Origin of the sequence: Pseudomonas sp. 50_B (genome assembly GCF_017491625.1) — a bacterium.
GTDB classification, from domain to species: domain Bacteria; phylum Pseudomonadota; class Gammaproteobacteria; order Pseudomonadales; family Pseudomonadaceae; genus Aquipseudomonas; species Aquipseudomonas danubii.
Map to the genome: position 1 here is coordinate 1 of NZ_JAFGYX010000016.1, position 115343 is coordinate 115343.

Here is a 115343-nt window from a genome sequence, read left to right on the forward strand (position 1 = left end):
GAACGGACCGTCGCCACTGCACTTCATCGAAAACGGCCCGTGGAAAGAGGCACTGTTCACCACCTATGCCCTGAGCCTGACCTACTTCGAAAGCTACGTGCTGCCTCGACTGCGCGAAGCCGGCTGTGAAAAAGTCACCCTGCTGGTGGATATCCAGGGTTACCGCGCCTCAATGATGGAATTGCGGGCGCGGCATGTGGGCAAGGATTACGCCTTGATTCCGGTACGGGTCAAAGACGGCATTTTCCACCCGAAGATCACCTACCTGCGCGGCGAGGACCAGGACCTGCTGATGGTCGGTAGCGGCAACCTGACCTTTGGCGGCCACGGCGGCAATGTCGAGGTACTGGAAGTCCTCAGCGCCGGGGAGCAGCCGGGGGCTTTCGCCGACTTCGCCGACTTCCTGGAAAATCTCTGCACCCGGCCGCACCTGCAGATCGCCGACGACAGCGCCCTCTTGCCCTTCATTCAACGGGCCCGGGCCCTCAGCCAGCAGTTTCATGATCAGGCCCCACCGCAGCCGGTGGAACTGCTGCATTCCCTGGACACCGCCATCACCGAGCAATTGATCGAGCGCGCCGCAGGCCGGCGCTGGCACAGCCTGCTGCTGCTTTCGCCCTTCCACAGCCGTGATGGACAGTCCCTGGGCCATCTGCTCAAGACCTTGGGCATCCCTCGGCTCACCGTTGGGGTTCCAGGCAACGGCATCTGCTCCTTTCCCCTGGAGCAGACCAGAGACTGGCCAGTCGAGATCGACTGGGTGACGCCCAAGGTCGAACACAACCAGCGACGGCTGCACGCCAAGTGGCTGGAGTTGCGCGGCGCCGGCAGCTGGACCCTGACCGGCAGCGTGAATGCCACCCGGACCTCCATGGACAGCACCGACAACGTGGAAGTGGCGGTACTGCGCAAGCTCGACAGCGCCACGGATGAGTGCTGGGAGCCCGTCGAAGCACCGCGCTATGAAGCGGACACCTTCGAGCGCCAGGACCAGGAGGCGACCCTGTGCGTCTATGCACGCCTCAACGAAGAACAGCAGTTGGAAGGCCGGCTGATCGGTCAGCAAGCGCTGGCCGGAGAATGGCTGGCGACCCTGGAGTGCGCCGAAGAAGTCCTCGAAACGGCGCCACTGCAACTGACCGCGCAAGGCGGCTTCGTCTGGCCGCTGCAGCGGACCCTGGACACCAGACTGGACGAGGGGCTGCAACTGCGCTTGGAGCGCGCGACACAAAGTGCCCGAGGCTGGGTCTGCATTGACGCCTACCTGAGCATGCCCCTGCCGATTCGCAGCCTGTGCGGGGCTCTTGGCCGACTGCTGGGGGGCAACCAGGCCCAGGGCGACCTGCAGATCCTGCTCAACTGCCTGGTGCTGCACGCGCAACAACTGCCCGAAGAGCCCGATGCACCGCTACGCACTGAGCCCGCCACGACGCCCGCCAACCCGCCAGGCGGCACTGAGCCGCCTGCGCTACAGCCGCCCCAGCGCCCTCGCCACTGGCTGCCGAGCGTGGCCAAAGCCGCTACCGGCCGCGATGGCAGTTGGGCGTTGCTCCAGGCCATCGCAGGCTTGCTGCACCACGCCAACCCCGGGCAAGGACCCGTGGGGCACGGTGATGCGGCACCTATCATCGAACGGGACGATGGTCGAGAGGACAGCGACTTCGATCCGGCGTCGGACCCCAACCTCGAATCGCTGCCCTCTCCCAACCTGATCAACGAGTTCAACCAGACCCTGCAGAGTCTGGTCAACCTCAAGGGCCTGAGCAGCCGCAAGAAAGCCCAGCTGCTGTATGTCTGGTGCCATGTCGCCCTGGACTTCTATTTGCGTCGCCTGCACCTGCCGGTCAATGCCCGGGATTTTGCCCAGCGCTGGCTCAACTGCGTCGACCATGCGCAACTGGCTGCCGAAGATCGCCCACTGGTGGACGAAGCGGTCTACGGCCTGGCCGCCACCCTGGCGCTGCCGGGCAGGCTGACCTCTGCCGCAACCCTGGGGACGCTGGACGCCACCACCCTGCATGAGTACCTGGAACGCTACGGCCAGGGGCCCGTGGACTTCGTCCAGGCCCGGCACCTAGCACAACGCTGGTTCAACCAGGAACCTGCGCAACGGCTGGTGGACCACGGGGTGGCCGAGGCCCTGGCGGCCCTGGATGCGGTGCAACACACCCGTACCTTGCGGGCGTTGCTCAGCCACTACATCGAAGATCGTCAACAGGCCCGCCAGCAACGCCTGCCGGCGGATCGTTTCACTGCGCAAGAGATCACCGCGCTGCAACACATCCACTCCCCCAACAGCTCCCGGCCGGGTTACTACCGGGTCAACCACCGCACCATCCGCAGTTGCCCCAACATCCGCCAGTGCTACGCCCCGGTGGAGCGCGAAGCCCTTGCTCGCCTGAAACAACGCCGCATCAACCAATGCCAGTATTGCCAGGCCCTGATGGTGTCACTCGAACCATGAACCCATTGCCACAACGTGCCTTTTTCGTCTCCCCCTCCGTGCGTGAGAGCGGCGGCGTGGATTACCTCGGACTGCGACAGGCCAACCTGGAACTGATGGACCAGTTCATGCCCGGGATCAACAACGGTACCCAATGGATTCGTCCGTATTCAGTGATGTGCTGGGCGGTATGGATCTTCAATCAGCACAACCAGACCTACTCGGGCGAACTGCCCGCGGGTCAGCGCTTCCAACGCTTCAGGGAAAAGATCGAGGTGCTGTTCGGCTGGAGCCATCAGTTGGTCGGTGACGGTGCCTACATGGCCGGCAATCGCCAGTACAGCCCGCCCGGCAACGGCCCTTTCACCCTGGACTTCAAGACCTGGCATCGCGGCCCCAGCTGGTTCGATGCGGTGCAGTACGGCCCCTCGTTCAAGCCTGACACCGGCCTGGGCCTGGCCTGGCCGCAACCCGACGGCACCTACGGCGTCACCGAAGCGGGTGAAGCGCTGGCCCGGGCCCTGGATAAAGGTTTGCGTACGCTGGCGCTCTATCCGTGGCTGATCTGCGTCGAAGACCTGCAGGGCAGTGCCAAGCAGGCCGGCGCCGTGCATCTGAAGTGGGATCGCAATTGGCCAACCCGCCAGGAAGCACGGATTTTTCGCGATGAGTTCTACCCACCGGCGGGAACGGCGAAAAACCCCAGGGCCAGCCACCGCGAGTGTTCCATCAACCTGATCCGCGCCACGTTGCAGGTGCTGGGCAGCGAAACCAGCCTGCCGGTGCTGCGCCGGGCCATGGCGCTGCTGCCCCTGGCCGACTTCCCGGCCGAGCAGGTGGCCGGACTGGCCCCGACCCAGGCACTGTGGCGAGTCCTGCAATTGCGCCAGGCCCAGCGCCTGGCCTTTGAAAGCCTGTTCGGCTGGATGGAATTGCATATCGCCCAGGGCCTGCACAGCAGTGAGGCACTGCGCGACCGACTGCTGTCCCTGGACTGCATCCCACTGCGGGCCGAGAGCTCGGTGCAAGCGGTCCTGGAACATTACCGGGCCTTGTCCCCGCAGGCCGCGAACTTGCTGGAGGCGGGGCTGCAAGTGGCCGAGCTGGATCTGTTCGAGCGCATCGACCGTCTGCTGGGATACATCGACAACCACGACGAGCAAGCCGCCGGCGAGGCCTTGCAGTTGCTGTTTCTGGTGGCGGCCATCACCCAGGACCTCAGCGCCTGCCCCCGGCACAGCGCCTATCTGGACCAGGGGGGCCAGGCGCGGCTGTCATTGCAGTACTGGGCTCGCTCACTGCAGCGCAAACAACAGATCAGCCTGTCGGAACTGGTCCTCAACCTGATCGAGAACAACCTGCTGAGCCAGCACTTCGGCATCGCTGCCATCCGCATGACCGAGGCCAAGCCAAGGCTGCGCATCAGCCTCGAGGACCAAGGCCTGGTGTCCCTGCTGTCCGGTACCGACAAGGCCTGGCAACCCGGACTGACCGAAGACCGGCTGTATTCAACCCTGGCCTTGATGACGGAAAGCCGGCTGCTGCAGTGTCGTCAGTGTGACGAGACCAACGCCCGGCTCTATCGGCGTGCCGACCCATGACGCCTTGTTTTTTCTGGCGACGCCTCGTAGGGGCTCGTACTAAGCTCTGCTCTTCTGTCTATTCAAGGAACACGATGAACTGGGTACTGGGGACCATGCTGTCGCTGTTGAGCCTCACCGCTCACGCTGGCGAGTTGCGCATGCTGACCGACAACCACCCGCCGCTGCACTTTCAGCAGGGCGAGCACATGACGGGCTTCGCTGTGGAGGTGGTGCAAGCCCTGGCGCAACGCACCGGTGATCCGGTGCAGGTGCAGCAACGGCCGATGTTGCGCGCCTTGCGCGATGCCAGCGAGGCCGAAGACACCGCGGTGTTTACCATTTTGCGCACGGCCGAGCGCGAGTCGCGCTATCAGTGGGTGGGGCCGCTGATGCAGACCGAAACCGCGCTGTACGCCCGCACTGGCGACCACAGCGCGGTCACCGACCTGCACCAGACCCGGGGACAGATTGCCGTACCGCGCAAGTGGCTGGTCTACCGCTACCTCAAGCAACAGGGGCTGGACAATCTGTGGGGTGTGGACAGCCCGCAGGTCATGATTCGCCTGCTGCGACTGGGACGGGTGCAATACCTGGTGGCCGACACCATGAGCATCAGCACCTTCGCCGCCGAAGAAGGCATGCCCTTCGATCAGTTGAGCTACCAGATGCCGCTGATGCGCCAGGACGCCTACATCGCCTTTTCCCCCAAGGTCGACGCCGCCCGGGTCGCCCGCTGGCAGCGGGCCCTGGAGGCGATGAAACGCGATGGCAGCCTGCAACGGCTCAAACAGCGCTGGCATATCGACCGCACTGCCTGCTCAAGCGACTGCTGACGACGGCCTCAAGATAGAATTTGCTGACTTGTGAACGGCAGTAAATCTCGTCCGCGGCGGCGAGTTTCGCTACTATGACGAGCCCATTTCTGTCGTTGCCGACCCGCCAATCCGGAGCCCCAATGCCCAGTCCCAAGGACCTCGCCACTGACAGCAACGCCCCGATGATTCCGGAACAGCGCCGCGAGCAGATCCTGCGCCAGTTGCGCAAGCATCAGGTACTCAGCGTGCATCAGCTGATGGAGATGTTCGACTGCTCGCACATGACGGTGCGCCGGGATATCGCCCTGCTGGAACAGGAAGGCCGCGCCCATTCGGTGACCGGTGGCGTGCGCATCGCCAGTCAGTTGCACAGCGAGCCCAGCCATCAATCCAAGGCCGTGGTGGAACTGCCGCAGAAGCAGGCCATGGCCAAGCTCGCGGCGGGCCTGTTGCACGCGGACATGACGGTGTACCTGGATGCCGGCACCAGCACCCTGGAGATCGTGCCCTACATCAAGGCGCTGTCGGGCATGACCGTGATCACCAACGATTTCGGCGTGGTCCAGGCGTTGCTCGACGCGCCCCAAGTGACAGTGATCCACACCGGTGGGCAGCTGGACCATTCCAACCATTCCTGCGTTGGCGGGCTGGCAGTGGCGACTCTGCGCCAGGTGGTCACGGACGTGGCCTTTATCTCCACCAGTTCCTGGGACCTGCGCCGGGGCATCACCACGCCCTCGGCGTTGAAGGTCGAGGTCAAGCAGGTGGCAATGCAATCGGCGACCCAGGTGGTGCTGGTGGCCAGCAGCTCCAAGTACGGCACCTTCGGCATGTACAAGATCGCCGACCTGGAGCAGTTCGACATCATCATCAGCGACGCGGCCCTGGCCCCCGCAGCGGCGGACGGCATTCGCAAGCACGGTGTGGAATTGCTGCTGCCGGCACCATCCTGAGCCAGCGATAGCCCCCAACACCTGCAATCCGTGGCCAGGGAACTTGCTCCCACTCATCTGCGCAGCAGACGCAATGCCTGATGCCCCTCAATCCCCGAAAGGTCGCGCCGTCCGGGTTTGGGGCGGCGGCGCCACCCGGCATGAGCAGGCTCCCTCGCCACAAAGAGTGAACAGCCCTCCCTAGGCTTTGTACGAAAAGCCTTGATACTCGGTGATGCTGCGTGGAAAACGGTCTCGTGCGCGAGTCCGATCGGAAGGCTCATCTACACCCCGTAAAGTCGAACGTGCCCCGGCCGTTCCTCGAGCGTTTTCGCCTTGCCTGACCTTCGTCTCAACACTGTTGGGACAGAGCCTAGTGGGCTCTCTCGGTGTCGGCCATGAACTGCCCCAGCTCACGAGCATAGAACCGGGCCATGCCGGTGGTGCCGTGCCCGCGAGTTTCGGCGCTGGCGGGAATCAACAGCAGGCGAGCATCTTTCACTTGCTTGAGCGCCGCTTGCAGGGTGCCGGTTTCCGGCGGGTTGCGCTCATCGTCCGCGGCGTTGATCACCAGCACCGGCGCCTGGATCTTGCTCAACCCCGGCGCGGCGTTGTAGTCCGCCGAAGACTGCCACTGGTAGATGAAGTCGTTGGCATCGGCGGTCTGTGGCGCCTTGAGGCGTTCATCCACCAACTGGTCGGCCTGGGCCCGGGTCGGCGCCAGGGCCTGATAGGCCAGGGTGCCGCCGCTGGTGCCAGTGGCGAACAACGCATTGGCCAGACGCAGAGACGGCGGTTGGACCCGGTAATTGCCGTTGTCCCAGGCCGGGTCCTGCTTGATCGACTCCACCAGCAGGCGGCGCATCATCCAGTTGCGCGAGGACATTTCCCCGGGCTGGGAGGCCATGGGCACCAGGGCGTCCATCATCTGCGGCCAGTTCTGGCCCCAGAGCCAGGTCTGCATGCCGCCCATGGAATTGCCGATGATCAGCCGCAGGTGCTTGACCCCCAGCCCCTCGGTGACCAAGCGGTACTGGGCCTGGACCATGTCGTCGTAGTTGTACTGGGGAAACCGCGCGCGCAGGCCATCGGAAGGCTTGCTCGACTGGCCGACGCCAATGCCGTCGGTGGCGATGATGTAATACTTGCTCGCGTCCAGAGGTTGCCCCGGGCCGAACAGCTCGCCGCCAAAGTCCTTGCTCAGCAGGTCGCTGGCCGGCCGATAGGTGCCGTGCAGATAGAGGATCGCCGGGTGCTTGGGGTTGCCCAGGGTGATGTAGTGCAGTTTCAGGTTGGCCAGCTGTTCGCCGTTGTGGAAAGTGAACTGCGGAGCGACCCAATCGCCCTCGGTGGCCGGCGGCAGGCTCGCGGCCGCGGCCAGGGACATACCGCCCAGGGACAGAATCAGGCCGAACGCGGCCCGGCAGACAAGACGCTGCATGAAAAAACTCCTGTGTTTATCGCTACGAATCATCGCAAGCCGTTCGTGGCCTGCGTACCCTCTGTAGCCGCTGCCGCAGGCTGCGCAAGGCACCGCAGGGGCCTCGGCGGCCGCGGAATCGCTGCGAGCCTACGGCTCGTTCGCAGCCTTCGGCAGCGGCTACATAAAACGATGCGCGAAGGCCTGCAGGGGCCTCGGCGGTCGCGGAATCGCTGCGAGCCTACGGCTCGTTCGCAGCCTTCGGCAGCGGCTACATAAAGCGATGCGCGAAGGCCCGCAGGGGCCTCGGCGGCCGGGGAATCGCTGCGAGCCTGCGGCTCGTTCGCAGCCTCCGGCAGCGGCTACATAAAGCGATGCGCGAAGGCCCGCAGGGGCCTCGGCGGTCGCGGAATCGCTGCGAGCCTGCGGCTCGTTCGCAGCCTTCGGCAGCGGCTACATAAAGCGATGCCCGCAGGGCCTTGCGCGACGCTCCCCAGATACCTTTTCCTGCGCAACCTGCAGTAGCGGCTACACCGCCGAGCCTTGGCGCGCCTGCCAGTCGCGCAGCCATTGCAGGCCGGCGGAGGTGTCGCCACGCGGGCGGTATTCGCAACCGACCCAGCCGTCATAGCCGAGCTCGTCCATCAATTGGAACAGGTAGGGATAGTTCAACTCGCCAAGGTCCGGCTCGTGACGATCCGGCACTCCGGCGATCTGGATATGGCCGATGCCCGGCAGATCCCGCCGCAGTTTTACCGCCAGGTCGCCTTCGACGATCTGGCAGTGGTAGCAGTCGAACTGCACCTTGAGGTTGGCCGCACCGACTTCCTTGCAGAGGGCCTGGGCCTGGTCCTGGCGATTGAGGAAGAACCCCGGCATGTCCCGGGTGTTGATCGGCTCCAGCAGCACGGTGACCCCGACCTTGGCCGCCTGGGCCGTGGCATGGGCCAGGTTCTCCAGGTACACCGCGTGATGGCGGGCCCGGTCCTGTTCCGACGGCAGCAGGCCAGCCATCACGTGGATCCGTGAATTGCCCAGCACCGCGGCGTACTCCAGGGCCTTGTCGAAGCCCTGGCGGAACTCCTGCTCGCGTCCGGGCAGGGAGACGATGCCGCGCTCCCCCGCCGCCCAGTCACCGGGCGGAGCGTTGAACAGGGCCTGCTGCAGGCCGTTATCGTCCAGGCGCTGTTTCAGTTGCGCGGGGCTGTAGTCGTAGGGAAACAGGTATTCCACCGCGCTGAAACCATCGGCCGCCGCAGCGGCAAACCGCTCAAGGAAGTCGTGTTGCGGGTAGAGCATGCTGATGTTGGCAGCAAAACGAGGCATGGGAACTCCTGGGACAAAGGGTCAGACAAACGGCCAGATCAGCAGGGTAATACAGAACCCCAAGGTGCCGAGCAAGGTGGTAATCACGGTCCAGGTGCGCAGGCCATCGGCGACGTTGAGCCCGGCCAGCTTGGTGAAGATCCAGTACCCGGCGTCATTGATGTGGGACATGGCCAGCCCGCCACCACCCATGGCCAGGCACAGCAGGGCCATGTGGTTGGGGCTCAGGTTAAGGGTGGCGATCAGCGGCGCGATGATGCCCGCCGTGGTCACCAGGGCCACGGTGGTGGAGCCTTGCACGGCGCGCAGCAGCATGGTCAGCAAGAAGCCCAGGGCCAGGACCGGCAGCCCGGTGGTGCGCAACAAGTCGGAGACCACCGCGCCGATCCCGGTGTCCACCAGGACCTTGCCGAACACCCCGCCGGCCCCGGCAATCAGGATCACCATGGCCACCCCGGGCAGCGCCGAGCCGATCACGTCGGAGACCTGGCTGCGGCTCCAGCCACGGCGCGAACCCAGCAGCCAGGCACAGAGCAAGGTGTCCAGCAGCAGCGCCACCAGCGGCGCACCGAGCACGGTCAAGACCCCGCGCAGGGTGGATTCCAGAGGCAGCAAGGACGTGGCCAGGGTGCCCAGCAGGATCAACACGATAGGCAGCAGGATCAGGCTGACGATCAGGCCGAAACCCGGTGGCGGCGCCGGCGGCAGTTTCGCCGCCAGAGTGCCGGTGGATTCCTCCAGGCCCATATGGGCCACGGCCGCCAGTGCTTGCGGGCTGGCCGATTGCTCGGCGCCACTGTTCCAGGCTGCCAGGTCTTCATTGGTGACATGCGGGCCATAGACTTCGGCGCGGATATCGTCGGTCATCGGGTAGTTGCGCCGGGTCATGCGCCCCGCCACGCGGTAGCCGACATAGCACAGCAGCGCGGTCAGCGGCAGGCCGAACATCAGCACCCGGCCCAGGTCCGCCCCCAGCTGGCTGGCCGCGGCCACCGCGCCCGGATGGGGCGGCAGGAAGGCATGCACGGTGAGCAAGGCGGCACACATCGGCAAGGCGAATACCAGCAGCGGCTTGCGCGCACTGCGGGCCACGCCGTAGGCCAGGGGCATGAGGATGATCACCCCGACCTCGAAAAACACCGGCACGCCGATGATGAAGCCGGCGATGGTCAGGGCCAGGGGCGTGCGGCGGTTGCCGAAGCGCTCGATCAGGGTCTTGGCCAGGGCCTCGGCACCGCCGGACAGTTCGATGATGCGGCCGATCATGGCGCCCAGGGCAATGATGATGGCGATGTGGCCAAGGGTCTTGCCCATGCCGCCTTCGATGGTGGCCACCAGTTCCGCCGGTTTCACCCCGGCCACCAGCGCCACCAGGATGCTCACCAGCATCAGCGCGACAAAGGGCTGGAACTTGTACTTGAGCACCAGAAACAGCAACAGGGCGATACCGGCCCCGGCGGTGATCATCAGAATCAGCGGGCTCATTGGGCAAGCCCTCCACCCAGTGGTTGGCAGGTGTTGCAGGTGACGCTGGAACCCGTAAAGCCAATGCAGTCATTCATCTCGGGAAGTCCTGTTGTTATTGTTTTTTACCGGCAAGCCGCTCCCCACGAGAGCCCGATGGCGCTCCCGGGGGCGCTTGCCGTGAAGCGTTGTCAGTGATTACCAGGCGGTGCCGAAAGCGTCCCGCAGTTCGTCCAGGGCGTGTTGATCCAGAGGCTCAGGACGCGGCTGGCTCATGAGCCACAGGCGCGCGGTTTCCTCCAGCTCCTCCAGGGCATAGCTGGCCTTGGACACGCTGCTTTCCCAGACCACCGGGCCCAGGCGTTCGAGCATCACCCCGCGCACCCGGTTGGCCAGTTGCGCCACCTGCTCGGCGACCTTGGGCGAACCCGGACGCTGGTAGCCGATCAGTGGAATGTGCCCGACCTTCATCACCTGATACGGGGTCAGCGGCGGCAGGATGTCGTCGTCGCTCCAGACCCCGGCCAGGGTCAATGCCACCAGATGGGTGGAATGGGTGTGCACCACCCCGCCCACCCCCGGATTGCGGTCATACACCTGGCGATGCAGGGCCAGGGTCTTGGACGGCTTGTCGCCGCTGACCCACTCCCCCGCCAGGTTGACCTTGGCGATGGCCGCCGGATCGAGGCGCCCCAGGCAGACATCGGTGGGGGTGATCAGCCAGCCATCGTCGAGCCGCGCGCTGATGTTGCCGGCGCTGCCCACGGTGTAGCCGCGCTGATAGAGGCTGCGGCCGACGTCGCAGATTTCTTCGCGCAGAGCGTTTTCCCGGCTCATGGCTGACCTCCGGCCAGTTGGCCCAGGGCCTTGCTGAAAAAGTCGCGACCGCCGAAGTTGCCGGACTTCAGGGCCAGGGCCAGGGGCTCGCCGCCGCTGCTGACCGTGGCCGGCACTCCGGGGTCGATCTGTGCACCGATCTGCAGCAGACGCACGCCCAGGGCCTTGACCACCGCTCCGGAGGTTTCGCCGCCGGCCACCACGAAGCGCCGCACGCCGTTATCCCGCAGGCCGCGGGCGATCTCGCCCAGGGCGTTCTCCACCAGGGCCCCGGCGCGCTCGACGCCCAATTGCCGCTGCACCGCCTTGACCTGCTCGGGGGTGCTGGTGGCGTAGATCAGCACGGTGTCCTGCTGGGCCTGGACAAAAGCCAGGGCCTGGGCCACCACCGGTTCACCGGCCGCCAGGGCCAGGGGGTCGATGCGTAGGGCTGGGCGCTCGGCTTCCAGCCAGGCGTCGACCTGGGCATTGGTCGCTGCCGAGGCACTGCCGGCCAGCACCACTTCGCCACCGGCCACCGGCGGCAGGCTCGCGGCGTCCAGGTCCCGCAGCTTGCCGGCGCGGCGGAAGTTCTCCGGCAGGCCCAGGGCCAGCCCGGAACCGCCGGTCAACAGTGGCAGGTCGGCGCAGGCGGCGCCGAGGGTGTAGAGGTCGGCATCGGACAGCGCATCGGCAATCGCCATGGCGACGCCCTTGCCCCGCAGTTCGGCGATCTTCGCCCGCACCGCGTCCACGCCCTGGGCGACGCTGTCGTAACGCAGCAGGCCCACCGGCAGCACAGTCTGCGCTTGCAGCACCCGCACCAGGTTGGCGTCGGTCATCGGCGTCAGCGGGTGATGCTGCATGCCCGATTCATTGAGCAACTGGTCCTGGACAAACAGATGGCCACGGAAAATCGTCCGGCCGTTCTCCGGAAACGCCGGGCAAGCCAGGGTGAAATCGCTGCCCAGGGCCTTGAGCAAGGCCTCGCTGACCTGACCGATATTGCCCGCCGCGGTGGAGTCGAAGGTCGAGCAGTACTTGAAGAAGATCTGTTCGCAGCCCTGCTCGCGCAGCCAGTGCAGCGCCGCCAGGGATTCGGCCACCGCCTCGCCCACCGGGGTGGTGCGGGACTTCAGGGCGATCACCACGGCGTCGGCGTCCAGGCCGGCGGCCACTTCGGCGCTGGGAATGCCAATGCTCTGCACCGTGCGCATGCCGCCGCGCACCAGCATGTTGGCCAGGTCGGTGGCGCCGGTGAAGTCATCGGCGATGCAACCCAGCAACGGGCGTGGAGTGGAAGTCGTCATCACAGGCTCCTCAAACGGCATCAGGCTTGGCCACGGGCAGCTCAATGCCCGGGAAGATCTTGATCACCGCCGAGTCATCCTCGCGGCCGAAACCGGCGCTGGAAGCCTGCATGAACATCTGGTGCGCGGTGGCCGACAGCGGCAGCGGGAACTTGCTGGCCCGAGCGGTATCCAGCACCAGGCCCAGGTCCTTGACGAAGATGTCCACTGCGGACAGTGGCGTGTAGTCGGCCTTGAGGATATGCGGCACGCGGTTCTCGAACATCCACGAGTTGCCGGCGCTGTGGGTGATCACCTCGTACAGGGCATCGGCGTCCACCCCTTCGCGCAGGCCCAGGGCCATGGCTTCGGCGGAGGCGGCAATGTGCACCCCGGCCAGCAACTGGTTGATGATCTTGACCTTGGAGCCCAGGCCATGGGCATCCCCCAGGCGGTAGACCTTGCCGGCCATGCCCGCAAGGATCGCCTCGGCCTTGGCGTAAGCGCCGGCCGGGCCGGAGGTCATCATGGTCATCTCGCCGGCGGCGGCCTTGGCCGCGCCCCCGGAAATCGGTGCATCCAGATAGAGCAAGCCCAGGGCCTCCAGGCGCTGGCCCAGGTCCACGGCGTAGGTCGGGGCCACAGTGGCGCAACCGATCACCAGGCTGCCGGGGCGCAATGCCGCCACCGCCCCGCCCTCGCCAAACAGCACGCTCTCGGTCTGCTCGGCATTGACCACCACGGTGATGATTACCTCGCACTGCTCCGCCAACTGCGCGGCCGAGGCGCAGGCCACGCCGCCTTCAGCGGCGAACTGCTCGGTGACCGCGGCACGCACGTCACAGGCGTGCACCTTGAAACCGCTGCGCAGCAACGACCGGGCGATGCCCAGGCCCATGGCGCCAAGACCGATGACACCGACATTGTTGTTATTCATGGGGGACTCCAGAAATAGACCAGGACTGTGCCGCGCCGGACAGGCGCCAGGCAAGAACCGGGCAGGACAGGGAAATCCGGATTGCAGGTCCGGCAAATGCAACACAGAGAGCGGCAACAGGCGCAGCGCCAGACGGCAAGCCCGGAAGGTGCATGGCACCGTGAACCGGTGCCGAGAGAGGCAGGAGCGAAGCGATCATCATGGCCATCCTGTTGCTGTTGTTATCAGGTTGAGCGTTGGCTGTGAACGATCATCCACCAATGAACGGATTATGTGAAGATATTTTTCAATCTAACATTTTTTAACATCGCTTTTTACTGCCCGCTGCCTCCGGTCCGCGCCCGCCACTGGTCGGAACATCGAGGTCCAGTCGCCATCCCCTGCTACAACCTTTCACAGCCCTGATCTGGATCAGCATTGAGCGCGAGATCCTGACCGAGGCTCAGGACATGAAGCGTGCTGACTGGCGGTAGCACCCTTCATCGCAACCCCGTTGACGCCCCCACTGACCAGGGGCTCAATGGTCCGTCTCGTTATGCTTGGATAAGGATGATTCAACATGGCAAATATTGAAGTTTTATCGGGCGATTTTCTGCAGGGCGCCGGCGAGTACCGCCACGGCACCTTCAGGCTCAAGACAGTGCTCAACAGCGCCGGTGTCGAGATCAAGGCATCGGCCTTCAAGAGCCTGGAAATCGCCACTGAAAGCCCCGTCGCCAACAAGGACGCCTTCGGTTATGGCGTGGCCGGCGCCATGCTGCTGGGGCCGGTAGGCGCGATTGCCGGTTACCTGATGGCGGGCACGGAAAACGAAGTGACCTTCATCGGCACCTTAAAGGATGGACGGCAACTGATGGCCGCCACCGACAGCAACACTTACAAGGATATCTCCCGGCACTTGCTGAACTGATAATCCGCGAAGTTATATTCAGTGCTCATGACGCCCCATCGGTCATGGGCACTTTTTATTTGTATCCCTTATATGTTTCCCACTCTCGACGCCTGCACTCATCCCTCAAGCTGAACCTCACCTGAAACTTCATCATCGAACAACGATTCAGGGCAATTTAACCTTGACTCGATGAACCCTCCTGAGTAAATTGCGCGGGCCGGCAAATCCGGCCTTTTTTCAACTCACTAAAGAAGCCAATGGACACAGTATCTAGACGCTGTCTGGTCACTGCCGCTGCGCAGCGCCAGGCACCCCTGAACAATGACGGGACTCGACTCCGCGGTCGGGTGAGCTGCGCTAGGGCTTGACGCTCCAACGTAACTTGCCTCCCCGGAACCAGTCCGGTCACGAGGCACAAGTTATGCACTTCACATCTTCTGTAATGCCCGGCGTACGCGCCTTTGCCGCCACCATGCGGGTCAAGCTGTGCCGTGAGCCCAAGGCTCTGGCACGCTCGCCGTTCTCCTCATCCTCACCTTGCGCCGCCACCGCCCTGCGGGCCAATTGGCGCGTCTGCCCGATGACCGGCCAGCTGCAACAACGCTGGAGCCTGGACGACAGCCAGGACCCGCAGAGTCGGGGCGCGGCCCTGCTCTTGCAGCAGGCCGGACTGATCTTCGGCCTGTACCTCGGGGCGCGCACTTACCCATAAATCAACGGTCACTTTCCGTTGTTTCCACACAAACTTCTTACTTGGAAGTTTGACGGCGCCTTATTGCCTTCTCGTTAATAAAACTTGCTGGAGAAAGTTATGGAAGAGGCCAGTAGTAGGTTCGCTGTCCATTCAACTTCATTGTCTGGGCAGCGAACGTTAAAACCTGAAAAACGCCAAGATCCGTATCGATCGCTAACCTGCGGCTCGACATACTTTCGCTCGTCTTTAATTAGTTGAGTGGTCGCTGTGTCGTGCCGTAGTCAGGCGGCAGGAGCACACGCAATGACTGTAAAAACCACAACTTCCCGCAACACCAGCGCCACCCGCGACAGCAACAAACTGTCGATGCGTGCCGCCCGCGAAGCCCAGAACGGCCTGGCCGTGACCCTGGCCAACGTCAACTCCAGCACCGCTGGCCTGACTGAACTGGACGCCGAAGGCCGCCTGCAACGCGACGGCCACAATGAGGTCGCCCACGACCGTCCGCCTCACGCCCTGGTGCAATTGCTGCAAGCCTTCAACAACCCCTTCATCTATGTGCTGATGACCCTGACCGGTATCAGTTTCTTCACCGACTTCTGGCTGCCGCTGCAAGCCGGCGAAGAAACTGATCTGACCGGCGTGATCATCGTCCTGGTGATGGTGCTGGCCAGCGGCCTGATGCGCTTCTGGCAGGAACACCGCTCGGCCAAGGCCGCCGAAGCCCTCAAGGCCATGGTCCGCACCACTGCCGCGGTGCTGCGCCGCGAGCAGATGGGCATGCAGGCCCGGGTTCGCGAAGTCCCCATGCGCGAACTGGTGGTGGGCGACATCATCCAGCTGTCGGCCGGCGACATGATCCCGGCGGACATCCGCCTGATCGAATCCCGCGACCTGTTCATCAGCCAGGCGGTGCTCACTGGCGAAGCCCTGCCGGTGGAGAAATACGACACCCTGGGCGCCGTGCAGGAAAAATCCGCCCAGGCCCTGGCCGCCGACCAGCAGGACCTGCTGGACCTGCCGAACATCTGCTTCATGGGCACCAACGTGGTCAGCGGCACCGCCACCGCCGTGGTGGTGGCCACCGGCGGGCGCACCTACTTCGGCTCCCTGGCCCGCTCCATCGTCGGCTCGCGCACCCAGACCGCCTTCGACCGTGGGGTCAACAGCGTCAGCTGGCTGCTGATCCGCTTCATGCTGGTGATGGTGCCCATCGTCCTGCTGATCAACGGCTTCACCAAGGGCGACTGGGCCGATGCCTTCATGTTCGCCTTGGCGGTGGCGGTCGGCCTGACCCCGGAAATGCTGCCGATGATCGTCAGCGCCAACCTGGCCAAGGGCGCCGCGGCCATGGCCAAGCGCAAGGTGGTGGTCAAGCGCCTCAACGCGATCCAGAACTTCGGCGCCATGGACGTGCTGTGCACCGACAAGACCGGCACCCTGACCCAGGACCGGATCATCCTCGAACACCACGTCGACATCAGCGGCAGCCGCTGCGATGCGGTGCTGCAACTGGCCTGGCTCAACAGCCACCACCAGAGCGGCATGAAGAACCTGATGGACCGCGCCGTGGTCGCCTTCGCCGAGGGCAACCCGCACTTCACCCCGCCCGCCGCCTGGCGCAAGGTCGATGAACTGCCCTTCGACTTCGTCCGTCGGCGTCTGTCGGTGATCCTCGCCGATGCCCGTGGCGATCACCTGTTGGTGTGCAAGGGCGCGGTGGAAGAAATGCTCGAAACCGCCACCCGGGTCCGCCAGGACGGACTGGCCGTGAGCCTCGACGCCGAGCGCCGCGCCGCCCTGCTGCAACTGGCCGAGGACTACAACCGCGACGGCTTCCGCGTGCTGCTGGTGGGCACCCGGGACCTGCCCAAGGGCCAGACCCGCAACCAGTACAGCGCCAGCGATGAGCGCGAGCTGGTGATCGAGGGCTTCCTGACCTTCCTCGATCCGCCCAAGGAAACCGCCGGCCCGGCCATCGCCGCCTTGCGTGACAACGGCGTGACGGTCAAGGTGCTGACCGGCGACAACCCCATCGTCACCGCGAAGATCTGCCGCGAAGTGGGCCTGGAAGCGGGCGAGCCGCTGCTGGGTCGCGACATCGAGCACATGGATGACCAGGTGCTCGGGCGCCTGGTGGAAGAGCGCACGGTGTTTGCCAAGCTCACCCCGCTGCAGAAGTCCCGGGTGCTCAAGGCCCTGCAGGCCAACGGCCACACCGTGGGCTTCCTCGGCGACGGCATCAACGACGCCCCGGCCCTGCGCGATGCCGACGTCGGCATCTCGGTGGACAGCGGCACCGACATCGCCAAGGAATCGGCGGACATCATCCTCCTGGAAAAGAGCCTGATGGTGCTGGAAGAAGGGGTGATCAAGGGCCGCGAGACCTTCGGCAACATCATGAAGTACCTGAACATGACCGCCAGCTCCAACTTCGGCAACGTGTTCTCGGTGCTGGTGGCCAGTGCCTTCATCCCCTTCCTGCCCATGCTGGCGATCCACCTGCTGCTGCAGAACCTGATGTACGACTTCTCCCAGCTGGCCCTGCCCTGGGACAAGATGGACAAGGAATACCTGGCCAAGCCGCGCAAGTGGGACGCCAACAACATCGGGCGCTTCATGCTGTGGATCGGGCCGACCTCGTCGATCTTCGACATCACCACCTTCGCCCTGATGTGGTACGTGTTCGCCGCCAACAGCGTGGAAATGGCCGCCCTGTTCCAGTCCGGCTGGTTCATCGAGGGGCTGCTGTCCCAGACCCTGGTGGTGCACATGCTGCGCACCCGCAAGATCCCGTTCATTCAGAGCACCGCGGCCCTGCCGGTGATGCTGGCCACGGGACTGGTGATGGCCCTGGGGATCTACGTGCCCTTCTCGCCCCTGGGCAGCATGGTCGGCCTGGTGCCGCTGCCGTGGGAATACTTCCCTTGGCTGGTGGGCACCCTGCTCAGCTACTGCGTGGTCGCCCAGACCATGAAGACCCTGTACATCCGCCGCTTCAAGCAGTGGTTCTAAGGGCCTGGTTCTAAGGGCGTGAGCCCGGCGCGGCCGCCCTCGGACGGCCGCGCCCGATACACCTGACCAACGATGCCACCGTCGGCGCGGCCAGCGCCCTGCCGACGGCGACGCTGTTCGCCCGAAAGGAGCATCGCCATGTATCTCAAGCCTTTTTCCATGGTGCAACGCGGCCTCCAGGCCCTGCTGGTCTGCTGCCTGTGCACCAGCGCCCGCCTGCTCACCCGCGTGAGCATCCGGCTGTATGTCCGCGGCCTGCTGAGCGCGGTTGAAATTCGTTTTCTGCTGGGTTTCAGCGCCGCCATTACCCGCGCCTCGCTGCGGGTGGCGATCGCCTGAACCCGTCACCGACCCGGGAGCACACTCATGTCGGGCACCACACTTCTGATCAACCTGGCCGGGGCCATCGCCCTGCTGCTCTGGGGCTCGCAGATGATTTCCGGATCCCTGCTGCGCGGCTTCGGCAGCCCGCTGCGGCACTGGCTCGGACAACACCTGAACAACCGCTGGCTGGCGCTGCTGTGCGGCGTCGGCATCACCGGCGTGCTGCAAAGCAGCACCGCGGTGAGCCTGATGGCCAGCTCCTTTACCGCCGCCGGCACCCTGGGCCTGGCCCCGGCGCTGGCGGTCATGCTCGGGGCCAATATCGGCTCGACCCTGGTGGTCCAGCTGCTCAGCCTCGACCTCTCGCTGCTGGCCCCGGTACTGCTGCTGGCGGGTTTCCTGACCTTGCGCCTGCGGGACGACTCGCGCTTTGAAAGCATCGGCTGCGCGCTGATCGGCCTGGGCCTGATGCTGCTGGCCCTGGGCATGCTCGGCGCCACCCTGGGCGCGGTGGAAAGCACCCCGGTGTTCCAGCTGGTGATGACCAGCCTCGACGGCGACCTGTTGCTGGCCCTGCTGGTGGCCATGCTGCTGACCTGGATGTGCCACTCCAGCGTCGCGGTGGTGCTGCTGATCGCCTCCCTGGCCGGCACCGGCCTGCTGTCGCCGGCCACCAGCATGGCCCTGGTGCTGGGGGTCAACCTGGGCGGCACCCTGCCATCCCTGCTCGGCGCCAGCGGCAACGTGGCCCGGCGCCTGCCCCTGGGCAACCTGCTAGTGCGCCTGGTGGGCGTGGTCCTGGTGCTGCCGTGGATCACCGCCCTGGCCCGCCTGGACGCAGTGCAAGCCCTGGCACCGGAGTTGCTGGTGGTCTACCTGCACAGCGCCTTCAGCCTGGTCCTGGCCCTGCTGTTCATCGGCTTCACCCAGCCCCTGGGCAAACTGCTGACCCGGCTGCTGCCGGCCCCCGCCCCGGTCACCGACCCGGGCATGCCGCTGTACCTGGATCAGGCCGGCCTGGAAGTGGCCAATATCGGCCTGGCCAACGCCGCCCGCGAAGCCCTGCGCATGGCCGACATGCTTTCGAGCATGCTCGACCGGGTGCTGCAGCTGTTTCGCACCTCAAGCATCACCCATGCCGAGCAGGTGCGGCACATCGACCAGTCCCTGGACCTGCTCAGCGCGGCGATCCGCGCCTACCTGGCGGACATCGGCAAGGAAGGCATCAGCGACCAGGATGCCGACCGCTCCCAGGAAATCCTGCTGCTGGTGATCAATCTGGAGCACGCCGGCGACATTCTTTCCACCAGCCTGGCGCAACTGGCGGTGCGCCGCCTGCGCCGAGGCGAAGCCTTCTCCGAGTTCGAGCTGGGCACCCTGTACCCACTGCACCAGGAGTTGCTGGACAGCCTGAGCCTGGCCATCACCGTGTTCCTGCGCGAAGACCTGCCCACCGCCCACCAGTTGCTGGCGCGCAAGGAAAACGTGCGGCGCCTGGAAGCCGCCGCCGGCCGCGAGCACTTTCGCCAACTGCGCGAAGACCAGAGCGCCTGGGCCGAGTCCGGGGACATCTTCCAGCGCCTGCTGCGCGACTACCGCCGGGTCCACCACCACATCGCCGCCCTGGCCTACCCGGCCCTGGAGCGCGCCGGTGAGCGCGACATCGAGCACGGCTACCTCAGCGAGCCCCTGGCCGAAGCGCCCGGCGCCGAGCACCCCGTGGCCGGGCTCAAGGAGGACAGCCCATGCGCGTCCTGATCTGCGCCGGCCGCTACTACGCCGACAGCCGCCTGTGCCGCCGGGTCCTGGAAGCCTTCCAGCGCCTGCACGAAGTGCGGGTGGTGATCCACGGCGGCAGCCAGTTCCTCGGTGCCCACATCGAGGACTGGGCCCGGGAAACCGGGGCCCACATCGTCCGCTACCCGCCCAACTGGCAACTGCACGGCAAACACGCCGAGCGCCTGCGCAACAGCTTCATGCTGGCCGACAGCCGCCCGGACATCGTCCTCGCCCTGCCCGGCGGGGAAGACACCGAAGAACTGCTGGCCCAGGCCCGGGTCCGCGGCATCCAGACCCTATCGGTGGACGCCCAGTAAACACCCCACGCAGCACCCACCCGCGCCGGCTCCCCAACCAAACGGTCCGGCGCCCCAACAGAACGAGACCTGCCATGTCCAAGCACCGCCCACATCGCTCCTCGCGTTGCGCCTCCTGGGGCCACACCCTGCCTGCCGCGAAAAGCCGCATGCTCAAACGCAACCTGCTGTTCCTCGCCCTCACCGCCGGGGCCACCGCGACCCTGGCCCTGTGCTCCAAGGCCCAGGCCGCCGGCGGCGCCTACGTGGTGGATGACGGTGCCATCAACGCCCCCGGGGAATGCAACGTCGATGCCTGGTACCAGAGCACCCGGCATCAAGGCTCCAGCCACAACAGCGTGATCGCCCCGGCCTGCACCTTCAGCCAACTGCCCTGGGTACAAGTGGGAGCCGCGGTACAGCGCCAGCAGGCTGACGGCCAGGGCGAAACCCAGGTCAGCCCCCAGCTCAAGATCGCCCTGCTGAACCGCGCGGACCTGGGCCTGCAACTGGCCCTGGCCGGCTCCGCCCACTGGGCCCTGAACCGCCACCACAGCTTCGACGGCGGCGACCTCACCCTGCCCCTGACCTTCAGCGCCAGCGACCGCCTGCGGCTGAACCTGAATGCCGGCTGGACCCACGCCTACGACGATGGCGAGCAGAACCACCGCTGGACCTGGGGCAGCGGAGTCGAATACGACCTCATGCCGAGCCTGACCCTGATTGCCGAGCGCTACGGCCAGCGCGGCGGCGAACAAGGCTGGCAGGCTGGCCCACGCCTGCACGTGGGCCAGCACCTGGACCTGGACCTGATCCTGGGCCAGCACCTGACCGAAGCCCGCGACCGCTGGCTGACCACCGGCGCAACCCTGCGCTTCTGAGCGCCCCATAGCGTCGCCGCCCCTGTAGCCGCTGCTGAGCCTGCGAAGCTGCGCAAAGGTCCAAAGGACCTTGCCTGGCGATCTTGGGCAGCCTCAAGATCCCCGCGTCTCCTGCGGAGCCGTTCGCAGCCTGCGGCAGCGGCTACACGAAACGCAGCGAATCCTGTAGCCGCTGCCGAGCCACGGCGAAGCTGCGCAAAGGCCCGCAGGGCCTTGCCTGACGATCGCCTGCCAAACCTCTATCGATCTTGAGAACCCCGCGTCTCCTGCGGAGCCGTTCGCAGCCTGCGGCAGCGGCTACACGAAACGCAGCGAATCCTGTAGCCGCTGCCGAGCCTTAGCGAGGCTGCGAAAAGGTCCGCAGGAGCTTGCCTGACGATCGCCTGCCAAACCTCTATCGATCTTGAGATCCCCGCGTCTCCTGCGGAGCCGTTCGCAGCCTGCGGCAGCGGCTACACGAAACGCGGCGAATCCTGTAGCCGCTGCCGAGCTTTAGCGAGGCTGCGCAAAGGTCCGCAGGGCCTTGCCTGGCGATCGCCTGCCAAACCTCTATCGTTCTTGAGAACCCTGCGTCCCTGCGGGCCGTTCGCAGCCTGCGGCAGCGGCTACAGGGAGCAATCAGCCGGCAGGGGGTGCAGGGCTTCGTCGAATTGGTCCAGGCGCGGGAAGACCAGGGGTTGGTCGTTCGCCAGGTGCTGCAGGCGTTGACGGTAGCGGTGCAGGAAGGCTTCGCGAGCCTCCTGGCTGATGTAGGGCACATGCCAGGCCACGAACGGTTCCAGTACGTCACAGCCGACATAGGCCAAGGTGCCGCGCAGCAGCGGGCGCAGCATGTCCTGCAGCGGTCCATGGATCGCGCCTTCGCCAAACATGTGTTCGCGTCCGCCCAGGGTCAGGGTCACCAGGGCTTTCTTGCCCGCCAGCCCGCCCTGGTCATAGAAGCGCTTGCCGCCATAACACACCCCCGACACCAGCACCCGGTCGATCCAGCCCTTGAGCATGGCCGGCACCGAGAACCAGAACACCGGGAAGTTGAGGATCAACAGGTCGGCCCACAGCAGCTTGTCCAACTCGCCCTGGATGTCGGCGGCGATGCTGGCGTTCTTCACCCCAAGGCGTTGCTCCAGGGCGTACACCAGATACTCCAGATTATCCCGGGCGGCAAAGTCGGCGGCGCTGGCCACCGGGTTCCAGTTCATCGCGTACAGGTCGCTGACCTGCACCTGGTGCCCCTGGGCCTCCAGGGTGCTGCGGGCCTGGTCGCGCAGGGCGGCGGTGAAGGATTGCGGTTCGGGGTGGGCGTGAACGATCAGTACCTTCATGAAGACTCCTCAAACAGTAGGCAAAGTGGCGGGGGCAACGCGGCGGCTCAGGCAGTGTTCGGCGCACAGGGCAATGCGCCGGCAGGCTTCGCGCAAGTCATCCGGCTGCAGCACCAGCCCCAGGCGGATATGCCCGGCGGCGCTGGGGCCGAAGGCTTCGCCGGCCAGCACCGAGACGCCCTGTTCGTCCAGCAGGCGCTGGCTGAAGGCCTGGGCGCTGAGCCCGGTGGCGCGGATGTCGACCATGACGAACATGCCGCCATCCGGCTTCAGCGGCCGGGCGCCGAGGCAATCGGCCAGACAGTCGCAGACCAGATCGCGGCGCTGGCGATAGGCCTCGGCCATCTCCCGCAACTGCGGCAAGGGTTGCTCCAGGGCCACGATGGCCGCGTCCTGGATGAATTCCGGCGAGCCGTAGAGCATGCACAGGGCGAGGTTTTCCAGGTGCGCGGCCAGGGCCGTCGGCGCCACCACCCAGCCCAGGCGCCAGCCGGTCATGGCGTGGGACTTGGACAGGCTGTTGAGGGTCGCGGTGCGCTCGGCCATGCCCGGCAGGCTGGCCGGGCTGACATGTTCGCCCTCGTACAGCAGCTCGCTGTAGACCTCGTCGCAGATCAGCCACAGGTCATGCTCGATGCACAGCGCCGCCAGGGCTTCCCAGGTGGCACGGGGGATGCTGGCGCCGGTGGGGTTGTGCGGGCTGTTGAGTACCAGGGCTCGGGTCTTGCCGGTGATGCGTGCGGCCACCGCCTCGGGCTGCACCCGAAAGCCGTCCTCGGCCCGCACCGGCAGCGGCACCACCTGGGCATTGCAGGCGCCGAACACCGCTTCATAGGTGACGTACATCGGCTCGGCCACGATCACCTCGTCCCCCGGGTCCAGCAGGCACTGGGCCACGCTGTACAGGGCGCACTGGGCGCCGGCCAGCACCACCACTTGCTCGGCCTCCACCACTTGCCCGCTGCGCTGCTGATGACGCCGGGCAATGGCCTCGCGCAAGGCGCGCTTGCCGCGCACATCGGCGTAATGGGTGTGGCCGGCCTGCAGGCTGTCGATGGCCGCCTGGACGATGGGCTGGGGCGTGTCGAAATCCGGGTCGCCCACCGACAGCAACCAGACCTCTTCGCCACGTTCGCGTTTGGCCAGGGCCCGGTAATGAATGTCCCAGGCGGCGGCGCCGTCTCCGGCAATACGTTGGGTCAGTTGAGAAAAGCGCATGCTCAGGCTCCAGGCAAAAAGGGATGGTCAGCGCGCACAGGCGTGCTTGAGTTCGATCAGGCTCAGGCCATTGCGGGCAAAGCCGTCGCGCAGTGCCTGCTGCAACTCGTCGAGGCTGGCGGGTTGGCTGACGCTGCAACCGAAGGCTCGGGCCAGGGCGGCAAAATCCGGGTTGCGCGGCAGCACGCCGATGGGCTCGATGTTCAGATCCAGCATGTCGTCGCGGATCTGCCCCAGGGCGTCGTTGTTCCACAGCAAGACCACCAGCGGGCTGTCCAGCTCCTCCACCGCCGTGGCCAGCTCCTGCACCGTGTAGAGAAAACCGCCGTCGCCCACCAGCACCAGCCCCGGACGCTCGGGGGCACCGAGCTTGGCGCCGATGCCCGCCGGCAAGCCGTAGCCGAGGGTGCCGTAGCCGGTGGGGTGCAGCCAGCTGCGGGTGGCCCGGCTCGGGTACAGGTAGTTGCCGCTGTAGGCCAGCTGGGTCATGTCGCTGGCGATAAAGCCGTGCTCCGGCAGCTCGGCGGCAATGCGTTGCAGGATCGAACGGTGGATCTGTTGCAAGGGCCCCTGCCCGTTCTGCACCGCCTGGCGCAGATCGGCCACCGCGTGAATCGCCGCCCCGGCTTCGGCCGGTGTGGGTGGCAAGGCCTGCAGCAAGGCGTCCAGGGTGGCGCGGGCATCGCCGTGCAAGGCCACCGCGCACGGATAGAAGTCATTGAACTTGCGCGGGTCGATGTCCAGGCGCAGCAGCTCGCCATTGAGCGGCAAGCGTTCGCGCCAGTAGTCGGTGTCGGCCATCTCGGTGCCCACCGCCAGCACCACATCGGCCTGGCTGATCAGCTGCCAGCCGGGCTCCACGCACAGGGTCGACCCGGCATTGAGCGGCGCCTCGTCCGGCAGCAGGCCCTTGCCGGCGACGCTGCTGAAAAACACCGCGCCCAGGCGTGTGCTCAAGGCCCGCAACTGCTCGGCCGCGTGCAGCGCACCGCCGCCGGCAATGATCATCGGCCGCTTGGCGCGGCGCAGCTTGTCCGCCGCCTGCTGGATATCTGCCGCCGCGGCCGGGCCACGGGCGGGACGCCGGCGCACCTCGCCGGTCCAGTCCCGGGCGACCCTGGCCGCCAGCACATCCAGGGGCACGCTGATGTGCACCGGGCGCGGGCGCTCGCTGTCGAACACGGCAAAGGCCCGGGCGATCAGCTCCGGCAGGTCTTCCGGGCTCAGGGCCAGGGCCGAGAACGCGGTGATAGGCGCGGTGATGGCGCGCTGATCCTGGGTTTCGTGCAGCGAGCCCCAGCCCTTGCCCAGGCTGGCGCTGTGGTTGACGCTGGAAATCACCAGCAGCGGGATCGAGTCGGCGTACGCCTGGCCAATGGGCGTTGCGACGTTGGTCACCCCCGGGCCGCTGATGACGAAACACACCCCGGGCTTGCCACTGACCCGGGCGTAACCGTCGGCCATGAAGCCCGCGCCCTGCTCATGCCGGGTCAGCACATGGCGAATGCCGCTGCCGGGCAGGCCGCGATACAGCTCCAGGGTGTGCACCCCGGGAATGCCGAACACCGTGTCGACGCCGTAGCCGGCCAGCAGGCGCACCAGGGCCTGGCCACCGGTCAAGGTCTGATCGTGCATGTCTCTCTCCTCAAGCCTGGCCAAGGCGAATCAACGCATCGACCGCGACGGTGCCCTGGGCACCGACCAACAATGGGTTCACATCCAGTTCCAGCAATTGCCCGGCGTGTTCGCAGGCGTAGTCCGCCACCGCGCCGATGGCCGCCACCAGGGCTTCAAGATCGGCCGTCGGGCGCCCGCGAAAGCCCTGCAGCAAGGCGGCGCTGCGCAGGCTGAGCACGGCCTGGCGGATCGCCCCTTCGGTGGTGGGCAGCAGCAGGCTGCGACTGTCCTTGAGCAATTCCACCAGCACCCCGCCAGCACCGATCACCAGGGCCAGGCCGAAGTCGTTCTCACGCTTGATGCCGACAATCAGCTCCGCCAGGGGCGGCGCGGCCATGGGCTCCAGCAGTACCCGCTCAAAGGCCACGCCCGGCGCATGCTCGGCGATCCGCGTGCGCATCAGGCGCAGGGCTGCGCCCAGGGCTTCAGGGTCCTTGAGATTGAGGGCCACCGCCCCGGCCTCGGTCTTGTGCGGCAACTGCGCGCTGACTGCCTTGAGCACCAGCGGATAACCGACCGCAGCCGCCGCGCTCAGGGCCTGCTCGGGGCTGCTCAGCACCCCGTCCGGGATGCTCAGGCCGAAGCCGCGCAAGGCCTGCTTGGACTGCCACTCGTCCAGCAGCACCCCGGCACCGGGCAGGGCCTGCGGGCACAGCGGCACCAGGGCCGATTCGCCCAGGGCCAGCAACGCTGGACGCCGCTGTTGATAGGCGACGATCCGGCCCCAGGCCGCCAGGCCATCCTCCACCCCTTGCAAGGCGGGAATGCCATGGGCATGCAGACGCTCGCGGGCGCTGGCCGGCAGCAGCTCGGGAAAGGCCGAGGTGACAAAACCGCGCTGGCCGTGGCGTTGCAGCGCGGCGCAGAACAGCTCCAGCAGCAGGTCGCATTCCTTGCGCTCGCCGGTGAACTCGGCCGGGTAATCCAGCACCAGCATGGCGCTGTCGGCCCGGGTACGCAGGGCCGTGTCGAGCATGGCTTGCAAGGCCTGGGCGTCGCCCCAGATGGCGGTGGTGAAATCCAGCGGGTTGACCAGATTGGCGTAGCCCGGCAGCACCTGGGCCAGCTCGGCGCATTGCCCGGCCGCAAGCTTGGGCAACTGCAGGCCGTTGCGTTCGGCGTAGTCGGCGATCAGCCCGGCATCGCCCCCGGAACAGGCCAGGGCCATCAGTTGCGGCCCGGCCGGCAACTGCCCGCAGGAGGCGGCCTTCAAGGTCTCGACAAAACTCACCGGGCCGCTGACCCGGATCACCCCCAGGCGCTGGAACAGTGCGTCGTACAGCGCGTCCGATCCCGACAGCGAACTGGTGTGACTCAAGGCCAGCTCGGCGCCGATCTGCGACACCCCGGTCTTCAGGGCGATGATCGGAATGCCCTTCTCCAGGGCCTTGTGCGCCGCCCGGGCAAACCCTGGCACATTCTTCAGGCCTTCCAGGTGCAGGCCGATGGCGGTGACCCGGGGTTCGTCCAGCAGCACGTCCATCAGCTCGGCAATGCCCAACTGCGCCTGATTGCCCACCGAGGCCATGTAGGCCACCGGCAGCGAGCGATCGCTCATGGACAGGTTGTAGGCGAAGTTGCCGCTCTGGGTCAGCACCGCCACGCCCCGCTCCACCGGCTTGCCACCATGGGCCACCGGCCACAGCGCGGCGCTGTGCAGGTAGTCCAGCAGGCCGTAGCAGTTGGGGCCCAGCAGCGCCATGTCGCCGGCGGCCGCAAGCAGTTGCCGTTGCAGGGCCTGGCCCTGGGCGCCGGTTTCGGCAAAGCCCGAGGCGTAGCAGATCGCCCCGCCGGCGCCCTTGGCCGCCAGTTCCCCGACGCAAGTCAGGGTCAGCTCGCGGTTGGTGGCGACGAACACCGCGTCCGGGCCGCAGGGCAGTTGATCGATGCTGGCCACGCAGGGCACGCCATCGAGCTCGGCATGCTGCGGGTTGACCAGCCACATGGGCCCGGCAAACCCGCCTTCGGCGCAGCGCTTGAGGGCCCGGGCCATGCTGCGCCCGCCGACAAAGGCCAGATGCCGGGGCGCCAGCAGGCGCTTGAGGTTGTCACGAAGAGTCTGGGACATGACGGCAGTTCTCCAGGGCGCTCAGCGCATCAGCGGCCGCAGCAGTTCACGGGAAATGATGTGGCGCTGGATCTCCGACGTGCCTTCCCAGATGCGCTCGATCCGCGCGTTGCGCCAGATGCGTTCCACCGGGCCTTCGTCCATCAAACCCATGCCGCCGTAGATCTGCACCGCCTCGTCGGCCACCCGGCCCAGCACTTCACTGGCAAACAGCTTGGCCATCCCGGCCTCGCCGTCGGTCATGCTGCCCTGGTCCATCTTCCACGCGGTGTGCAGGGTCAGCAGCTCGGCGGCGCGGATCTGCGTGGCCATGTCCGCCAGCTTGAACGACACCCCCTGGTAACTGCCGATGGCCTGGCCGAACTGCTTGCGGTCCGCCGCCCATTGCAGGGAGGCATCCAGGGCGCGCTGGGCCTGCCCGACGCAGTTGGCCGCCACCATCACCCGCCCGGCGGTGAGCCAGGCGTTGGCCACGTCCCAGCCCTTGCCCACCTCCCCCAGCACCTTGTTGGCCGGCACCCGGCAGTCGTCGAAGAACATCTCGAAGGTGTGGTAGCCCCGGTTGCTCACGCACTTGGGGCCACGGCGGATGGTCAGGCCCGGGGTGTCGCGGTCCACCAGGAACGCGGTCACCGCGTTGCGCTGGCGGCCGTTGTGCTCATAGGTGCCGGTGACCGCAAAGACAATGGCAAAATCCGCATGCCCGGCGTGGCTGATGAAATGCTTGCTGCCGTTGAGCACGAAGTCGCCGCCATCGCGCACGGCGCGGGTCTTGATCGCATTGGCATCGGAACCGGCGCCGGGTTCGGTCAGCGCAAAGCAGTCAACCTTGCGCCCCTGCACGCAAGGCAGCAGGTAGTCGCCGATCTGCGAGCCGGTGCAGGCCATGAGGATTTTCGACGGCCGGGCAACGAACACATGCAGGGCCCAGGAACACTTGGCCAGCTCGCGCTCGATCAGCGCCTGGGACAGGTAATCCAGGCCACCGCCGCCCACCTCCTCCGGCATGTTGAAGGCATAGAAACCGGCGGCGATGGCCTTGCTGCGGATCTCCCCGGCGAGGTCGGCGCTAACCTCATCGGCGCGGTCCACCGCCTCTTCGTGGGGCAGCAACTCCTTGCTGACAAAACTGCGAACCGCGTCCACCAACATTTCTTGTTCTTGGCTGAGTTGGAAATTCATGGCGCTACCTGTGAGTGAGTGACGGTGCAAAAAAACCAGTGATCAGGCAGGACGGCCTGCCGAAGAAACCTTCCCGCAGGAGCCGGCCTGCTGGCGAACAGGCCCTTGAATGAGGCGCTGTTCTTGCGGGCGCCTTCGCCGGCAAGCCGGCTCCTACAAAATGGGCGCATGGCCCAGGGGCCCTTTCGCCGGCAAACGGAGCGCCGCCCGGCCGCTCCTACATGCCCTGGAAACGTGGCGGGCGTTTTTCCGTGGCGGCGCGCAGGGCTTCGGCGCCATCGGCACTGCGCCCGCACAGCAGGCCGGCGGCCAGCTCGGCCGCCAACTGCTGCGGCAAACTGCGCTCGGCCCCCTGGCGGATCAGCTTCTTGGTCTGGGCAAAGGCAAAGGTGGGGCCCGCCGCCAAGCGCGCCGCCAACTCGCCGACGTTGCCGATCAGTTGCTCGTCGGCGCACACCTCACCGACCAACCCGGCGGCCAGGGCCCGTTCGGCGCTCCACAACTCATCGAGAAACAGCAGGCGCTTGGCCTGTTCACTGCCGATCAGGCGCGGCAGGTGCCAACTGGCCCCGGCATCCGGCGAGTAGGCCATGCTGGTGTAGCCGGCCTTGAACCGCGCCGACTGCGCCGCCACCCGCAGATCGCAGCACAGACTCAAGTCCATACCCGCGCCCACCGCAGTGCCATTGATGGCGGCGATGGTGGGTTTGTCCAGGCTGTGCAGGCGGGTCATCAAGGCGTGGGCGGTTTCGGTCCAGCCGTAGCTTTCCAGGGCGCCGCGGGCTTCGGCTTCGGCCCACTCCGCCAGATCGGCCCCGGCGCAGAAACTGCGGCCGCTGCCGGTGAGTACCACGGCTCGGACGCTGGGGTCGCTGTTGCAGGTGTCCAGCAGGCTGTGCAGCGCTTTGAGGGTCGGGATGTCCAGGGCGTTGCGTTGCGCCGGGCGGTTGAGGGTGATCCAGGCTACGCCGGCTTCGATCCGGCTGAGCAGCGACGATGAGAGGGTCATGGGCGTCCTCGAATTATTGTGGTTGGCGTGAGGGGGTGGCTTGAGGGTGATACTAAACGAGTGTTCAACAAGGCGGCAATTGGGGGAGCTGGGGGGCTTTTGGGTCGATTTATTGAGATATCCCTTTGTTTTTATTAAGTAAAAATCTGGATTTTGGGGGTTGATGCGTGGGGGTTGTTACAACTTCGAACAAGCCTCGACAAAAGTGCGAGCGGGGAGTTTTTTGTGGTGAGGGAGCTTGCTCCCGCTCGGGTGGGTGGCGGCCGTAAACCTGAGGGTGCGGTCTGATTGGTGGGCATATCCGTTGCTGCGGGTGCGACGGCTTATGGTTTCGCTTTTACAGCGGGGGTTGGGTACATATCCGTTCCTGCGGGTGCGGCCGCTTACGGTTCCGCTCTTACAGCGGCTCACTTTTGAAGAGCGCAAAAGTAAGCAAAACGCTCTGCCCCTCCACTCGGTGCCTCGCCTAGGCTCGGCATGCCCGAACTCCGGCATTGATCCGTGGGCCGCCGCCACCGGCCATCCCTGGCCGGGTGGCGGCTAACCCGGCATCCCTGCCGGGTTACCCACGGCTCAATGCCTGCGTTCGGCCATCGTGGTTAACGGGGCGTTCAGATCAAGATCAAAATCAACAGCAAGATCAAAATCTGACGGCGGCCTGCCGGCCGGCCTGTTTCATTGCCGTTCGCGTTAATGTAGCCGCTGCCGCAGGCTGCGACCGGCTCCGCAGGAGACGCTAAACCTGCCTCCCCGATATTCCTGACCTATCGCGCCGCCTGGTTTTGCGAGCGCGAGCGCTCGTTCGCAGCCTGCGGCAGCGGCTACAGGGAACCGGCCTGCGCACCTTGGCTTTGGCTTTGGCTTTGGCTTTGGCTTTTGATCTTGATCTTCCGGCCCCTTCCCAGCCGGCCGAGCGCAGGCGTTGCGTAGGGGGCAGCTCGGCATGGATGCCGAGCTAGCCGCCACCCGGCCATGGATGGCCGGTTGGCGGCGGGCCCCCGGAGCAATGCCGAAGCGAGGGCACCCCGAGCCCTAGCGAGGGGCCCATGGAGGGGCAAGCGTTTTTGGTTCCTTTTTAGGCGTTTGTAAAAAGGGACTCGCCGTAAGGGCGAAACCCTAAGTGGCCGTTACCGCAGCAACGGATATGTACACCTTCAGCCTCGCCCTAAAAGCGAAACCGCCAGAGGCCATGACCGCAAAGGCCAGCGAAGGCGTCCGCCCAGGCGCTGCATGTCTCACGGGCCTCTTCGCCGGCAAGCCGGCTCCTACGGGGAGCTGCACGGTGTATCTGACTGCTGTAGGAGCTGGCTTGCCAGCGAAGGCGCCCGCCCAGGCGCTGCATGTCTTGCGGGCCCCTTCGCCGGCAAGCCGGCTCCTACACGGCAGCTGCAGGTTGCAGTTGGCGTTTGCGCTGCATCAGGTAGTAGGCGCCATAGCACAGGGCGATAAAGCCCGAGCCCCAGTACAGCGACGGCCGCTGGGTTTCGTCCAGGACCAGGAACACAAACAACGAGCTGCACAGCACGATGCACAACAACGGCACCAGCGGAAACCACGGCGCGCGGTACTTGAGCTGCTCCAGTTGCCCCCCGTCACGCAGGAACTGGCGACGAAAGCGGTACTGGGCCAGGGCAATCACGATCCAGGTCACGGTGCCAGCCATGCCGCTCACAGCCATCAGCACCATGAACAGGGTGTCGGCAGCGATAAAGCTGGTCATCAGCGAGATCAGGGCAAAGCACAGGGTGATGAACAGGGCCCGCAGGGGCACGCCCTGTTTGCTCAGGGGCGACAGGGCCTTGGGCGCCATGCCGGATTTGGACATGGCCCAGAGGATGCGCGTGGAGGCATACAACCCGGAGTTGCCCACCGAAAGAATCGCCGTGAGGATCACGAAGTTCATCAGGTCGGCGGCGTAGGGAATGCCCACCATGTCAAACACCTGGACGAAGGGGCTTTCCACCAGCCCGGCTTGCTGCCAGGGAATGATCGCCGCCAGCACCATCACCGCCAGGACGTAGAAGATCAGCACCCGGAACACCACGTTGCGCACGGCCCGCGGGATGCTTTTTTCCGGCTGGTCGGTTTCGCCAGCGGCCACGCCCATGATCTCGCAGCCCTGGAAGGCGTAGACCACGGTCATCATCACCGCGAACACCGCCGGCAGGCCGTTGGGGAACAGGGAGTCGCCCTTGAGGTTGTCGAACATCGGCGCCGGGGCGCCGCTGGGCAGGTCGATGACGCCGAAGATCACCAGCGCGCCGACCACAATGAAGCTCAGGATCGCCAGCACCTTGACCCCGGCGAACCAGTATTCGGCCTCGCCAAAGGCGCGGGTGGCCAGGGCGTTGATGCCAAACAGCAAGGCCACGAACAGCGCCGACCAGTACCAGATCGGCACGTCGGGGAACCAGCGCTGCATCAGCATGCCGGCGGCGGTGAATTCCAGGCCCACGGTGGTGGCCCAGCTCATCCAGTAGACCCAGCCGATCATGAAGCCGGTGGCCGGGCCGATGTACTTGGTGGCGTGGGCCTGGAACGAGCCGGACACCGGCATCTGCACCGACAACTCGCCGAGGCAGACCATCACCAGGTACATCAGGAACCCGGCCACCAGATACGAGAGGATCGCCCCCCAGGGGCCGCCCTGGTTGATGGTGACCCCGGAGCCCATGAACAGCCCGGTGCCGATCACCCCGCCCAGGGACAGCATGAAAATGTGCCGGCTCTTCAGCGAGCGCGTCAGGTGTATGCCTTTACGTTCAGTGGTGGTTGTCATGGCGCACCTCAGCAGTCGGTAAGGCGCAGGGCGCGGGTCGAGGGGGTGTGGCGGAAGGCGGAAGCAGCTTGCAGGCAGTTCATTATTATTATCTCCAATAAGCTTCGAAGACCGCGGCGGGCGCGGCTCAAGCGATTATTGGAAAGCCATGTAAGTTCGGATTGAACGCCAGGATCGAAGATGTAAAAAGTCGTAAGGATTTTGTACGTCAGGCCGCCAACAGCTGTTGCAGCAAGGCCCGGGACTGCTGCCAGGAGGCTTGCAGATCTGCCGCCAGGGCCGCCAGCGTCGGGCGATCGGCCTGCTCTGCCGCACTTTCCAACTCCCGCAGCACTCGGGCCAGGGCGCAGAAGCCCAGGGAGTCGGCGCTGCCCGCCAGGCGATGGGCCAGGTGCAGGACTTCGGTGCAGTCTTCGGCGGCCAGGGCGTCGGCCAGCCGTGGCCGTTGCTGATCCAGGGCATCGGCCAGGACCTGGAGCAGGCTGTGCAATTTCTGCTCGCCCAGCAGGCTGCGATGGGTGTCCAGCACGCCCTGATCGAGCAAGCCTTGCCGGGTGTCGGCCGGCGGCACCTGGACCTGCCCGGCCAGCACCTGCCGCAGGCTGGCCAGCTGCAACGGCTTGCCGAGAATGCCCTGCATGCCGGCCTGCAGATAACCGCGCACCAGCGACGGCTGCACGCTGGCGGTGAGGGCGAAGATTCGCGCCTGCCGATTGGGCCCGGGGCGGCGGCGGATTTCCCGGCACAGCTCGACCCCGCTGATGCCGGGCAGGTGCACATCCAGCAGCAACAGGTCAAAGGCCTGCTGCCGGCACAGGGCCAGGGCGCTTTCACCGTCTTGCGCCAGCCACACCTGATGGCCGTCTCGCTCGAGCAGGCCGCTGGCCACTTCGCGATTCAGGGCCACGTCTTCCACCACCAGGATATTCAAAGCCTGCATCGGCAACTCAAGCGCGGGCACCGACAAGGGTTCCTGGCCGATGCCCAACGCCAGTTCGAACCAGAAACAACTGCCCTGCCCCAGCTCGCTGTCCACACCGATGCGCCCGTCCAGTTGCTGCAGCAGGTGCTTGCAGATGGCCAATCCCAGGCCGGTGCCGCCATAGCGCCGGGTCACCTCGTCACTGGCCTGGACGAAACGCTCGAAGATCTTCTCGCGCATCGACGCGGCAATGCCGATGCCGTTGTCGCGCACGCAGCAGCGCAGGCGCTGGCCCTCGGCGCTGCTGTGCAGCACCTGCACCTCGACCCGCACCCAGCCGTCTTCGGTAAAACGAATGGCGTTGGCCAGCAGGTTGCTCAGCACCTGGCGCAGGTACTGCTCGGCGCCCTGCTGACGCGGCTCCAGTTGCGGGTCGATGTGCAATTCCAAACGGGTGCGGTTGGCCTCGGCCCGGGGCTGCAACAGGGTGGTGACTTCTTCCAGCAACTGACGCAGGGAGAAGTCCCGCACTTCCGGGCAGCTTTCGCCCTCTTCCAACCGGGCAAAGGACAGCACTTGGTTGAGGATGCTCAGCAAGCCCTCCCCGGCCTGGTGCAAGGCCTGCAAGCGCTGGCGGTCCTGCTGCTCCAGCGGCGCCTGGCGCAGCAGTTCGGCCATGCCGAGGATGCCGTTCAACGGGGTGCGCAGTTCATGGCTCATGGTCGCCAGAAAGCGCGACTTGGCCAGGTTCGCGGCTTCGGCTTCGTCCTTGGCGTGCATCAGGCTGGCGGTGCGGCGCTGGACCATTTTCTGCAATTCGTCGCGCTTGTCCTGCAAGGCCAGGCGGTCGGCTTCACGGCGCTGCACATCGTCGAGCACCGCCCGGCGCATGTCGTCCAGGGCCCGGGCCACGGTGTCGATCTCGTCGCCGCCGGGGCGCTGGCGCTTGTCCAGGTGCAGGGGCTCGTGCAGTTCGCCGGCCGCCACGCGCCGGGCGAAGTCGGCCATCACTTGCAGGTGCCGGGTCACCAGCCGGTAGAACAAGCCGGACAAGGCTACCGCCAGCCCGCAGAGAAACACGCTCATCCACAACAGGCTGGCCAGCCCGGTGGCGTACAGGCGCCGGTACACCGCCCCCAGATCGGTGCTGACCTGCAATTCGCCGAGCTGGCGCAAGGGCCCGGACGGCGGTTGATAGCTCAAGGGAAAACGCTCCACCCGTAACGGCCCGATCAGCTCGGTGCTGCCCTGCTGCAAGTCGAAATCGTTGCTGATCAGGTGCACCCGGGCCACGTCGGAAAAGTCCACCAGCCCCTGCAACTGCACGGTCAGTTGCTCCTGGTTGAGGTCCCACAGGTTGCGTTCCAGGCTGCCCAGGTAACCGGCGCGGATCAGCTCCATGCGGCTGTCGATCTCGCGCATTTCCCGGCGGTATTCGAAGTACAGCTGCACGCTGCTGGCGAGCACGGTGAAGCACAGGCTGAACAGCAGGATAAACAGCAGCAGGCGGCGCAACAGGCCGGCGGAACGCAGCCGGATCATGGCGCCGTTCCCCGTTGCGCCTTGAGCATGGCGCGGTAGTCGTCCTGGCTTTGCGCCAGCCAGCGCTGCACCGCGCCGCTGTCCACCTGCTGCTGCAACCGCGCGTCGATCTCGGCCATGCGCGGCGCCAGGGGCGAATGGCGCGACACCGCCAGGCGCAGGTAGTCGACGCTCAATGCCTGGGGCAAGGCGACTATGTCCTCGGCCCCCGGCAGTTGCTCGATGAATAGCTGCCCGGTGCGGCGTTCATGGGGGATGAAATCGATGCGCTGGCGGATCAGCTTGCCGAAGTTCTGCTGGCTGCTGGAGACCCATTCGATGTTGCCGTGCTGCACCACTTCGCGGTCGAAATCCTGGCCGTAGCTCTCGCCGAACAGCAGGCCGCCGCGGTAGGCGCGCAAGTCCTGCAAGTGGTTGAAACGCGGCAGCTGGCGGCGGTTGACGAACAGCGCGACTTCTTCGCGCAGCACCGACACCCGGGAAAACAGCAGGTCCTGCTGGCGCTGGCTGGTGCTGTAGGCCAGCACCACATCCACCCGGCCGGCGGCGGCGTCCAGCAGGCAGCGCTTCCAGTTGCCCAGCACCACCACCTGCACCTGATACCCCAGGTCCCCCAGCACCTGACGCACCAGGGTCGGCGCCAGCCCGCGCACCTGCTGGCCGTCGCTCCAGGAAATCGGCGGGTACACCGGGTAGTCGCAATAGCGCAGCACGGGCCGGGGTTCAGCGAACGTCGGGCCGGCCAGCAGGATCAAGCACAGGCTCAGGCACAGGTTCAGTGCGCGACGCAGCAATTCAGGCGGCCACGCTGGCGGTGAACAGGTAACCGGCACCGTGGATGGTGATGATCAGCTCCGGCTCGGCCGGGTCGTCGTGCAGCTTGCGCCGCAGGCGGCCCACCAGCACGTCGATGGAACGGTCGCTGGGCACCCATTCGCGGTTGCGGATCTGATCCATCAACTGGTCGCGGCTCAGGGTGTGGCCGCTGTTGCGCAGGAACACGCTGAGCAACTGGTACTCGCCGTGGGTCAGCAGGGTTTCGCCGCCGCGCGGGTCGATCAGCCGACGGCGGTCGGTGTCCAGGGCCCAGTCGGCGAACTGCTTGACCGGGCTCGGGCAGCCGGCCTGGGGCTGGGACTGGCGCGCATGGCGCACCCGGCGCACCAGGTTCTTGGCTCGCGACACCAGCTCGCGGGGATTGAGGGGTTTGATCACGTAGTCGTCGGCGCCGCATTCCAGGCCGACGATGCGATCGATGTCGTCGTTGCGCCCGGTGATCAGGATGATCCCCACTTCCGAACGCACCCGCAGCTCACGGGTCAGGGTCAGGCCGTCCTTGCCCGGCAGGCGGATGTCCAGCATCAGCAGGTCCACCGTGTGCTGGCCGAGAAAGCTCTCCGCCTGCTCCGCGGTGGCGGCGCAATGCACGTCGTAGCCTTCCTGAGAGAGATAAGCCTGAAGCAGTTCGCGAATCAGCGGATCGTCGTCGACGATCAAAACCCGAGGAGTCATCGCCTGTTTCCTGATTATTTTTATTGGAAAAGGAACCCTGTGCGCAGCAGCCTAGCCATTACTGAACAACCGATCAACAACCCTATGTCGGCCTGACGAAACCGCGCCCCCGGCTGGCCAGCAGCCCCTCGACCCAGGCTTCGCAGATCTGCACGCCCTGCTGCGGGCTGAAGGTCCCGGGGTTGAGCCCGGACTCCAGCCACAGGCCGTCGAGCAAGGCGCTGAGGCTGATGGCCGCCAGGTCGGCGTCGAAGCGTTCCCAGCCCTGCTCCCCGGCCAGCCGGGTCAGCAAGCTGGCCAGCTCGTTGCGGTACTCGCCGTAGGAATGTTCATGGGCCAGATTGATCGCCTCGGCGGTCTTCACCGCGCCCCAGAACGCCAGCCAGGCGTCCAGCAGCTTGGGGTCCAACAGTTCGGCGCAGAACGAGGCGCGAAAGAACGCCGACAACCGCTCCCGGGGATCGGGCGCGGCCTGCTCCATGGCCTCGCGCAGCAGGTTCATGACCCGCCCGGTGACCGCCCGATAGGCCTGGGCCACCAACTCGTCCTTGCCGGCGTAGTGGTGACTGATCAGCCCCACCGACACCCCGGCCTCGGCGGAAATCTTGCGGATCGACGCGCCCTGAAAACCGTGGCGCTTGAGGCACGTCAGGGTCGCCTCGATCAGCTCGGCCTTGCGCAGGTCGGGTTCCAGACGGGAAAAGCGCGCTTCCTGGCTCATGGGGCGGGTTCCTTGGACAGTGGCGGGAAATTGAAACTGAACGACTGTACAACAGGCCTTTCGTGGCGATCCAGCGTTTGTGTGACCGCCCAAGCCGCATCGCTTCCTGTGGCCGCTGCCGCAGGCTGCGAACGAGTTGGGCGGCATTCCGTCGTAGGGACGCAAAGATCCTGCGGGCGCCCCAGGTTCGGCTGAAGATCGTCAAGCAAGGCCCTGCGGGCCTTTTCGCAGCTTCGCCATGGCTCAGCAGCGGCTACACATGACAAAGCCGGGAGCACCGTGACAAAAACAACAAACGGCGCGGTCCCTGTAGCCGCTGCCGCAGGCTGCGCACGGCCCGCAGGGACGCAACGATCGTGAAGACGACACAAGTTCGGCTGAAGATCGTCAAGCAAGGCCCTGCGGGCCTTTTCGCAGCTTCGCCAGGGCTCAGCAGCGGCTACACATGACAACGCCGGGAGCACCGTGACAAAGACAACAAACGGCGCGGTCCCTGTAGCCGCTGCCGCAGGCTGCGCACGGCCCGCAGGGACGCAACGATCGTGAAGACGACACAGGTTCGGCTGGCGATCGTCAAGCAAGGCCCTGCGGGCCTTTTCGCAGCTTCGCCAAGGCTCAGCAGCGGCTACACATGACAAAGCCGGGAGCACCGTGACAAAGACAACAAACGGCACGGTCCCTGTAGCCGCTGCCGCAGGCTGCGCACGGCCCGCAGGGACGCAACGATCTTGAAGACGACACAAGTTCGGCTGGAGATCGCCAAGCAAGGCCCTGCGGGCCTTTTCGCAGCTTCGCCAGGGCTCAGCAGCGGCTACAGGCAGATACAAAACCAGGTGTGGTCAGGCGCGGTAGTCGGGGGCGATGCGCTCCAGCAGGCGCAGCAGCGCCGCCCAGGCCAGTTGCATGGCGTCCGGGTCGTTGAGTTCGCCTTCCTGCAGTGGCCGGCCCGGGTCGTTGAATTGGCGTTCGGTGTGGGCGCAGACCGCGTCCGGCGGCAGGACGATCTCCCCCGCCGCCTGGGCCGCCAGTTGGATCTCGCAGGCCTTCTCCAGGTAGTACATGCGCAAAAACGCCTGGCTCACGGTTTCGCCCACGGTGAGCAGGCCATGGTTGCGCAGCATCAGCACGCTCTTGTCGCCCAGGTCGGCCACCAGCCGTTGCTGTTCGCCTAGGTCCAGGGCTACGCCTTCGTAGTCGTGGTAGGCCACGCGGCCATAGAACTCCATGGATATCTGGTTCACCGGCAGCAAGCCGCATTTGAGCGCCGCCACCGCGCAACCGGCCTTGGTGTGGGTGTGCAGCACGCACTGGGCGTCTTCGCGGGCGCCGTGAATCGCGCTGTGGATCACGAAACCCGCCGGGTTCACCGGGTACGGCGACGGCTCCACGGCCTCGCCGTTGAGGTCGATCTTCACCAGATTGGAGGCGGTGATTTCCTCGAACATCAGGCCGTAGGGGTTGATCAGGAAGTGATGCTCGGGCCCGGGCAGGCGCACCGAGATGTGGGTGAAGATCAGGTCGGTCATGCGAAAGTGCGCGATCAGCCGGTAGCAAGCCGCCAGCTCTTGCCGCAAGCGCTGTTCGGTGGCGCTGCGCTCGGCGCTGGCGTGGGGGCTGGGAGCGATATTGTTCATTGTTGGAGTCCTCCAGGCGGGTGGGTGGGGCAATCTGGGCGGGCAAACAATAGGACCGGACGCCCGCAGGCGTCCAGCCCGGTGCGCTTACTTGCTGGCCCAGGCGTTGAAGCGCTCTTCCAGCTCTTCGCCATGATCGACCCAGAACTCCACGTTCATCGCCAGGGCGTCCTTGAGGTTCTGTTCCGAGGTCGGCACCCACTGCGCCAGGGCCGGGTCGAGCTTGGCCGCGGCCTGGGTGTTGGTCGGGCCATAGGGGATCTGCTTGACGTAGTCGACCTGGACCTCGGGGCGGTTGGCGAAGGCGATGAAACGCTTGGCCTGATCCACGTGTTTCGAGCCCTTGATGATCGCCCAGTAGTCCATGCCGTACAGGCTGCCGGGCCAGACCACCGCCAGCGGGGCGCCGGCCTGGGCGGCCACGGCGATGCGGCCGCTGTAGGTCGAGGTCATCACCACATCACCGGCGGCCAGCCACTGCCCCGGCTGGGCCCCGGCTTCCCACCACTGGATGTAGGGCTTGAGTTCGGTCAGCTTGGCGAAGGCCCGCTCCACCCCTTGGGGCGTGGCCAGGACCTTGTACACGTCCTCGACTTTGACCCCATCGGCCATCAGCGCGAACTCCAGGTTGTACACAGCGCGCTTGCGCAGGCCGCGCTTGCCGGGGAACTGCTTGACGTCCCAGAAATCCGCCCAGGACGCCGGGGCCTTGGCCAGCTTGTTGCGGTCGTAGGCGATGGCCACGCTCCACACCAGCACCGCCGAGCCGCAGGGCTGGGCGGCATCGGCAATCAGCTGCTCGGCACGGCCCAGGGCCTTCCAGTCCAGGGGCTCGTACATGCCCTCCTCGCAGCCGCGCATCAGGTCCGGGCCTTCGATCTGCACCAGGTCCCAATCGACGTTGCCGGTGTCGACCATGACCTTGATCCGGGCCATTTCGCCGTTGTATTCGCTCTGGATCAGCTTGCTGCCATCGGCCTTGCTGAAGGGTTGGAACAACGCCACATCCTGGGCTTTTTGTCCGGCTCCGCCGTACGCCACGACCACCATGTCGGGGGCTGCCTGGGCAGTGCCCTGGCCCAGGGACAAACCCAGGGCCAGGCTCAGGGCCAGGAAAGAACAACCGTGCTTGCGGGTGAGCGCTTTCATCTGTGAATCCTCGTCGCGGTGCCACACCGGCAGGCGCCGGCACGGCCCTTTTTTATTGTTGTGAGGTTCGCGCCAAAAGCGGGCGCAGATCGAAACTACTGCAAGCATCAGTAAAAAAACAAGTTGATTTTTTACTGGCGGTAAATTTTGATAGGCCAACAATAACAACGCCAAGGCTGTGCTCCCCTGCCCTTGGCCCGCCTGGAGTCACCGCAATGACCAGCGCCTTCCCGCACCTGTTCGCACCCTTGCAGATCCGTGGCAAACGCCTGAAGAACCGCATCATGTCCAGCGGCCACGACACCTCGATGCCCACCGACAACCTGGTCAACGAACAGCTGATTGCCTACCACCGCGCCCGGGCCGAAGGCGGCGTCGGCCTGATCGTGCTGCAGGTGGCCGGGGTCCACGACAGCGCGCGCTACACCAGCCACGTGCTGATGGCCACCGACGACGCCTGCATCGACGGCTACCGGCGCCTGGCCGAAACCTGCCACGCCCACGGCACGGTGGTGCTGTCGCAGATCTTCCACCCGGGGCGGGAAATCATGGAGTCCGCCGACGGCCTGCTGGCCGTGGCCTACGCCCCTTCGGCGGTGCCCAACGAACGCTTCCGGGTCATGCCCCGGGCCCTGGACCAGGACATGATCGACGAGATCATCCAGGGCTACGCCGACGCCGCCCGGCGCCTGCATCAGGCCGGGCTGGACGGCGTGGAACTGGTGGCCAGCCACGGCTACCTGCCGGCGCAGTTCATCAACCCGCGGGTCAACCGCCGCACCGACGGCTACAACGGCGAGCTGGAACAGCGCCTGCGCTTTATCCGGGAAATCCTCGACGCCATGCGCGCCAGCACCGATGCCGAGTTCATCATCGGCCTGCGGATTTCCGCCGATGAACGCGACCCCGAAGGCCTCACCGAAGACGAATCCCTGGCCGCCGTGCAATTGCTGCAAGGGCAACTGGACTACGTGCACATCGTCGCCGGCACCTCCGCCTCCCTCGGCGGCGCGGTGCACATAGTCCCGCCCATGGCGGTGGAAGCGGCTTATCTGGCCCGGGAAGCCGGCACCTTCAAGGCCCAGCTGTCGATCCCGCTGTTCGTCACCGGGCGCATCAACCAGCCCCAGGAAGCCGAAGCGATCATCGCCAAGGGCCAGGCCGATGTGTGCGGCATGACCCGCGCGCTGATCTGCGACCCGCAGATGCCCAACAAGAGCGAGCGCGGCCACAGCGATGACGTGCGCGCCTGCATCGCCTGCAACCAGGCGTGCATCGGCCACTTCCACAAGGGCCTGCCGATCTCCTGCATCCAGCACCCGGAAACCGGCCGCGAACTGCTCTACGGCCAGCCCAAGCCCAGCGCCCGCGGCAAACGCATCCTGGTGGTGGGCGGCGGCCCGGCCGGGATGAAAGCCGCCGCCGTCGCCGCCCAACGCGGCCACCGCGTCACCCTCTACGAAGCCACCGCGCAACTGGGCGGCCAGATCCAACTGGCGCAACTGCTGCCACGACGCAGCGAATTCGGCGGCGCCAGCACCAACCTGCAACGGGAAATGCAACTGGCCGGTGTGGAAGTGGTGCGCAACACCCGAGTCGACCGCGCCCTGATCGAGCGCGAAAACCCCGACCACGTGATCATCGCCACCGGCGCCCAACCCTACTGGCCGAACTTCGAACGCGGCGGCGACCTGCAAGTGGTGGACGCCTGGCAAGTACTGCGTGACGAAGTACAACTGGGCCGCAGCGTGGTGGTGGCCGACTGGCGCTGCGACTGGATCGGCCCCGGCATCGCCGAACGCCTGGTGCGCGCCGGGCACCAGGTGCAACTGGCGGTCAACGGCACCCACTGCGGCGAAAGCCTGCCGCTGTACGTGCGCGACCAGATGGCCGGCGAACTGCACAAACTGGCGATCCCGATCATCCCCTACGCCCGCCTCTACGGCTGCGACGACAGCACCGTGTACCTGCAACACACCGCCAGCGGCGAACCCATGCTGCTGGAAAACGTCGACAGCCTGGTCCTGTGCCAAGGCCACCAATCGGTGGACGACCTCGGCCAACAACTCAAAGGCCTGGTGCCCTTCCAACGCATCGGCGACTGCCTGGCGCCGCGCACCGTGGAAGAAGCCATCCATGAAGGCTTGAAAGTCGCCTGGGCGCTTTGAGGCTGCTTTATACTCCAGGGCTTTTGCAGGACGGGTGCCCGGATGCGCCCGCCTTCCAGGCCTGGAGCCCGCCATGAATCAAAGCAGCAAGACGCCGCCCGAGCCCGGCAGCGACAACCAAGCCCCCGGCGGCCCACAGTTTCTTGGCACCCGTATCCGCGGCCTGCGCAAACGCCGCGGCCTGACCCTGAGCGAACTGGCCCAGCAGAGCGAACTCACCGCCGGCTACATCAGCCAACTGGAACGCAACCTCGCCTACCCCTCCATCCCCGCCCTGTTCAACATCGCCCGCAGCCTGGGCGTGACCATCCAATGGTTCTTCGCCAGCGAAACCCAGACCGCGCCCGAGGATCAGGGCTATGTCGTGCGCAAGAAACAGCGGCTGCAGGTGAATTATGAGAACGGGATTATTGATCAGCTGCTGACCCCGCAACCGACCCGGCAGCTGGAGTTTTTGCACTCACGCTTTCCGCCGGGGACCTACAGCAAGGAGAGTTACAGCCATGAGGGCGAGGAAGCCGGGTATGTGCTGTCGGGGAGTTTTGAGCTGTGGGTGGGGGAACGGTATTTTCAGTTGAGTGAGGGGGATAGCTTTAGTTTCTCCAGCCAGGAACCGCATAAGTATGGGAATCCTGGAGAGGAGGATGCAGTGGTGTTGTGGGTGATTACGCCGCCGACGTTTTGAGGGTTAGGTGAGGTTGAGCGGTAGCGCCCTGCACCGCTCTTTTGCTTGCTGATGATCAGCCATCACGGGTTGGGAAGTAGAACTGCTGCCGTAACCACTCTCTGAACTGGACCTCGGTCAGTAGAGCGGGTTGCTCGCCCATCTCATTCCAGGCGCGGTTAATCATGTGCTCCCAGTTACGGGTGAGCTCCATTAGTGGCGCTGCTGAGCTTTAGCCTTTCTATTGCCCTGGTGCATCCATGCTCGGCGGCTTTATTGAGAAACCGCAGCTGCTCTTGCTTAAGGTTTTGCGTCAACATTTGAGTCGCCATACTCATATAAAGGTTGGCGCGAAAACTTTTTTCGTCGAGCAACACGATTGGATTGCTGTCAGAGCGACTATTTCTATCGCAACTCGGCATCAAAGTTGGCTGGGGGTAGTACCTGCTATACAGGGTTTGATCATTAGGCAACGCCTCGACAAGTGACCGATACCCAGGTGTTTTAACCTCATCGAAGCAATAGAAAAGCATCTGCAAACCCGCTGGAGTAAATCCGTTACTGAAACTGGACTTTAGGAGAGTGCAGACTTTTTCGGCGACTTGATCGCGAGATTCAAAAGTCGACAACATCAACGCTAGACGGTACTGCGCTGCTGGGTTGCCGTCCTCAGCTGAACGCTTGAGCAAAGGCATTCCTTCTTTTACAAGCGGAAGCATTTCGTCTCTATATTGTTCTTTTTTTTGGTCGGGTACCTTTTCGTTGACTGCTAACTGTTTTCGAAAAGTGAACATATCGTTTTGTACTTCATCGATTTTTTCCAGGTAAGGCAGCGCTTTGAAGTACAGCGCTTCACTTTCTGCGGATACTTTTAGATTGTTTTCATTCGCGCTTGCGAATGTGGCTAAAAAAACAGAAACAATAGCCAAAAAACTCTTAAGAGAAGATTTTTCCACTGTAAACGTCCTTTTTCTTCGTTGTGATTACGATTGCAGCTGAATCGCCCATACGTTGGTAGAGAACAAAATGAGCTCTTCCAACGGCCCTGCTGCCTTTATAAATTGTCGAATACGCCGTATCAGATAATTCCCATTTTTGAATCACCCCTAAACTCGTAGTCACTCGACGACTGATTTTGGCCGCTTTCTGTCTGTCGCGACCGGTTGGTTTGGGTCGGCTGCATTTCCCTATAATGTTATAAGCATCGTAGTGGCTTTGATCACCGATGTGTTCGGCATGCTTGTTTTATTTCGAATGATGTTGAGTGATGCCTCACACTTAGTGGGCATCACTGATTTTAGTAACGTTAGTCAATGCAGTGCACTGCATCATCACCGAACCACTTTCTAGCGGTGGCAAGGGCTTTCGGATTGGGCTGGGTGTAGTAAACTACTAAGCTCCGTTTAGATCGCGTACTGCATACATAAAAAAGCTTGCGCGTTCTCGCAATAACAGATTCTGTTCCTGCCTCTTCGAAGATGTACTTGAAATTATATTTATTCCAGTTTCCATTATCTAAAACCACTAAGACATTATCGAATTGCGCGCCCTTTATCTTATGCTGAGTAGAGAATGGGGTGTATCCTTCCAAATATTTATGGAGATTTTGAAATTCAGAGAAGCATATTTGCGCAACACGATCATAAAGATATTTACTTCTGTTCATGAAGATTGAAAGCTTATCGTCTTTTTTGCATACCCCTAGATCGTTGGCCCTCTCAATCACTTCCGCGATTGGTCTATCGGACATTTCCCGAAGTTCGTCAACGATCTCCTGAAGACGTTTTTTGTCTTGGACAGATCTGATTTTTAATTCTGTCCGCTTAAGAAACTCGTTGTATTTTTTATCCTCATACAAACTAATTATATTTTGGATTTTAAACAAGTGACTTATTAAAGCGTCCCGCTTGCTACCAGCTTTGTTTGAGTTATGAGGCTCATCTTTTTTATCATCAATCAGCGCCTCTTTAGCAACGTAAATTCGCCTAAATGTCTCATAGGAGGTGGCAAGTGCGCGTTGATACAACTCTACGTTTTCATCTATGAAGGATTGCATTCCTTTGGTTGGCAATATGTCTTTCATCCTTTCTGAAAAGTTTATCGCCAGATAGTCAATTACTTCTCCAAATGTGAGCTCGGAAAAGTCCGCTTCCACTTTATTGTCTTTTATGAAATCTTTTATACGGTTCCGATAAGCAATTATTTTGTCCCCATCATAAATCAACATAAGTTCAGGGAAGCCCGCCTTTGGAGCAATAAGATTATGGGTTAAGTTTAGTTCCTTGTTTTCTTTGGTGTCTGTGAAGTCCCACCCAAGCATGTTCTTGACCGCGTCAAGCCGATTCTCTTTACCTTCGCTATAAATAAATTTTATATCCCCATCAATAACCTTACCATCAAGCATGTTGGGGGCGTTTTGATCGACAGACGCAATCTGTACTATACCGTCAGTTCTCAATCTATTTGCTAGTTCGTAAATCAATCTGGGGTTTCGTCGGTTTTGTTCTTTTTTTACTTCACTGACCAGCCCGAGTTGCAGATATTTATTTAGATCTCCGACCCCCTCGTCATAAATTGACTGCATCGAATCCCCGAAAAAACCGACAATACACTTCTTTTTGCTTTTCTGAAAATGGACTAAAAATATATCCGTTACTAATTCTGAAGTATCTTGGTACTCATCTATCAATATGTATTTAAATCGGTCTTTTGCAATATCGCTGAGCTTCGGGTATTCATTAAACATTTCGCAAGCTAATATAAGTAGCTCATCGTGCGAAATAATTGCCTCTCTTACAAGAGTGTATTCCTTATATGATACTTCTTTTCCTCTCAACGTCTCAGGATCAAACTTTTCGTCTGGGCTTTTTATTTTAATGGGCTTGTCACTTTGCAGTGAACGTATCAGAGTATCTATCAGCTCAGCTTTGTGCGGGCGAATTAGATCCCATAAAAACTCATGTATTGTTCCAACATGAAGATGTTGGTCACTGACACGGCTACGGATTTCTGCTACGGCAGCATTGGTATAAGTCATACATGCAATTTTGCTATGACTACTCTCACTCAAAGCTTGCCGTATAAATTGAACTAAAGAGTAAGTTTTACCGCTGCCTGCACCGCCACTTAACAAAAAATTCTTTCCCTGGTCGACCAAGTCAAAAATCTTCTGAACTTCTGGCTCTAAGCTTAGCCTTGTTTCAGCCATTGTAATGCCTCCCTGATGTATAAAGGAGTATTCCAATTCGAAAACTCCATCGAAACTTCTTTCACCGCTCCAGTTTGGAACTCGTTCACATCCAACTTGGCTATCGTGCTATTGAGTAAGATTTCCATAGCAAATGATGGTTTGCTTGTAATAGCATCTTCAGCGCATGTATAGGGGTCGGTTTCTCCCCGAGCAAAGCGTTTCAAGTGCGTTTGCACTAATGATGGAAATTTTGTGTCACCAATGAAGCTTGAGTGCTCATCGAATGCCAAGCTTTTTATGAAGGCTTTATTTGCGTGAAAGAAGGCGTCCTCAAAGCTTCTTGCATGATAGAGTTCTCCTTCTTTATTGGTCTCTACAGTTTGATAAGCGCAGAGCAAATTTCCATCAGGCGATAAATTCCAAGACGAATCATCTATTTTTTCTAGAGTTTTTTGACTTGTTTTCAGACTGCAATAAAATCCTAACTCATCCCTTTTATAGAAGAAGCGTAATGAGGCATTTGTGGTATTAGTGCCTTCAGCCACCCTGCATTTTTGAAGGCCAAACTTAATGTTGTTTTCTTTGTCTAGTTTGGGCTGCTTGTTTTTATCCAATAACGGAAGCATTGCTGAAGAGTCTATATCGGTAATGATTAGCGATCTGACCCCGATGAAATTAACAAATTTTTCAAAAATATGAGAGTAGGCACCGACCTCGATCATGGATATATTTTGTGATAAAAGTGGGATATTACTAATCGCTCCTGATTTTATCTCTTCTATTAAATCTTCTTGATCTATTTTCAGCATCATTGCTGGTAGTAATACACGCTCCGTATCACCTTCAATGAATACGGCTTTATCGGCGAAGAATAGCTCTGAGCGGTGAATTGTCAGATATTGTTTTAGGAAGGTGTAGTGCTGAGAGTCTTGATAGTAATCTTTAAGTGTTTTGAGATTCTTCGAAATAACGCCTGATTCGCTTTTTTTAAAGTATTTTATGTCTTCAAAATCGCTTTCGGAAACTATATATGATGAGTGCGTGCTCAAAACGGTTTGTAGATCTCGATGTATCCCATCTACCCTTTTAATACCTGGCTTTAGCAGGGTTTTAATATTCTTTATAAAGATCCTTTGCAGTTGTGGGTGCGTATGTGCTTCAGGCTCTTCAATAAAGAGTAGGTTAACATCGGATGGTGACTCATTTAGATCTTTGTGGAAGTCATGAAGCTTTAGTTTGATTTCGAATATCATACTGATTAGGTTTAGATATCCTAACCCGTTATAGTTTTCCGGCAGGTCGTGCTCATTGGTCCCGAGCCCATACATGACGGTGGTGTTTTCTTCGAGTAGATCTCTGTGTTGCAGCGATGACACAATCTTGATTACGGAATCGTTTTGGCTCATTCCGCCAAATCTTTTAACGTCGTTGATAACATCTTCGAATATCTTTTCGTAAACGACGTTTAATTTAGAGTCAGTGCTGGTTAGTGTGTCTTTAAACTCCTCTACTACTGACTCATCTGGATTGCTGGACTCTAATTTTTTGTAGATCTTTGCTGAAAGAAGAGAGAGTGAGTTATCTGTGTCCTTGTTGGATACATTCCTGCGAGCACTAATCCATTTGAAATTTATTATTTTCGAGATGTTTATGTTTTCAACATCAAGATCAACGAAGATGGTTTCATCTTCCTTATGTGCTTCAAGGTCATAACGTAGACTTCGGCGCGAAATGGAGAAGTATTTACTATGATTCTCTTTTAGATACTCGAATAGAGACTTCACAGGTTTGTTTTCCCCCGCTTTTTTCGCCGTTATCTTGTTGAAATCCTCAATTAATTTATATACATCTTCTTTGGTTGCTCTGTATTCAAACGCAAGAATGACAAACCTATTATTAGGATCTAGATCCATAATAACTTTGTCGCCGATATTCTCTAGATCATCTTTTTCATCGTACTCAATAAAAACTTTCAGTGTTACACCAAGCTGTCTGTCGTTTCTCTCTCTTCCTTCTACCACATTAAGTATTTGGTCTTTCAATTCGCTATTGAGGTCGTCGAATGTAAAGGTATTTTTCGTCGAACTGCTACCTATGAATTTTTCTAGGCAGAGGAGGAATGAAGTTTTTCCCGTGTTATTTTTTCCAATTATTACTGAAAGATCTTTCTCCAAATCAATGGATATGTTTTTGAGCAGCCTAAAGTTCTGTATGTTGATTTTTGTTACTCGCATAGCAGCATCCTTTCATTAGCGATACGTAAAAAACTCAAGCGGGTAGTTCGTAATATAGACAGAAATTGCGATTCGAATGCTCGCGCGCACGTCTACATTGAAAATAAATGTGACAGCGTAATCGGAGGCCGGCTAGCTGGCACGAAATGCCTTTGAAACACGCGTTCTGTTTTATTAATTTAAAAGGAATCAATGGGCGAGTTTAAATTCCAGGACACCAATCAATCGCAAGCCGAGAGGTGGACTATCCAGTTGAATTAAAAGCGTTATTTCTGTTTTCATGTGTTTTAATCAGGCTCGCTTCCCAAGATGGATGATCCCGCTCGCTGCCCCCTTGCCGTTCCTGCACGGTAGGCCGTGATGAAAGGGATATTGATTTCAGACCTCTGTGTTGAGCGATTGATAAGCCGATCGCCAGTGATAGTTCCGACATAGCGACCGTCTATGCCATAGACTTTTTTCACCTTTTATTGGACCAACTACCTTTTCGGATCCGCTGTACGCGGTATTCCCTTAGGCTTGCAAGGGCTTACCATATATTGGGCGATGATCCTATTTACTTTCTCGTTCTCTGATCAGGAAGCGCCTAACGTTTTTTTGTCGAAAAAATCTGTCTACTATGATGGTTTTATTTATTGCCTGAAAATGTTTTTTGTCAAAGCCAAGTTTGTCTAGAAGGTATAGATCAATAACTAGTTGCAGCTTGAGAGTTAGAAAAGGCAAGTTGGTGGCCGAAGCAGCTTCTGGGGGAGCTTTCCGGCTGTAATGTGTAAAGTAGTTTCTAGCGTCCGTAATATTTCTACAGATTTTGTTTGTGGACTCTTCGCTTTTGGGTGGGAAGAGTAGATCCTTGTATTTTTGTCTTAATACGATATTCCTTACTCTCAAGTTGTAGTCAACTTCGTTTTTTCGCTCTAGCTTTCTATGCAGAGCTTCTATTAATTGAGCTTTTAAAATGTATTTTGTATTGATATCCACATCATTGATTTGAGGCAAAAAATATAGAACTATTAAAGGAAGAATGTCGTCGTATATTTTGTTCCATGCATTGAACCTTGACTGTAAATTTTCGTGTCCATTTATGAACAGCGGTGTAACGACAGGTTGTTTTTTATCGCTGAAAAATGCAGGCCTGTAGTATATATCCCATATACCGTCCTGGTTAACAATTTGGGTTTTCTCTTGTAGCAAGATTCTGCCAGTTGCAAAAGATAAAAATGTTATCGCACGATGTAAGGTGACTTGCAACTCTTCAAGCGAGGCTGGAATCAAACTAGTTATAGTTGAAATCGAGTTGTTTGTTCCAGCTTGGTCAAGGCTCTCGTGATTAAAAACTATATTAAAGTCTGAATATTTTAAGATCGTTGTTTCTTGAGTGTTTTTATTAACAGGGTGATTATTGTCTTTGAACCAGGATTGCAATCCCTGAATTACGAATTTTAGCGAATTACCTTTCAAGCTTTCTTTATTTACCAGGTAAGAATCTCCTAGATACAAAATTGATGAGCTTAATATTGACGGTGAGATGTCACCTAGTCCGTGCATTTTGCTTAGATACATTGGATTGTGCATAGAAATTTTTTTCTTGTTATCGAGTATTCCATACACGGCGCTCTCGATCACACAATCGTCACGACTGAACGCTTTTTCCACCTCAACTAAAAATGAACCATCATTACTGACCGAGAGGTGCCCTGAAATCTTCGTGTCAGGCATTTCTGGTGTCCAGAACTGACCTGTCATCTTCCTGTGCGTTGCTGAGCTATCCATGCTTTGATTCGCTGTGCTAAGCCCGTCTGGATTGAGGGCGGATTGCACGAGTTTATAGCATGTTAGCGTTCTGCCACTATCCTCCTCTCTACCTACCTAGGTCTGTATGAAAAGTAATGTCGCAAACCCCGCATGGCACAGGCAAATGAGACCGTTGCGGCGAAACTTTTCGCGAGCTTGTCGAAGCGTTTAACGATGCGGCGGTTCTTCTTCAGCCGTCTGAACATGCGCTCAATAATGTTGTGCTGTCGGTATTTGGGGCGAACAAACAACCTGGGTAATCCCGGCAGAGGCTTTCGCTTCATGCTTCCCAACGGGATCACTGGCTGCATCCGCGAACGATTGCAGTAACGGCGCAAGGCCTCGGCGTCATAACCTTTGTCGGCAAACGGTCATCGACAGCGTTTGCGGGACCTCACTGACCGAATATTGCGACTTTCGCACCGTATGATTACCGTCAGTTTGTAGCCAATCGCAGTCCATCCTGACAGGCAGCTTCTGGCCGAATACAGTCTCTCAAGCAATAGAGACACCGCTTATAAACCAACAATAAGCGGCGTCTCTATCTACTTAGTACGGTGTAGCCCTAACTCAGAGCCCCTCCCTCAGCCCCTCTTCCACCCAACCCCAAACACACATCATCAATCACCGCTTTACCCATCTCCGCCAAAAAGTGCGAAGCCCAAGCATAGCGCTCCCCCTGCTCTTCCATAGCAGCATCCAGCGCTAGCTTCTTGGCGTAGAAAAGCAAAGTAGAGGCGTGCTCCAACGCCTGCTGCAAAGGCACGTCAGCATTCACGCGAAATACCTCTAATTCAGGATCGGCACAACTGCCAAAGGTGACAAAACCCAGTGTCTTGACTGAGGCTGAACTGCTCATCGGACACCTCCTACAACAGCCAGGAGACGGGTGTTACGAAGGGAAGATCCACACAGATTACGGGCGTACATGATTGAAACTCCCATATCGGTAATGAGAGCTGCCACCTTCGTTCTCAGGCGAGTGGGTGGCAGCTGTGCGCGGGCTGAGAAACCGGAGATACAGGAACCCGGCAGACCCGAAGGTCTCCCACGCACAGCCGCCATAACACGAATAGACGGGCACAAAAATGCGCCTGCATTCATGGGCGGGCGCTTGTGCGCCTGCATCTTACCGGGTTCTCAGGCCCGGTCGCTGATTTTGCAGCGACCGCAGCAGACTAGGCGGCTGTTCGCGTTAGAGCAATGGCTAAACCGTCGCCGGTTATGTCCAGGGCTTTTGCCCACAGGTATGCTCGGCACGTTATTGCAGATAAGGATATCCAGCCCCCCATGACCGCCCGCGAACAACTCCATCGCAATGGCTATACCCTGCTGCGCCAAGCCATCCCGCTCGACTGGCTGGCGGACCTGCGCGCCACCTTCGATGCCGGGGTAAAACCGTCGGATCAGTGGCCGGTGCCCCGTGGCTGGGACTGGCGCCATTCGCAGTTGGATACGGATGCACGGGTGCAGGCCCTGTGCCGCTTGCCCCAGGTGCTGGCCGTGGTGGGCGAGTTGATCGGCGAGCGTTTCTATCTGTCCCAGGTGGAGGGCCGTGAGCCCGTGGCCAGGGGCGGTCATCAGGTGTTGCACCGTGACTTGTCGGTGCAACGGCCGGGGGATGTGGTCAATGCCATCGCCTATCTCGACGACTACGGGCCGCACAACGGCGCGACGCGTCTGGTTCCCGGCAGTCATCGCCCCGGTGCGCAGGAGCCGCCGTTCGACTTCGCCGATGAATCCCGCGCGGTGCAGCTGTCCGGTGCTGCGGGGGACATTCTGCTGTTCGATGTCGATCTGGTGCACGGGGCCTGCCGCAACCCCAGTGGCGCGCGCCGGCGTTCGCTGCTGATCAGTTACTTTGCCGAGCCGCTGTACGCCAGCCAGCAGCAAACCGCGAGCCAGCGCAATGTTCAGATGGACACCCGCGAGCGCTTCGATCCCAAGGATTTGCCCTCGTGGGCTGAGGGCCCGCCCCCTGTCTTATGAACTCTGGATGATCAGGGCCCCGGCCATCAGGTCTTCGTCATCAATGCCTTGCTTCAATAGCAGATAGCCGGTTCCGCCGACCAAAATGCCCTTGTGCCCTGGAGCGGCCCTGTTCAGCCGGGAGTTGTTGATCTGCAGCACATAGTTCAAGCCTGGGCGTGTCTCTTGCCCCTGAATCCAGGCGGGTATTCCGGCGATCTTGGCCAGGCCGTTTTCGTCGCTGTCCTGCCCCGGATTTTCAATCACTGCGATTCGCCGCGCCGGGGTGATGGGCTGTCCGTAACCATCCACCTGTCGCGCCGCGGGCCTGTAGGCCAGCACCTTGCCGCCCTCTTGCATGGCCTGCTCGATGTAGGTGTCGCTGACGATTGAGTAAGGCGTAAACAGCGAAATCACCGGCTCGTCATTCAACTGCATGCCGGCAAGGTATCGATTGATAACGCTGGCCGGCAGGCTGGCAAGGTGCAGCAAGGGGGCGCCCGTCGAGTCGGTGGGCCAAGGGATGGACTCAGGCAGGTAGGGGTTGCCGCCGAGGTAGGCGGAGCCCTGGTCGGGGTCTTCGGGCAAAAACACTAGTTCGTTAAACAGGGGCTGTTCCTCTCAGGCGTGCCGTTGCCCAGGTGGTTGCGTGGGCGCGGGTCTTGGGGCTGCTTTCAGTCCGCAAGGCGGCTGGCCAGACGTTGCAGTGCCTGGGCCAGTTCCAGGGCCAGTTCTGCCGTCAGTTCCACGGGGTCGTTGTGTTCGGTGCAGGCCTTGAGATGAATGGCACTGCCCTGCTCTCTCCATAGGCGCACGGCGCCCTCGCTGCTCTCGACATAATCCGTTGTGCGCTCAGCCGGTATGTTCATTCACCTTGTGCGTAGGCGGTGGCCAGTTCCAGCAGGCGGGTGAAGTTGGCGATGGCGAAATACAGGTCATCGCGGGTGTCGCCGTCCCATTCTTCGACGGCTTCGCGGGCGGCTTTGAGTGAGGCAATGCGGGTTTTGATCTCGGCGATTTCCGCCGCGCCGCATTGTCTGGAGATGAGTTCCCAGCCGATCGGGGAGATGTTTTGCTGGATGCTAAGGCCTTCACGGGCTTGTTCAATCAGCGCTGTCAGTTTGCTCATGGGGGGTGTCCTTAAGAGGCTGGGGATTTGCTGGCTTCCTTGCCGGGCATGCGCATGCGTTGTGCCTTGGCGCCCAGGCGGCGGATGGTAACCCACTCGCGCCTCGCCCGGCGCGGGTTGTACACGATGGGGTTTTTATCCCGCCTGTTGCCTCGGGTGCTTGGCAGCGCCGCACGGGTCGGCTTCAATGAGCGCCCCTTTTCATGTTCAGGAGCTAGAAGGATGCAGCTTTATTACCGTTGGGCGGCCGCATGGGTCATGGCGTGGGTACTGGGAATCGGGCTGGCCCAGGCCGAGGAACGGCCACAGGTGGCGGACAAGATCCTGGCCTACACCGGGCCACACGGGGTGAAGGTCTGGACCCTGCGCATCGGTGAGCGCAGCGCCCATCAGGCGCTGGTGCAGGTGGAAGACGCCGACCACGACTGGAACATGCGCATTCAGAAAATGAACGTGGAACAAACCGACCGCGACACCCGTTACTTCACTCAGGTGGACAGGCAGAAGTTCGTGGTGCTGCTGCTTCAGGAAGGCTATGGCGAGCTGCATCTGCCGGGCGAGGCCAAGCCGCTGAAGGTGGGTTATGACAGCAACCTGTCCAGCTATGGCGATGCCCAGGCGTTTCTCAATGAGTACCTCAAGGCCCAGTAGAGCCTCTGGCGGGCGCTGTGGGTGCAGCGCCCGCGGATTCAAGGGTGGTCGCGGCCAGAGGGCGGCGACCGCGTTGCTGGGAACGCCTTACTGGGGAGGTGACTGTGGCGTTTTTGGGGCTGCTTCGCAGCCCAGCGGGAGCAAGCTCCCTCGCCACAGATCATCAGCGTGAGTCCCTTGTGAGGCGTTGTGGTTTGACCTAGCTGTAAATCTCCTTAGCGCAGATCGAACCGGTCCAGGTTCATCACCTTGTCCCAGGCGGCGACAAAGTCCTTCACGAACTTCTCTCCCGCATCCGCCGCTGCATACACCTCGGCCAAAGCCCGCAGTTGCGAGTTGGAGCCCAGCAGCAGGTCGACCCGGGTACCGGTCCATTTGTATTGCCCGGTGGCGCGGTCGCTGCCCTCGTACAGCTCGCGGGCCTCGGACTGGGGCTTCCATTGGGTGCCCATGTCCAGCAGGTTGACGAAGAAGTCGTTGCTCAGGGTGCCCGGGCGCGCGGTGAACACGCCGTGGGGCGCTTGCCCGACGTTGGCCCCCAGCACCCGCAGGCCGCCCAGCAGCACAGTCAGTTGCGGGGCGGTCAGGGTCAGCAGCTGCGCCTTGTCTATCAGCAGGGCTTCGGCGGTGACGCCGCTGACCGGCTTGAGGTAGTTGCGAAAGCCATCGGCCACGGGTTCGAGCACGGCGAAGGATTCGACGTCGGTCTGTTCCTGGCTGGCGTCCATGCGCCCCGGGGCGAACGGCACTGTGATGCTGTAGCCGGCATGGTTTGCCGCCCGTTCCACCGCCGCGCAACCGCCGAGGACGATCAGGTCCGCCAGGGACACGCGTTTGCCACCCGTCTGCGCGTTGTTGAAGGCGCTCTGGATGGCTTCCAGGCCTTGCAGCACCTGGGCCAGTTGCTGCGGTTGGTTGACCTCCCAGTCTTTTTGCGGGGCCAGGCGAATCCGTGCGCCGTTGGCGCCGCCGCGCTTGTCCGAGCCGCGGAAGGTCGAGGCCGAGGCCCAGGCGGTGGACACCAGTTGCGCCACGGACAGGCCGGAGTTGAGGATCTGGCCCTTGAGCTGCTGGATGTCCTGGGCGTCGATCAGTGGGTGGTTCAGCACCGGAATCGGGTCTTGCCAGATCAGTTCCTCGGCCGGTACTTCCGGGCCCAGGTAGCGGGCCCGGGGGCCCATGTCGCGGTGGGTGAGTTTGAACCAGGCGCGGGAGAAGGCGTCGGCCAGTTGCTCGGGGTGCTGGTGGAAGCGCCGGGAAATGGCCTCGTAAGCCGGGTCGAAGCGCAGCGCCAGGTCGGTGGTGAGCATCGACGGCGTGCGGCGTTTATTCGGGTCGTGAGGGTCGGGCACGCTGTCGGCCCCGGCGCCGGCCTTGGGTTGCCATTGGTGGGCGCCGGCGGGGCTGGTGGTCAGTTCCCATTCATAGCCGAACAGGTGGTCGAAGAAGTCGTTGCTCCAGCGGGTCGGGGTGGTGGTCCAGATCACTTCCAGGCCGCTGGTGATGGCGTCGCCACCAACGCCCGTGCCGAAGCTGCTGCGCCAGCCCAGGCCCTGCTCTTCCAGGCCGGCGGCTTCCGGTTCCGGGCCGACGTGGGTCGCAGGGCCAGCGCCGTGGGTCTTGCCGAAGGTGTGGCCGCCGGCGATCAGGGCCACGGTTTCTTCATCGTCCATGGCCATGCGGGCGAAGGTTTCGCGGATGTCCCGGGCCGCCGCCAGGGGGTCGGGGTTGCCGTTGGGGCCTTCCGGGTTGACGTAGATCAGGCCCATCTGCACCGCCCCCAGGGGGTTCTCCAGTTCGCGGTCGCCGCTGTAGCGCTGGTCGCCAAGCCAGGTGGTTTCACTGCCCCAGTAGACGTGGTCGTCCGGCTCCCAGACGTCCTGGCGGCCACCGCCGAAGCCGAAGGTTTTAAAGCCCATGGATTCCAGGGCGACGTTGCCGGTGAGGATGATCAGGTCGGCCCAGGAGAGCTTGCGCCCGTACTTCTGCTTGATCGGCCAGATCAGCCGCCGCGCCTTGTCCAGGCTGACGTTGTCCGGCCAGCTGTTGAGCGGGGCGAAACGCTGCTGCCCGCCCCCGGCGCCGCCGCGGCCATCGGCGATGCGGTAGGTGCCGGCGCTGTGCCAGGCCATGCGGATGAACAGCGGGCCGTAGTGGCCGAAGTCCGCCGGCCACCAGGGTTGGGAGTCGGTCATCAAGGCCAGCAGGTCGCGCTTCACGGCGGCCAGGTCCAGGGTCTTGAATTCGGCGGCGTAGTCGAAGTCCTCGGCCATCGGGTCGGACAGCTGCGAGTGCTGGTGGAGGATCTTCAGGTTCAGTTGGCCGGGCCACCAGTCACGGTTGCTGGTGCCTTCACCGGCGGTGTGTTTGAACGGGCACTTGGATTCATTGGACATGGATCACTCCTTCGGTCATCGAAAACCTGCCGCTCGACGTTGGCCCCGGGTTGGACAACCGTGTGAAAAGCGTAGTGAAGGACAAGCGAAGGTAAAAATAGCTTCGCTTGATGACCCTGCCAGAAAAAAACCATGACCGGTGTCAGGCCCCAAGCGGGCGCCCTGCCCCCTGCCGGAGCCTGTTCATCCCTTTGCGAGTGCTGTCCGGGCATGCTCAGCGGCGCCTGAGCCAGGCACCGCCGATCGTGAACCGCCGCTCAGTCCTGGGCGTCGAGGCGGCGCCGGGTGTCAGCATCGATCTGCTGGCGCAGGGCCTGGAACAACGGGCTGGCATCGGTGTAGCGGCGGCCGTAATCGAGGTTGAAGCCGTAGTCGAAATCCGCCGGGTTCTGGCCCTGGGTGTGTTGCAGCAGGGTTTCCAGCTTGTCCAGGGCCTTGACCGCGCGCGCCTCGGTGCTGGCGGCGCCTTCGTATTCGTCCCACAGCTCCAGCAGGCGCTGGCGGGCCGGGGCGTCCAGGGCCCGGGCGAGGTATTGCAGATCGTCGCGCTCCTGTTGGCTCTTGTCCGGGTGGGCGGCCTGGGCCACCGCCGGGATGTCGCCATGGATGGCTTCCCCCAGGTCGTGGACGATGCACAGCTTCAGCACCCGCAGCAGGTCCAGGTCCCCCAGTTGGTCTTCGAACAGCAGCGCCATCAGGCACAGGCGCCAGCTGTGCTCGGCGGTGCTTTCCTGGCGGCCGCTGGAGGTGTGGGCGCTGCGCAGCACGTCCTTGAGTTTTTCCGCTTCACGGAGAAAGTCGAGACGGCCGCTGAGAAGTTCGGGGGTCATGGACAAGCCTGCTGCACGTGAATGAGGCCCGCGCCGTGGGGCGGCGGGCGAAGGCTTGCCAGACTAGCCAGCGGGCAGCAACCGGTCCACGGATAAAATATGCGTGGCGAGCCTCGACAAGCGCGTCAGAGGGTTTCCACCAGCCGCACGGCGTTGCCGTCGGACAGGTTGAGGCGGGTCCAGCGGCACTGGCTGGGGGCGATGGGCACGATGGCCGAATCGTTGTGGCCGCTGAAGAATTCCAGGGACTGCGGCGCCAGCACTTCGCGCCAGCCCAGGTCATCCAGGGCGGCTTCCTTGCGCACGATTTCCTCGGTGCAAAAGCCCCACAGCGATTGGCCCAGCAGCTCGCTCAAGGGCACGCCGAACTGTGCGGCGCGGGTCGGCGAACAGGCCAGCAGGCGGTGGGTCAGGTCGCACACCAGGTGCACGGCGCGCGGGCTGTCATTCACCAGCCGTGCCAGGGCCTGATCGGCAGCGGCGCTGAGGTTGGCCGCCAGCAGGTGCTCCAGGCGCGTACGCTCCGCCGGTTCCATGGCCTGCCGGCCGTTTTCCCAGCGGGAAATGCTCGACTGCGCCACGCCGAACAGCTCGGCGGCGTGCTGCTGCTTGACCCGGTGCAACAGGCGCCAGCGCCTGAGGGCCAGGCCCAGATGGGGTGAGGTGAACAGGGCTGCGGACATGGCGTGAGCGATGCAAGTCAAGGGGCTGGCAGTTTCGCAGCCACAGCCCTTGGCGGGCAACCGGTGCTGACCAACGCCATTGGCCCGGCCCGTCACAAGTTGCTGGACAGCGCGACCAAAGCCCCGAAAAATCAGCGCCTTTGCCCCGCCCTTTACGGGCTGGGCGTCTGTGCCAAGGAGTTCGGCCCAATGCTCAATGTCTTGTTTGTCTGCAGCCAGAACAAGCTGCGCAGCCCCACCGCCGAGCAGGTGTTTGCCGACTGGCCGGGGATCGAAACCGCCTCCGCCGGGCTCAATCACGATGCCGAAGTGCCCCTGGGCCCGGAGCTGGTGCAATGGGCCGGGTTGATTGTGGTGATGGAAACCCGCCACCGGGAAAAACTACGCAAGCGCTTCAAGGCGCAGTTGAACAACCAGCAGATCGTGTGCCTGAACATTCCCGATGATTACGACTTCATGGACCCGGAGTTGATCCAGTTGCTGCGGCAGAAGGTGCCGCCGTTTCTTCCCGATGGCGACGCGGCTCGCTGATATGCCTTTGGCATTCAGAGCCCCGCCTGAGCGGCGGCTGGAGCTGCGCAAGACCCCATCGGCTGGCGAGCCTGCGGCTCGTTCGCAGCCTTCGGCAGCGGCTACACGAAGCGGATGCTAGCGCTGGCGTCACGGGCTCCTCTGTAGCCGCTGCCGCAGGCTGCGCAAGGCACCGCAGGGGCCTCGGCAGTTGCGAGATCGCCGCGAGCCTGCGGCTCGTTCGCAGCCTTCGGCAGCGGCTACACGAAGCGGATGCAGACGCTGGCGTCACGGGCTCCTCTGTAGCCGCTGCCGCAGGCTGCGCAAGGCACCGCCGGGGCCTCGGCGGTTGCGAGATCGCTGGCGAGCCTGCGGCTCGTTCGCAGCCTTCGGCAGCGGCTACACGAAGCGGATGCTAGCGCTGGCGTCACGGGCTCCTATGTAGCCGCTGCCGCAGGCTGCGCAAGGCACCGCAGGGGCCTCGGCGGTTGAGGGATCGCCGCGAGCCTGCGGCTCGTTCGCAGCCTTCGGCAGCGGCTACATGAGGCGGATGCGTGGCGGGGTCAGGCGCGGTGTGCGGCGCCAAGGGCGGCGGTCAGTTCGGGGGAGGCGTTGTACAGCGGGGTGCTGCCCTGTAGCAGAATCTGCGCGCTGCGCCGGTAGGCGGCACCGTCGATCAGTAGCTCCCCGGCCACCTGTCGGGCATTGATCAGGGTCTCCAGCACTCCGGCGGGGTTTTCAATCGCCAGCGGGTATTCGCCCTTCCCTTCACCTATTGCCGGTGCCCGAGCCAACAGGGCATGGGCCACGGTGCCTTCGGCCAGGCAGGCCGCCGCCAGGCAGCAGCCGCCGGACACCGCCAGGGACGGGTGGGCGTTCTGTGGGGTGAAGTAGCGGGTGGCGATATCACCGCCTTGCCGCGCCGGGCTGACGATGCAGATTTTGGGGACGGTTTCGCTGCGCCGCAGGTCGTCGGCGCTCATCAGGCGGCCATCGCGCTGGCGCAGGCCCATGCGCAACCCGCCCAGCACCATCAGCTCCAGCAGGCGCGCCTTGAACTGTGGGTCGGCATCCAGTTCAGCCGGGCTTTCCTGCCCGGTCTTGCCCAGGTCCGCCGCGCGCAGGATGACCATGGGCACCGCCACATCGATGCAGGTGGCGGCAATCCCATCCAGCAGGTCGACCCGTTGCCCGCTGGGAAACAGCGCGCCGGTCTTGGCTCCCACCGGCTTGTCGAGAAACAGGTCGACCCCGGGAAACACCCCGTTGACCCCGGGAATCCGCGTGTCGCTGAGCAGTCGGCCGTCGCGCAGGCTCAGGCGCGCATACATCGTGGTCTGGGTGTTGCTGTTGAAGATCTCGATCTGCCCGCCGCCCTCCCCGGGCTGCAGCCAGCCGCGTTGCAGCGCATACAGCGGCAATGCCGCGGACATGTTGCCGCAGTTGACGCTCCAGTCGATGGCGCTCTTGCCCGCCGCCAGTTGCGCCAGGGTGCTGATCATCCGCGTCTCGCCGGGGTGGCGTTCGACGATGAACACCTTGTTGCTGGTGGGTCCGCCGCGGCCCAGGCCGGTGATCTGGGTATTGCCCGGCCACTCGCCGTGCAGGGGCACGCCCATCAGGTGGCGCAGCAGTTCTTCCACCAGGGCTTCGTCCCGGGGCAGCGCTTCGCGGGCCAGGATCAGCCCGGTGGAGGTGCCGCCACGGGCGTGGCACACGGGGAACTCAGGGATAGCAGCAGGCTTTGGCAGATCGGGCATGGCGGGCGCCTCCACGGTGGGCGAAAAGAGCAGCCCCTTGTCGGCCGGGCAACGGGCAGCAGCGCGGCATGATAAACCCTCGCGGCCGATCTCGGGTCGGTGGCCGGGCTGAAGACGCCCAAGTGGGCGCCTGGCCCTGGCCTTGCACCGCTCGTCTTGCGCTCGCTCTTTTTACAGCGGGCCATTTGACTAACCGTCTTGAGGATCTAGATTCCACTCGCGACTTCATGGAAGTGCATCAAGCTCGAAGCCCGGCAAACCGGGGCCCGGGTAGCGATGCTCAGTGGCCGCGCCCGGAAACTCGATTGCCTGTTTGCCTGGGCACTCCAGGCATCTAACGCGACAGCAGGGAGCTGGACATGAACGACAACATCATCGACATCATGGTCACCATTGATGTGGACACCATTCTCAATAGCCAGGGCAAAACATTCGACAGCGGCCAGACATTCAACCTGCAAAAAAGCGACCCGACGCAGCCCAGCCACCTCTACAACTTCACCACCGGCGGGGTAAGGCTCTCCAGTCAGGCGATCTACATGGTCGCCAGACGCAACAACGCCCCAGTCGGCGAAGGTACGGATGAACTGTCGGTCAACCTCAAGGAGGGCGACCTGATCCACTGGCGCAGCACCAGCCTGTCCGAGGGGCTGTACCACACGGTGCTGCTGTATCAGTACACCCAGACGTCGCCGGTCGTGACGCAACAGAACCCCAATTACGTGCAAGACATCACGCCGGTGGTCTTGAACCACACGCCCATGCCGATCATCAATCAAAGCAATCCATCCGCGCAGCCCATCGCCCAGAGCGTCAAGAATTTCTATTGGGAAGGCCGCGCCGTGCGCCAAGGCAGCATCACCTATACCTGGGCCTTCATGATTGTCGACAGTGACAACCAGGTGGTGGGTTATTGCGACTGGGACCCCTACATCAATATCAACTGAGTGCCTTGTCCCTCTCCCTGTCGGCACCGGGAGAGGGGCTTGCCGTTGCCCTGCCCGATCACTGTCACTGCCTCTGCTCCCCGCTCAACCTTGGCCAAGCCTTGATGCACCGCGAACCAGGCACTTGCCTCCCGCCCGACGCGGCCCGTATTTTATCGACCCCCGCCGCAACAACCTCCCGGCCAGCCCCGAGGTCGCCGATGGCGTGGGCACGTTCCCTTGCCTTGTCCCGGAGACTGTATGGATCTCACCACCCTGAGCCTGTTCATCCCCGCCTGTTTCGCCCTGAACATGGCCCCCGGCCCGAACAACCTGTTGTCCGTGAGCAACGCCACCCGCTACGGCTATCGCCACTCCTGCCTGGCGGGCAGCGGCCGGTTGCTGGCCTTCGCCGCCATGATCGCCCTGGCCGCCGCCGGCCTGGCGGTGGTCCTGCAAACCTCGGAGCTGTTGTTCCATGGGATCAAGATCCTCGGCGCAGGCTATCTGCTGTACCTGGCCTGGCAACTGTGGCGGGCCAATCCGGGCACTGAAGCGAGCGAGGACAGCGCCCGCGTCGGCCTCTGGGCCCTGGCCCGCCAGGAGTTCCTGGTGGCGGCGGGCAATCCCAAGGCGATCCTGATCTTCACCGCCTTCCTGCCGCAATTCGTCGATCCGGCGCAGCCGATGGGCCCGCAGTTCCTGATCCTGGGGGCGCTGTTCCTGGGGCTGGAGTGGATCGCCATCTGCGCCTACGCCTACATGGGCCTGCACATGCGCCGCTGGCTCGCCGAACCCCGGGGCAAGCGCCTGTTCAATCGCGGCTGTGCGCTGCTGTTGTCAGGGGCGGCGTCGGTGCTGCTGATGGCGCGGCGGGGCTAGAGGAGTACAACCTTCAGTCAGACGGGGACAGCCCATGGATGAGGGGTTCTAGGCATTTTGCTCGGAGCGAGGGTAGGATTAAATCCTATCCAGCTGGAGAAAGTCCCCATGCGTAGCACTCAGCAATTCAGCATCACGCTGCCAAACCAGATGGCCAACGCGGTGAAGGCCAAAGTCGCGACTGGTGAATATGCCAGCGAAAGTGAAGTCATACGCGATGGCCTGCGGGCATTGATGGCCCGTGATCGAGCCGTGGAAAGCTGGCTCACCGGCCAAGTGGCAACCGCCTACGATGCCTTGAAAGCAGACGCTTCACACACACTCAGTGCCGATCAGGTCCGTGCTCGGTTGTCAGCAGAGCACCAGAACACCCGCAACAAACTGGAATGACGCACACCGTCGAATTTGCTCCAGAAGCTCTGGAGCAGCTAACCGCGCTTTATCGCTATATAGCCACGGCAGCCTCGCCAGACATTGCCCAACGCTATACCGACGCCATCGTGAGCCATTGCCAAGCGTTACAGACCTTTCCTCAGCGGGGAAACCAGCGGGACGATATACGCCCTGGCCTGCGCACCACCCACTATCGCAAGCGGGTTGTGATCGCCTTTGTCGTCGATACCCGACAGGTTGTTATTTTGGGCGTTTTTTACGGTGGCCAGGATTTCAAGACCACTCTTCTGGCTGATTGGGACGACTAAAAGAGATGACGCCAAGCGCAAAGGCTCTGCGGGGACGGCCAGCCAGGGCGGCTCCCGCAGGCGAATGAACACGCCCCGCACTCAAAACACCCGGAACGTCGGCGCCTTGATGGCGGTCGAGCCCCGCCGCCGATGCCCGCCCGCGACAGGATCGAAGGCGCCTACCTGATGGCGCTTGAGGGCGGCAAATAGCTGCAAGCGGGCGCGATGCAACAGCACGCGAACATGACTGCGCGAAATACCCAACTGCCCGCCGATCGCCTCAAGCGCGTGGCCCTGGCGCTCACGGGAGAACAAGACCCGGCGTTGCAACAGCGGCAGGCTGTTCAGTGTCTGCTCCAGGCAGCCACGCAGTTGCTCGGCGCACAGCAAGGCTTCCGGGCTGTCTTCGTGCCACTCCAGCGGCGGCGCCCAGTCCCCCTCCTCGGCGAAGCGCTGCTCGCCCGCCTGGGCCGGCCGCACGAAGCGACCCGCCTCGCGATGGTTCTGCACGTAGCAGCCCTTGGCCGCGTTGGCGGTGATGGTCAGCATCCAGGTCTTGAGGCTGGAGCGGCACTGGAAACCGCCAAGGTTGTGCACAATCGCCAGCCAGGCGTCCTGCACCACGTCATCGACGTACCGCTGCCCGACAATCGCCAGGGCCACCGAGCGCATGGCGCCCTGATGCTGTCTGACCTGTTCGCGAAAGGCCCGCTGCTCGCCGGCCAGCAGGCACGGCAATAACTGCAAGTCGTCGCTGACGGCGGTCAGTGGCAGGTGCTGCAAAGATTCCATGTCGAGGATCTCCATGCTCATCAGCTCGCCCCCTTTACCGCCGAGGCAACAATCCTACGAACAAGCCTAGGGAACGGATGCACACTCGTGCATATATTTCTCTGCGCGCCGCGTTCGGCTCGCTATGATGGTTTCCCATGAACCCCAGCCCCGCCCTTCGCCAACCCTGTCCGCCCGGCGCCTGCATCTGCGAGCGCGAGCAGTTGCTGGACACCCCCGGAGCCGACCTGCGCATCCTCAATCTGACGCGCCAGGAGGAAAAACGCCTGCTCGAACGCCTGGAGAATCTCAAGGACCTGGCGGACCTGGAGCACATGCAGAGACGGATCTACCAGCAACTGGGGGTCCGTGTGGAGATCACCCCCAGCGACAACGAAGTGCGCAGCATGCGCGGTATCACGATCGCCCTGGCCGAGCACCCCGGCCTGTGCCGCAAGACCCGACAGTCGATTCCCGCCGCCATCCGCCGGGCCATGGAGAACCGCCCGGAAATTGCCTACCGCCTGCTCGATGCCCAGGACTTGCTGCGCGATACCTGACGGCAAGTTTCAGCTTCAAGCAGCAGGCTTGCGGCTTGTGGCTCAAAGCTGGAAACTTGCCGCTGCTTTTTTTCAGGATTCCGTACATGCCCAACTCGCCTCTCAACGCCGCCGACTTCGAGCTGATCGAAGACACCCTGCTCCAGTACGGCGACGACCACTCGGTGCTCAATCCCTGCGAGCTGGACGGTTACTTCACCGCGCTGGTGTCGGGCCCGGCTCAGGTCGATATCGCCGAATGGTTCCCGGGTATCTGGGGCGGCGAAAACCCGGCCTGGGAAACCCCGGAGCAATGCCGGCAGTTCATCGACCTGTGCGTGCGCCACATCAACACCCTGGCCGTGCAATTGACCCAGGCCCCGCAAGCCTTCAAGGCGCGCTTCGAACACACCGAGCACCAGGGCCAGGACCTGCTGCTGGCCGAAGAGTGGTGCTTCGGCTACCTGCGCGGCGTGGCCGTGGGCAACTGGCCGGAGATGCCGGCGCCGCAGGTCCAGGCGCTGCAGTTGATCATCGACTGCGCCGAACAGGACAACTTCGAATTGCCCACCGACCTGGACCTGGAGCAGCATCGCCAGCAGATCGCGGCCATCGAACCTGCCGCGCGGCAGTTGCATGCCTACTGGTCGGCACAGCGCTGAATCTAGCGACGCCAACAGCAACGCCCCTCTCCCCTAGGATTGAAAAAAGGCAGGTTTCCCGTTCAGGGATACCGGCCTGCCAAGTACGGATACTTCCCCATGCTCAAATGCATCAAAAGACTTTTCACCGCGCCTGCCCCGGTAACGGAACAAGCACAAGACACTCCCGTACAAGCCACCGCGCCAGCCACATTCAAGGAATATTTAGCAGGCTTGCCGACTTGCGATCATGAGCTCAGCGAGGACTTCTATTACAGGACAGAGGCCGCTGAAAAATGGCAGCAGTACTTCTCAAGCGAGTTCAGAGTGACCTGTCGCAATTCAGCAGGAGGCCACTCTCAGGACCTCGCCATGAACGCTGCTATGCGAGACGCCTGCGACCAGGGCCTGGTACATGCTTTCTACTACTACGCCCCCTTCACCTATGCAAAAGAGAGAATTGCCTCGCACCATGAGCAGTGCATCAGGTCGCATCTGATCTCGACTGATATGCATTGGATGACTCTTTGCTTTCTGGCACGTTATAAAAAAAATACCAAGGCCTTGGCTGGGCGAACAAGCCATGTCGATGGGACCCAGAACAATAAAGGGTGCCGATACATCATTTGCGGCACTGACTGCCTGACCATTCCACGGCAGGACATCCAACTTCACTTGAATGGTCACTGGTATCCACTTCCAGCGATCAGCGATGCAACCCTGAGAAACCTCCTGGTGACTTGGCGCGATGATGCCTTGTCCCGCGAATCGCGCGCCTCTTCCTTACTCCAGGCCTTGAAGGTCTGATCAAACTGGAGCTTGCGCAGGTGTAGGTCATCAGGGCTGCAACAGTAAGGCCCTCAAGTCATTGAGTAGGCGCATATTCCTCAATCAGCTTCCACAGCAGACGGCCCATCGGCAGACGGTAGATATCGCTGTGAGCGCCTCCTCCAGACCCCGGCGAGTTGAATTGGGTAATGCCGTTCGATGCATCGATGTAAGCCACTTTCCTGTCCGGGCCGTTGCTTTTGAACGGCTCGGCGCAGCCTTGTTGACCGTACTTACAGACTTCGAAGCGCCCCCCAGGAACTGCGGATGTGTCAGAAGCCGTCATGCACTCGAATATGCGCTGGTACTGGGAGTCGGCCGTATCACAGGCCTTGTGGTAAGAGCCTATCGACCCGGCAGGATCGGTCCAGACGATAAAGGGAGCACCAGTCGCCGAATCGTTGGTAGCTGCCGTCAGCACGACCTTGGTCTTCTGAAGATGCCCGTAGTCCCGATAGGGAGCGCCTTCACGTCCGAGATCCGGGACAAAACGGTTGATGCTCATCGCCCCCTGCAGGCCGACTGCCAGATCAACCGGGCTGGCGACCATAGGCTGATCGGGGAACTGACTGTCCAGCGGGACCAGGACCGGCGAACTGAACACCGCGCGAGTCATGGCACGCGCACCGAAGCTGTGGCCCAGCGCAACGACTCTGGCCTTGCTGCCAGAGGCCGCCAGGCTGCGCGGGATGGTTTCGTTGATAATCTTGTTCAGCCAGGACAAGCCTATTTCGTCCGCATCATTGGCCTTATTGGAATAGCTGAATACGTTGCCAAAGGAGTTGGACCAATAAGACGGCCAGGTCACACCAATGACCAAGGGGCGGAAGTTGCCAACCACCTGATCATTGACCAATGGTTTAATTGCCATCGTCCTGTCGATCGGACTTTCCTGCAGTCCCTTCGCTGCTTCCAAGGAAGCAGCCATCAAATTACCGGCCAGGTCATTGAAGTTCCGAATCGCCTCTTGCTGGGCAGTGTTCCACCCCATGACAATCACCAGGACATGGGTATAACGACCTCGCCGAAGATCCTGGGTCAGATTATCTTCCAGTGACCGCAACGCATACTTTCCATAATCGTAGAATTGATAGGCACGGGCATCTACCTTGTCCAGGTTAGTGGATATGGAACAAGCATGCCAATCACTTATTTTCGCCAAATCATAGTTCTTTTGGATTAGTGATAATTGCTTGGCCGCGTAAGCGTTATATACAAAGCAATGGTCTTTTGAAAGATAAGGATCACTCGCTCCTGCATCGTCCTTGGCGATCGAGTTTTTTATGATGTGCGAAATAAACATCGCCTTTGAGTCACTTTCCTGAAATCTTCTTATCTGACTTGGTGTTCCCCAAGTGCTTGGCTTTTCTGCATTAATATATTGACCGCTCCGGACGAAGCTGACCTGAGGATAGGGCTTGGGGCCACCGACAATCGACTGCGGGCTTTTTTCAATGGCAACGATATACCCCGGATAATGCAACGCTGTTCCAGATGGAAAATACAGGCTGGAATGGAAATTCTTTGCATTGGTGCTTTCCAGTTGCAATGCCGACTCGTAAGGCTCCATGACCGACCCAGGTCCGGAACAACCAGCGACTCCTACTCCCAAGGCAATCAGGCTTAACCATTTAAGACGCATCATAACCAACTCCTTGGATCATTCTTGACCCTTATGCCGACAAGCACGCTAGAGACACCGTAACTAGAGACAAACTGAGTGCGCCGCCTAGTTACAACACCACTATAGTCGGCAAACTCCCATGAGCCAGCATCTCAACATATAAAAATTAAGACTTACCCCTAAAGCATTTCTCACATAGAAGCCACTCTAAACCCGCGCTTCAATCGAGCTTCTTCTTGCCAATAGAACCCAAACTTAAATTCAGATATTACTTGAAAAACCCTACTCAATAGCCAACTTATAGTTAGCCAGCAATCAAATTTTACTTATGAAAATCAAGAGCAGCCAGTGGATAGAAGATCAACTACAGCGGGCTCAGGCCAGTGCAGTTACACAAGAATATTGGCCCCGCAGCAGGCTCGTTCAATAAAAAACGCCGCATGCCCTGAACAGAGCAAGCGGCGTTTCTATTGGCGCCCGGCCAGCGGCGCGAGGCTTACAGCAATTTGCGCTGCACCGCCTCCTCCAGGGTGCTGCGGGCCAGTTGCTGGACCACGTCGCGGGTGTCTGCCTGGAAAGGAATGGCGACGATCAGCAGCAATTGCATCCAGGTGCGCACCGATTCGCTCTTGCGAATCCGCCCCAGCTCCTTGCCGTCCTTGTCCTTGAACACCGTCTCCAGGGTGAAGGTGTTCTTGGCTGTTGACGGAATCACGAAGAAGGTGACGCCGGTGATGATGGCCGAGGCCATGCTGAACTGTTCGTTGTTGTACAGGGTGGCTTCGGCATACAGGTCCGACTCGACCTTGTCGGTGCTGACCCGGGCAAAGCGCCCGGACTGGCGGTAGGCATCGGCCACCACGGTTTCCCAGGCGGCCGCCGGAGCGCCGGCGGCGGCATTGGCCGGGCCGCCGTTGACCTGGTACATGGCGGTGGTGCGGACAAAGGCGCTGGGCTTTTGCTCGGTGGTCTGTGCCGCCGGAGGCCAGGTGCCGACGGCTGCCAGTTCGTGTTGCGAGTAGGACACGCAGCCGCTCAGCAGCACTGCGCCGAGCACCAGGACGTGCTTGATGGAAACCAACATGTGTCTCTCCTTGACCTTAGCGTTGTGCCAACCGGGCGCTGGCGTTGTCGAGCAATTTGGCAACCAGTTCATTCAGTTGCTTGGCGCCTTGGGTCGGGGCCCAGTACTCGCGGCCGTACAGGCCGACGTTGCGCTCGAACTTGAGCTGCTCATTGGCACTGGCCAGTTCCTGGCCGTTGCGGTCGACGATCGACAGCTCGCCGGCCAGGTCGAAGCTGTCGACGTAGATCGGCCCGTTGACCCAGATCCATACGGTCAGGGTCAGCAAGGCCCCGGGCAGGTAGCCCGGGTGGGGCGCGCGGTGGCCCTTGAGGGAGGTCATGTTGAATTTCAGCACCACGTCTTCCTCGCCCAGGCGGGTGGGGAATTCGCTGAGCTGGCGGAAGTAGCCGGCGCTCTTGACGTAGGGAGTCATCTGGGCGGTCAGGGAGCGGCTGATGGCAGTGCGGGTGGCTTCGTCGATACCGGGAGCGGTGACCTGCACATCGGCAATTTGCGCAGTGCGCGGGCTGCTGATGGGTGCAGGATGCAACGGCGCGCCCAGCGGGCCGGTGACGTGGTAGGAGACACAGCCGGTCAGCGCCAGGGTGGCGATGAGGGCGGCGGCCCCGAGCAGGGTTCTGAACACGAAATATCCTTATTGAAAGACAAACAGCACCAACGTCTCGACCCCGGCGCCCAGAACTTTAGGAAAACCGCGCATTGCGTCGAGCGGCACTGGCCCGCTTGCGGCCCCTATTGATAGCCCTCTTCATGGGCCTGGAGCAGATTGAACAAGTGCTCCTGGGGCATCGCGCAGTCCTGCAACGGTTCGGGCGCAACCCCGTTCCACTCCTCATCGGGGTCGCTTTCGACAATCAGCAGCGGCACCTGGGCGCTGTTGAAGAAGGCGAGGATGTCGCGCAGTTCCTGCTCGCGCTGCACATGGTCGTTGTGAAACAGCTTGGCGCTGTAGAAGAAGCCCTCGGCGCCACGGCGCAGATAGCCCTGGGCAACGCTCAGGGACAGGCCCAGGCGCTGATGGAGAAACTTGACCAGCGCCAGGCTGGTGGTGGGAGTGGCCGTGGCGAGGCTAATGCGGGACATGGCAGGTTCCTTGAAAAACGACAGGTAATGACCGCGCGGTTACTCGGGGCGCCACAGTTCGAGCCCCTGCACATGACGCTCGATGTCGTCCATGTCGTCCTCCCCCAGGGTGCAGTCGAAGGGCTCGCTGAGAATCCTGCGCACCTGGGCCAGGCGCTGGGTGACCTGCTGGTTATCGATGAAATCGGTGGTGGCGCGCTGGTAGTCGGCCACGGGTTTATCCCTGTAGTAGGCGCCCATCTTGTGCAGCGAGATCAACACGAACTCCAGCTCCGCTAGGGCTTGCAGGGCCTGCTCCCCCGAGAGGGTGATGGTGCGGTTGCTTTCCAGCATCGAATACTTCCTTGGCTCTCAACAATTGGACAGACCGCCGCCAGCTGGGTAGCGTGCGGCGCACATTTCAATCCGACAGGCCCCCAAACATGCTGATCAGGGACTTTCAAAGCAGCGATCTGCAAGCGTTGCTGGCGCTCTGGCTGGACGCCTCGATCCAGGCCCATCATTTTGTCGACCCCGATTTCTGGCGCTCCAGGGTCGAGGACATGCGCAACCTCTACCTTCCCCATGCCCAGACCCGAGTGGCCGAACGCGACGGCCAGCTCCTGGGTTTCTATTGCCTGCATGAGGATCAGTTGGCAGCGATTTTCGTCAGTGTGCAGCACCAGGGCCAGGGCGTGGGCAAACAGCTGCTGGCCGATGCCCGCGAGCGGCGCTCACGCCTGGAGCTGGCGGTGTATGCCGCCAACCTGCCAAGCATCGGCTTTTACCGCCAGCAGGGTTTCCAAGTGATCGGCGATGGCATCGATCCCCACACCGCACAGGCCGAACTGATCATGGCCTGGCCGCAATGAAGGACCTGGCTCACGGCGACTTGGCCGGAGCCAGCTTGAGCCGTGTCGGGTCGATGGCGCAGACCATGTTGCGCAACTCGCCCAGCAATGACTGGCGGGGAAACGCGGCCCATTGCGCCTGATCGGCCTTGCGCGTGACCTCCACGCCCTGGGCGAACGGCTCGGAGAAGTACACCCGGCCGAACTGCGCCGACTCATCCTTCTCGCAGTTGATCACCCGGGTCGCCCGCGAGCTGTGGATCGGCGGCTTGCCAGCGCCCAGCTCGGTAGGCTTGGCGTAGTTGTTGACCAGATAGAACTGCCGCAGGTTCGGGTTGTTCTGGTAGAGGGCCAGCGAGTTGGCGGCAAAGTAGGTGGCCAGTTCCGGGCTTTCCAGCACCTTGAACATGCCGTCCGGACGCTGCGGCGCCGGGGCCTGGCTGCCCGAATGCGCGCAACCGGCAAGCACGAGCGCCGCGCTCAAGCCCAGCAGCTTGTTCATCGGCCCGCTCCCTGGGCCAGGTCCGGCCGCTCCTGGTCGAGCAATGCCTGATCGACCGTGCCCTGCAGCGAGCAGAGCAGGCGGGTCTTGCCGTCTTCGTCGCTGAGCATGAGGATTTTTTCCGCGGAACCCGGCGCCGGAGCGATGCCCGAGGCGGCGGCCGGGTTGTCCTGCCAGGGCGCCGTGGCGTTGAGTTTGATCTGTGGCCGGGAGATGAAGTACTCACCGGCTTCCTGCCAGCCGGCCTGGGGCAGCGCGGCCATCACCGCGGCGCGGCTGGCATCGATGTCGAAGCCCCAGAAATGGAAGCTGCCCTGCTCGCCCAGGTCGAACTGACGGTCGTAGTAGCCGGTCAGGCGCAGGCCGCCATCGCTCAACGGACGGGAAAACGCCTGCGCTGCCGTGGCGCTGTTCAGGCGGTCGGTGACCGGCACCCAGGCGATGCCCTGGCGCTGATTCTCGGCCAGCTTGACCACCTGCCCGAGTTCGCCGCGCTGCTGATACAGGGCCTTGAAGAAGCCCGGCTGGCAGTCCAGCAGGCTCTCGCTGAGGCTGGCGGCCTGGGCAGCGCCGGCACTCAGGCCCAGGAGCAGGGCCAGCAGCGGTGAGGTGGCAAGGCGGGGCAAGGGGCGCGTCCGGTGCATGGTCTGGAACATCCTGAGCAGGCGAAAAAAACGCGACTCTACCTGCGCGGGCCGTGCCGAGACAAATCCGCTTGCAGGCGCTCGGCCTGCGCCGCGTCAGAGGAAAATGCTGCCCTTGAGGTACAAGGCGCCGTAGCCGCTGATGATCACCCGCCCGTTGTCCAGCACCTGGCACTCCAACTGGCCCTTGCGCGCCCCGCCCTGTTGCGCCCGCAACTGACGCTTGCCCAGGCGCTCGGCCCAGTAAGGCGCCAGGGAGGTATGGGCGGAACCGGTGACCGGGTCTTCATTGACTCCGACCCGCGGGCCGAACCAGCGCGAGACGAAATCGAATGCCCGGGACGGCGCCGTCACGGCGATGCCCCGTACATCAAAGGCGGCCAGTGCGGCGAAATCCGGCTTGAGCGATTCCACCAGAGCTTCGTCGTCCACCACCAGCAGGTAATCGTCGGTGCGATACAGGGCCTCGGCCGCCGGCAACCCCAGGGCTTGCAACAGGGCCGCAGGAATCGCCAGCGCCTCGGGCTGCTTGGCGGGAAAATCCATGGACAGCAGGCCGCCCTCGCGGCTCACCCGCAACTCACCGCTGCGGGTGGCAAAACGCAGCACGTCGCGGCGCTCGCCCAACTGCTCGAACAGCACCCAGGCCGCCGCCAGGGTGGCGTGCCCGCACAGGTCGACTTCCACCGTGGGGGTGAACCAGCGCAGTTCGAACACTTCGCCCCGGGGCACGAAATAGGCGGTTTCCGACAGGTTGTTCTCCAGGGCGATGCGTTGCAGGAGTTCATCCGGCAACCAGGCGTCCAGGGGGCACACCGCCGCCGGGTTGCCACCGAAGACATGGGAGGTAAAGGCATCCACTTGAAAGATATCGAGTTGCATCGCGGTCATTCCTCGGCGCCTTCGGCGCGGATCTGTTCCAGGTAGTTGTAGACGGTGTAGCGGGTCACCCCCAGGGCCGCGGCGGCCTTCTCGATCCCGCCCTTGACGATGAACACCCCGCGCTCCTGCATCTGGCGCACGGCCTCCAGCTTGTGCGACTTGCTCATGCGCGTCGCGCTCGCCGGGCAGGCACCCTGGATGATCTGGGCCAGCAACTGCTCCATGTCGGGGGCTTCGTCGCGGCGCGGCGCAGGGGCGCTGCCCAGGCCCAGCAACTGGCCCAGGCAGGCATGGGCGGCGGCGATGCCGCTCAGGTCGCTGTTGCTGCACAGGCTGGCGAAGGGCTGCCCGCTGCGGTCGCGAAAGATCACCGTGGAGCTACGCAGCTCGCGGCCGTCGGGGGCCAGGGTCGGGTAGTTTTCCAGCACCAGCGGGGTGCTCGCCGAGCGGTCTTGCAGGGCACTCAGCACCGCGGCAAAACCCAGGTCCTGGCGCGGCCCGCCCAACACCGGGTCGCCGACCCGGCGCCCGGTGACATGGCCGTTGGCGATGGCGACGATCGAGGATTCCGGGCGGTCCAGGTCATGCAGGACGATTTCCACATGCTGGCCAACCACGCTGGCGAGCATCTGCAAGGTGCTGCGCAGCACCTGCAGGACCAGTTGGCGCTCGGCAAGAAGGGTATCGGAAGGCACGTTCATTGGTGTTTACCAAACTGGGCGGACGGGAAAAATATCAACACACTGTTGAATATTCAACTTTTAGTTGATTTCAATGCCCTGCCCGGTCAGCCGATTGCGGCAATTGCAGCGCTCGGGACATTGCGGCAATATTCGCAAATGTAAAACATTCTCATTAAATACTTTCCTTCAAGTGCCCCCCATGACCCCCACCCTGCTCCTCGTGGAAGACGACGCCCGACTGCGCGACGATCTGCACCGGCATTTCCACCAGCGCGGCTTTGCCGTCACCCCTTGCAGCGACGGCCGCCAGGGCCTGGCAGCGGTGCGCGCCGGCCGCTTCGACCTGGTGCTGCTGGACATCATGCTGCCGGGCCTGGACGGCCTGGCCCTGCTGGAAACCCTGCGCCAGGAGCAAGACACGCCGGTGATGCTGATGTCGGCCCTGGGGGCCGAGCAGGACCGGATCACCGGCTTCACCCGGGGCGCCGACGACTACCTGCCCAAGCCCTTCAGCCTGGCCGAACTGGACGCCCGCGCCGACGCCCTGCTGCGGCGCATGGTCCGGGTGCAACAGCAGCAGGCCACACGCCAGGACCCGGAACTCAGCTTCGACGAGCAGGCCCAGGACGTACTGCTCCAGGGCCACGCCGCGGGCCTCACCGGTTCGGAATACCGGCTGCTGGTGACCCTGCGCGAGCACCCCGGAGAAACCCTGAGCAAGCCCTTTCTCTATCAGCACGTGCTGCACCGCATCTATACGCGCCTGGATCGCGGCCTGGATGTGCACGTATGCAACCTGCGGCGCAAGCTCGCCGAGCTGGGGGTGCAGCACCTGCAGATCCAGGCGGTGCGCGGCGCCGGCTACATCCTGGTGGAAGCGGAGCGCCATTGATGCGCCGTCATCCCCTGCTGTGGAAACTGGCCGGGCTGCAGATCGGCTTCTGCCTGCTGCTGACCTGGATCATCTGGACCTGGGGCCTGTCGGCCGAGCGCAGCACCTACTTCCTCGACCCCGCCGATCGCCAGTACCTGGCCCGCTATGCGCAGCAGGCCGAGGCCGCCTGGCAACAGGGTGGCGCGGCGGCGGTGGATGCCTTCGAACAACGCCTGGCGGCCGAGGAGCACACCTGGGTCGCGGTGCTTGGCGAGCGTCTGCAACGCCTGGGCAGCACCCCGCTGAGCGCCGAGGACGCCAGCCACCTGACCTTCATGCGCAAGCTCGACTGGCCCATGAGCCGGCGCCTGCAGGACGAGTTGCCCTACGTCAGCATCGAATTCCCCGAGCACCCGGAACAAGGCCGGCTGGTGCTGCAACTGCCCGAGCGCCTGCTGCCCAGCGGCCTGACGCCCTGGACCCACCTCTTCAGCCATGGCGTGGTGCCGACCCTGCTCGCCGCCCTGCTCGGCCTGTTGCTCTATCGCCATCTGGTGCTGCCACTGAACCGCCTGCGCGACCGCGCCGATGCCTTGCGCGCCGACGACCTGGAAAGCCAGGGGCTGGGCACGCCCCTGGTGAACCGCCACGACGAACTGGGGGAGCTGGCCCTGGCCTTCGAGCACATGGCCGAGCGCCTGCGCCAGAGCCTGGCCCAGCAGCGCCTGCTGCTGCGCACCTTGTCCCATGAGCTGCGTACGCCCCTGGCGCGGCTGCGCATCGCCCATGACAGCCGCTTGCCGCCGGAGCAGTTGCGCCAGCGCCTGGACCGCGAGATCGCCGACATGCAGCGCCTGCTGGAAGACACCCTGGACCTGGCCTGGCTCGACACCGAGCGCCCGCAGCTGCCCACCGAAGCGGTGCAGGTGCTGTCGATCTGGGAGGCGCTGCGCGAGGACGCCTGCTTTGAAAGCGCCTGGGACGCCGAGCGCCTGCCCTGCCTGCTGGACGCCGAGTGCCGGGTCCAGGTGCACCTGGACAGCATCGCCCAGGCCCTGGAAAACCTGCTGCGCAATGCCATCCGCTACTCCCCCGCCGACGGCCGGGTGAGCCTGCGCGGCTGGCGTGAAGGCAGCTATTGGCACCTGTGCCTGGAAGACCAGGGACCGGGCGTGGCCGAGCAGGACCTGCAACGGATCTTCCAGCCCTACCAGCGCCTGGACTCGGCCCAGGGCGACGGTTTCGGCCTGGGCCTGGCCATCGCCCGGCGCGCCGTGGAGCTGCACCAGGGGCGGATCTGGGCCAGCAATGGCAACCCCGGGTTGTGCCTGCACCTGCTGCTGCCTGCCGCCTAGACCCACGACCTGGAAGTGTTTAGAAAGTTAATGCGCTTTACTCGCAAATAGCAGTCATTATCATTCGTGATCTTCTGTTTCTGCCTCTGTCCGGAGATCACCGATGTCCATGCGCTCGCTGCGTCCTTTCGCCCCCTTCCTGCTGTCCGGCTGCTGCCTGCTCAGCCACGCGGTGCAGGCCGCCAATGCAGGCTCGACCCCGCTGGTCCTGGAGCTGGAACCCCAGAGCGTCATCGCCACCGCCAAGGAAGAAACCAAGCAGGCACCGGGGGTCTCGGTGATCACCGCCGAGGACATCCAGAAGCGCCCGCCGGCCAACGACCTGTCGCAGATCATCCGCACCATGCCTGGGGTCAACCTCACCGGTAACTCCACCAGCGGCCAGCGCGGCAATAACCGGCAGATCGACATCCGCGGCATGGGCCCGGAAAACACCCTGATCCTGGTGGACGGCAAGCCGGTGGGCAGCCGCAACTCGGTGCGCTACGGCTGGCGCGGCGAGCGCGACAGCCGCGGCGACAGCAACTGGGTGCCGGCCGATCAGGTCGAACGCATCGAAGTGATCCGCGGCCCGGCGGCGGCCCGCTACGGCAACGGTGCCGCTGGCGGGGTGATCAACATCATCACCAAGCAGGCCGGCAGCCAGACCCACGGCAACGCCACGCTCTACAGCTCGTTCCCGACCCACAAGGACGAAGGCGCCACCCAGCGTGCAAGCTTCGGCCTCAACGGCCCGCTCACCGACACCTTGAGCTTCCGGGTCTACGGCAACGTGGCCAAGACCGACTCCGACGACGCCGATATCAACGCCGGCCATGAATCCCTGCGCACCGGCAACCAGGTCGGCACCCTGCCCGCCGGCCGCGAAGGCGTACGCAACAAGGACCTCAACGGCCTGTTGAGCTGGCGCATGACTCCGGACCAGACCCTGGATTTCGAGGCCGGTTTCAGCCGCCAGGGCAATATCTACACCGGCGATACCCAGAACACCAACAGCAACAAGAATGTGCAGAACCTGCTGGGCCACGAGACCAACCGCAGCTACCGCGAAACCTACGCCCTGACCCATCGCGGCGATTGGGACTTCGGCAGCTCCATGGCCTACCTGCAATACGAGAAGACCCGCAACACGCGGATCAACGAAGGCCTGGCCGGCGGCACCGAAGGCATCTTCAGCAACAACGAGTTCTACACTGCGGTGCTGCGCGACCTGACCGCCCATGGCGAAGTCAACCTGCCGCTGCACGCAGGCGTCGAGCAGACCCTGACCCTGGGCAGCGAATGGTCCCAGCAGAAGCTCGACGACCCCAGCGCCAACACCCAGAGCACCAGCGAAGGCGGCGCCGTGGGCGGCCTGAGCAGCAGCAACCGCAGCACCCAGTCCAGCGCGCAGATCTTCTCGCTGTTCGCCGAAGACAACATCGAACTGCGCCCGGGCACCATGCTCACCCCGGGCCTGCGCTTCGACCACCACAACATCGTCGGCGACAACTGGAGCCCGTCCCTCAACCTGTCCCATGCCCTGAGCGACACCCTGACCCTCAAGGCTGGCATCGCCCGGGCCTACAAGGCACCGAACCTGTACCAGCTCAACGCCGACTACCTGCTCTACAGCCGCGGCCAGGGCTGCTATGGCCAGAGCACCAGCTGCTACCTGCAGGGCAACGACCAGCTCAAAGCAGAAACCAGCGTCAACAAGGAACTGGGCCTGGAGTACAAGGCCGACGGCTGGGTCGCCGGCCTGACCTACTTTCGCAACGACTACAAGAACAAGGTGGAATCCGGCCTGGCGCCAGTGAGCCGTGCCAGCGGCGGCAGCGGCGCCTACCGCAACGCGGCGATCTACCAGTGGGAGAACGTGCCCAAGGCCCTGGTGGAAGGCCTGGAAGGCACCCTGACCATTCCTTTGGCCAGCCAGCTGACCTGGAACAACAACTTCACCTACATGCTGCAATCGAAGAACAAGCAGACCGGCGACTACCTCTCGGTGACCCCGCGCTACACCCTCAACTCGATGCTCGACTGGCAGGCCACCCAGGACCTGTCGTTGCAGGCCAGCGTGGCCTGGTACGGCCAGCAGACGCCGAAGAAGTACGACTACCACGGCGACCGGGTCACCGGCAGCGCTACCCAGCAACTGGCGCCCTACGCGATTGCCGGGGTCAGCGGCACCTACGCCCTGACCCGCCACCTGAGCGTCACCGCCGGGGTCGACAACCTGTTCGACAAACGCCTGTTCCGTGAAGGCAATGCCCAGGGCGTGAACAACATCGCCGGGGCCGGCGCCGCCACCTACAACGAACCCGGGCGCACCCTGTACACCAGCCTGAGCGCATCGTTCTGATGTCATCACCCAGCCCCCGCCGAGAACGCCTGATGAGACGTTTTGTTCTGCCCCTGGCCTGGTGCCTTGCGGGAACGGCCCTGGCCGCCCCCGCCCCGGACCAGCCCATGGACCGCAGCCTGCTACAGCGTCAGGACCTGCCCTACCGCTTCAGCAGCCTGCAACTGGATTCCGTCGACGGCCAGCGCCACTACCAGCTGTGGATCGGCCAGCCGCTGCAGGCGCCGCCGCCCCAGGGTTACCCGGTGCTGTGGATGCTCGATGGCAATGCCGCCATCGGCGCTCTGGACCCCGAGCAACTCAAGCGCCTGGACCGGAGTCCGGCGCCGCTGCTGGTGGCGGTGGGTTACCAGACCCCGCTGCGCATCGAACGCAACGCCCGCACCTATGACTACACCCCGCAGCAACCGGGCCTTGAAGCACAGCAAGACCCGCTGACCGGGCAGCCCAGCGGCGGCGCCGAGGCCTTCCTGCAGTTGTTGCGCGAGCGCATGCGCCCGGCCGTGGCGGCGCAGGCGCCGATCGACCCGGCACAGCAGACCCTGTGGGGCCATTCCTATGGCGGCTTGCTGGTGCTGCAAGCGCTGTTCGCCCGGCCCCAGGAGTTTCGCCACTACGCCGCTGCGAGTCCTTCGCTGTGGTGGGGCGACGGTCTGATCCTGACTCAGGCCCAGGGCCTGGCCGGGCGCCTTCACGGCCAGCGTGCACAACTGTTGCTGATGCGTGGCGGCGCCGAGCCGGGCAACCCGCGTCAGCCAGCGGGGCCCGAGGCCGACCAGCGCGCCCGCCAGTTGCAGGCGCAACTGGCCCAGGTGCCAGGATTGGCCCTGGACTACCACAGCTTCGAAAAACTCGGCCATGGCGAAACCCTGGCGGCGTCGCTGCACTACGTGCTGCAGCGGCTCTACCTGCCGGCGGCCAAGGACTGAAAACCCTGCGCCCGGGTGCAAGGCCCGGGCGCCGAGTTCCAGCGCAAGAGACGGGGTGCAAGCCTTGGGGCGGCGGGCTAATCTGCCGCTCGCCCCGCCACATGTTCCGGATCGCCAATGCCCACCTGCCCCGCCACTCGTTTTCTTGCCGCACTGGATGCCGACTGGGCCGCACTGATCGCCGCCGTCGGCCCCTGCCTGCACCAGCCCCGCCCGGAGCGCGAGCCTTATCAGGCGCTGGTGCGCGCGGTGGCCTACCAGCAACTGCATGCCCGCGCCGGCGACGCGATACTCGGCCGCCTGCGCGCCTTGTTTCCCGGGCAGGCCTTCCCCACGCCCCGGCAACTGGCCGATGCCAGCCTGGAGCGCCTGCGCGGCTGCGGCTTCTCCGCACGCAAGGTGGCGACCCTGCATGGCATCGCCCAGGCCGCCCTCGACGGCCGCGTCCCCGATGCCGCCAGCGCCCGCGGTCTGGACGATGAACAGCTGATAGAGCGCCTGACCCAACTGCCTGGCATTGGCCGCTGGACCGTGGAGATGCTGTTGATCTACAGCCTTGAGCGCGAGGACATCTTGCCGGTGGACGACTTTGGCGTACGCGAAGGCTACCGCCGCCTCAAGGGCCTGGAGCAACCGCCCAGCCCCCGCCAGTTGCGCCAGATCGGCCAGGCCTGGAGCCCCTGGCGCACCACCGCCGCCTGGTACCTGTGGCGCGTACCGCCCCACCAACCCTAACCCTGTAGCCGCTGCCGCAGGCTGCGAAAAGCCCCGAAGGGGCTTCAGGGACCTCAAGAGCGGCGCCTGCTTCGCAGTCGTTCGCAGCCTGCGGCAGCGGCTACAGACAGCCAGCGCAGCCAGTTGGGCAAGGCCAGGGAGATCAGCGGCACCTAGGTCACCAGGATCAGGAACAGCAGCAGGATCGACAGTCGGCCCGACTCCAGCAACACCTTGGCGCAGTCGCGCAACGTCATGCCGCGGTACACCAACAGCGCGACGAAGGCCGAGTACACCACCATGACGATCGACGGCGGAATCAGGATGCCCAGGGTCCCGGCATTGCAGTTGATCCCGGCGCCGAATTCCTTGGGGTAGCCGGAGCGCACCATGCCCGCCACGGCAATCGAGCCCACCGTCGCCACCGTGGCCGGCGACGAACCGGACAACGCGGCGAACAGCATGCAGGCCAGTACCGCGGCAAACGCCAGGCCGCCGCGGATATGGCCGGCGCAGGCGTTGGCGTGGGCCAGGCCGACGCCTTCGCCGGCGCGCCAGCGCCTGCAAGCGGGCAATTGAACCGCGCGCGCGTAACCCCTAAAGTCACGCCTCCCGCTATCAATCTGAGATCGCCGATGGCCGCTCTTCGCCTGACCACCCTGCACACCACTCAAGCGGTGCTGGACGCCTTTCGCGACAGCGATGTATCGCCCGAGGTGCTGCTCGAAGGCAGTGGCATCCAGCTGGCCGACCTGGAGCTGCCCAACAGCCTGATCAACATCAGCCAGGAAATGCGCGTGTTCAGCAACGCCGTGGCCTTTCGCCAGGACCTGGGGCTGGTGCTGGGACGCAACCTGCATATCAGCGCCTACGGCATGTTCGGCCTGACCCTGCTGACCAGCGCCACCCTGCGCGAAGGCTGGTCCCTGGCACTGCGCTACCCCTTGCTGCTGGGCACCTTCTTCCACCTCGACCTGCAGATCCGCGACGGCCTGGCCTGGCTCACCGCCGACCAGTACAGCGAAACCGAGCTTGAGGTGTTCAACACCGACTTCTGCATGTCGTCCTACCGGGTCACCTGCCAGGACCTGCTGGGCTGCAAGCTGCCGCTGCGCGAGGTGCACCTCAAGCACCCGCCGCAACCCTATCTGGACAGCTACGAGCAGGCGTTCAATTGCCCGGTGCAGTTCAACGCCGGGCGCAATGCCATCGGCTTCGACCTGGAATGGCTGGACCGGCGCCTGCCCCTGGCGGACCTGGTCACCCAGAACGACATGCTGCAACGCTGCATCCGCCTCAACGAAGAGCTCAGCGCCCGGCCGACCTGGATCGATCAGGTGCGGCGCATCCTCAATGAACAGCTGCACGCGGTGCCGGACTTCGACAGCCTGGCACGCCAGGTGCACTGTTCCCCCAGCACCCTGCGCCGACGCCTGCGGGCCCAGGACACCAGCTATCAGCAGTTGCTCGATGAGCTGCGCTATGCCCGGGCGCAACAGTTGCTGGGCCAGCACAGCCTGCCCATCTACCGCATCGCCGAAGCCCTGGGCTTCAAGGAAACCGCAAGTTTCCGCCATGCCTTCCAACGCTGGAGCGGCGTTGCTCCCGGGCGCTTCCGGCAGTTGGCCGGCCAGCTCGGCCCGCTCTCGGACTGCGCTGAAGATTGACGCTAAATATCCCCTATTGACCGTTGCCAACATTCTCTCAGGGACCTATCCGGCCAAGAATGATCCACCCGGAAGGTCCCGCTCATTTCAGACATGGAGTTGTCGCATGAAATCGCTGCATACCGCCCTCACCCGCCTGGCCCTGAGCTGCTCCCTGAGCGCCCTGGCCCTGAGCGCCAGCTTCAGCGCCCACGCCGCCCCCGAGCGCACGGTGAACATCTTCAACTGGTCGGAGTACATCGCTCCCAACACCATCAAGGACTTCCAGGCCCAGAGCGGGATCAAGGTCAAGTACGACATCTTCGAAAGCAATGAAGTGCTGGAAGCCAAACTGCTGACCGGCAACAGCGGCTACGACGTGGTGGTGCCTTCCAGCGGTTTCGTCAGCAAGCAGATCAGCGCCGGCGCCTTCCAGCCCCTGGACCGTGGCCAACTGCCGAACTGGAAGAACCTCGACCCGGCGGTGATGAAGCTGCTGGAGCAGAGCGACCCGGGCAACCGCTACGTGATCCCCTACATGTGGGGCACCAACCTGATCGGCTACAACCGCGACAAGGTCCAGGAACTGCTGGGCAGCGATGCCCCGGTCAACAGCTGGGACCTGGTGTTCAAGGAAGAGAACCTGAAGAAGCTCAGCCAGTGCGGCGTAACCTTCCTCGACTCGCCCGCCGAGATGCTGCCCCTGGCCCTGCACTACCTGGGCCTGGACCCCAACAGCCAGAACCCCGAGGACTACCGCAAGGCCGAGGCCCTGCTGCTCAAGCTGCGTCCTTATGTGCGCTACTTCCACAGCGCCAAGTGGATGGGCGATATCGCCAACGGCAACATCTGCGTGGCCGTGGGCTACTCCGGCGGCTTCCTGCAGGCGGCCAACCGCGCCAACGAAGCCAAGAACGGCGTGCACATTGAAATGCGCATTCCCAAGGAAGGCACCCTGGTGTGGATCGACACCGTGGCCGTTCCCGCCGGCGCCAAGCACGTGGACACCGCCCACGCCTTTCTCAATTACCTGATGGAACCGAAAGTCATCGCCTCCATCAGCAACTACGTCGGCTACCCCAATGGCGTGACCGACTCCAAACCGTTCATCCAGCAGACGCTGCTGGACAACCCGGACCTGTTCCCCAGCGCCGAGACCATGACCCGCCTGTACCCCCTGGCACCGCTGCCGGCCAAGGCCGAACGCACCCGGACCCGGACCTGGGTCAAGGTCACCAGTGGCCGCTGAGTTTTTGACCCTCAAGGGTTTGCGGGCCGCCACCAGCGGCGCGTCCGCAGCCCTTGCCCGTTGGCCCGCCACCGGCGCCCCACGGCCTTGATAGAAGAGCTGCCCATGTCGTTATCCCCGTCCAGCACACCGGCCCTGCACCTGCTGTCCATCGAGGCATTGCTGCACGGCTTTGCCGCCCGGCAGTTCACCCCGGTGGATCTGCTGCACGCGGTGCTGGCCCGGATCGAACGCCATGAGCCGCAACTCAACGCCCTTTGCGAGCGCCAGGACGCGGCCGCTCTCGCCGCCGCCCAGGCGGCTACCGCGCGCTGGGCCGCCGGGCAACCGCTGGGCCGGCTGGACGGCATCCCGATCCTGGTCAAGGACAACAGCGACATCCAGGGCTGGCACACCCGCAGCGGCTCCAGGGCGCTGGCCGACCGCCCGCCCATGCCCCGTGACACCAGCCTGGTGGCGCGGCTGCGCGAAGCAGGAGCCATCTTCATTGGCAAGACTACCCTGCCGGAACTGGGCAGCACGCCGCTGACCGACAGCCCGCTGACCGGCATCACCCGCAACCCCTGGAACCTGGCCCTGCATGCCGGTGGCAGCAGTGGCGGCAGCACCGCTGGCGTGGCCGCCGGTTACGCCCCGGCGGCCACCGGCAATGATGCCGCCGGATCGATCCGCACCCCGTCGAGCTTTTGCGGGGTGATCGGTTTCAAGCCCAGCCATGGCCTGGTGTCCGCCTGCCCGAGCATCGACCCGGGGGGCATGGCCGCCGAAGGCCCGATTGCCCGGCATGTACGGGATATCGCCCTGCTGATGGAGCTGATGAGCGCCCATGAGCCTGATGAACCTTTCGCCTGGCCCCATGCTCCCGGCCAGTTCCTGTCCGGCATCGAGGACGGCATCAACGGCCTGCGCATCGCCTTCAGCGCCGACCTGGGCCATGCCGCCCATGTCGATCCGCAGATTGCCGCCCGTTGCCTGGCCGCTGCCCAGTTGCTGCAGCAGGCCGGGGCAACGGTGGTCCAGGCCTCGCCGGACATCGGCCAGCCGGCCGCGAATTACCTGCGGGCCTGGCCGGTGGAAGTGGCCAGCGCCATGGCCGAGGAAATCCCGCTGGAGCGCCAGCACCTGGTCGGCGACTTCCTCCAGCAGGCCCAGGTCCGCGCACGCCAGCTCAATGCCCTGGATTACGCCTGCGCGGTGCAGGAGCGGCATCGGGTCGCGCAACAACTGCATGACTTTCTCGGCGACTACGACCTGCTGCTGACCCCCACTGCGGTGGTCGAGCCCTTCGCCGTGGAGCGCCAGATGCCGCCCGACTGGCCGGAGCAGATCAGCGCCATGTGGCAGCCCACCACCTTCCCGTTCAATTTCAGCCGCCAACCGGCGCTGAGCATGCCCTGCGGCCTGAGCGCCGCCGGCCTGCCCATAGGCCTGCAGATCGTCGCCCGCTTCGGCCGTGACGAATGGGTCCTGCGGGCCGCCCGGGCCCTGGAAAAACTGCTGCCTGCCGGGGTGTTCGCTCACCCCGCCGGCCTGCTGGACGCCCCCCGGGCGTGAACTGCACTGAACAACCCGCTGACGCAGCAACAACGCGCCGCTTTACGGACAAGGAGGTGGACCATGGAGTCTTCTAGCAGTTGGTATCAAGACACTCAATTCGACCACGACATCTACGTGATGATCATTCGTGAGCCGAGTTCACCGAGTCTCTATGCACATCAATCCGGTGCCAGCTTCAGCTACGTCGGGCGGCTCACCGGCCATGGCCAGCACCCGTGCTTTTCCGTGCACTTTGCCTGCCCGCCCTACGGCAACGACTACGCCAGCACCGAAGCCGCCCTGCAAGCCGGCCTGGCCCATGGTCGCGCCCTGATCGAACACTGGCGCACCCGGGGCAGCAAGCCACCGGCGCGCAACGCCGAAGTCGCCCTTTCCAGCTACAGCAACTGAACGCCCCGGCGCCGCTGACCCTGGGCTAGCGGCTCAAGGCCGGTCCAGGCTGTCGAGGTACTCGATGGCCTGGCGGTACTTCTCCAGGCGCCGCCGGTCATCGTCACTGGGTTCGGGGATGCGTGACAGGTCACTGTTCTCCGCCAGGTCCGCCCGCTTTACCCGTCGCGCCAAAGGATTCTGTGCCGCGCGGCGGATAAACCCCGGATAGTCCTCGCCCTCGACCTTGGTCAGCGCCGCCAGGGCCTGCAGCACCTCTTCACTGAAACCTTCGCCGCGCAGTTGTTCCAGGGTCACCGGGCTGTCTTCGATGACGTCATGGAGCACCGCGACCAGCTGTTCCCGGGGCTCGGACAGCCGCAGCATGACCCGCAGGGGATGGAGGATATAGGGCGCCCCGCCCTTGTCGACTTGCCCGGCATGGGCCCGGGCGGCAATGGCGATGGCGCGTTCCAGGGTACTCATGGGCGGTGGCTCCGGATCTTGGCAACAATGCCGGGGCCATACTAACCCGACCGGTTCAGGCCAGGGCCAGCAGACGCCGGGCCTGTTGCAGCACTGGCGCGTCGACCATCTGCCCGTCCACCTGATAGGCAGCGGATGGGGCCATGACCGGTGATCGCCAGTCGCGGCGCGACAGCAGCGGACATTGATGCCGATCAAGCGCCCGGATCGCGGGCGGAGTAAAGCTTGTGGCAATCACCTGCCCTTTGCTTCCCCGGAGACTTGATCATGTCCAGCAGCGCCCTCGATGTCCTCGCCCAACCGCCCTTTCCGGCCCAGCAAGGCCAATACTGGATCGACGCCCTGAGCGACGGCAGCCATGTGCTGATCCGCCCGCTGCGCCCTGAAGACCGGGGCCGGGAAAAGGCCTTTATCGAAAACCTCTCCCCCGTCACCCGGCACCAGCGCTTTCTCGGTGAGGTCAAGGAAGTCGGCGATCAGTTGCTGGATCAACTGATGGACGTCGGCACCCCGCAACGGGTGGCCTACGTGGCCCTGGTCCACGACAACGGCGAGCTGCGGGAAGTCGGCATCAGCCGCTATGCCCAGGTCGACGACCAACCCTGGCGCTGCGAGTTTGCCGTGACCATCGCCGATCAATGGCAAGGCAAGGGCCTCGGTGCCCTGCTGATGCAGCATCTGATCGACGAAGCCCGTAGCAATGGCTTCCAGCAGCTGTATTCGGTGGACAGCGCCGCCAACTACAGCATGCGCCGCCTGGCGAAGACCCTCGGTATGCGCAGCGCCATCGACCCCGACGATGCCACCCAGGTGATCCACAGCCTGGAGCTGTAACCCGCCCAAGCCGCGCCTCGGTCCGAGGCGCGGCCGCCTTCGCTTAACACTCTTTGACAGTTTCCAGACAAAGCTGCCAAAGACTCCTCAGGCGCCCTTCCCTAGCATCCGCTCATCGAATTTCCGGTCGGGTGCTGCATGTCCCCCAAACTTCTCGGCCTGCCACTGCTGGGCATCCTGCTGAGCAGCCTCGGCTGCAATGGCCAACCACCTGCGCCGCCGGTCATAGCGCCCGGCGACTACGCCAGCATCATCAGCTACTTGAAGCAGTACATCCCCCGGGAGATGGCCGAGCACCAGGTCCCGGGGCTGTCCATCGCCCTGGTGGACGGCCAGGAGCTGATCTGGGCCCGGGGCTTCGGGTTTGCCGACCAGGCACGGGGCCTGCAGGTGACCGAGAACACCGCGTTTCGTGCCGGCGCCCTGTCGCAGTTGCTGACCGCTACGGCGGTCATGCAACTGGTGGAACAGGGACGCCTGCAGTTGGATGCGCCCCTGCAGGACAGCCTCAAGGAATTCTACGTCCGCTCGCGCTTTCACCAGGACCAGAACGCCGCCGACCAGGCCGTGACCGTGCGCCGTCTGCTCAGCCATCAGGCCGGGATGCCCGCCGAGTACCTGCGCGATTCACGTACGCCCCAGGCCCTCAACGAGCTGCCGAGAAAGGTCAGCGGGGTCTGGCTGAACAATGCCCCGGGCACCCGGACCGCCCCCTCCAACCTGGGCTACGCCCTGCTGGGCGCGGCGGTGGAACGCAGCAGCGGCCTGGATTTCGAGATGCAATTGCAAAAAAGCCTGCTGCGCCCGCTGGGCATGAGCCAGTCGAGTTTCATAGGCGGCAGCGGCGCACAACCCTACCGCACCCAAGGCTATACCGACGGCTCCCGCAGCAATGATGTCCTGGTGCGCGACCTGTCCGCCGCTGGCTTGTGGAGCAATCCACGGGACCTGAGCCACTTCGTGCGCATGCTCTTCGCCCAGGGCAGCTACAAGCACCAGGCGTTGCTCTCGCCGGCCTCGATCAAGGAGATGGTGCGTCCGCAGAACAGCGGCAACCCGCTGGATTTCGATTGTCAGGTGGGCCTGGGCTGGTTCCTCTCGCCCTGTGGCGATGAGTGGGTCAACCCGGGGGTTGGCACTTGGCAGCGCAGTGGCTCCGGCGATGATTTCCACGCCCGGATCAGCGTGCTCCCGGAGCAGCAACTGGCGGTGATCGTGATGAGCAATTCCGGCTCCGGCGCAGCCCTGGCCCAGCCGTTGGTGCCGCAGATTCTGCGCATGCTGCAGCAGGCCCATGGCGCCCCCGGAGGGATGCAAGCCGGCCCTGTTCAGCAGGGCTGCGTTCAGCACGATTCCGGCCAGGATGGCTTCGTCAAGAATGGCTCCGTCAAGAATGGCTCCGTCCCGAATGGCTCCGTACTGGATAGCTCCGTAGTGGATAGCTCCGTAGTGGATAGCTCCGTAGTGGATAGCCCTCTACTGAGTAGCTCCGTCCAGAGTCGCACTGACCAGAAGGGCTCAGACCAGAACGGCTCCGACCAGCCCCCCCCGCGGCGCCGGGTGCCGGAAGCCGCCGACCGCCAGCATCTGGCGGGGTTCTATGCCACGACCTGGGGCGTGCTGCGCATCAAGGACCAGAACCAGCGGCTGTTTGGCGAACTGGCCGGCACGCGCTTCGAGCTGCTGCGCGACGAACACGGCTGGCTGCGGGCGCAGAAGAAAATCCTCGGCCTGTGGCAGCAGGACCTGGGCGACCTGGGGCGGGTGCAACTGGACGTCATGAACGTTCAGGGCAACCGGGTGTTTACCGCCAAGCGCCACGGCCAGCTACTGGCCATGGGGGAACGGATCGACCCGGTGCCCCTGCCCGACAACTGGCTGGCCATGGTCGGCACCTATCACGCCCTCAACGATGACGAAGCCAACGCCCCCGTGAACGGCGTCAGCATCGCCCTGGAAGACGGCTTCCTGATGATCCGCAGCCTGCAACAGGGTCGCACCCTCACCGATTACATCCTGGCTCCGGTGGACAACGCCCATGCGGTGATTGCCGGCCATGGCCCCGGGCTGGGCGACACCGTGCGCCGCCAGGTCAACGGGGTCAACGTCCTCGGCTACTCCTTCAAACGTATCTACACCCCCCACTACCTGAGGTTCTAAAACACTATGAAAAGCCTGAAACGCTGCACCACCGTCGCCCTTTGGGCGGGCACCCTCGGCCTGGCCACAGGGTCTGCAGCGCTGCATGCCGAGGACTGGAAATATGGCGTGCGCGGCGGTGTGGCCAGCGTGCCGCGCTACAGCGGCAGTGACGAGCGCACCGTGGCGCCGATTTTCGGCGGCGAAATCATCAGCCCCTATGGCCTCTTCCTCAACACCGACCAGGGACTGGGCTGGGGCCATGAATGGGGCGACCTGTCGTTCAGCACCTGGGTCGGCCCCAGCGAAGAACGGCGCGACAAGAACCACCTGGGCCAAGGCTCCAAGCGGCTCAAGGGCATGGGCCAGATCAAGTCACGTGCACAGTTCGGCGCACACCTGGGTTACGACCTGGGCCCGTTCGAACTGGGAGCCACGGTGACCCACGCAGTGAAGAAGAATGACAACAAGGACACCGGTTCGGCTTACAGCCAGCTGCAGCTGAGCATTGGCACCAACCTGTACGAGGGACGTTTGGGCAGCCTCGATGCCAGCCTCAACAGCCTGTTCGGCAATGCCGACTATATGCAGACCTGGTACGGCGTGAGCGGCACCCAGGCCGCCAACAGCCGCTTCAGCGCCTACCGCGCCAAGGGCGGGCTGGTGAGCAATGGCCTGGACCTGGAATGGAGCCTGCCCCTCAACGAGCAGACCAAGCTTTCGACCCTGCTGTCCCTGCAGTACCTGGGCAAGGAAGCCGGCGACAGTCCGATCGTCGATCGGCGCATGCAGACGGTGCTGGGCACCCAGCTTGAGTACAGCTTTTAAGCGGTAGGCTTCGAGCGGCAAGCGGCAAGCAGCGAACTGGCGGCTTGAAGCTTGCCGCTGCCGCTAATCGACATGGGCCCAGGTCAGGCGAAACGAGGCCCCGCCCCACTCCGAATCCACCACCTCGACCTTGCCGCCATGCCACTGGGAAACCCGTCGCACCAGGGCCAGGCCCAGGCCGAAGCCACCGGTACGCCGGTCGCGGCTGGCGTCGAGCCGGGAAAAGGGTTCAAAGATTTTCTCCCGTCCGTCCACCGGCACGCCGGGCCCGTCATCATTGACCCGCACTTCGTAGCCCTGCTCCAGGCGGACCAGGGACACTTCCACCCGCCGGTCGGCGTAGCGAATGGCGTTGCGCAACAGATTGATCACCGCCCGGGCCATGAAGCGTGGCTCGATCCGCACGTACTCGACCTGGCAGGAGCGGATCAGCAACTGCACCCCCGCCGCTTCCGCCTCCAGGGCGACACTGCCGACCACGCTGTCGAGCCAGCTCTGGGCCTGGATATTCTCGCGACTGATGGTGGCCGCGCCGTGCTCCAGGCTGGCGTAGGACAACAGCTCGGAGACCATGTCCTCCAGTTCGCCAAGGTCGGCGTACATGTCGGCGATCAGTTCGCGGTTTTCCTCCGGGTCCGGTTGCTGCTGCAACTGGTCCAGCTCGAAAGACAGCCGCGCGATGGGCGTGCGCAACTCGTGGGACACCGCGTTGGTCAGCTCGCGCTGGTTGGCGATCAGGCCCTCGATGCGCGCCGCCATGCGGTTGAAGTGCTGGGCCAGGTCGCGAATGTTGGAACGCTGGGACAGTTGCAGGCGGGTGCTGAGGTCATTGCCGCCAAAACGCTCGGCGGCCAGGCGCAGGCGCTCCAGGTCGCGCCAGTGCGGGCGCACCCAGAAGTACAGGACGATGGCCAGCAGCGTGCCGAGCAAGGCATAGGCGGCGATGTTGTACAGCAGGGTCAGGGGTGGGTCTTCCGGCAGCTTGATGCTCAGTAACTGGGGACCGTCGTCGATGCTGGAAATGAATTCGTTGAAATCATCCCGGACCACCAGTTGCTTGGCACTCAGCAGCGCCCGCTCCTTCTGGTTGAGGTCCAGCTCGCCGGCCTGCACCAGCTTGAGCCCCAGCCCGTAATGGGGTTTGAGCAACTCCAGTTGATGCTGACGCCCGGCCTCGTCAAAGGGCCGCAGCTGCTCGCTGAGGCTATAGGCCGGCCCGCGCACCGCATCGCGGTTGTAGGCCTCGATCAGGTCCACCGCCAGGTAGTTGAGGAAGATGTGTTGCACCGCGGTCATGGCTCCGGCAAAGCCTAAGGCCAGGAACAGGTAGAGCCCCAGAAACAGCCGCAGCATTCAAATCTCCCAGGCGAATGGATTGAACAGGTAGCCCTTGCCCCACACGGTCTTGATGCACACCGGCTCGCGCGGGTTGTCCTTGAGCTTGCCGCGTAATTTGCTGATGTAGACGTCGACGCTGCGGTTCAGACCGTCGAACTCGATGCCGCGCATGCGGTTCAGGATGTCATCCCGGGACAGGGTCTTGCCTGCCGCATTGGCCAGCAGCCAGAGCAGCTCGAACTCCATGGTGGTCAGTTCGATCGGCTCGCCGGACAGACGCACCTCGCGGCTGCTGCGGTCGATGCTCAGCACGCCGAACTCCAGGGCCCCGCGCAAGGCGCTCGACTCCGGCACCTGGCGCCGCTGCAGGGCCCGCAGCCGCGCCAGCAGCACCGCCGGCTTGATGGGTTTGATCACATAGTCGTCGGCGCCGGACTCCAGGCCGAGAATGTGGTCCAGGTCGTCTTCCTTGGCGGTGAGGATGACAATCGGGGTATCGGCCACGGCGCGGATTTCCCGGCACACGTGCAGGCCACTCTGGCCCGGCAACATCAGGTCGAGCACCACCAGCTTCGGTTTGAATTCGAGAAACGCCGCCAAGGCCACATCGCCCCGGTGCACCGTCAGCACTTCAAAGCCATGCTGGGACAGGAAGCTGGCAATCAGCCCGGCGAGCTTCTCGTCATCTTCCACCAGCAGGACTTTGCCAAGACCCAGGTTTTCCATACCTTCCCGTTCGCAAGCACACAATTTTGAGTGCGCGCATTATAGAAGGACCGAGGTTAAAAAAAGGCTAAGGTCGTGGCAAAACCAGCGACTTATCGCGGTTTTGCGCAAAGTTTCATTCTTTTAAGAGTTTTTAACAATTTGCCCCTGTTTTTACACAAGGGCAGCGACACAAGGGTTGTGCCTTACCAGGCCGGTACGCCGCTGTGGAAGCGGAACTCCGGGTCCGGGGACTCGATCAGCTCCTGCTCGGCGGCCCGCACCTTGTCGATCACCTGGGCGATGTCCTTGGCGTCGCCATATTGGTAGGCCAGCTTCAGGTAGCCCTGATAGTGCCGGGCCTCGCTTTTGAGCAGGCCGAAATAGAACTTGCCCAACTCCTCGTCCAGGTGTGGCACCAGGGCTTCGAAGCGCTCGCAACTGCGGGCTTCGATAAAAGCGCCGACCACCAGGGTGTCCACCAGCTTCACCGGCTCATGGCTGCGCACCACCTTGCGCAGGCCCGAGGCGTAGCGCCCGGCATGCAGTTGGCGCAGCTCGACCTTGCGTCGTTTCATCAGGCGCATGACCTGTTCGTGGTGCACCAGTTCTTCCCGGGCCAGACGCGACATCATGTTGATCAGGTCGACATGGGAATGGTACTTGGCGATCAGGCTCAGGGCGGTGCTGGCGGCCTTGAACTCACAGTTCTTGTGGTCGATCAGCAGGGTTTCCTGGTCGGCCAGGGCCGCCTGGACCCAGGCGTCGGGAGTCCGACAGCCGAGGAAGTCATGAATTTCCGGAAAGTTCATCGGCGCATTTCCGAGCAATCCGCCACAGCAAGGCGAGCAATGGCGGCACTATCAGTGATCGATAACATGAGGCTCACGAGACAAATAAGGCTTCACAGCGAAAGGCTGGCGATTATACCGGCCACGTCGCAGACCACCAGCGGCCGCGCTTGATATGCATCAACATGCGGCGCGGGCGCCAGCAACTATAGTTGTGCACGCCAGGGTCTGTTGCCGTTTGGTGACGAGCCGCGTTGCTGGGCCAAACGGGAACAGACCCTAACCGTTCATCCCTTTCCTGGAGATCCCGATCATGCAAAGTATCCGCAGCATCCTGGTGGTCATCGATCCCACGCCTGGCGAAAGTCTGGCCCTCAAGCGCGCCAAGCTGATTGCCGGGGTCACCCAGGCCCACCTGCATCTGCTGGTCTGCGACAAGAAACACGAACACTCGGCGCTGCTCAGCGTGCTCAAGAGCAGCCTGACCGGCGAAGGCTACAGCGTCACCACCGAGCAGGCCTGGAACGAGAGCCTGCATGAAACCATCATCGACGTGCAGCAGGCCGAGGGTTGCGGCCTGGTGATCAAGCAGCATTCCCATGACAATCCGCTGAAGAAAGTCCTGCTGACCCCGGCGGACTGGAAGCTGCTGCGCTACTGCCCAACCCCGGTGCTGCTGGTCAAGACCGCCACCCCCTGGGCCGGTGGCGTGGTCATGGCGGCCATCGATGTCGGCAACATGGACGGCGAACACCGCACCCTGCATGCCAGCATCGTTGACTATGGTTTCGACATCGCCAGCCTGGCCAGGGCTCAACTGCACGTGATCAGCGCCCATCCATCACCGATGCTTTCGGCATCCGACCCGGTGTTCCAGCTCAAGGAAACCATCGAGAAGCGCTACCGCGAGGAATGCAGGGCGTTCCAGGCCGAGTTCGACATCGACGATGCGCACCTGCATATCGAGGAAGGTCCGGCGGACGTGCTGATTCCCCATATGGCCCACAAGCTGGGGGCCGTGCTGACCATCATCGGCACCGTGGCCCGTACCGGGTTGTCGGGGGCCTTGATCGGCAACACCGCCGAAGTGGTGCTCGACTCCCTGGACAGTGACGTGCTGGTGCTCAAACCGGCGGACATCATGGACCATCTGGAAGAACTCGCCGCCAAAGTCTGAGCCCCTTCCCCGCAACGCCAGCGCCTAACCTGCGTCGCCCATGACGACGCTGTCGCTGGCAAGCCCACGCCTGCAGCACCCTTTGCGCAGGAAGTGGCTGGCCGACGAACCTCTCAGCCCAGGGCGTCCTTGAGAAACCCCGGGGCGATGTAGCGCTGGTAGTGGGCTTCCGACAGCAGGAAGAATTCCCGATCGATGGCGTCACGCAATTCCGGCAGGCCCCAGTCACGGAACTCCGGCAACAGCGCCATGCCGTAGGCGTCGAGCTGGTTGATCACCCGCGCGCCCCGGGCAATCAGCTGATAGGCCCAGCAATACTCGGACTGGTGCGGCACGAAACGGATCTTGCGCTGCTCCAGTTGCCCGCGCAGACGCGCCGGGTCAAAGACTTCCAGCTTGGCCGTCATCACCTGCACCAGCAGTTGTTCAAGACGCAACCAGACCGCGCGTTTCTCCTCCTCGTTGTAACCGTTCCAGTTGATCACTTCGTGATGGAAACGCTTGCAGCCGCGGCACACCAGGTCGCCGTAGACGGTGGAGCAGAGGCCGACGCAAGGGGTCTTGATGGTCTGATTGGGCATAGAAAAACAACACACGCAAAGGCAAAACAGTCGGCAATGTTAGCCCTTTGTCTAAGATTGATCACCCCTCAAACTTCAATACAGCAACTTACGTTTAGATTTTTTTTGCCGTAGAATCAGCCAGCCTTTTTAGGCGCCAATGTCCGTTTGAAGCTGTTTTCAAAGCGTCACGAGCACAGTCGTTCCTTCAGAGCGGTGTTGGCGAGGGGTTTTTCCAGCGGGGAAAAATCCAGCGCCAACCCTCATCAGCTCCCCGTTCTGCAGGCGTAAAACTTTGAAAGCAGCTTCTGTAAGGAATTGTCGGTAATTCTGGCTAAGTGGCCCACAACGCCACGCAGCGCATGAGTACGGCAATTTCGGGATGAGCGTCCCGGACACCCATTTGGGACCACTGATGAGGGTAATAACTGTGCTTGAAGCCTACCGCAAACATATCGAAGAGCGCGCAGCACTGGGTATCGTTCCCCAGCCGCTTAACGCCGAACAAACTGCAGGCCTGGTCGAGCTGCTGAAGAATCCCCCGGCTGGCGAAGAAGCTTTCCTCGTTGACCTGATCACCAACCGCGTTCCACCAGGAGTCGACGAAGCCGCCTACGTCAAGGCCGGTTTCCTCTCCGCGCTGGCCAAAGGCGAAGCCTCCTCCCCTCTGATCGACAAGAAGCGCGCCGTAGAACTGCTGGGCACCATGCAGGGCGGCTACAACATCGTGACCCTGGTCGACCTGCTGGACGACGCCGAGCTGGCGCCGGTGGCTGCCGCTCAACTCAAGCACACCCTGTTGATGTTCGACGCTTTCCACGACGTCGCGGAAAAAGCCAAGAACGGCAACGCTCATGCCCAGGCCGTACTGCAATCCTGGGCCGACGGCGAGTGGTTCAAGAACCGCCCGGTACTGGCCGACAAGATCAGCCTGCGGGTGTTCAAGGTCACCGGCGAAACCAACACCGACGACCTCTCCCCTGCACCTGACGCCTGGTCCCGTCCGGACATCCCGCTGCACGCCCTGGCCATGCTGAAAATGGCCCGTGACGGCATCGTGCCTGACGTGCAAGGTTCCATCGGCCCGATGAAACAGATCGAGCAGATGCGCAACGACGGCTTCCCGATCGCCTACGTCGGCGACGTGGTCGGCACCGGCTCGTCCCGTAAGTCGGCCACCAACTCGGTGCTGTGGTTCTTCGGCGACGACGTTCCTTATGTGCCGAACAAGCGTGCCGGCGGCTTCTGCTTCGGCAGCAAGATCGCTCCAATCTTCTACAACACCATGGAAGACGCCGGCGCCCTGCCGATCGAATTCGACGTGTCGAAGATGAACATGGGCGACGTGATCGACCTGTACCCGCACGCAGGCAAAGTCACCAAGCACAACAGCGACGAAGTCCTGGCCACCTTCGAAATGAAGACCCCGGTGCTGCTCGACGAAGTCCGTGCTGGCGGCCGTATCCCGCTGATCATCGGCCGTGGCCTGACCGAGAAGGCTCGCGCCGAGCTGGGTCTGCCGCCATCCGACCTGTTCAAGAAGCCTGAAGCCCCAGCTGAAAGCACCAAGGGTTTCACCCTGGCGCAGAAAATGGTCGGCAAGGCTTGCGGCGTGACTGGCGTACGTCCAGGCACCTACTGCGAACCGAAGATGACCACCGTCGGCTCCCAGGACACCACCGGTCCAATGACCCGTGACGAACTCAAGGACCTGGCTTGCCTGGGCTTCTCCACCGACCTGGTGATGCAGTCGTTCTGCCACACCGCGGCCTATCCGAAGCCGATCGACGTCACCACTCACCACACCCTGCCCGACTTCATCATGACCCGTGGCGGCGTGTCCCTGCGTCCGGGCGACGGCATCATCCACAGCTGGCTGAACCGCATGCTGCTGCCGGACACCGTCGGCACCGGTGGTGACTCCCACACCCGTTTCCCGATCGGCATCTCGTTCCCGGCCGGTTCCGGCCTGGTGGCCTTCGCCGCCGCCACTGGCGTCATGCCACTGGACATGCCGGAGTCGATCCTGGTTCGCTTCAAGGGCAAGCTGCAGCCTGGCGTCACCCTGCGTGACCTGGTCCACGCCATCCCTTACTACGCGATCCAGAAAGGCCTGCTGACCGTCGAGAAGAAAGGCAAGAAGAACGCCTTCTCCGGCCGCATCCTGGAGATCGAAGGTCTGGAAACCCTGACCGTCGAGCAAGCCTTCGAACTGTCCGACGCCTCGGCCGAACGTTCGGCTGCCGGTTGCACCATCAAGCTGTCCAAAGAGTCGATCGCCGAGTACCTGAAGTCCAACATCACCCTGCTGCGCTGGATGATCGGCGAAGGCTACGGCGATGCCCGTACCCTGGAGCGTCGCGCTCAAGCGATGGAAGCCTGGCTGGCCAACCCTGAGCTGCTGGAAGCCGACAAGGACGCCGAGTACGCCGAAGTCATCGAGATCGACCTGGCCGACGTCAAGGAGCCTGTGCTCTGCGCGCCGAACGACCCGGACGACGCTCGCCTGCTGTCCAGCGTCGCTGGCCAGAAGATCGACGAAGTGTTCATCGGTTCCTGCATGACCAACATCGGTCACTTCCGCGCCGCCGGTAAGCTGCTGGATCAGGTCAAGGGCCAGCTGCCAACCCGTCTGTGGCTGTCGCCGCCGACCAAGATGGACGCTCACCAACTGACCGAAGAAGGCTACTACGGCATCTACGGCAAGGCTGGCGCGCGCATGGAAATGCCGGGCTGCTCGCTGTGCATGGGTAACCAGGCCCGCGTTGAGCCGAACTCGACCGTGGTGTCGACTTCGACCCGTAACTTCCCGAACCGTCTGGGCGATGGCGCCAACGTCTACCTGGCTTCGGCCGAGCTGGCGTCGGTGGCTTCGATCCTGGGTCGCCTGCCGACCGTCGAGGAGTACATGGAATACGCCGGCAAGATCGACAGCATGGCAGCGGACGTGTACCGCTACCTGAGCTTCGACCAGATCGCCGAGTTCCGTGAAGCGGCGGCCAACGCCAAGATCCCGGTGGTGCAAGCCTAAGGCTCTAGCGTTGTAAAAAAGAACGCCGCGTATTCCACGATACGCGGCGTTTTTTTATGCCTGTAACTTTTGCTGACTGCCCTGCCCGCTCGTTCGCCCTGAGCTGCGCTGCAACAGGCCAGGCGCGATACACCCAAGCGCCAAGACTCAATGCCAGAGTCCCGCCTGAGCCTGACCGCTCCAGATCTGCAGGCTTTCCTGCAGCGTATCGTCGACGCTGGTGCCACTGAGCAACACCTGATGCTCGGCAGTCGACGGCAGGCCCGCCAGGGCTTCCTTGGCCCTGTGCTTGAGCCGGGCCAGGGCCAGGCGCTTGTGCTCCAGGCGGACCTGACGGAAGAAGTCGTCCAGGGCCTCGATGCTGGTGCCGTCCAGATTCGGCGACTCTTCCAGGCTGAGAATGACCGTGTGAATCGGCGTCTGTACGTGCCGGATCAGGTGCAAGGCACCGCCCAGGATGCGCTCGGCATTGGCGAAGAACAGCGCCTCCCCCGGACGCAGAATCAGCACCCCCGGCACCTGCCGCGCCTGAGGGTGGCGGCTGAGGTCGACAAAATCATGTCCGCTGCCCAATTGACCGAGGATCTGGATATCCGCCGCCGACAACTGGCGCAGCATCAACAGAATGCTCACCCCTACCGAAAGCAGCAAACCATCCAGCACCCCCAGCACCAGCACCGCGGTGACTGCACAGATCACCAGCAACCGATCTCGGCGCCAGATGAAATAGCGCCCCAGCGGTTGCAGGCTCAGGCCATGGCCCAGGGCGTAGATGACGATCGCCGCCAGCACCGGCTCCGGGGTCAGGGCGATATAGGGCAGCACCGTCAGAACGATGATCAGCATCACCGCAGCAGCGGTCAGCCCGGCCAGCCGCGAGCGGGCCCCGGCCGCTTCGTTGGCGGAAGTGGCCGAATAACCGGCGCCGACCGGCATGCCATGGAACAGACCGGAGAGCAGATTGCCAGCGCCCAGGGCCAGCAGGTCGCGGTTGGACGAGACCCGGTCGCCATGCTTGAGCGCCAGGGAGCTGATGGAGCCATAGGACTCGGCATACAGGATCATCACCAGGGCAAACGCCAGTTCCCCCAGGCGCAGCCAGTCGGCAAAGGGCAGGTCCGGCAGGCTCGGCACCTGCAACTTGAGTTCGATCACCCCGATCAGGGCCACCCCATGAGCCGGCAGATCGAGCCATTGCCCGGCGCCAATGCCGATCACCACCGCCACCAGCCCACCGGGCACGTAGGGAATCCGCGAACAGATCGCCAGCACCAGCAGGGCCAATGCCGCCACCGCCGCGCCAGCCCAGTTCCACTGCGGCCACTGCTCCAGCAACTGGGGCAGAAAACGCACCAGATTGCCGGTGCTCAGGTGCACCCCCACGATGGTGGCGAACTGCTTGAGGATGATGGTCACGGCCAGGCCGAAGGCGAAGCCGCGCAGCACCGGCTTGGCAATGAACGCGGTCACGCCGCCGAGGCGAAACAGTCCCGCCAGAAGGAAGAAGCCTCCAGTCAGCAGCACCAGGGCGAACGCCAGGTTCAGGCGCAGCTGCACGTCGCCCTCTGCCAGGGACAAGGTGGCAGCAGCCAGCACCGCCGCCGATGAGGACGTGGCCGAGACAATGGCGAAGCGGCTGCTGCCCAGCAGGCCGTAGCACAGCAGCCCGGCGAACAGGGCGATGACCCCGGCCTGGGGCGGCAAGGCGGCAATACCGGAATAGGCCACAGCCTCCGGCAGCAACAGGCCGGCGATGGACAAGCCGGCCAGCAGGTCACGGCTGCGCTTGGGGGCAACAGTTGGCTGGGTGAGGGGTTCAGTGGCCAATCGGGTTCATCCGTGACAAGGCAAAATTCGAATTCAGAGGGTGTCGCCCAACGGCATCAACGCGTTTGGGCCAGATTGCAGCCCGTGTGACGGGAGTGGCCATTGGCGGGTTTCGGGCAGCAATAAGAGCACCAGCTTAGCCCTTTATTCAAGGCCGCAAACGATCCTGATCAATGCCTTGAACGACAACGCCGCCGGTGCTGTGAGCACCGGCGGCGTTGGTTGTGTTGCCAGCAATCGCGTCAGGCTTGAGGGCCTGTCCGCCGGCAAGCCGGCTCCAGGCGGTGAGCGTCGCGCAGGTGTGGAATGCCAGCGAAGGCACCCGCCAGCGCGTCGCGCAACTCACGAAGCCAGGGAGTACACCAGGGCGGTAATGGCCACCAGGCCCACCAGGGTCACGAAGACGTTGGAGGCCTGGCCGCGATAGCGGGCCATGGCCGGCACTTTGCGAATGGCGTACATCGGCATCAGGAACAGGATCGCCGCGATCACCGGGCCGCCCATGGTCTCGATCATCGTCAGGATGCTCGGGTTGAGGGTCGCCACGGCCCAGCAGATCACCAGCATGAAGGCAGCGGTGACCCGGTCCAGGGTTTTCGCCCCAGGACGCCGGCCGCTCTTGCCGATCAGGCCCTTGAGGCCTTCGCTGGCACCGATGTAGTGACCCAGGAAGGACTTGGCGATGGCCACGAAGGCAATCAACGGCGCGGCGAAGGCGATGGTCGGGTTCTGGAAGTGGTTGGCCAGGTAGGACAGGATCGACAGGTTCTGTGCCTTGGCTTCGGCCAGTTGCGCCGGGTTCAGGGTCAGCACGCAGCTGAAGACGAAGAACAGCACCATGCCCACCATCAGCAGGTGGGCACGCGAGAGGATCTGCGAGCTGCGCTCTTGGGCATGCACGCCATAGCGGCGTTTCTGGTCCACGGCAAAGGCCGAGATGATCGGCGAGTGGTTGAACGAGAAGACCATCACCGGAATCGCCAGCCACAGGGTATGCAGGAAGGCCGAAGGCGCCGGGACATCGCTGACGGTGGCAAGGATGCCGCCATTCCAGTGCGGGATCAGGAACACCGCGAGGAACAGCAGGGCCACGATGAACGGATAGACCATCAGGCTCATGGCCTTGACGATCACCTGCTCGCCGCATCGCACCACCACCAGCAGGCCGAAGATCAGCACCAGGGCCAGGATCGCGCGCGGTGGCGGCGCGATGTGCAGTTGGTTGGTCATGAAGCTGTCGACGGTGTTGGTCAGGGCCACGCTGTAGATCAGCAGGATCGGGAAGATCGCCAAAAAGTACAGCAAGGTGATCAGGGCACCGGCGGTGAGGCCGAAATGCTCCTCCACCACGTCAGTGATGTCCGCACCGTCACGCCCGGAGAGCACGAAGCGGGTCAGGCCGCGGTGTGCATAGAAAGTCATGGGGAAGGCCAGCAGCGCCAGGATCAACAGCGGCCAGAAACCGCCGATACCGGCATTGATGGGCAGAAACAGGGTACCGGCACCGATGGCGGTGCCAAACAGGCCCAGCATCCAGGTGGTGTCTTGGCGGTTCCAGCTACTCAGGGTCGCTGGGGTCGCCGTTTCAAAGCGTTGATCAACGCTGTTGGCCTGATCATTCATCCGGTGGGATCTCCACATTCCGGTCGTTTGCCATTCGATCAGGGCGCGTCGGAGTACCCGACAGACAGAACCCCGACCGAAACAGAGGGGGCGCGATTGTCCGGGATTCCGCGAGCGCTGCATAGACTTAGCTGAGGAACGGTTTGTACGGTGCAGATGTATTTTTTTGCCGTGGCGAAGCCTCTGGCCCGGCCCTCTCACGCCTCCCCCAGGCAGCGGCTTGCCGGCGCAAGCGTCCGCGAAGGCGATGCACATCCCAGGTACCTGTTCCTCGGCAAGCCGACGCGCGCTGGGCTGCGTTGACAAGATTCACGGCCAGGCGGCATGATCGGGCCCCATGAATATCTACGCGCTCAACCCTACCTCTACCACCACGACTGCCTACGGCGGGTCGTGTGGTAGCTGTGCGGGATGATGCAAGCACAGTAAAACCAAGGCCCCGCCAGCAATGGACGGGGCCTTTTGTTTCTCCGTCCAGCTGGCACTACAAGGAGAGACAAGATGCCTTTATCCAACGCCAAGCGTGCCCTGCTGGTCATCGACATGCAGGTTGGCCTTTTCAACGGACCGGACAAGCCCTACAAGCGCGAACAGACCCTGGAAAACATCAACCAGTTGATCCGCCGCGCCCGCCAGGCCGGGGCGCCGATCTTCGCCGTGCGCCATACCGGCCCCGCCGAATCGCCGATTGCCGCCGGCAGCCCGCTCTGGCAACTGCTGCCGACCCTGGAAGTGGATGAAGAACTGGACTGCGTACTGGACAAGGCCCGCCCCAGTTGTTTTGTCGGCACCGGGCTGGCCGAGCGCCTGCAGGAAGCCCAGGTCAATGAGCTGGTGATCGTCGGCATGAAGACCCAGTACTGCGTCGATGCCACCTGCCGCGCCGCCGGCGACCTGGGCTTTGCCGCCGTGCTGGTGGAGGACGCCCATACCTGCATGGACACGCCCGTGCTGGGGGCGAAGAAAATCATCGCCCACCATAACGCCACCCTCAACGGCGCCTTCGTGCGCCTGGCCACGACCGCCGATGTGACCTTCTGACCCCATCGTCCCCACACCGCCCCGGGCACGCCGAACATGGCGTGATTCCCCCGGGAACGGTGCCGGCGAGCATTGCCAAATTCCCTCGCAACCCGCACCCTTGAGCCTTCGCGCCGGCCTGCTGCGCGCCTCGCCCGAAGCCGTGCACCGCCTCCCCTGCGCCATTTCAGCTATTCACAAGGAATCCCTTGATGCGTGCCACCGTCCTGGTCCTGGTTGAAAACGTCAACGCCTACCTGCCGCTGCTCGAACAGCAGGGCTTTCACCTGATCCTGGCGCCCACCCCCGCCGAACGGGCCCGGGCCATCCAGGACCATGCCGGGCGGATCGACGCCGTGCTGACCCGCGGCCCACTGGGACTGACTGCAGCGGAAATCGACGCCCTGCCCCGGCTGCAGATCATCTGCGTGATCGGCGCCGGCTACGAACACGTCGATTTGCAAGCGGCCAGCAACCGCGGGATTGCCGTGACCAACGGCGCCGGGGTCAATGCCTCGTCGGTGGCCGATCATGCCCTCGCCCTGCTGCTGTCTCTGGTGCGGGGCATTCCCCAGTCCGATGCCGCCGTGCGCCAGGGGCAATGGCCAAAGGTCCTGCGCCCTTCCGTGGCCGGCATGCGCCTGGGCATCCTCGGGCTGGGCGCCGTGGGCCAGGCCATCGCCCGGCGTTGCGCCCTGGGTTTCGACATGACCGTGAGTTATCACAGCCGTCAGCCCCGGACGGACCAGCCCTACCGCTTTTGCCCGACCCTGCTGGAGCTGGCCCGGGACTCGGATGCCCTGGTGATTGCCACCCCCGGCGGCGCCGACACCCGGCATCTGGTGGACCAGCCAGTGCTGCAAGCCCTTGGCGCCGAAGGTTTCCTGGTGAACATCGCCCGGGCCAGCGTGGTGGACACCAACGCCCTGCTGCAGGCCCTGAATCAGCGGCGGATCGCCGGCGCGGCCCTGGACGTGTTCGATGACGAACCGCAAGTGCCGGACGGTTTCAAGGGCCTGGACAATGTGGTACTGACGCCCCACGTCGCCGGCCTTTCGCCCCAGGCCAGCCGCGACACCGTGGACATGGTCGGCCAGAACCTGCTGGCCCACTTCGAGGGCCGGCCCCTGCTGACCCCTCTTCCCCTGCCGACACCCAACTGACCCATCCCCTGGGCAACGCCTATGCTCGTGGGGCGGCTTGCCTCTGGGCCTGCATGGTTTGGGAAAGTGCGGGCTAGCCAGGGAAGCCGTCTCAAACGCGGCTGCGTCATGACGCTCCCTTCGCTGGCAAGCCGGCTCCTGTGGGGGCTTGGTGCTACCAGATCGTGGAAGTACGGGGGTAAATTCAAACGCTTGTATCAAAAGCAATGATTGTCCGGCAACACGCGCACCTATAAAGGCCCGCCGCGATTGTGAGGGGCCGGTAGGCGCATTAGATTAGTCAATAATCTCTGGCCTCCAGAATAAGCAGAAGGGATAAGCATGGCGCTTACAGACCAATCCACCCGTACTCGCCCTGGCGAGGAGCTCGATGCCAACCTGATCGATCCGTACCTCAAGGCGCATATTCCCGGCCTCAGCGGCACACCGCAAATCAGCCAGTTCCCGGGCGGTGCCTCGAATCTCACCTACTTGCTGGAGTACCCGGATCAGGAGTTCGTCCTGCGCCGCCCGCCGTTTGGCCACAAGGCCAAGTCCGCCCATGACATGGGCCGCGAGTTCCGCATTCTCAACCAGCTCAGGGACGGTTTCCCCTACTGCCCCAAGGCCTATGTGCACTGCACCGACGAGTCGGTGATCGGCGCCGAGTTCTATGTCATGGAACGGGTCAAGGGCATCATCCTGCGCTCCGACCTGCCGGCGGAACTGGGCCTGGATGCCAGCAAGACCCAAGCCCTGTGCAAGAGTTTCATCGACCGTTTCGTCGAACTGCATCGGGTCGACTACAACGCCTGCGGCCTGGGCGACCTGGGCAAGCCTGAAGGCTATGTGCAGCGTCAGATCAAGGGCTGGAGCGAGCGCTACGAGAAAGCCCTGACCCCCGATGCGCCGCACTGGGAAACCGTGAAGGCCTGGCTCAACGACAAGATGCCCGCCGACCACCCAACCTCGAGCATCGTGCATAACGACTACCGCTTCGACAACGTCATCCTCGACCCCCACAACCCGATGCAGATCATCGGCGTGCTGGACTGGGAACTGACCACCCTGGGCGATCCGCTGATGGACCTGGGCAACACCCTGGCCTACTGGATCGAGGCCGCCGACCCGGCGCCGGTGCAACTGATGCGGCGCCAGCCGAGCAACGCGCCGGGCATGCTGACCCGCCAGGAATTCGTCGATTACTACGCCGAACGCTCGGGAATCGAAATCGGCAATTTCGACTTCTACTACACCTATGGCCTGTTCCGCCTGGCCGGCATCGTGCAGCAGATCTACTACCGCTTCTACCACGGCCAGACCCAGGACAAACGCTTCGCGCAGTTCATTCACATGAACAAACTGCTGGAGCAGATGAGCCTGCAGGTCATCGAAAAATCCAGCCTCTGACCGCGCCCTCGGCGCCCGACAACCCAGCAAGGAAAAACCATGTCCAAGACTCAGTTGTTCGACCTCGACGGCAAAATCGCATTCGTCTCCGGTGCCAGCCGCGGTATCGGTGAAGCCATTGCCAAGCTCCTGGCCCAGCAAGGGGCCCACGTGATCGTGTCGAGCCGCAAGCTCGAAGGCTGCCAGCACGTGGCCGACGCCATCATCGCCGCTGGCGGCAAGGCCACGGCGATTGCCTGCCACATCGGTGAAATGGAGCAGATCAGCCAGGTCTTCGCCGGGATTCGCGAGCAGTTCGGCCGCCTCGACATCCTGGTCAACAACGCCGCCACCAACCCGCAGTTCTGCAACGTCCTGGACACTGACCTAGGGGCCTTCCAGAAGACCGTCGACGTCAATATCCGCGGCTATTTCTTCATGTCGGTGGAAGCCGGCAAGCTGATGCGCGACAACGGCGGCGGCAGCATCATCAACGTCGCCTCGATCAACGGCATCTCGCCGGGGATCTTCCAGGGCATCTACTCGGTGACCAAGGCGGCGGTGATCAACATGACCAAGGTCTTCGCCAAGGAATGCGCACAGTTCGGCATCCGCTGTAACGCCCTGCTGCCGGGCCTGACCGACACCAAGTTTGCCTCGGCCCTGGTGAAGAACGACGCCATCCTCAAGACCGCCCTGGCGCAGATCCCCCTCAAGCGCGTGGCCGACCCGAGCGAAATGGCCGGCGCGGTGCTCTACCTGGCCAGCGATGCCTCCAGCTACACCACCGGTGTTGCGCTGAACGTGGACGGCGGCTTCCTCTCCTGAGGCCCGCTTGCACCACCGAAAAGGCAGCCTCCGGGCTGCCTTTTTCATTTGCCTTGGGAGCGGGCTTGCCAGCGAACAGGACCTTGAACCCAGCGCAAGCCACAGGGGCCCTGTCGCCAGCAAGCCGGTTCCTACAGCGCCCGTCAAAATTTTAATTCCAGCAATTGCAATTAACGAATATTTATTCCATAACTAGACCTTCCTAAAACAATAATTCTGCAGGTGCGGCTATGGATGAACTTGGCATTGGCTTGATCGGGACCGGCTTCATGGGCCGGGCCCACGCCCTGGCGTTTCGCAGCGTCGGCGCAGTGTTCGAACTGCCGGTGCGCCTTCACCTGGCCGCCCTGGCCGATGCCGATGCGCAGCGCGCCGAGCACTGCGCCGGGGCCTGGGGCTTTGCCCGGGCCCATAGCGACTGGCAAGGATTGATCGCCGATCCCCGGGTCAATCTGGTGGCCATCACCACCCCCAACCATCTGCATTTCCCCATGGCCATGGCGGCCGTGGCGGCAGGCAAGGCGGTGTACTGCGAAAAGCCCTTGGCCATCAGCGTCGATGAGGCCCGGCAGATGCACCACGCCGCCCAGGCCGCTGGGGTGGTGACCCGGGTCGGTTACAACTATCAGCACAACCCGATGATCGCCCTGGCCCGGCAGTTGATCGGCCAGGGCGAGCTGGGGCAGTTGGTGAGCTTCCAGGGCGAGTTCAGCGAAGACTTCATGGCCGACCCGGATTCACCCTGGTCCTGGCGCTGCGACCCGCAGCACGCCGGCGGCGCCCTGGCGGACCTGGGCAGCCACCTGCTGGCCATGGCGCGCTTTCTCATGGGGCCGGTGCAGGCGGTGTGCGCCGATGTGCAGACAGTGCACCAGCAACGACCGACCCACGCCGGCAGCCAGGAACGGCGCCATATTGCCGTGGACGATCAGGCCCACGCCTTGTTGCGTTTCGCCAATGGTGCGCGGGGCACGTTGAGCAGCAGCTGGATCAAGCATGGCTACAAAAACCACCTGAGCTTCGAGATCAGCGGCACCCTGGGCACCCTGGCCTTCGACCAGGAACGGCTCAACGAACTGCGCCTGTACCGGGTCGGACAGAAAGGCTTCCAGCGCCTGCTGGCCGGGCCCGACCTGCCCGGCTACGCCGCTTTCAGCCCGGCCCCCGGGCATCAACTGGGCTACAACGAACTCAAGACCCTGGAAGTGCATGAACTGATCATGGCCCTGTGCGGCCAGGGCCGGGACGGCACGGATTTCGCCGAGGCCTGGGAAATAGAGCGCCTGGCCGCGGCAATCCGCACCGCCGCCCAAGAACAGCGCTGGGTCCCCCTCCTGTAGCCGCTGCTGAGCCCGCGAAGCTGCGCAAAGGTCCGCAGGACCTTGCTTGACGATCGCCCGCCGAACCCGCAGCAACCTCAAGAACGCCGCGGCCCTAGCGGGCCGTTCGCAGCCTGCGGCAGCGGCTACAAGGGCAATGCGGCCAGGCGCGCGGCCAGGGCCTTGGCTTGCAGGGCGACGTCGGTGACCGCGGTGCTTTCCCACCACAGGCCGCGCAACGGTGGGCCCAGGGCGAACAGGCGCGCGGATGCCTGGCCCCGGGCATCGTGCACGGCGCCGTCCGCCGTGGCGCTGATGCCCAGGGCCAGCGGACCGGGGGTGACCAGGCCGCGAGCCAGCAGTTGCTGCGGCAAGGGCCGCGCCACCCGGCGCCAGTCGTATTCGATGCCGCTGGAGTTGATCAGGGCATCGCCCGGTACGCGCACGCTGTCCGGGCTGCCGCGATAGCGCAGGCGGATCGCCAGGCGGCCGTCGGCGCCCGCCTCCAGCCCCTGGTAGCACGCGGCATGCACCCGCAACCGGCCTTGCTCCTGCAGGCGCGCCACCAGCGCCGCGCTCAAGGGCGGCGAGCGATGGTGGTGGCTCTCCCACCAGGGCCGCACATGCCGCACGAACTGGCGTTTCTGCGCCTCGCTGGCCTGGCTCCACAAGCGCCCGATATGGACCCGCACCGTGTCCAGCGGCGCTTGCCAGTCGATGCCCCGGGCCTGCGCCGCCTGGCACTGGCGCCGCAGCGCCCGGAACAACTGCCGGGGGCTGCGCAGGCTCGGGTCGGCGGCGAGAAAATCCTCCCAGGCCGGCGGCTGGCGACGCACGTGCGGCAACAGCCCATGGCGAGAGAACACCTCGATCGGCCCGCGATGCCCGGCCTGTTCCAGGGACACCACGGCGTCGACCATGGTCAGCCCGGAGCCAATGATCAGCACCGTCGCCCAGGGATCGAGGCGGGCCATGGCGGCCACGTCCCAGGGGTCCAGCGCGGCGGCGTTGAGGCCGCTGGACCGGGTCTGTGGCGTGCGCGCCGCGGGGAACATGCCGGTGGCCAGCACCGCCCGCGCACCCCGCAGTTGCCGGCCATCGGCCAGGGTCAGGAGCACGCCGTCAGGTTCGATTTCCAGGTCCACCGCTTCGCCCTGCACATGGCTCACCGAGGAGCCCTGCCCCCGGCCCTGTGCTTGCGCCTCGGCCAGCCGCTGCTGGACATAGACGCCAAACAGCCCGCGGGGCGGAAACAGTTCGCTGACCGGCACATGCTGGCGATCCGACTCGGGCCAGCCGCCCTCGGCAATGTGCCGGGTCAGCCACTGGGTCAGGTCGTCGGCGTTGTCCGGGTCGACGCTCATGCGCGCAGCGTTGCCGTTCAGGGTGTGCCCCAGCTCCACGGCGCTGTAGGCCTCGCCGCGACCCAGCTCGCGGCGCGGCTCGATCACCAGGATCCGCCGCCGGCCCGGCCGGCGCAGCAATTGCGCGGCCAGCAAGGCGCCACTCAGGCCACCGCCGACAATCAGAATGTCCGCATCAGGGTCGGCCGGGATGGTCGGTGGGGTGTGGTTCTGGCTCATGGCATGCTCGCGGTCAGTGTTTGCCCAGGTAGAAATCCTGCAGATCGCCCCGGGCCAGCAACTGCTCGGCGGTGCCGGACAGGGCCACCCGTCCGTTGTCCAGCAGGCAGGCGTGGGACGCGTACTTGAGCGCCAGATTAATGCTTTGCTCGGCGATCAGAAAACTCACCCCCGCCTCGCGATTGAGCTGGGCGACGATCTGAAAAATCTCCTGGACGATGATAGGCGCCAAGCCCATGGAAGGTTCGTCCAGCAGTACCAAAGTAGGATGGGTCATCAACGCCCGGCCGATGGCCAGCATCTGCTGCTCGCCGCCCGAGGTCAGGCCGGCACGCACCCGGCGCTTGGTCAGCAGCCGCGGAAACCAGTGATAGATGCGCTCCAGATCCTCGGCCAGCTGCCGACGGCCGAGGCCGCGGACAAAGCCGCCGCTGCGCAGGTTGTCCTCCACGGTCAGCTGGCCGAACACGTGCCGCCCCTCCAGCACATGGACCATGCCCTGGCGCACTCGGCGACTGGGGTCGACCCCGGCCAGGTCCTGCCCGGCGAAGCGGATGCTGCCCCGCCCCAGCTGGGCCCGCTCGGCCCGGCCCAGGCCGGAGATGGCCTTGAGGGTGGTGCTCTTGCCGGCGCCATTGGCCCCCAGCAAGGCGACGATCGCCCCCCGGGGCACGTCCAGGGACACCCCGGCCACCCCGAGGATGGCGCCGTCGTAGATCACCTCGATGTCCTGCACCTGCAACAGGTGCTCGGCCGCGGTGGCCGTGGCGCTGTGGCTCATGCTTCAGTCATCCCCGTTGCAGGTGCGTGGCGTCAGTTGCTTTTCCTTGGCGAAGGCCGCGGCCTTCTCGTCGATCAGCGGCCGCAGCAGCGCGCGGTCGGCGGCGATCCAGTCGCTGATCAGGGTCCAGTTGGCCCCGTCCCATTGCTGCACCCGGGCCGCGCCGCCGCCTTCGTGATCGCGGCACGACAGCTTGAGGTTCTGCATCAGCCCCAGGTAACCCATGTCCTTGAGCCGGGCGTCGTCGATGTTCAGGTGCTCCAGGCCCCAGCGCCCTTCTTCACCGTTGAGCGGGCGCTTGCCAAACTTGCCCTGGGCGGTGCGGATCGCCTCCACCGCCACCGCGGCGTTCACCAGCCCGGAGTTGTAGTACACGCTGCCGAAGTTCTTCAGGTCCTTGAGGTCGCTCTTGCCGGTATCGAGGATGTACTGCTTCAGGCGCTTGTGGATCTCGAAGTCGCTGCCCGCCGGGTAGGGTGTCAGCGCCAGGTAGCCCTTGGCGGCGACCCCGGCCGGCAGCACGTCCTCGCTGGAACTGGCCCAGATGTCGCCGATGATGTGATCCACCGGGAAGCCGAAGCGCGCCGCGGTCTTGACCGCTACCGGGGTCGACACGCCCCAGGTGCGCAGGAACACCCAGTCCGGGTTCTGCTGGCGGATCTGCCGCCATTGCGCCGATTGCTCGTTGCCCGGGTCGGCCACCGGAATCTGGATGTTCTCGAAGCCGTATTTTTCCGCCAGCAGCTTGAGCGGCCCGAGGGTTTCCCGGCCATAGGCGGAGTCGTGATAGACCGTGGCGATCTTCTTGCCCTTGAGCTTGTCGAACCCGCCCTCGCGCTGGGCGATGTAGTTCACCAGGGTCGAGGCCTCGCTGTAGAAGGTCAGCATCACCGGGAAGTTGTAGGGGAACACCGTGCCATCGGTGGCTTCGGTACGCCCGTAGCCCAGGGTAATGAGCGGGATCTTGTCGACCTCGGCTCGCTCGCTCAGGGCATAGGCTGCCGGCGCTCCGTTGGGCTGATAGACCGCCACCGGCGCGCCGTCCAGGCCCTTCTTGAAGCGCTCGTAGCACTCGATGCCCTTCTCCGCGGTCCATTCGGTCTCGCACTCCTGCCACACCAGCTTGACCCCGTTGATCCCGCCCTCCACCTGATTGATGTAGTTCAGGTAGTCGATCATCCCGGCCCAGACCTGAACCCCGCTGGAGGCATAGGCCCCGACCCGGTAGGTGGCCAGGGGGAAGAACTGCTGGTCCGGCGCGGCCTGGGCCTGCGGGGTCAGCGCCGCGGACAGCAGCAGGGCCGCACTGGCCAGGGAAGCTTTCAAGGATGCACGCATGTTGTCTCTCTAGGTCTTGAGTGGAATTTCAGAAACGCAGCGGCCAGTGCCGCAGGCGCTCGCGCAGGTTGCTCAGCAGGCGGATCAGGCCCTCGGGCTCCTTGATCAGGAACAGGATGATCAGCACGCCAAAGATGATTTTCTGCAGGTTCTGCAATTGCCCGGCGTCCACCGCCCCGCCCAGCAGCCACTGCCCGGCGTGGCTGAGGAAGATCGGCAGCAGGCTGATGAAGGCCGCGCCGACGAAGTTGCCGGCCACGCTGCCCATGCCGCCGATAATGATGATGAAAAGAATCTGGAACGAACGATTGATATCGAAGCTGCTGGCGCTGGCGGTGCCCAGGTAGGCGAAGGCCCACAGCGCCCCGGCGATGCCCAGGTAGAACGAGCTGACGGCAAAGGCCTGGCGCTTGTAGCGGGCCACCGGGATGCCGATCACCGCGGCCGCGGTGTCCATGTCGCGGATCGCCATCCAGTTGCGCCCGACCTGGCTTTGCACCAGGTTCTGCGCCACCCGGGTCAGCAGCAGGACCACCACCAGGGTCAACAGGTAGCGCCCGGTCGGGGTATTGAGGTCATGCCCCCACAGGCTCAACTGCGGCGCCGAAATGGTGCCCGAGGAGCCGTAGTTGTAGAACCAGGGAAACTTGACGAACAGCCACTCCAGGAAGAACTGCGCCGCCAGGGTGGTGACCATCAGGTAGAAGCCCTTGATCCGTGAGCTGGGCAGGCCGAACAGCCAGCCCACCAGGGCACTGATCAGGCCCCCGCCGAGCAGCGCCACGGGCAACCCCAGCTCTGGCAGGCGCAGCACGAAGCCGTAGGTGGCAAAGGCTCCGACCGCCATGAAGCCGGCGGCGCCCACCGAGGTCTGGCCGGTGTAGCCGGTCAGCAGGTTGAGCCCGAGCCCGGCCAGGGACAGCACCAGGAAGGGAATCAGGATCGCGTTGAGCCAATAGTCGTTGGCAACCAGGGGCACCACGCCGCAGGTCAACAGCAACAGGCCGCTCAGGCCCAGGGGCAGACGGCGCTGGACCAGCAGCAGCGGCGCGGTTTGCCGAGTCAGGGGGATGGACATCAATTCACACTCGCTCGATGGCCCGCTCGCCGAACAGGCCGGCGGGACGGATGTAGAGGAAGGCCAGGGCCAGGACATAGGCGAACCAGGGGGTGATGCCGCCGATCAGCGGGCCGATATAGACCTCCGCCAGGTTCTCGGCGGCACCGACGATCAGGCCCCCGGCAATCGCCCCGCCGATGGAGGTGAAGCCGCCGATGATCAGCACCGGCAGCGCCTTGAGCACCACCAGCGACAGCGAAAACTGCACCCCCTGGCGCGCGCCCCAGAGCAGCCCGGCCACCAGCCCCACGACCCCGGCCACGGCCCAGACGATCTGCCAGATGCGGTTGAGGTTGATGCCGATGGACAGCGCCGCCGTGGTGTCGTCAGCCACCGCCCGCAGGGAGATGCCGATGCGGGTCTTGTTGAACAGCAGTGCCAGCACCGTCACCAGCACCAGGGCGGCCGCGGCGGCGATCAGGTCGAACTGGCTGACCATCAGCGGCCCGAGGAACAGCGGCACGTCGTCGATGCCCAGGTCCAGGGCGCGCACCTGGGAGCCCATCAGTCCCTGGGCCAGGCCCTCGATGATGAACGACAGGCCCAGGGTGGCCATGAACAGGGTGATCTGCGAGCGATTGACCAGGGGCCGCAGCACCAGGCGCTCGATCAGCCAGGCACCGATGATCATCACCAGCACCGTCAGCAGCAGCGCCAGGGCGAAGGGCACACCCTGGTCGTGCAGGCTGACGAAGGTCAGGGCGGCGAACAGCAGCATCGCGCCCTGGGCGAAATTGAACACGCCGCTGGCCTTATAGATCAGCACGAAGCCGATGGCCACCAGGGAGTACAGGGTCCCGGCCAGCAGGCCGCCGAGCAGGGTTTCGAGGAAGAAGTTCATCAGTGCACCACCCCCAGGTAGGCGGCGATCACGTCGGGATTGGCCTGGACCTCGGCCGGCGTGCCATCGCCCACCTTGCGCCCGTAGTCCAGGACCACCACGTGGTGGCACAGCTCCATGACCACCCCCATGTCGTGCTCGATCAACACCACGGTGGTGCCCAGGTCACGATTGATGTCGGCGATGAAGCCGGCCATTTCCTGCTTTTCCTCGGCGTTCATGCCCGCCAGGGGTTCGTCCAGCAACAGCAGGCTGGGCCCGGCGATCAGCGCCCGCCCCAGCTCCACACGCTTTTGCAGGCCGTAGGACAGGTTGCCCACCGGGACATCCCGCAGTGCCTGCAAATCGAGAAACTGCAGGATGCCCTGGGCCAGTTGGCGGAAGGTCGCGGCCTCGCGCCGGGCCCGGGGCAAGCCCAGGGCCTGCTCGATCAGGTAGGTGCGCGAATGCCGCGACAGGCCGGTGAGCAGGTTGTCGATCACGCTCATCTTCTTGAACAGCGCATTGTTCTGGAACGTCCGGCCAATGCCACGGCGAGCGGCGCTCAGCGGGTCGATGCGCGAATAGCTCTGGCGGTCGAAGACAATCGCCCCGCTGTCGAAGCGATAGACCCCGTTGAGCAGGTTGAGCAACGAGCTCTTGCCGGCGCCGTTGGGTCCGATCAGGCCGCAGATTTCGCCACGGCGCACGTCGAACGACAGCTGGTTGATGGCCTTGACCCCCTTGAACGACAGGGACACGGCGCGCACTTGCAGGATGGGTTCGCTGGGGCTCATGCAATGTTCCGTTTGAATTCGGCGATCCAGGCCGGGGTTGAGGGGTGAGCATGCGACGGCGCCGGCTGCCAGATGAACTGCAGGCGGGCAAAGCCCAGCAACCGGCGCACCCGTTGCTTGAGCAGCCGGGGCAGTGGCCGGCGAGGATGGGCGATGACCCACTCGCACAGGCGCCGGCGCCAGCTGCCGGGAGGCGCCAGGCGGCTTTCGATTTCGTCCGCCAGCTGCTGCAGGCGCGGCGGCGACAGCAGCAGGCCGCTGGGCGCCACGTCGCGGCGGTCGCGACTGGCGGATGCCGCGGTTTCGGGGAAGGCCAGGCTGTGGCCGCTGTTCAGCCAGTGCTCCAGCAACACCTGCAGACCCGCCGCCCATTGCGTACCCTCTTCGCTCCACAGTTGCTCGGCAGTGGCCGGATGGCGCCAATAGTGCTGGCGCTGGGGCGCTTCGCTGGGGCCGAGCAAGTCGGCAAAGCACAGCAGCGGCTGGCGCCCCCCGGCGGGCAGGCGCGGCAAGGCTTGTCCGGCGATCAAAAGCCCCGGGGCCGGGCCCTGGTCCCCGGCGGCCACCCAGGCCAGGACCTGGCGCCGCGAGTGGACGAAGGCGTGGCTCGGCTGCAGGCGCCAAAGCGCCTGGCGCAGGGCCTCGGGCGCCAGCTCCGGGTCGAGGCTGAGCACCTCGGCGCCCAGGCTCCGGGCAGCCAGGGCCAGCAGCAACAGGTCCGGCTCGAACGGCCCGCTCAGGGCCAGCCGGGACTGCGAGTCGAGGCCTTGCTGGCGCAGGCCGTCGGCCAGACGCTCGACATCGCGCAGGGCATCGATCCAGCGCCAGGCGTACCAATGGCCGTGGCGCTTGTGGCGCAGGGCATTGTCCAACGGCCGGGCCTGGGCCCAGTGCCGCAACTGCTCCAGGGCACCGCTCAACTGCAAGCGGTCCTCGGGGGCTGACGCATCCGTGGTGGGCGGACGCTTGAGTTCATGCACGCTCATGAATTGACCTCGACAACTTGGCAAACGCGTGCGGTGGTCCGCTGGCTGGAAATAAACGGGGCTGGCCCTTGGACGCAGGTCGTGTGGGCCTCTTCGCTGGCAAGCCAGCTCCTACCGGAATTGGGCGGCTCCCTGGTAGGAGCCGGCTTGCCGGCGAAGGCGTTGCTGAATCCGACGTCTGTCTTGCGGGCCCTTTCGCTGGCGAGCCAGCTCCTACAGGGGTTGGGTCAGGCGCGGGCGCGTTGCGCGAGTGTTTGGCGTTGCTCGCCTAGGTTGCGCCAGGCGTTGCCCGGGTGGCTTTCGGGCAGGCGCGGGCCGGCGCCGAAGAGTTTTTCCCGCAGGGTGCCGGGGGTGTATTCGGTCTTGTACACCCCGCGTTTCTGCAGCTCCGGAACCAGCAGCTCAACCGCGTCGATAAAGGTTTCGTGGGTCAGGGCGTAGGCCAGGTTGAAGCCGTCGACATCGGTCTCTTCCACCCACTCCTGGAGCAGGTCGGCCACGGTTTCCGGGCTGCCGACGAACAACGGGCCAAAGCCGCCGATGCCGACCCAGTCGGCCAGTTCGTGGGGGGTCCAGACCTTGTTCGGGTCCGCCGTGGAGAAGGCTTCCACCGCCGATTGGATGGCATTGGTGTGCACGTGCTTGAGGGGCTCGTCGGGCTTGAAGCGGCTGAAGTCGATACCGGTCCAGCCGGAAATCAGCGCCATGGCGCCCTCATAGCTGACCCAGGACTTGTATTCCTCGAACTTGGCCTTGGCCAGGGCGTCGGTCTCGCCGAGGATCACCGTCTGCAGGTTGAAGATCAGGATCTTCGACGGGTCGCGCCCGGCTTCGGCCGCGCGGCGGCGGATGTCGGCCACGGTCTTTTTCAGCAGCACCTTGGACGGCGCGGCGACGAACACGCATTCGGCGTGCTCGGCGGCGAACTGCTTGCCGCGGCTGGACGCCCCGGCCTGGTACAGCACCGGGGTGCGCTGCGGCGACGGCTCGCACAGGTGGATGCCCGGTACCTGGAAGTGTTTGCCGACGTGGTGGATCTCGTGGATCTTGCTCGGGTCGCTGAAGATCCGCCGCTCGCGGTCACGCAGCACCGCCCCCTCCTCCCAACTGCCTTCCCAGAGCTTGTAGCAGACCTCCAGGTATTCCTCGGCGTAGTCGTAGCGCGCATCGTGCTCGGTCTGGGCCTGCTGACCGATGTTCTTCGCCCCGCTCTCCAGGTAGGAGGTGACGATGTTCCAGCCGGCACGGCCCTTCGTCAGGTGATCGAGGGTCGACAGGCGCCGGGCGAAGGGATACGGGTGCTCGAACGACAGCGAGGCGGTGAGGCCGAAGCCCAGGTGCTCGGTGACCAGGGCCATGGGCGGGATCAGTTGCAGCGGATCATTGACCGGCACCTGGGCCGCCTGGCGGATCGCCGCCTCGCCATTGCCGTTGTAGACGTCGTAGATGCCCAGCACATCGGCGATGAACAGCCCGTCGAACTTGCCCTTCTCAAGGATGCGCGCCAGGTCGGTCCAGTACTCCAGGTCCTTGTACTGCCAGGAGCGGTCCCGGGGGTGGGCCCAGAGTCCCGGCGACTGGTGGCCGACGCAGTTCATGTCGAAAGCATTGAGGCGGATTTCACGGGACATCACACAGCACTCCTGAAACCTTGAGGTAGCACGCCGTTGAGGCGGTAGTTGCCGATCAGTTGATACTTCCAGCGCAGCGGGTCTTGCAGGGCCTGTGGCTGCGGGGTGCGCTGGCCGGTGAGTTCGAATTCGGCGTTGCCGGCCGCCGCCAGGGCTTCGGCGGCGGCAATCGCCGCCTCGGCCAGGGCGATGGCGATCTCGGCCGGGTCCTTGCCCTCTTGCAGCCGGTACTGGGCCCGCTCCTGCAGGGCGGCGGCCACTTCGATGCGGATCTGCAGATCGCCAAAGCGGCTGATCACATACGGGTCGTCGCTGGCCTTGCTCAGGCCGCTGCCGGACCAGGGCCGGGCCTGCTGGCGAACGAATTCCAGGGTCCGCTGCAACAGGTCGCGGGCCCGTTGCAGCTGCTCGCCGCTGGCGGCCAGGGCAGCCTGGGGGCTGTCGGGTTGGGTCAATGCGTTCATGGCGGTGTCCTTTCAGTTCCAGGCGTGACGAGGTGGCTTGACGCCGTTGAGCAGGAAGTTGCCGATCAGGTGGTACTTCCAGCGGGCCGGGTCGTGCAGGGTGTGGGTGCGGGCGTTGCGCCAGTGGCGGTCGAGGTTGTACTTGGCCGACACCGAGCGGGTGCCGGCCAGTTCGAACAGCTTGCTGGCGGCGAGCAAGGCGCTTTCTGCCGACAGCACCTTGGCCTGGGCCACCACCAGCGAGGCGTGGGCGACGCTGTCTTCGCTGGGGCTGGCGAGGGCCTGGTCGACCGCCTCGGCGGCCTTGACCAGGATCGCCTCGGTGCCGTGCACCCGCCATTCCAGGTCACCGATGGCGGCCTGGGTAAAAGGGTCCTGCCAGCCGTGATCCAGGCCACTGTCGATCCACGGTCGGGACTGCCGGGCGTAACGCTTGGCGTCTTCCAGGGCGGCGACGGCGATACCGGTGTCCACCGCGGCCTGGATGATCTGCGAGATCGGGCCGTCGGCGGTGGGTTGGTCAAAGGCCCGGTGGGCCGGGATCACCGCGCTGCGTGGCACCTGCACCGCCTTGAGGCTGACCCCGCCGCTGGCGGTGGTGCGCTGGCCGAAGCCGTCCCAGCTGTCGATCACCGTGAGGCCGGGGTTGTCGCGCTCGATAAAGGCGATGTGGGCCTGGTTGTGCTCATCCACCGCCACCGTCGGCACGATGTGGGCAAACAAGGCGCCGGTGCAGTAGAACTTCTCGCCGTCGACCTGCGCCTGCTCGCCGGTAAAGCGGATCCGGGTTTCAAAGGCGCCGACATGCTTGCTGCCGGCTTCGGAAAAGGCATTGCCGAAACGGTAGCCCTGCAACACCTTGGCGAAGTAGTGCTGTTTCTGCTCTTCGCTGGCGGTCTGCAACAGGATATCCACCACTCCGAGGTGGTTCTGCGGCAACTGGCCCAGGGACGGATCGGCGGCGGAGATGAGCTTGATCACCTCGGCCAGGGTCACGTAGGACACCCCGGCGCCGCCGTAGGCCTGGGGAATGGTGATGCCCCACAGGCCGCTGGCAGAGAACTCGTCGAGTTCCGCCACCGGCAGGCGCCGTTCGCGGTCGCGTACCGCGGCCTCCACGGCAAAGCGCTGGGCCAGGGCCTGGGCCACGCTGATGGCCTCAGCATCGCTGCGGATGAGGTGGGCACTGGGTGAGGGTTGGGCTGGGGCTGTCATGGGCCGACTCCACGTCCTGAAGATCAAGATAAACACCGCTCGGGTGCTCGCTATCAGGACAATTGCAGGAGTCGTGCCTAAATATAAAATCCTTTTATTTCAACAGCTTGAAGATTACTTCGGAGAAAAGGCATCAACTGAAAACAGGCAGAATGTTCAACCGCTGTTGACTGGCCAACAGTGGCCGGCACGCCTGGGCAATCAGTACACCACGTTGCGCACGAAGCGCGTGGCCTGGGCGCCGTCATTGCGATAGCCGTGAGGCACATGACTGGCGAACATGAAGAAATCACCGCTTTCCAGGCGCCGCTCGG

General features: G+C 63.5%; 102 protein-coding genes and 2 pseudogenes (1 of these 104 running past the window's edge). 43 read left to right on the top strand and 61 right to left on the bottom strand.

Translation table 11 applies throughout. From position 1 onward, the window contains the following. The 4 genes from J5M73_RS21290 to J5M73_RS21305 form a co-directional block, all read left to right on the top strand. On the top strand, positions 1-2464 hold a 2464-nt coding region (locus J5M73_RS21290; protein WP_207816089.1), incomplete at its 5' end, for a hypothetical protein. Then, positions 2461-4044 carry a hypothetical protein gene (locus tag J5M73_RS21295; RefSeq protein WP_207816090.1) on the top strand — a complete coding sequence of 528 codons (1584 nt, stop codon included), beginning with the start codon at positions 2461-2463 and terminating at the stop codon, positions 4042-4044. The genes J5M73_RS21290 and J5M73_RS21295, both read left to right, overlap by 4 nt. Positions 4045-4118: 74 nt before the next feature. Then, a complete protein-coding gene (locus J5M73_RS21300; RefSeq protein WP_102864548.1) occupies positions 4119-4859 on the top strand; it encodes a transporter substrate-binding domain-containing protein in 741 nt (246 codons plus the stop codon). A gap of 122 nt (positions 4860-4981) precedes the next feature. After that, positions 4982-5794, top strand: coding sequence for a DeoR/GlpR family DNA-binding transcription regulator (locus tag J5M73_RS21305; protein ID WP_102864547.1), 813 nt, complete (start codon positions 4982-4984; stop codon positions 5792-5794). A 352-nt stretch (positions 5795-6146) separates the two neighbouring features. On the opposite strand, the gene J5M73_RS21310 is transcribed toward J5M73_RS21305, so the two are convergent. From J5M73_RS21310 to ltnD, 6 genes are all read right to left on the bottom strand, one after another. Then, positions 6147-7214 carry an alpha/beta fold hydrolase gene (locus J5M73_RS21310; protein ID WP_102864546.1) on the bottom strand — a complete coding sequence of 356 codons (1068 nt, stop codon included), beginning with the start codon at positions 7212-7214 and terminating at the stop codon, positions 6147-6149. A 507-nt stretch (positions 7215-7721) separates the two neighbouring features. Then, on the bottom strand, positions 7722-8519 hold the full coding sequence (gene otnI, locus J5M73_RS21315; protein ID WP_102864545.1) for a 2-oxo-tetronate isomerase: 798 nt from the start codon (positions 8517-8519) through the stop codon (positions 7722-7724). A gap of 21 nt (positions 8520-8540) precedes the next feature. Then, positions 8541-10004 (bottom strand): SLC13 family permease, encoded by a 1464-nt coding sequence (locus J5M73_RS21320; protein ID WP_102864544.1) that lies wholly within the window; start codon positions 10002-10004, stop codon positions 8541-8543. 177 nt (positions 10005-10181) lie between these two features. Further along, positions 10182-10820, bottom strand: a complete 639-nt coding sequence (locus tag J5M73_RS21325) for an aldolase (protein ID WP_102864543.1) — start codon at positions 10818-10820, stop codon at positions 10182-10184. Further along, positions 10817-12109, bottom strand: a complete 1293-nt coding sequence (gene otnK / locus J5M73_RS21330) for a 3-oxo-tetronate kinase (RefSeq protein ID WP_060839011.1) — start codon at positions 12107-12109, stop codon at positions 10817-10819. The genes J5M73_RS21325 and otnK overlap by 4 nt, the downstream gene beginning before the upstream one ends. A 10-nt stretch (positions 12110-12119) precedes the next feature. Then, positions 12120-13025 (bottom strand): L-threonate dehydrogenase, encoded by a 906-nt coding sequence (gene ltnD / locus J5M73_RS21335; RefSeq protein ID WP_060843417.1) that lies wholly within the window; start codon positions 13023-13025, stop codon positions 12120-12122. A 559-nt stretch (positions 13026-13584) separates the two neighbouring features. Between ltnD and J5M73_RS21340 the strand changes: the two genes are divergently transcribed. The 7 genes from J5M73_RS21340 (at position 13585) to J5M73_RS21370 (ending at position 20906) form a co-directional block, all read left to right on the top strand. Next, positions 13585-13935 carry a hypothetical protein gene (locus tag J5M73_RS21340; RefSeq protein WP_102864542.1) on the top strand — a complete coding sequence of 117 codons (351 nt, stop codon included), beginning with the start codon at positions 13585-13587 and terminating at the stop codon, positions 13933-13935. 403 nt (positions 13936-14338) lie between these two features. After that, positions 14339-14629, top strand: a complete 291-nt coding sequence (locus J5M73_RS21345; RefSeq protein ID WP_102864541.1) for a hypothetical protein — start codon at positions 14339-14341, stop codon at positions 14627-14629. 285 nt (positions 14630-14914) lie between these two features. Beyond that, positions 14915-17626, top strand: a complete 2712-nt coding sequence (gene mgtA, locus J5M73_RS21350; RefSeq protein WP_102864540.1) for a magnesium-translocating P-type ATPase — start codon at positions 14915-14917, stop codon at positions 17624-17626. Positions 17627-17764: 138 nt separating this feature from the next. After that, entirely contained in the window at positions 17765-17965 is a 201-nt protein-coding gene (locus J5M73_RS21355; RefSeq protein ID WP_102864539.1) for a hypothetical protein, read from the top strand. Positions 17966-17992: 27 nt separating this feature from the next. Further along, complete coding sequence (locus J5M73_RS21360; protein ID WP_207816091.1) at positions 17993-19708, top strand: Na/Pi cotransporter family protein; 1716 nt, start codon at positions 17993-17995, stop codon at positions 19706-19708. Then, positions 19696-20046, top strand: coding sequence for a DUF2493 domain-containing protein (locus tag J5M73_RS21365; protein ID WP_060839003.1), 351 nt, complete (start codon positions 19696-19698; stop codon positions 20044-20046). Before J5M73_RS21360 ends, J5M73_RS21365 begins: the two co-directional genes overlap by 13 nt. 74 nt (positions 20047-20120) lie before the next feature. Continuing rightward, complete coding sequence (locus J5M73_RS21370) at positions 20121-20906, top strand: hypothetical protein (RefSeq protein ID WP_207816092.1); 786 nt, start codon at positions 20121-20123, stop codon at positions 20904-20906. A 605-nt stretch (positions 20907-21511) separates the two neighbouring features. On the opposite strand, the gene J5M73_RS21375 is transcribed toward J5M73_RS21370, so the two are convergent. The 13 genes from J5M73_RS21375 to J5M73_RS21435 all read right to left on the bottom strand — a co-directional run bounded on the left by J5M73_RS21375 (position 21512) and on the right by J5M73_RS21435 (position 39641). Next, on the bottom strand, positions 21512-22228 hold the full coding sequence (locus J5M73_RS21375; RefSeq protein ID WP_102864536.1) for an NAD(P)H-dependent oxidoreductase: 717 nt from the start codon (positions 22226-22228) through the stop codon (positions 21512-21514). A gap of 9 nt (positions 22229-22237) precedes the next feature. Then, positions 22238-23446 (bottom strand): pyridoxal phosphate-dependent aminotransferase, encoded by a 1209-nt coding sequence (locus J5M73_RS21380; RefSeq protein WP_102864535.1) that lies wholly within the window; start codon positions 23444-23446, stop codon positions 22238-22240. Between the two features lie 27 nt (positions 23447-23473). After that, positions 23474-25081: a 5-guanidino-2-oxopentanoate decarboxylase gene (locus tag J5M73_RS21385; RefSeq protein WP_102864534.1), complete on the bottom strand. Its 1608-nt coding sequence runs from the start codon at positions 25079-25081 to the stop codon at positions 23474-23476. 10 nt (positions 25082-25091) lie between these two features. Then, a complete protein-coding gene (locus J5M73_RS21390) occupies positions 25092-27191 on the bottom strand; it encodes an acetate--CoA ligase family protein (protein WP_102864533.1) in 2100 nt (699 codons plus the stop codon). 21 nt (positions 27192-27212) lie between these two features. Next, positions 27213-28373 carry an acyl-CoA dehydrogenase family protein gene (locus tag J5M73_RS21395; RefSeq protein ID WP_102864532.1) on the bottom strand — a complete coding sequence of 387 codons (1161 nt, stop codon included), beginning with the start codon at positions 28371-28373 and terminating at the stop codon, positions 27213-27215. A 217-nt stretch (positions 28374-28590) separates the two neighbouring features. After that, positions 28591-29382: an enoyl-CoA hydratase/isomerase family protein gene (locus J5M73_RS21400; protein ID WP_060843407.1), complete on the bottom strand. Its 792-nt coding sequence runs from the start codon at positions 29380-29382 to the stop codon at positions 28591-28593. A gap of 1375 nt (positions 29383-30757) precedes the next feature. Then, positions 30758-32161 carry an amino acid permease gene (locus J5M73_RS21405; protein ID WP_102864531.1) on the bottom strand — a complete coding sequence of 468 codons (1404 nt, stop codon included), beginning with the start codon at positions 32159-32161 and terminating at the stop codon, positions 30758-30760. Positions 32162-32369: 208 nt separating this feature from the next. Beyond that, positions 32370-34625 (bottom strand): ATP-binding protein, encoded by a 2256-nt coding sequence (locus J5M73_RS21410; RefSeq protein WP_102864530.1) that lies wholly within the window; start codon positions 34623-34625, stop codon positions 32370-32372. Continuing rightward, on the bottom strand, positions 34622-35419 hold the full coding sequence (locus J5M73_RS21415; protein ID WP_102864529.1) for a transporter substrate-binding domain-containing protein: 798 nt from the start codon (positions 35417-35419) through the stop codon (positions 34622-34624). Before J5M73_RS21415 ends, J5M73_RS21410 begins: the two co-directional genes overlap by 4 nt. Before the next feature lies 1 nt (position 35420). Further along, positions 35421-36137 (bottom strand): response regulator, encoded by a 717-nt coding sequence (locus J5M73_RS21420; protein ID WP_060838992.1) that lies wholly within the window; start codon positions 36135-36137, stop codon positions 35421-35423. Between the two features lie 82 nt (positions 36138-36219). Further along, positions 36220-36858, bottom strand: a complete 639-nt coding sequence (locus J5M73_RS21425) for a TetR family transcriptional regulator C-terminal domain-containing protein (protein ID WP_060838991.1) — start codon at positions 36856-36858, stop codon at positions 36220-36222. An 839-nt stretch (positions 36859-37697) separates the two neighbouring features. Beyond that, the gene (locus tag J5M73_RS21430; RefSeq protein WP_102864528.1) at positions 37698-38492 is read right to left on the bottom strand and encodes a class II aldolase/adducin family protein; all 795 of its coding nucleotides are present in this window, start codon (positions 38490-38492) and stop codon (positions 37698-37700) included. Positions 38493-38579: 87 nt separating this feature from the next. Further along, entirely contained in the window at positions 38580-39641 is a 1062-nt protein-coding gene (locus tag J5M73_RS21435) for an ABC transporter substrate-binding protein (RefSeq protein WP_102864527.1), read from the bottom strand. Between the two features lie 215 nt (positions 39642-39856). Between J5M73_RS21435 and J5M73_RS21440 the strand changes: the two genes are divergently transcribed. After that, positions 39857-41809, top strand: coding sequence for an FAD-dependent oxidoreductase (locus J5M73_RS21440; RefSeq protein WP_207816095.1), 1953 nt, complete (start codon positions 39857-39859; stop codon positions 41807-41809). A 73-nt stretch (positions 41810-41882) separates the two neighbouring features. Next, on the top strand, positions 41883-42494 hold the full coding sequence (locus J5M73_RS21445) for a cupin domain-containing protein (protein WP_060838987.1): 612 nt from the start codon (positions 41883-41885) through the stop codon (positions 42492-42494). Positions 42495-42670: 176 nt separating this feature from the next. On the opposite strand, the gene J5M73_RS21450 is transcribed toward J5M73_RS21445, so the two are convergent. The 6 genes and pseudogenes from J5M73_RS21450 to J5M73_RS21475 all read right to left on the bottom strand — a co-directional run bounded on the left by J5M73_RS21450 (position 42671) and on the right by J5M73_RS21475 (position 50547). Beyond that, entirely contained in the window at positions 42671-43429 is a 759-nt protein-coding gene (locus J5M73_RS21450) for a hypothetical protein (protein ID WP_258009285.1), read from the bottom strand. Positions 43430-43779: 350 nt separating this feature from the next. Next, positions 43780-45681 carry a UvrD-helicase domain-containing protein gene (locus tag J5M73_RS21455; RefSeq protein ID WP_102864525.1) on the bottom strand — a complete coding sequence of 634 codons (1902 nt, stop codon included), beginning with the start codon at positions 45679-45681 and terminating at the stop codon, positions 43780-43782. Further along, complete coding sequence (locus tag J5M73_RS21460; RefSeq protein ID WP_207816096.1) at positions 45663-47897, bottom strand: ATP-dependent endonuclease; 2235 nt, start codon at positions 47895-47897, stop codon at positions 45663-45665. The genes J5M73_RS21455 and J5M73_RS21460 overlap by 19 nt, the downstream gene beginning before the upstream one ends. A 552-nt stretch (positions 47898-48449) precedes the next feature. After that, complete coding sequence (locus tag J5M73_RS21465; RefSeq protein WP_146036426.1) at positions 48450-49667, bottom strand: HEPN domain-containing protein; 1218 nt, start codon at positions 49665-49667, stop codon at positions 48450-48452. 92 nt (positions 49668-49759) lie between these two features. Then, positions 49760-50083 (bottom strand): annotated as a pseudogene (locus tag J5M73_RS21470) (transposase); the annotation flags it as partial. A gap of 170 nt (positions 50084-50253) precedes the next feature. Continuing rightward, positions 50254-50547 (bottom strand): DUF3077 domain-containing protein, encoded by a 294-nt coding sequence (locus tag J5M73_RS21475; RefSeq protein ID WP_102864523.1) that lies wholly within the window; start codon positions 50545-50547, stop codon positions 50254-50256. 431 nt (positions 50548-50978) lie between these two features. Here J5M73_RS21475 and J5M73_RS21480 point away from each other — a divergent pair, with 431 nt between their 5' ends. Further along, positions 50979-51677: a phytanoyl-CoA dioxygenase family protein gene (locus J5M73_RS21480; protein WP_102864522.1), complete on the top strand. Its 699-nt coding sequence runs from the start codon at positions 50979-50981 to the stop codon at positions 51675-51677. Here the strand turns inward: J5M73_RS21480 and J5M73_RS21485 are convergent. From J5M73_RS21485 to J5M73_RS21495, 3 genes are all read right to left on the bottom strand, one after another. Beyond that, a complete protein-coding gene (locus tag J5M73_RS21485; RefSeq protein ID WP_207816097.1) occupies positions 51672-52244 on the bottom strand; it encodes a DUF1963 domain-containing protein in 573 nt (190 codons plus the stop codon). The two genes, J5M73_RS21480 and J5M73_RS21485, sit on opposite strands and share 6 nt — an antisense overlap. 86 nt (positions 52245-52330) lie before the next feature. Continuing rightward, entirely contained in the window at positions 52331-52471 is a 141-nt protein-coding gene (locus J5M73_RS21490; RefSeq protein ID WP_243433882.1) for a hypothetical protein, read from the bottom strand. A 50-nt stretch (positions 52472-52521) separates the two neighbouring features. Continuing rightward, positions 52522-52785: a hypothetical protein gene (locus tag J5M73_RS21495; protein WP_102864520.1), complete on the bottom strand. Its 264-nt coding sequence runs from the start codon at positions 52783-52785 to the stop codon at positions 52522-52524. 222 nt (positions 52786-53007) lie between these two features. On the opposite strand from J5M73_RS21495, the gene J5M73_RS21500 reads away from it, so the two are divergent. Next, positions 53008-53436 carry a hypothetical protein gene (locus J5M73_RS21500; protein WP_102864519.1) on the top strand — a complete coding sequence of 143 codons (429 nt, stop codon included), beginning with the start codon at positions 53008-53010 and terminating at the stop codon, positions 53434-53436. Positions 53437-53651: 215 nt separating this feature from the next. On the opposite strand, the gene katG is transcribed toward J5M73_RS21500, so the two are convergent. The 3 genes from katG to J5M73_RS21515 form a co-directional block, all read right to left on the bottom strand. Beyond that, positions 53652-55832, bottom strand: a complete 2181-nt coding sequence (gene katG, locus J5M73_RS21505; RefSeq protein ID WP_207816100.1) for a catalase/peroxidase HPI — start codon at positions 55830-55832, stop codon at positions 53652-53654. Between the two features lie 257 nt (positions 55833-56089). Continuing rightward, positions 56090-56662, bottom strand: a complete 573-nt coding sequence (locus J5M73_RS21510) for an HD domain-containing protein (protein WP_060838973.1) — start codon at positions 56660-56662, stop codon at positions 56090-56092. 125 nt (positions 56663-56787) lie between these two features. Further along, positions 56788-57345, bottom strand: a complete 558-nt coding sequence (locus J5M73_RS21515; protein ID WP_180988604.1) for a helix-turn-helix transcriptional regulator — start codon at positions 57343-57345, stop codon at positions 56788-56790. 189 nt (positions 57346-57534) lie between these two features. Here J5M73_RS21515 and J5M73_RS21520 point away from each other — a divergent pair, with 189 nt between their 5' ends. Beyond that, on the top strand, positions 57535-57876 hold the full coding sequence (locus J5M73_RS21520) for a low molecular weight protein tyrosine phosphatase family protein (protein WP_102864516.1): 342 nt from the start codon (positions 57535-57537) through the stop codon (positions 57874-57876). Positions 57877-58418: 542 nt separating this feature from the next. Here J5M73_RS21520 and J5M73_RS21525 read toward each other — a convergent pair. Then, entirely contained in the window at positions 58419-59615 is a 1197-nt protein-coding gene (locus tag J5M73_RS21525; RefSeq protein ID WP_102864515.1) for a PrpF domain-containing protein, read from the bottom strand. 359 nt (positions 59616-59974) lie between these two features. On the opposite strand from J5M73_RS21525, the gene J5M73_RS21530 reads away from it, so the two are divergent. From J5M73_RS21530 to J5M73_RS21545, 4 genes are all read left to right on the top strand, one after another. Next, on the top strand, positions 59975-60562 hold the full coding sequence (locus tag J5M73_RS21530) for an AidA/PixA family protein (protein ID WP_102864514.1): 588 nt from the start codon (positions 59975-59977) through the stop codon (positions 60560-60562). Positions 60563-60802: 240 nt separating this feature from the next. Continuing rightward, positions 60803-61423, top strand: a complete 621-nt coding sequence (locus tag J5M73_RS21535) for a LysE family translocator (protein WP_102864513.1) — start codon at positions 60803-60805, stop codon at positions 61421-61423. 108 nt (positions 61424-61531) lie between these two features. Continuing rightward, positions 61532-61813 carry a type II toxin-antitoxin system ParD family antitoxin gene (locus J5M73_RS21540; protein ID WP_102864512.1) on the top strand — a complete coding sequence of 94 codons (282 nt, stop codon included), beginning with the start codon at positions 61532-61534 and terminating at the stop codon, positions 61811-61813. Then, positions 61810-62124 (top strand): type II toxin-antitoxin system RelE/ParE family toxin, encoded by a 315-nt coding sequence (locus tag J5M73_RS21545; RefSeq protein WP_102864511.1) that lies wholly within the window; start codon positions 61810-61812, stop codon positions 62122-62124. The genes J5M73_RS21540 and J5M73_RS21545 overlap by 4 nt, the downstream gene beginning before the upstream one ends. 81 nt (positions 62125-62205) lie before the next feature. Here J5M73_RS21545 and J5M73_RS21550 read toward each other — a convergent pair whose 3' ends face one another. Continuing rightward, on the bottom strand, positions 62206-62913 hold the full coding sequence (locus J5M73_RS21550) for an RNA polymerase sigma factor (RefSeq protein ID WP_243433886.1): 708 nt from the start codon (positions 62911-62913) through the stop codon (positions 62206-62208). A gap of 122 nt (positions 62914-63035) precedes the next feature. On the opposite strand from J5M73_RS21550, the gene J5M73_RS21555 reads away from it, so the two are divergent. The 3 genes from J5M73_RS21555 to J5M73_RS21565 all read left to right on the top strand — a co-directional run bounded on the left by J5M73_RS21555 (position 63036) and on the right by J5M73_RS21565 (position 64864). Then, positions 63036-63437 carry a hypothetical protein gene (locus tag J5M73_RS21555; RefSeq protein WP_102864510.1) on the top strand — a complete coding sequence of 134 codons (402 nt, stop codon included), beginning with the start codon at positions 63036-63038 and terminating at the stop codon, positions 63435-63437. A gap of 86 nt (positions 63438-63523) precedes the next feature. Then, on the top strand, positions 63524-64078 hold the full coding sequence (locus tag J5M73_RS21560) for a UPF0149 family protein (RefSeq protein ID WP_207816101.1): 555 nt from the start codon (positions 63524-63526) through the stop codon (positions 64076-64078). Positions 64079-64177: 99 nt separating this feature from the next. After that, positions 64178-64864 (top strand): hypothetical protein, encoded by a 687-nt coding sequence (locus tag J5M73_RS21565; protein WP_102864508.1) that lies wholly within the window; start codon positions 64178-64180, stop codon positions 64862-64864. 58 nt (positions 64865-64922) lie between these two features. On the opposite strand, the gene J5M73_RS21570 is transcribed toward J5M73_RS21565, so the two are convergent. The 5 genes from J5M73_RS21570 to J5M73_RS21590 form a co-directional block, all read right to left on the bottom strand. Further along, the gene (locus tag J5M73_RS21570; protein WP_207816102.1) at positions 64923-66530 is read right to left on the bottom strand and encodes an alpha/beta hydrolase; all 1608 of its coding nucleotides are present in this window, start codon (positions 66528-66530) and stop codon (positions 64923-64925) included. Between the two features lie 475 nt (positions 66531-67005). Then, complete coding sequence (locus J5M73_RS21575) at positions 67006-67593, bottom strand: hypothetical protein (protein ID WP_102864506.1); 588 nt, start codon at positions 67591-67593, stop codon at positions 67006-67008. A 16-nt stretch (positions 67594-67609) separates the two neighbouring features. Further along, complete coding sequence (locus tag J5M73_RS21580) at positions 67610-68221, bottom strand: hypothetical protein (RefSeq protein ID WP_102864505.1); 612 nt, start codon at positions 68219-68221, stop codon at positions 67610-67612. A 107-nt stretch (positions 68222-68328) separates the two neighbouring features. After that, entirely contained in the window at positions 68329-68679 is a 351-nt protein-coding gene (locus tag J5M73_RS21585) for a hypothetical protein (protein ID WP_060838961.1), read from the bottom strand. A 39-nt stretch (positions 68680-68718) separates the two neighbouring features. Beyond that, positions 68719-69012, bottom strand: coding sequence for a hypothetical protein (locus J5M73_RS21590; RefSeq protein ID WP_207167695.1), 294 nt, complete (start codon positions 69010-69012; stop codon positions 68719-68721). An 89-nt stretch (positions 69013-69101) separates the two neighbouring features. On the opposite strand from J5M73_RS21590, the gene J5M73_RS21595 reads away from it, so the two are divergent. Then, positions 69102-69530, top strand: a complete 429-nt coding sequence (locus J5M73_RS21595) for an N-acetyltransferase (protein WP_180988603.1) — start codon at positions 69102-69104, stop codon at positions 69528-69530. Between the two features lie 10 nt (positions 69531-69540). Here J5M73_RS21595 and J5M73_RS21600 read toward each other — a convergent pair whose 3' ends face one another. From J5M73_RS21600 to J5M73_RS21615, 4 genes are all read right to left on the bottom strand, one after another. Beyond that, a complete protein-coding gene (locus J5M73_RS21600; protein ID WP_102864502.1) occupies positions 69541-70011 on the bottom strand; it encodes a surface-adhesin E family protein in 471 nt (156 codons plus the stop codon). Further along, entirely contained in the window at positions 70008-70655 is a 648-nt protein-coding gene (locus J5M73_RS21605; RefSeq protein WP_102864501.1) for a hypothetical protein, read from the bottom strand. Before J5M73_RS21605 ends, J5M73_RS21600 begins: the two co-directional genes overlap by 4 nt. A gap of 96 nt (positions 70656-70751) precedes the next feature. Then, complete coding sequence (locus tag J5M73_RS21610) at positions 70752-71537, bottom strand: PhzF family phenazine biosynthesis protein (protein ID WP_102864596.1); 786 nt, start codon at positions 71535-71537, stop codon at positions 70752-70754. A gap of 5 nt (positions 71538-71542) precedes the next feature. Further along, positions 71543-72238 carry a PAS domain-containing protein gene (locus J5M73_RS21615; RefSeq protein WP_102864500.1) on the bottom strand — a complete coding sequence of 232 codons (696 nt, stop codon included), beginning with the start codon at positions 72236-72238 and terminating at the stop codon, positions 71543-71545. 181 nt (positions 72239-72419) lie between these two features. Between J5M73_RS21615 and J5M73_RS21620 the strand changes: the two genes are divergently transcribed. The 5 genes from J5M73_RS21620 to J5M73_RS21640 all read left to right on the top strand — a co-directional run bounded on the left by J5M73_RS21620 (position 72420) and on the right by J5M73_RS21640 (position 78457). Further along, on the top strand, positions 72420-73112 hold the full coding sequence (locus J5M73_RS21620) for a response regulator transcription factor (RefSeq protein ID WP_102864499.1): 693 nt from the start codon (positions 72420-72422) through the stop codon (positions 73110-73112). Further along, positions 73112-74449 carry a sensor histidine kinase gene (locus J5M73_RS21625; RefSeq protein WP_102864498.1) on the top strand — a complete coding sequence of 446 codons (1338 nt, stop codon included), beginning with the start codon at positions 73112-73114 and terminating at the stop codon, positions 74447-74449. Before J5M73_RS21620 ends, J5M73_RS21625 begins: the two co-directional genes overlap by 1 nt. A gap of 103 nt (positions 74450-74552) precedes the next feature. Beyond that, positions 74553-76793 (top strand): TonB-dependent siderophore receptor, encoded by a 2241-nt coding sequence (locus J5M73_RS21630; protein WP_102864497.1) that lies wholly within the window; start codon positions 74553-74555, stop codon positions 76791-76793. A gap of 32 nt (positions 76794-76825) precedes the next feature. Continuing rightward, positions 76826-77722 carry an alpha/beta hydrolase gene (locus tag J5M73_RS21635; RefSeq protein WP_207816103.1) on the top strand — a complete coding sequence of 299 codons (897 nt, stop codon included), beginning with the start codon at positions 76826-76828 and terminating at the stop codon, positions 77720-77722. Between the two features lie 117 nt (positions 77723-77839). Beyond that, positions 77840-78457, top strand: a complete 618-nt coding sequence (locus J5M73_RS21640) for a DNA-3-methyladenine glycosylase (protein ID WP_102864495.1) — start codon at positions 77840-77842, stop codon at positions 78455-78457. A gap of 164 nt (positions 78458-78621) precedes the next feature. On the opposite strand, the pseudogene J5M73_RS21645 reads toward J5M73_RS21640, so the two are convergent. After that, a pseudogene (locus tag J5M73_RS21645) lies at positions 78622-78960 on the bottom strand (TRAP transporter large permease subunit); the annotation flags it as partial. A 111-nt stretch (positions 78961-79071) separates the two neighbouring features. On the opposite strand from J5M73_RS21645, the gene J5M73_RS21650 reads away from it, so the two are divergent. The 4 genes from J5M73_RS21650 (at position 79072) to J5M73_RS21665 (ending at position 83278) form a co-directional block, all read left to right on the top strand. Further along, positions 79072-80103: an AraC family transcriptional regulator gene (locus J5M73_RS21650; RefSeq protein ID WP_180988602.1), complete on the top strand. Its 1032-nt coding sequence runs from the start codon at positions 79072-79074 to the stop codon at positions 80101-80103. A gap of 106 nt (positions 80104-80209) precedes the next feature. After that, on the top strand, positions 80210-81331 hold the full coding sequence (locus J5M73_RS21655) for a polyamine ABC transporter substrate-binding protein (protein WP_102864494.1): 1122 nt from the start codon (positions 80210-80212) through the stop codon (positions 81329-81331). 105 nt (positions 81332-81436) lie between these two features. Beyond that, positions 81437-82885: an amidase family protein gene (locus tag J5M73_RS21660; RefSeq protein ID WP_102864493.1), complete on the top strand. Its 1449-nt coding sequence runs from the start codon at positions 81437-81439 to the stop codon at positions 82883-82885. A 63-nt stretch (positions 82886-82948) separates the two neighbouring features. Next, positions 82949-83278 (top strand): hypothetical protein, encoded by a 330-nt coding sequence (locus J5M73_RS21665; RefSeq protein WP_102864492.1) that lies wholly within the window; start codon positions 82949-82951, stop codon positions 83276-83278. 33 nt (positions 83279-83311) lie between these two features. On the opposite strand, the gene J5M73_RS21670 is transcribed toward J5M73_RS21665, so the two are convergent. Next, a complete protein-coding gene (locus tag J5M73_RS21670; RefSeq protein WP_102864491.1) occupies positions 83312-83743 on the bottom strand; it encodes an HD domain-containing protein in 432 nt (143 codons plus the stop codon). 267 nt (positions 83744-84010) lie between these two features. Between J5M73_RS21670 and J5M73_RS21675 the strand changes: the two genes are divergently transcribed. The 3 genes from J5M73_RS21675 (at position 84011) to J5M73_RS21690 (ending at position 87544) form a co-directional block, all read left to right on the top strand. Then, positions 84011-84577, top strand: coding sequence for a GNAT family N-acetyltransferase (locus J5M73_RS21675; protein WP_115582292.1), 567 nt, complete (start codon positions 84011-84013; stop codon positions 84575-84577). Positions 84578-84715: 138 nt separating this feature from the next. Then, positions 84716-86737 (top strand): serine hydrolase domain-containing protein, encoded by a 2022-nt coding sequence (locus J5M73_RS31895; RefSeq protein WP_243433883.1) that lies wholly within the window; start codon positions 84716-84718, stop codon positions 86735-86737. 6 nt (positions 86738-86743) lie between these two features. Then, entirely contained in the window at positions 86744-87544 is an 801-nt protein-coding gene (locus J5M73_RS21690; RefSeq protein ID WP_115582287.1) for a MipA/OmpV family protein, read from the top strand. A gap of 63 nt (positions 87545-87607) precedes the next feature. Here J5M73_RS21690 and J5M73_RS21695 read toward each other — a convergent pair whose 3' ends face one another. From J5M73_RS21695 to miaE, 3 genes are all read right to left on the bottom strand, one after another. Then, positions 87608-88897 (bottom strand): ATP-binding protein, encoded by a 1290-nt coding sequence (locus J5M73_RS21695; protein ID WP_102864488.1) that lies wholly within the window; start codon positions 88895-88897, stop codon positions 87608-87610. Continuing rightward, on the bottom strand, positions 88898-89608 hold the full coding sequence (locus J5M73_RS21700) for a winged helix-turn-helix domain-containing protein (protein ID WP_102864487.1): 711 nt from the start codon (positions 89606-89608) through the stop codon (positions 88898-88900). 185 nt (positions 89609-89793) lie between these two features. Beyond that, positions 89794-90399, bottom strand: coding sequence for a tRNA isopentenyl-2-thiomethyl-A-37 hydroxylase MiaE (gene miaE, locus J5M73_RS21705; protein WP_092315271.1), 606 nt, complete (start codon positions 90397-90399; stop codon positions 89794-89796). 292 nt (positions 90400-90691) lie between these two features. On the opposite strand from miaE, the gene J5M73_RS21710 reads away from it, so the two are divergent. After that, positions 90692-91555 carry a universal stress protein gene (locus J5M73_RS21710; RefSeq protein ID WP_102864486.1) on the top strand — a complete coding sequence of 288 codons (864 nt, stop codon included), beginning with the start codon at positions 90692-90694 and terminating at the stop codon, positions 91553-91555. Between the two features lie 113 nt (positions 91556-91668). Here J5M73_RS21710 and J5M73_RS21715 read toward each other — a convergent pair whose 3' ends face one another. Continuing rightward, entirely contained in the window at positions 91669-92136 is a 468-nt protein-coding gene (locus J5M73_RS21715; protein WP_102864485.1) for a DUF1289 domain-containing protein, read from the bottom strand. Positions 92137-92545: 409 nt separating this feature from the next. Between J5M73_RS21715 and acnB the strand changes: the two genes are divergently transcribed. Then, positions 92546-95146, top strand: coding sequence for a bifunctional aconitate hydratase 2/2-methylisocitrate dehydratase (acnB, locus tag J5M73_RS21720; protein ID WP_102864484.1), 2601 nt, complete (start codon positions 92546-92548; stop codon positions 95144-95146). 147 nt (positions 95147-95293) lie between these two features. Here the strand turns inward: acnB and J5M73_RS21725 are convergent, their stop codons facing one another. Together J5M73_RS21725 and J5M73_RS21730 are read right to left on the bottom strand one after the other, a co-directional pair. Further along, a complete protein-coding gene (locus J5M73_RS21725) occupies positions 95294-96973 on the bottom strand; it encodes a SulP family inorganic anion transporter (RefSeq protein WP_102864483.1) in 1680 nt (559 codons plus the stop codon). Positions 96974-97315: 342 nt separating this feature from the next. Further along, on the bottom strand, positions 97316-98596 hold the full coding sequence (locus J5M73_RS21730) for a serine/threonine transporter (RefSeq protein ID WP_102864482.1): 1281 nt from the start codon (positions 98594-98596) through the stop codon (positions 97316-97318). 501 nt (positions 98597-99097) lie between these two features. Between J5M73_RS21730 and J5M73_RS21735 the strand changes: the two genes are divergently transcribed. The 5 genes from J5M73_RS21735 to J5M73_RS21755 all read left to right on the top strand — a co-directional run bounded on the left by J5M73_RS21735 (position 99098) and on the right by J5M73_RS21755 (position 104315). After that, on the top strand, positions 99098-99637 hold the full coding sequence (locus J5M73_RS21735) for a cysteine hydrolase family protein (protein ID WP_102864481.1): 540 nt from the start codon (positions 99098-99100) through the stop codon (positions 99635-99637). Positions 99638-99828: 191 nt separating this feature from the next. Further along, positions 99829-100779, top strand: coding sequence for a 2-hydroxyacid dehydrogenase (locus tag J5M73_RS21740; RefSeq protein ID WP_102864480.1), 951 nt, complete (start codon positions 99829-99831; stop codon positions 100777-100779). Between the two features lie 321 nt (positions 100780-101100). Beyond that, complete coding sequence (locus tag J5M73_RS21745; RefSeq protein WP_102864479.1) at positions 101101-102168, top strand: phosphotransferase family protein; 1068 nt, start codon at positions 101101-101103, stop codon at positions 102166-102168. A 39-nt stretch (positions 102169-102207) separates the two neighbouring features. After that, positions 102208-102975: an SDR family oxidoreductase gene (locus J5M73_RS21750; RefSeq protein WP_102864478.1), complete on the top strand. Its 768-nt coding sequence runs from the start codon at positions 102208-102210 to the stop codon at positions 102973-102975. A gap of 230 nt (positions 102976-103205) precedes the next feature. Next, positions 103206-104315 carry a Gfo/Idh/MocA family oxidoreductase gene (locus tag J5M73_RS21755; protein ID WP_102864477.1) on the top strand — a complete coding sequence of 370 codons (1110 nt, stop codon included), beginning with the start codon at positions 103206-103208 and terminating at the stop codon, positions 104313-104315. 125 nt (positions 104316-104440) lie between these two features. Here J5M73_RS21755 and J5M73_RS21760 read toward each other — a convergent pair whose 3' ends face one another. The 11 genes from J5M73_RS21760 to J5M73_RS21810 all read right to left on the bottom strand — a co-directional run. Next, positions 104441-105877: an FAD/NAD(P)-binding protein gene (locus tag J5M73_RS21760; protein ID WP_102864476.1), complete on the bottom strand. Its 1437-nt coding sequence runs from the start codon at positions 105875-105877 to the stop codon at positions 104441-104443. 13 nt (positions 105878-105890) lie between these two features. Then, positions 105891-106658 (bottom strand): ABC transporter ATP-binding protein, encoded by a 768-nt coding sequence (locus J5M73_RS21765; protein WP_060838926.1) that lies wholly within the window; start codon positions 106656-106658, stop codon positions 105891-105893. A 3-nt stretch (positions 106659-106661) separates the two neighbouring features. Continuing rightward, positions 106662-107996, bottom strand: coding sequence for an ABC transporter substrate-binding protein (locus J5M73_RS21770; RefSeq protein ID WP_102864475.1), 1335 nt, complete (start codon positions 107994-107996; stop codon positions 106662-106664). Positions 107997-108024: 28 nt separating this feature from the next. Then, complete coding sequence (locus J5M73_RS21775) at positions 108025-109074, bottom strand: branched-chain amino acid ABC transporter permease (protein WP_060841929.1); 1050 nt, start codon at positions 109072-109074, stop codon at positions 108025-108027. Positions 109075-109078: 4 nt separating this feature from the next. After that, positions 109079-109957, bottom strand: a complete 879-nt coding sequence (locus J5M73_RS21780; RefSeq protein WP_102864474.1) for a branched-chain amino acid ABC transporter permease — start codon at positions 109955-109957, stop codon at positions 109079-109081. Further along, positions 109957-110733: an ABC transporter ATP-binding protein gene (locus J5M73_RS21785; protein ID WP_060838923.1), complete on the bottom strand. Its 777-nt coding sequence runs from the start codon at positions 110731-110733 to the stop codon at positions 109957-109959. Before J5M73_RS21785 ends, J5M73_RS21780 begins: the two co-directional genes overlap by 1 nt. Next, the gene (locus J5M73_RS21790; protein WP_102864473.1) at positions 110730-111719 is read right to left on the bottom strand and encodes an AMP-binding protein; all 990 of its coding nucleotides are present in this window, start codon (positions 111717-111719) and stop codon (positions 110730-110732) included. The genes J5M73_RS21785 and J5M73_RS21790 overlap by 4 nt, the downstream gene beginning before the upstream one ends. Positions 111720-111946: 227 nt before the next feature. Further along, complete coding sequence (locus J5M73_RS21795) at positions 111947-113350, bottom strand: LLM class flavin-dependent oxidoreductase (protein ID WP_102864472.1); 1404 nt, start codon at positions 113348-113350, stop codon at positions 111947-111949. Continuing rightward, positions 113350-113814 carry an acyl-CoA dehydrogenase gene (locus tag J5M73_RS21800; protein ID WP_102864471.1) on the bottom strand — a complete coding sequence of 155 codons (465 nt, stop codon included), beginning with the start codon at positions 113812-113814 and terminating at the stop codon, positions 113350-113352. The genes J5M73_RS21795 and J5M73_RS21800 overlap by 1 nt, the downstream gene beginning before the upstream one ends. 12 nt (positions 113815-113826) lie before the next feature. After that, positions 113827-115029: an SfnB family sulfur acquisition oxidoreductase gene (locus J5M73_RS21805; protein ID WP_102864470.1), complete on the bottom strand. Its 1203-nt coding sequence runs from the start codon at positions 115027-115029 to the stop codon at positions 113827-113829. A gap of 201 nt (positions 115030-115230) precedes the next feature. Next, positions 115231-115343 carry the end of an XRE family transcriptional regulator gene (locus J5M73_RS21810; protein ID WP_102864469.1) on the bottom strand. The gene runs 451 nt beyond the window's last position, so 113 of the gene's 564 nt are visible here — the last part of the coding sequence; the start codon falls outside the window, past its right edge — the gene reads right to left on this strand; the stop codon is at positions 115231-115233.

Bases quoted from the DNA above. Each gene is read 5' to 3' on its own strand.
- J5M73_RS21295 (WP_207816090.1), top strand. From the start codon at position 2,461: ATGAACCCATTGCCACAACGTGCCTTTTTCGTCTCCCCCTCCGTGCGT.
- J5M73_RS21300 (WP_102864548.1), top strand. From the start codon at position 4,119: ATGAACTGGGTACTGGGGACCATGCTGTCGCTGTTGAGCCTCACCGCT.
- J5M73_RS21305 (WP_102864547.1), top strand. From the start codon at position 4,982: ATGCCCAGTCCCAAGGACCTCGCCACTGACAGCAACGCCCCGATGATT.
- J5M73_RS21310 (WP_102864546.1), bottom strand. From the start codon at position 7,214: ATGCAGCGTCTTGTCTGCCGGGCCGCGTTCGGCCTGATTCTGTCCCTG.
- otnI (WP_102864545.1), bottom strand. From the start codon at position 8,519: ATGCCTCGTTTTGCTGCCAACATCAGCATGCTCTACCCGCAACACGAC.
- J5M73_RS21320 (WP_102864544.1), bottom strand. From the start codon at position 10,004: ATGAGCCCGCTGATTCTGATGATCACCGCCGGGGCCGGTATCGCCCTG.
- J5M73_RS21325 (WP_102864543.1), bottom strand. From the start codon at position 10,820: ATGAGCCGGGAAAACGCTCTGCGCGAAGAAATCTGCGACGTCGGCCGC.
- otnK (WP_060839011.1), bottom strand. From the start codon at position 12,109: ATGACGACTTCCACTCCACGCCCGTTGCTGGGTTGCATCGCCGATGAC.
- ltnD (WP_060843417.1), bottom strand. From the start codon at position 13,025: ATGAATAACAACAATGTCGGTGTCATCGGTCTTGGCGCCATGGGCCTG.
- J5M73_RS21340 (WP_102864542.1), top strand. From the start codon at position 13,585: ATGGCAAATATTGAAGTTTTATCGGGCGATTTTCTGCAGGGCGCCGGC.
- J5M73_RS21345 (WP_102864541.1), top strand. From the start codon at position 14,339: ATGCACTTCACATCTTCTGTAATGCCCGGCGTACGCGCCTTTGCCGCC.
- mgtA (WP_102864540.1), top strand. From the start codon at position 14,915: ATGACTGTAAAAACCACAACTTCCCGCAACACCAGCGCCACCCGCGAC.
- J5M73_RS21355 (WP_102864539.1), top strand. From the start codon at position 17,765: ATGTATCTCAAGCCTTTTTCCATGGTGCAACGCGGCCTCCAGGCCCTG.
- J5M73_RS21360 (WP_207816091.1), top strand. From the start codon at position 17,993: ATGTCGGGCACCACACTTCTGATCAACCTGGCCGGGGCCATCGCCCTG.
- J5M73_RS21365 (WP_060839003.1), top strand. From the start codon at position 19,696: ATGCGCGTCCTGATCTGCGCCGGCCGCTACTACGCCGACAGCCGCCTG.
- J5M73_RS21370 (WP_207816092.1), top strand. From the start codon at position 20,121: ATGTCCAAGCACCGCCCACATCGCTCCTCGCGTTGCGCCTCCTGGGGC.
- J5M73_RS21375 (WP_102864536.1), bottom strand. From the start codon at position 22,228: ATGAAGGTACTGATCGTTCACGCCCACCCCGAACCGCAATCCTTCACC.
- J5M73_RS21380 (WP_102864535.1), bottom strand. From the start codon at position 23,446: ATGCGCTTTTCTCAACTGACCCAACGTATTGCCGGAGACGGCGCCGCC.
- J5M73_RS21385 (WP_102864534.1), bottom strand. From the start codon at position 25,081: ATGCACGATCAGACCTTGACCGGTGGCCAGGCCCTGGTGCGCCTGCTG.
- J5M73_RS21390 (WP_102864533.1), bottom strand. From the start codon at position 27,191: ATGTCCCAGACTCTTCGTGACAACCTCAAGCGCCTGCTGGCGCCCCGG.
- J5M73_RS21395 (WP_102864532.1), bottom strand. From the start codon at position 28,373: ATGAATTTCCAACTCAGCCAAGAACAAGAAATGTTGGTGGACGCGGTT.
- J5M73_RS21400 (WP_060843407.1), bottom strand. From the start codon at position 29,382: ATGACCCTCTCATCGTCGCTGCTCAGCCGGATCGAAGCCGGCGTAGCC.
- J5M73_RS21405 (WP_102864531.1), bottom strand. From the start codon at position 32,161: ATGACAACCACCACTGAACGTAAAGGCATACACCTGACGCGCTCGCTG.
- J5M73_RS21410 (WP_102864530.1), bottom strand. From the start codon at position 34,625: ATGATCCGGCTGCGTTCCGCCGGCCTGTTGCGCCGCCTGCTGCTGTTT.
- J5M73_RS21420 (WP_060838992.1), bottom strand. From the start codon at position 36,137: ATGACTCCTCGGGTTTTGATCGTCGACGACGATCCGCTGATTCGCGAA.
- J5M73_RS21425 (WP_060838991.1), bottom strand. From the start codon at position 36,858: ATGAGCCAGGAAGCGCGCTTTTCCCGTCTGGAACCCGACCTGCGCAAG.
- J5M73_RS21430 (WP_102864528.1), bottom strand. From the start codon at position 38,492: ATGAACAATATCGCTCCCAGCCCCCACGCCAGCGCCGAGCGCAGCGCC.
- J5M73_RS21435 (WP_102864527.1), bottom strand. From the start codon at position 39,641: ATGAAAGCGCTCACCCGCAAGCACGGTTGTTCTTTCCTGGCCCTGAGC.
- J5M73_RS21440 (WP_207816095.1), top strand. From the start codon at position 39,857: ATGACCAGCGCCTTCCCGCACCTGTTCGCACCCTTGCAGATCCGTGGC.
- J5M73_RS21445 (WP_060838987.1), top strand. From the start codon at position 41,883: ATGAATCAAAGCAGCAAGACGCCGCCCGAGCCCGGCAGCGACAACCAA.
- J5M73_RS21455 (WP_102864525.1), bottom strand. From the start codon at position 45,681: ATGGCTGAAACAAGGCTAAGCTTAGAGCCAGAAGTTCAGAAGATTTTT.
- J5M73_RS21460 (WP_207816096.1), bottom strand. From the start codon at position 47,897: ATGCGAGTAACAAAAATCAACATACAGAACTTTAGGCTGCTCAAAAAC.
- J5M73_RS21465 (WP_146036426.1), bottom strand. From the start codon at position 49,667: ATGGATAGCTCAGCAACGCACAGGAAGATGACAGGTCAGTTCTGGACA.
- J5M73_RS21475 (WP_102864523.1), bottom strand. From the start codon at position 50,547: ATGAGCAGTTCAGCCTCAGTCAAGACACTGGGTTTTGTCACCTTTGGC.
- J5M73_RS21480 (WP_102864522.1), top strand. From the start codon at position 50,979: ATGACCGCCCGCGAACAACTCCATCGCAATGGCTATACCCTGCTGCGC.
- J5M73_RS21495 (WP_102864520.1), bottom strand. From the start codon at position 52,785: ATGAGCAAACTGACAGCGCTGATTGAACAAGCCCGTGAAGGCCTTAGC.
- J5M73_RS21500 (WP_102864519.1), top strand. From the start codon at position 53,008: ATGCAGCTTTATTACCGTTGGGCGGCCGCATGGGTCATGGCGTGGGTA.
- katG (WP_207816100.1), bottom strand. From the start codon at position 55,832: ATGTCCAATGAATCCAAGTGCCCGTTCAAACACACCGCCGGTGAAGGC.
- J5M73_RS21510 (WP_060838973.1), bottom strand. From the start codon at position 56,662: ATGACCCCCGAACTTCTCAGCGGCCGTCTCGACTTTCTCCGTGAAGCG.
- J5M73_RS21515 (WP_180988604.1), bottom strand. From the start codon at position 57,345: ATGTCCGCAGCCCTGTTCACCTCACCCCATCTGGGCCTGGCCCTCAGG.
- J5M73_RS21520 (WP_102864516.1), top strand. From the start codon at position 57,535: ATGCTCAATGTCTTGTTTGTCTGCAGCCAGAACAAGCTGCGCAGCCCC.
- J5M73_RS21525 (WP_102864515.1), bottom strand. From the start codon at position 59,615: ATGCCCGATCTGCCAAAGCCTGCTGCTATCCCTGAGTTCCCCGTGTGC.
- J5M73_RS21530 (WP_102864514.1), top strand. From the start codon at position 59,975: ATGAACGACAACATCATCGACATCATGGTCACCATTGATGTGGACACC.
- J5M73_RS21535 (WP_102864513.1), top strand. From the start codon at position 60,803: ATGGATCTCACCACCCTGAGCCTGTTCATCCCCGCCTGTTTCGCCCTG.
- J5M73_RS21540 (WP_102864512.1), top strand. From the start codon at position 61,532: ATGCGTAGCACTCAGCAATTCAGCATCACGCTGCCAAACCAGATGGCC.
- J5M73_RS21545 (WP_102864511.1), top strand. From the start codon at position 61,810: ATGACGCACACCGTCGAATTTGCTCCAGAAGCTCTGGAGCAGCTAACC.
- J5M73_RS21550 (WP_243433886.1), bottom strand. From the start codon at position 62,913: ATGGAGATCCTCGACATGGAATCTTTGCAGCACCTGCCACTGACCGCC.
- J5M73_RS21555 (WP_102864510.1), top strand. From the start codon at position 63,036: ATGAACCCCAGCCCCGCCCTTCGCCAACCCTGTCCGCCCGGCGCCTGC.
- J5M73_RS21560 (WP_207816101.1), top strand. From the start codon at position 63,524: ATGCCCAACTCGCCTCTCAACGCCGCCGACTTCGAGCTGATCGAAGAC.
- J5M73_RS21565 (WP_102864508.1), top strand. From the start codon at position 64,178: ATGCTCAAATGCATCAAAAGACTTTTCACCGCGCCTGCCCCGGTAACG.
- J5M73_RS21570 (WP_207816102.1), bottom strand. From the start codon at position 66,530: ATGATGCGTCTTAAATGGTTAAGCCTGATTGCCTTGGGAGTAGGAGTC.
- J5M73_RS21575 (WP_102864506.1), bottom strand. From the start codon at position 67,593: ATGTTGGTTTCCATCAAGCACGTCCTGGTGCTCGGCGCAGTGCTGCTG.
- J5M73_RS21585 (WP_060838961.1), bottom strand. From the start codon at position 68,679: ATGTCCCGCATTAGCCTCGCCACGGCCACTCCCACCACCAGCCTGGCG.
- J5M73_RS21590 (WP_207167695.1), bottom strand. From the start codon at position 69,012: ATGCTGGAAAGCAACCGCACCATCACCCTCTCGGGGGAGCAGGCCCTG.
- J5M73_RS21595 (WP_180988603.1), top strand. From the start codon at position 69,102: ATGCTGATCAGGGACTTTCAAAGCAGCGATCTGCAAGCGTTGCTGGCG.
- J5M73_RS21600 (WP_102864502.1), bottom strand. From the start codon at position 70,011: ATGAACAAGCTGCTGGGCTTGAGCGCGGCGCTCGTGCTTGCCGGTTGC.
- J5M73_RS21605 (WP_102864501.1), bottom strand. From the start codon at position 70,655: ATGCACCGGACGCGCCCCTTGCCCCGCCTTGCCACCTCACCGCTGCTG.
- J5M73_RS21610 (WP_102864596.1), bottom strand. From the start codon at position 71,537: ATGCAACTCGATATCTTTCAAGTGGATGCCTTTACCTCCCATGTCTTC.
- J5M73_RS21615 (WP_102864500.1), bottom strand. From the start codon at position 72,238: ATGAACGTGCCTTCCGATACCCTTCTTGCCGAGCGCCAACTGGTCCTG.
- J5M73_RS21620 (WP_102864499.1), top strand. From the start codon at position 72,420: ATGACCCCCACCCTGCTCCTCGTGGAAGACGACGCCCGACTGCGCGAC.
- J5M73_RS21625 (WP_102864498.1), top strand. From the start codon at position 73,112: ATGCGCCGTCATCCCCTGCTGTGGAAACTGGCCGGGCTGCAGATCGGC.
- J5M73_RS21630 (WP_102864497.1), top strand. From the start codon at position 74,553: ATGTCCATGCGCTCGCTGCGTCCTTTCGCCCCCTTCCTGCTGTCCGGC.
- J5M73_RS21635 (WP_207816103.1), top strand. From the start codon at position 76,826: ATGAGACGTTTTGTTCTGCCCCTGGCCTGGTGCCTTGCGGGAACGGCC.
- J5M73_RS21640 (WP_102864495.1), top strand. From the start codon at position 77,840: ATGCCCACCTGCCCCGCCACTCGTTTTCTTGCCGCACTGGATGCCGAC.
- J5M73_RS21650 (WP_180988602.1), top strand. From the start codon at position 79,072: ATGGCCGCTCTTCGCCTGACCACCCTGCACACCACTCAAGCGGTGCTG.
- J5M73_RS21655 (WP_102864494.1), top strand. From the start codon at position 80,210: ATGAAATCGCTGCATACCGCCCTCACCCGCCTGGCCCTGAGCTGCTCC.
- J5M73_RS21660 (WP_102864493.1), top strand. From the start codon at position 81,437: ATGTCGTTATCCCCGTCCAGCACACCGGCCCTGCACCTGCTGTCCATC.
- J5M73_RS21665 (WP_102864492.1), top strand. From the start codon at position 82,949: ATGGAGTCTTCTAGCAGTTGGTATCAAGACACTCAATTCGACCACGAC.
- J5M73_RS21670 (WP_102864491.1), bottom strand. From the start codon at position 83,743: ATGAGTACCCTGGAACGCGCCATCGCCATTGCCGCCCGGGCCCATGCC.
- J5M73_RS21675 (WP_115582292.1), top strand. From the start codon at position 84,011: ATGTCCAGCAGCGCCCTCGATGTCCTCGCCCAACCGCCCTTTCCGGCC.
- J5M73_RS31895 (WP_243433883.1), top strand. From the start codon at position 84,716: ATGTCCCCCAAACTTCTCGGCCTGCCACTGCTGGGCATCCTGCTGAGC.
- J5M73_RS21690 (WP_115582287.1), top strand. From the start codon at position 86,744: ATGAAAAGCCTGAAACGCTGCACCACCGTCGCCCTTTGGGCGGGCACC.
- J5M73_RS21695 (WP_102864488.1), bottom strand. From the start codon at position 88,897: ATGCTGCGGCTGTTTCTGGGGCTCTACCTGTTCCTGGCCTTAGGCTTT.
- J5M73_RS21700 (WP_102864487.1), bottom strand. From the start codon at position 89,608: ATGGAAAACCTGGGTCTTGGCAAAGTCCTGCTGGTGGAAGATGACGAG.
- miaE (WP_092315271.1), bottom strand. From the start codon at position 90,399: ATGAACTTTCCGGAAATTCATGACTTCCTCGGCTGTCGGACTCCCGAC.
- J5M73_RS21710 (WP_102864486.1), top strand. From the start codon at position 90,692: ATGCAAAGTATCCGCAGCATCCTGGTGGTCATCGATCCCACGCCTGGC.
- J5M73_RS21715 (WP_102864485.1), bottom strand. From the start codon at position 92,136: ATGCCCAATCAGACCATCAAGACCCCTTGCGTCGGCCTCTGCTCCACC.
- J5M73_RS21730 (WP_102864482.1), bottom strand. From the start codon at position 98,596: ATGAATGATCAGGCCAACAGCGTTGATCAACGCTTTGAAACGGCGACC.
- J5M73_RS21735 (WP_102864481.1), top strand. From the start codon at position 99,098: ATGCCTTTATCCAACGCCAAGCGTGCCCTGCTGGTCATCGACATGCAG.
- J5M73_RS21740 (WP_102864480.1), top strand. From the start codon at position 99,829: ATGCGTGCCACCGTCCTGGTCCTGGTTGAAAACGTCAACGCCTACCTG.
- J5M73_RS21745 (WP_102864479.1), top strand. From the start codon at position 101,101: ATGGCGCTTACAGACCAATCCACCCGTACTCGCCCTGGCGAGGAGCTC.
- J5M73_RS21750 (WP_102864478.1), top strand. From the start codon at position 102,208: ATGTCCAAGACTCAGTTGTTCGACCTCGACGGCAAAATCGCATTCGTC.
- J5M73_RS21755 (WP_102864477.1), top strand. From the start codon at position 103,206: ATGGATGAACTTGGCATTGGCTTGATCGGGACCGGCTTCATGGGCCGG.
- J5M73_RS21760 (WP_102864476.1), bottom strand. From the start codon at position 105,877: ATGAGCCAGAACCACACCCCACCGACCATCCCGGCCGACCCTGATGCG.
- J5M73_RS21765 (WP_060838926.1), bottom strand. From the start codon at position 106,658: ATGAGCCACAGCGCCACGGCCACCGCGGCCGAGCACCTGTTGCAGGTG.
- J5M73_RS21770 (WP_102864475.1), bottom strand. From the start codon at position 107,996: ATGCGTGCATCCTTGAAAGCTTCCCTGGCCAGTGCGGCCCTGCTGCTG.
- J5M73_RS21775 (WP_060841929.1), bottom strand. From the start codon at position 109,074: ATGTCCATCCCCCTGACTCGGCAAACCGCGCCGCTGCTGCTGGTCCAG.
- J5M73_RS21780 (WP_102864474.1), bottom strand. From the start codon at position 109,957: ATGAACTTCTTCCTCGAAACCCTGCTCGGCGGCCTGCTGGCCGGGACC.
- J5M73_RS21785 (WP_060838923.1), bottom strand. From the start codon at position 110,733: ATGAGCCCCAGCGAACCCATCCTGCAAGTGCGCGCCGTGTCCCTGTCG.
- J5M73_RS21790 (WP_102864473.1), bottom strand. From the start codon at position 111,719: ATGAGCGTGCATGAACTCAAGCGTCCGCCCACCACGGATGCGTCAGCC.
- J5M73_RS21795 (WP_102864472.1), bottom strand. From the start codon at position 113,350: ATGTCCCGTGAAATCCGCCTCAATGCTTTCGACATGAACTGCGTCGGC.
- J5M73_RS21800 (WP_102864471.1), bottom strand. From the start codon at position 113,814: ATGAACGCATTGACCCAACCCGACAGCCCCCAGGCTGCCCTGGCCGCC.
- J5M73_RS21805 (WP_102864470.1), bottom strand. From the start codon at position 115,029: ATGACAGCCCCAGCCCAACCCTCACCCAGTGCCCACCTCATCCGCAGC.